82 protein-coding genes, 4 tRNA genes and 1 pseudogene are annotated in these 95,088 nt (G+C 42.1%); 66 read left to right on the top strand and 21 right to left on the bottom strand.

Annotation, left to right across the window (positions count from 1 at the left end):
• The 4 genes from RG963_RS01680 to RG963_RS01665 all read left to right on the top strand — a co-directional run.
• On the top strand, positions 1-205 hold a 205-nt coding region (locus RG963_RS01680), incomplete at its 5' end, for a hypothetical protein (protein ID WP_310574538.1).
• 5 nt (positions 206-210) lie between these two features.
• Positions 211-1,761 carry an HD domain-containing protein gene (locus tag RG963_RS01675; protein WP_310574537.1) on the top strand — a complete coding sequence of 517 codons (1,551 nt, stop codon included), beginning with the start codon at positions 211-213 and terminating at the stop codon, positions 1,759-1,761.
• Between the two features lie 406 nt (positions 1,762-2,167).
• Positions 2,168-2,740 carry a hypothetical protein gene (locus tag RG963_RS01670; RefSeq protein WP_310574536.1) on the top strand — a complete coding sequence of 191 codons (573 nt, stop codon included), beginning with the start codon at positions 2,168-2,170 and terminating at the stop codon, positions 2,738-2,740.
• 725 nt (positions 2,741-3,465) lie between these two features.
• On the top strand, positions 3,466-3,858 hold the full coding sequence (locus RG963_RS01665; RefSeq protein WP_310574535.1) for a VOC family protein: 393 nt from the start codon (positions 3,466-3,468) through the stop codon (positions 3,856-3,858).
• A 27-nt stretch (positions 3,859-3,885) separates the two neighbouring features.
• On the opposite strand, the gene RG963_RS01660 is transcribed toward RG963_RS01665, so the two are convergent.
• A complete protein-coding gene (locus RG963_RS01660) occupies positions 3,886-4,086 on the bottom strand; it encodes a hypothetical protein (protein WP_310574534.1) in 201 nt (66 codons plus the stop codon).
• A 486-nt stretch (positions 4,087-4,572) separates the two neighbouring features.
• On the opposite strand from RG963_RS01660, the gene RG963_RS01655 reads away from it, so the two are divergent.
• Together RG963_RS01655 and RG963_RS01650 are read left to right on the top strand one after the other, a co-directional pair.
• Entirely contained in the window at positions 4,573-4,908 is a 336-nt protein-coding gene (locus RG963_RS01655; RefSeq protein ID WP_310574533.1) for a hypothetical protein, read from the top strand.
• Positions 4,909-5,112: 204 nt separating this feature from the next.
• Positions 5,113-5,301: a hypothetical protein gene (locus RG963_RS01650; RefSeq protein ID WP_310574532.1), complete on the top strand. Its 189-nt coding sequence runs from the start codon at positions 5,113-5,115 to the stop codon at positions 5,299-5,301.
• A gap of 171 nt (positions 5,302-5,472) precedes the next feature.
• On the opposite strand, the pseudogene RG963_RS01645 reads toward RG963_RS01650, so the two are convergent.
• A pseudogene (locus RG963_RS01645) lies at positions 5,473-5,610 on the bottom strand (IS6 family transposase); the annotation flags it as partial.
• Between the two features lie 128 nt (positions 5,611-5,738).
• On the opposite strand from RG963_RS01645, the gene RG963_RS01640 reads away from it, so the two are divergent.
• On the top strand, positions 5,739-5,978 hold the full coding sequence (locus RG963_RS01640; RefSeq protein ID WP_310574531.1) for a DUF2683 family protein: 240 nt from the start codon (positions 5,739-5,741) through the stop codon (positions 5,976-5,978).
• A gap of 641 nt (positions 5,979-6,619) precedes the next feature.
• On the opposite strand, the gene RG963_RS01635 is transcribed toward RG963_RS01640, so the two are convergent.
• The 7 genes from RG963_RS01635 to RG963_RS01605 form a co-directional block, all read right to left on the bottom strand.
• Positions 6,620-6,691: transfer RNA gene (locus RG963_RS01635), tRNA-Arg, on the bottom strand.
• Positions 6,692-6,924: 233 nt separating this feature from the next.
• Entirely contained in the window at positions 6,925-7,467 is a 543-nt protein-coding gene (locus tag RG963_RS01630) for a nitroreductase family protein (protein WP_310574530.1), read from the bottom strand.
• 76 nt (positions 7,468-7,543) lie between these two features.
• Positions 7,544-8,551, bottom strand: a complete 1,008-nt coding sequence (gene ilvC, locus RG963_RS01625; protein ID WP_310574529.1) for a ketol-acid reductoisomerase — start codon at positions 8,549-8,551, stop codon at positions 7,544-7,546.
• Between the two features lie 273 nt (positions 8,552-8,824).
• Positions 8,825-9,310 carry an acetolactate synthase small subunit gene (gene ilvN / locus RG963_RS01620; protein ID WP_310574528.1) on the bottom strand — a complete coding sequence of 162 codons (486 nt, stop codon included), beginning with the start codon at positions 9,308-9,310 and terminating at the stop codon, positions 8,825-8,827.
• Positions 9,310-11,076 (bottom strand): acetolactate synthase large subunit, encoded by a 1,767-nt coding sequence (locus RG963_RS01615; protein ID WP_310574527.1) that lies wholly within the window; start codon positions 11,074-11,076, stop codon positions 9,310-9,312. Before RG963_RS01615 ends, ilvN begins: the two co-directional genes overlap by 1 nt.
• 298 nt (positions 11,077-11,374) lie before the next feature.
• Complete coding sequence (locus tag RG963_RS01610) at positions 11,375-12,847, bottom strand: (R)-citramalate synthase (protein WP_449566832.1); 1,473 nt, start codon at positions 12,845-12,847, stop codon at positions 11,375-11,377.
• A 421-nt stretch (positions 12,848-13,268) separates the two neighbouring features.
• The gene (locus RG963_RS01605; RefSeq protein ID WP_310574526.1) at positions 13,269-14,342 is read right to left on the bottom strand and encodes a M42 family metallopeptidase; all 1,074 of its coding nucleotides are present in this window, start codon (positions 14,340-14,342) and stop codon (positions 13,269-13,271) included.
• A 336-nt stretch (positions 14,343-14,678) separates the two neighbouring features.
• Between RG963_RS01605 and RG963_RS01600 the strand changes: the two genes are divergently transcribed.
• The 6 genes from RG963_RS01600 to RG963_RS01575 all read left to right on the top strand — a co-directional run bounded on the left by RG963_RS01600 (position 14,679) and on the right by RG963_RS01575 (position 20,123).
• Positions 14,679-15,032, top strand: coding sequence for a prefoldin subunit beta (locus RG963_RS01600; protein WP_310574525.1), 354 nt, complete (start codon positions 14,679-14,681; stop codon positions 15,030-15,032).
• Between the two features lie 138 nt (positions 15,033-15,170).
• Positions 15,171-16,178: a DHH family phosphoesterase gene (locus RG963_RS01595; protein WP_310574524.1), complete on the top strand. Its 1,008-nt coding sequence runs from the start codon at positions 15,171-15,173 to the stop codon at positions 16,176-16,178.
• Positions 16,179-16,513: 335 nt separating this feature from the next.
• Positions 16,514-17,818 (top strand): phenylacetate--CoA ligase family protein, encoded by a 1,305-nt coding sequence (locus tag RG963_RS01590; protein WP_310574523.1) that lies wholly within the window; start codon positions 16,514-16,516, stop codon positions 17,816-17,818.
• Between the two features lie 227 nt (positions 17,819-18,045).
• The gene (locus RG963_RS01585) at positions 18,046-18,495 is read left to right on the top strand and encodes an ACT domain-containing protein (RefSeq protein WP_310574522.1); all 450 of its coding nucleotides are present in this window, start codon (positions 18,046-18,048) and stop codon (positions 18,493-18,495) included.
• A 273-nt stretch (positions 18,496-18,768) separates the two neighbouring features.
• Positions 18,769-19,122, top strand: a complete 354-nt coding sequence (locus RG963_RS01580; protein ID WP_310574521.1) for a DUF2103 domain-containing protein — start codon at positions 18,769-18,771, stop codon at positions 19,120-19,122.
• A 23-nt stretch (positions 19,123-19,145) separates the two neighbouring features.
• The gene (locus tag RG963_RS01575; protein ID WP_310574520.1) at positions 19,146-20,123 is read left to right on the top strand and encodes a methanogenesis marker 12 protein; all 978 of its coding nucleotides are present in this window, start codon (positions 19,146-19,148) and stop codon (positions 20,121-20,123) included.
• Between the two features lie 36 nt (positions 20,124-20,159).
• Here the strand turns inward: RG963_RS01575 and RG963_RS01570 are convergent, their stop codons facing one another.
• Positions 20,160-20,744, bottom strand: coding sequence for a TIGR00288 family NYN domain-containing protein (locus tag RG963_RS01570; protein ID WP_310574539.1), 585 nt, complete (start codon positions 20,742-20,744; stop codon positions 20,160-20,162).
• Here RG963_RS01570 and RG963_RS01565 point away from each other — a divergent pair.
• Complete coding sequence (locus RG963_RS01565) at positions 20,713-20,934, top strand: hypothetical protein (RefSeq protein ID WP_310574519.1); 222 nt, start codon at positions 20,713-20,715, stop codon at positions 20,932-20,934. The genes RG963_RS01570 and RG963_RS01565 overlap by 32 nt on opposite strands.
• Positions 20,935-21,157: 223 nt before the next feature.
• Here RG963_RS01565 and RG963_RS01560 read toward each other — a convergent pair whose 3' ends face one another.
• Together RG963_RS01560 and RG963_RS01555 are read right to left on the bottom strand one after the other, a co-directional pair.
• Positions 21,158-21,580, bottom strand: a complete 423-nt coding sequence (locus tag RG963_RS01560; RefSeq protein ID WP_310574518.1) for a hypothetical protein — start codon at positions 21,578-21,580, stop codon at positions 21,158-21,160.
• A complete protein-coding gene (locus tag RG963_RS01555; RefSeq protein WP_310574517.1) occupies positions 21,574-22,197 on the bottom strand; it encodes a rhomboid family intramembrane serine protease in 624 nt (207 codons plus the stop codon). Before RG963_RS01555 ends, RG963_RS01560 begins: the two co-directional genes overlap by 7 nt.
• 1,906 nt (positions 22,198-24,103) lie before the next feature.
• Here RG963_RS01555 and cdhA point away from each other — a divergent pair.
• The 12 genes from cdhA (at position 24,104) to RG963_RS01495 (ending at position 39,140) form a co-directional block, all read left to right on the top strand.
• Positions 24,104-26,515: a CO dehydrogenase/acetyl-CoA synthase complex subunit alpha gene (gene cdhA / locus RG963_RS01550; protein WP_310574516.1), complete on the top strand. Its 2,412-nt coding sequence runs from the start codon at positions 24,104-24,106 to the stop codon at positions 26,513-26,515.
• A gap of 2 nt (positions 26,516-26,517) precedes the next feature.
• A complete protein-coding gene (cdhB, locus tag RG963_RS01545) occupies positions 26,518-27,030 on the top strand; it encodes a CO dehydrogenase/acetyl-CoA synthase complex subunit epsilon (RefSeq protein WP_310574515.1) in 513 nt (170 codons plus the stop codon).
• A 25-nt stretch (positions 27,031-27,055) separates the two neighbouring features.
• Positions 27,056-28,480: a CO dehydrogenase/CO-methylating acetyl-CoA synthase complex subunit beta gene (gene cdhC / locus RG963_RS01540; protein ID WP_310574514.1), complete on the top strand. Its 1,425-nt coding sequence runs from the start codon at positions 27,056-27,058 to the stop codon at positions 28,478-28,480.
• Between the two features lie 60 nt (positions 28,481-28,540).
• Complete coding sequence (locus RG963_RS01535; RefSeq protein WP_310574513.1) at positions 28,541-29,302, top strand: ATP-binding protein; 762 nt, start codon at positions 28,541-28,543, stop codon at positions 29,300-29,302.
• A 244-nt stretch (positions 29,303-29,546) separates the two neighbouring features.
• Complete coding sequence (cdhD, locus tag RG963_RS01530) at positions 29,547-30,872, top strand: CO dehydrogenase/acetyl-CoA synthase subunit delta (protein WP_310574512.1); 1,326 nt, start codon at positions 29,547-29,549, stop codon at positions 30,870-30,872.
• 3 nt (positions 30,873-30,875) lie between these two features.
• Entirely contained in the window at positions 30,876-32,285 is a 1,410-nt protein-coding gene (gene acsC / locus RG963_RS01525; protein ID WP_310574511.1) for an acetyl-CoA decarbonylase/synthase complex subunit gamma, read from the top strand.
• 516 nt (positions 32,286-32,801) lie between these two features.
• Positions 32,802-33,866, top strand: a complete 1,065-nt coding sequence (locus tag RG963_RS01520; protein ID WP_310574510.1) for a 60S ribosomal export protein NMD3 — start codon at positions 32,802-32,804, stop codon at positions 33,864-33,866.
• Positions 33,867-33,889: 23 nt separating this feature from the next.
• Positions 33,890-35,089: an ATP-grasp domain-containing protein gene (locus tag RG963_RS01515; protein ID WP_310574509.1), complete on the top strand. Its 1,200-nt coding sequence runs from the start codon at positions 33,890-33,892 to the stop codon at positions 35,087-35,089.
• Between the two features lie 111 nt (positions 35,090-35,200).
• Positions 35,201-35,698 carry a transcription factor gene (locus RG963_RS01510; protein WP_310574508.1) on the top strand — a complete coding sequence of 166 codons (498 nt, stop codon included), beginning with the start codon at positions 35,201-35,203 and terminating at the stop codon, positions 35,696-35,698.
• 11 nt (positions 35,699-35,709) lie between these two features.
• Entirely contained in the window at positions 35,710-36,222 is a 513-nt protein-coding gene (locus RG963_RS01505; protein ID WP_310574507.1) for an HD domain-containing protein, read from the top strand.
• 258 nt (positions 36,223-36,480) lie between these two features.
• Complete coding sequence (gene psmB, locus RG963_RS01500; protein ID WP_310574506.1) at positions 36,481-37,113, top strand: archaeal proteasome endopeptidase complex subunit beta; 633 nt, start codon at positions 36,481-36,483, stop codon at positions 37,111-37,113.
• A 113-nt stretch (positions 37,114-37,226) separates the two neighbouring features.
• Positions 37,227-39,140 (top strand): beta-CASP ribonuclease aCPSF1, encoded by a 1,914-nt coding sequence (locus RG963_RS01495; protein WP_310574505.1) that lies wholly within the window; start codon positions 37,227-37,229, stop codon positions 39,138-39,140.
• Positions 39,141-39,184: 44 nt separating this feature from the next.
• On the opposite strand, the gene RG963_RS01490 is transcribed toward RG963_RS01495, so the two are convergent.
• A complete protein-coding gene (locus RG963_RS01490; RefSeq protein WP_310574504.1) occupies positions 39,185-39,847 on the bottom strand; it encodes an HAD family hydrolase in 663 nt (220 codons plus the stop codon).
• 875 nt (positions 39,848-40,722) lie between these two features.
• Here RG963_RS01490 and ftsZ point away from each other — a divergent pair.
• From ftsZ to RG963_RS01475, 3 genes are all read left to right on the top strand, one after another.
• Positions 40,723-41,904 carry a cell division protein FtsZ gene (ftsZ, locus tag RG963_RS01485; RefSeq protein ID WP_310574503.1) on the top strand — a complete coding sequence of 394 codons (1,182 nt, stop codon included), beginning with the start codon at positions 40,723-40,725 and terminating at the stop codon, positions 41,902-41,904.
• A gap of 126 nt (positions 41,905-42,030) precedes the next feature.
• Positions 42,031-43,512 (top strand): dihydropteroate synthase-like protein, encoded by a 1,482-nt coding sequence (locus RG963_RS01480; protein WP_310574502.1) that lies wholly within the window; start codon positions 42,031-42,033, stop codon positions 43,510-43,512.
• Positions 43,513-43,548: 36 nt separating this feature from the next.
• Positions 43,549-44,007: a hypothetical protein gene (locus RG963_RS01475; RefSeq protein ID WP_310574501.1), complete on the top strand. Its 459-nt coding sequence runs from the start codon at positions 43,549-43,551 to the stop codon at positions 44,005-44,007.
• Between the two features lie 729 nt (positions 44,008-44,736).
• Here RG963_RS01475 and RG963_RS01470 read toward each other — a convergent pair.
• Entirely contained in the window at positions 44,737-46,770 is a 2,034-nt protein-coding gene (locus RG963_RS01470) for a sodium-translocating pyrophosphatase (protein ID WP_310574500.1), read from the bottom strand.
• A gap of 959 nt (positions 46,771-47,729) precedes the next feature.
• On the opposite strand from RG963_RS01470, the gene RG963_RS01465 reads away from it, so the two are divergent.
• The 16 genes from RG963_RS01465 (at position 47,730) to RG963_RS01390 (ending at position 66,687) form a co-directional block, all read left to right on the top strand.
• On the top strand, positions 47,730-50,171 hold the full coding sequence (locus tag RG963_RS01465) for a sodium-translocating pyrophosphatase (RefSeq protein ID WP_310574499.1): 2,442 nt from the start codon (positions 47,730-47,732) through the stop codon (positions 50,169-50,171).
• Positions 50,172-50,752: 581 nt separating this feature from the next.
• Positions 50,753-51,028 (top strand): hypothetical protein, encoded by a 276-nt coding sequence (locus RG963_RS01460; protein ID WP_310574498.1) that lies wholly within the window; start codon positions 50,753-50,755, stop codon positions 51,026-51,028.
• A 597-nt stretch (positions 51,029-51,625) separates the two neighbouring features.
• Entirely contained in the window at positions 51,626-51,892 is a 267-nt protein-coding gene (locus tag RG963_RS01455) for a hypothetical protein (RefSeq protein ID WP_310574497.1), read from the top strand.
• 522 nt (positions 51,893-52,414) lie between these two features.
• Positions 52,415-53,569 (top strand): MFS transporter, encoded by a 1,155-nt coding sequence (locus RG963_RS01450; RefSeq protein WP_310574496.1) that lies wholly within the window; start codon positions 52,415-52,417, stop codon positions 53,567-53,569.
• Positions 53,570-53,710: 141 nt separating this feature from the next.
• Positions 53,711-54,196: an RNA-binding protein gene (locus tag RG963_RS01445; RefSeq protein WP_310574495.1), complete on the top strand. Its 486-nt coding sequence runs from the start codon at positions 53,711-53,713 to the stop codon at positions 54,194-54,196.
• Positions 54,197-54,376: 180 nt separating this feature from the next.
• Positions 54,377-54,757 (top strand): cell division protein SepF, encoded by a 381-nt coding sequence (locus RG963_RS01440; protein ID WP_310574494.1) that lies wholly within the window; start codon positions 54,377-54,379, stop codon positions 54,755-54,757.
• Entirely contained in the window at positions 54,754-55,398 is a 645-nt protein-coding gene (locus tag RG963_RS01435) for a ZPR1 zinc finger domain-containing protein (protein ID WP_310574493.1), read from the top strand. The genes RG963_RS01440 and RG963_RS01435 overlap by 4 nt, the downstream gene beginning before the upstream one ends.
• A 391-nt stretch (positions 55,399-55,789) precedes the next feature.
• Positions 55,790-57,232, top strand: a complete 1,443-nt coding sequence (proS, locus tag RG963_RS01430; RefSeq protein ID WP_310574492.1) for a proline--tRNA ligase — start codon at positions 55,790-55,792, stop codon at positions 57,230-57,232.
• 436 nt (positions 57,233-57,668) lie between these two features.
• The gene (cobT, locus tag RG963_RS01425) at positions 57,669-58,718 is read left to right on the top strand and encodes a nicotinate mononucleotide-dependent phosphoribosyltransferase CobT (RefSeq protein ID WP_310574491.1); all 1,050 of its coding nucleotides are present in this window, start codon (positions 57,669-57,671) and stop codon (positions 58,716-58,718) included.
• Positions 58,719-60,849: 2,131 nt separating this feature from the next.
• A tRNA-Asn gene (locus RG963_RS01420) sits at positions 60,850-60,922 on the top strand.
• A 111-nt stretch (positions 60,923-61,033) separates the two neighbouring features.
• Positions 61,034-61,108, top strand: a tRNA-Ile gene (locus RG963_RS01415).
• Between the two features lie 75 nt (positions 61,109-61,183).
• Positions 61,184-61,256: transfer RNA gene (locus RG963_RS01410), tRNA-Asn, on the top strand.
• A gap of 1,397 nt (positions 61,257-62,653) precedes the next feature.
• Positions 62,654-63,577, top strand: coding sequence for a beta/alpha barrel domain-containing protein (locus RG963_RS01405; protein ID WP_310574490.1), 924 nt, complete (start codon positions 62,654-62,656; stop codon positions 63,575-63,577).
• A 75-nt stretch (positions 63,578-63,652) separates the two neighbouring features.
• A complete protein-coding gene (gene pyk, locus RG963_RS01400) occupies positions 63,653-65,086 on the top strand; it encodes a pyruvate kinase (protein WP_310574489.1) in 1,434 nt (477 codons plus the stop codon).
• A gap of 191 nt (positions 65,087-65,277) precedes the next feature.
• Positions 65,278-66,180, top strand: a complete 903-nt coding sequence (locus tag RG963_RS01395) for a hypothetical protein (RefSeq protein WP_310574488.1) — start codon at positions 65,278-65,280, stop codon at positions 66,178-66,180.
• Between the two features lie 141 nt (positions 66,181-66,321).
• Positions 66,322-66,687 carry a tetratricopeptide repeat protein gene (locus RG963_RS01390; protein WP_310574487.1) on the top strand — a complete coding sequence of 122 codons (366 nt, stop codon included), beginning with the start codon at positions 66,322-66,324 and terminating at the stop codon, positions 66,685-66,687.
• A gap of 258 nt (positions 66,688-66,945) precedes the next feature.
• Here the strand turns inward: RG963_RS01390 and RG963_RS01385 are convergent, their stop codons facing one another.
• Complete coding sequence (locus RG963_RS01385) at positions 66,946-68,136, bottom strand: geranylgeranyl reductase family protein (protein WP_310574486.1); 1,191 nt, start codon at positions 68,134-68,136, stop codon at positions 66,946-66,948.
• Between the two features lie 197 nt (positions 68,137-68,333).
• Between RG963_RS01385 and nifH the strand changes: the two genes are divergently transcribed.
• The 11 genes from nifH to RG963_RS01330 all read left to right on the top strand — a co-directional run bounded on the left by nifH (position 68,334) and on the right by RG963_RS01330 (position 80,534).
• Positions 68,334-69,155, top strand: coding sequence for a nitrogenase iron protein (gene nifH / locus RG963_RS01380; protein ID WP_310574485.1), 822 nt, complete (start codon positions 68,334-68,336; stop codon positions 69,153-69,155).
• Positions 69,156-69,178: 23 nt separating this feature from the next.
• Entirely contained in the window at positions 69,179-69,496 is a 318-nt protein-coding gene (locus RG963_RS01375; RefSeq protein ID WP_310574484.1) for a P-II family nitrogen regulator, read from the top strand.
• 26 nt (positions 69,497-69,522) lie between these two features.
• Positions 69,523-69,900: a P-II family nitrogen regulator gene (locus RG963_RS01370; RefSeq protein ID WP_310574483.1), complete on the top strand. Its 378-nt coding sequence runs from the start codon at positions 69,523-69,525 to the stop codon at positions 69,898-69,900.
• A complete protein-coding gene (nifD, locus tag RG963_RS01365; RefSeq protein WP_310574482.1) occupies positions 69,900-71,498 on the top strand; it encodes a nitrogenase molybdenum-iron protein alpha chain in 1,599 nt (532 codons plus the stop codon). The genes RG963_RS01370 and nifD overlap by 1 nt, the downstream gene beginning before the upstream one ends.
• Before the next feature lie 14 nt (positions 71,499-71,512).
• Positions 71,513-72,883 (top strand): nitrogenase molybdenum-iron protein subunit beta, encoded by a 1,371-nt coding sequence (gene nifK / locus RG963_RS01360; RefSeq protein WP_310574481.1) that lies wholly within the window; start codon positions 71,513-71,515, stop codon positions 72,881-72,883.
• 118 nt (positions 72,884-73,001) lie between these two features.
• Entirely contained in the window at positions 73,002-74,534 is a 1,533-nt protein-coding gene (nifE, locus tag RG963_RS01355; RefSeq protein WP_310574480.1) for a nitrogenase iron-molybdenum cofactor biosynthesis protein NifE, read from the top strand.
• 12 nt (positions 74,535-74,546) lie between these two features.
• Positions 74,547-75,977, top strand: a complete 1,431-nt coding sequence (locus RG963_RS01350; protein WP_310574479.1) for a nitrogenase component 1 — start codon at positions 74,547-74,549, stop codon at positions 75,975-75,977.
• A 275-nt stretch (positions 75,978-76,252) separates the two neighbouring features.
• Positions 76,253-76,918, top strand: a complete 666-nt coding sequence (modB, locus tag RG963_RS01345) for a molybdate ABC transporter permease subunit (protein ID WP_310574478.1) — start codon at positions 76,253-76,255, stop codon at positions 76,916-76,918.
• 28 nt (positions 76,919-76,946) lie between these two features.
• Positions 76,947-78,077, top strand: coding sequence for an ABC transporter ATP-binding protein (locus tag RG963_RS01340; protein WP_310574477.1), 1,131 nt, complete (start codon positions 76,947-76,949; stop codon positions 78,075-78,077).
• 553 nt (positions 78,078-78,630) lie between these two features.
• Positions 78,631-79,272: an HAD family hydrolase gene (locus RG963_RS01335; RefSeq protein ID WP_310574476.1), complete on the top strand. Its 642-nt coding sequence runs from the start codon at positions 78,631-78,633 to the stop codon at positions 79,270-79,272.
• A gap of 548 nt (positions 79,273-79,820) precedes the next feature.
• Positions 79,821-80,534, top strand: coding sequence for a putative immunity protein (locus RG963_RS01330; protein WP_310574475.1), 714 nt, complete (start codon positions 79,821-79,823; stop codon positions 80,532-80,534).
• 454 nt (positions 80,535-80,988) lie between these two features.
• Here the strand turns inward: RG963_RS01330 and RG963_RS01325 are convergent, their stop codons facing one another.
• On the bottom strand, positions 80,989-81,870 hold the full coding sequence (locus RG963_RS01325) for a class I SAM-dependent methyltransferase (protein ID WP_310574474.1): 882 nt from the start codon (positions 81,868-81,870) through the stop codon (positions 80,989-80,991).
• 304 nt (positions 81,871-82,174) lie between these two features.
• On the opposite strand from RG963_RS01325, the gene RG963_RS01320 reads away from it, so the two are divergent.
• The 3 genes from RG963_RS01320 (at position 82,175) to RG963_RS01310 (ending at position 85,243) form a co-directional block, all read left to right on the top strand.
• A complete protein-coding gene (locus tag RG963_RS01320) occupies positions 82,175-82,519 on the top strand; it encodes a P-II family nitrogen regulator (protein ID WP_310574473.1) in 345 nt (114 codons plus the stop codon).
• 10 nt (positions 82,520-82,529) lie between these two features.
• Positions 82,530-83,723 (top strand): ammonium transporter, encoded by a 1,194-nt coding sequence (locus RG963_RS01315; RefSeq protein WP_310574472.1) that lies wholly within the window; start codon positions 82,530-82,532, stop codon positions 83,721-83,723.
• A gap of 302 nt (positions 83,724-84,025) precedes the next feature.
• Positions 84,026-85,243 carry an ammonium transporter gene (locus RG963_RS01310; RefSeq protein ID WP_310574471.1) on the top strand — a complete coding sequence of 406 codons (1,218 nt, stop codon included), beginning with the start codon at positions 84,026-84,028 and terminating at the stop codon, positions 85,241-85,243.
• Positions 85,244-85,576: 333 nt separating this feature from the next.
• On the opposite strand, the gene RG963_RS01305 is transcribed toward RG963_RS01310, so the two are convergent.
• From RG963_RS01305 to RG963_RS01295, 3 genes are all read right to left on the bottom strand, one after another.
• A complete protein-coding gene (locus RG963_RS01305; RefSeq protein ID WP_310574470.1) occupies positions 85,577-86,512 on the bottom strand; it encodes a magnesium transporter CorA family protein in 936 nt (311 codons plus the stop codon).
• Between the two features lie 178 nt (positions 86,513-86,690).
• Complete coding sequence (locus tag RG963_RS01300; RefSeq protein ID WP_310574469.1) at positions 86,691-87,020, bottom strand: YnfA family protein; 330 nt, start codon at positions 87,018-87,020, stop codon at positions 86,691-86,693.
• On the bottom strand, positions 86,968-87,393 hold the full coding sequence (locus RG963_RS01295; protein WP_310574468.1) for a YnfA family protein: 426 nt from the start codon (positions 87,391-87,393) through the stop codon (positions 86,968-86,970). The genes RG963_RS01300 and RG963_RS01295 overlap by 53 nt, the downstream gene beginning before the upstream one ends.
• Positions 87,394-87,559: 166 nt before the next feature.
• Between RG963_RS01295 and RG963_RS01290 the strand changes: the two genes are divergently transcribed.
• Positions 87,560-87,709 carry a hypothetical protein gene (locus RG963_RS01290; RefSeq protein ID WP_310574467.1) on the top strand — a complete coding sequence of 50 codons (150 nt, stop codon included), beginning with the start codon at positions 87,560-87,562 and terminating at the stop codon, positions 87,707-87,709.
• 44 nt (positions 87,710-87,753) lie between these two features.
• On the opposite strand, the gene RG963_RS01285 is transcribed toward RG963_RS01290, so the two are convergent.
• Positions 87,754-87,912: a hypothetical protein gene (locus RG963_RS01285; protein ID WP_310574466.1), complete on the bottom strand. Its 159-nt coding sequence runs from the start codon at positions 87,910-87,912 to the stop codon at positions 87,754-87,756.
• Between the two features lie 1,448 nt (positions 87,913-89,360).
• Between RG963_RS01285 and RG963_RS01280 the strand changes: the two genes are divergently transcribed.
• Genes RG963_RS01280 through RG963_RS01255 form a run of 6 tightly spaced genes read left to right on the top strand, consistent with a single transcriptional unit; the run spans position 89,361 to position 94,413 of the window.
• Positions 89,361-91,262, top strand: coding sequence for an NADH-quinone oxidoreductase subunit 5 family protein (locus RG963_RS01280; protein ID WP_310574465.1), 1,902 nt, complete (start codon positions 89,361-89,363; stop codon positions 91,260-91,262).
• Positions 91,259-92,122: a respiratory chain complex I subunit 1 family protein gene (locus tag RG963_RS01275; protein ID WP_310574464.1), complete on the top strand. Its 864-nt coding sequence runs from the start codon at positions 91,259-91,261 to the stop codon at positions 92,120-92,122. The genes RG963_RS01280 and RG963_RS01275 overlap by 4 nt, the downstream gene beginning before the upstream one ends.
• A 12-nt stretch (positions 92,123-92,134) precedes the next feature.
• On the top strand, positions 92,135-92,605 hold the full coding sequence (locus tag RG963_RS01270) for an NADH-quinone oxidoreductase subunit B family protein (RefSeq protein ID WP_310574463.1): 471 nt from the start codon (positions 92,135-92,137) through the stop codon (positions 92,603-92,605).
• Positions 92,598-92,939, top strand: coding sequence for an NADH-quinone oxidoreductase subunit C (locus RG963_RS01265; protein ID WP_310574462.1), 342 nt, complete (start codon positions 92,598-92,600; stop codon positions 92,937-92,939). Before RG963_RS01270 ends, RG963_RS01265 begins: the two co-directional genes overlap by 8 nt.
• A gap of 21 nt (positions 92,940-92,960) precedes the next feature.
• Positions 92,961-94,037, top strand: a complete 1,077-nt coding sequence (locus RG963_RS01260; RefSeq protein ID WP_310574461.1) for a hydrogenase large subunit — start codon at positions 92,961-92,963, stop codon at positions 94,035-94,037.
• Positions 94,038-94,053: 16 nt separating this feature from the next.
• Entirely contained in the window at positions 94,054-94,413 is a 360-nt protein-coding gene (locus tag RG963_RS01255; RefSeq protein ID WP_310574460.1) for a 4Fe-4S dicluster domain-containing protein, read from the top strand.
• A 289-nt stretch (positions 94,414-94,702) separates the two neighbouring features.
• On the opposite strand, the gene RG963_RS01250 is transcribed toward RG963_RS01255, so the two are convergent.
• Positions 94,703-95,053, bottom strand: coding sequence for a carboxymuconolactone decarboxylase family protein (locus tag RG963_RS01250; RefSeq protein ID WP_310574459.1), 351 nt, complete (start codon positions 95,051-95,053; stop codon positions 94,703-94,705).
• Positions 95,054-95,088: the final 35 nt, after the last annotated feature.

Below are 95,088 nucleotides of genomic sequence, written 5' to 3'. Positions count from 1 at the left end.
AGAAAAACTTGGAGATTGCATAGATCATCCATTATACCTAGAAGTATTAGCGTCCCTCCATTATATCGACATGGCAAATTTCTATGGGAAAGGGAGCCCGACGGAATTAAAAAATAAATTATTGGATGTTAAGCCGAATTTAAAGTTTGAATCTCATATTGACGCTATAATTGAAAAGGCATATAAAGACTTAAGAAATTATTAATGAATATGCATTACCCTGATGAAATAGAGTTTAAAAAACATATTTTTGACGATGTTCACGGTTTTATAGGTATTACAGAATTAGAAAGTAAAGTTATTGCTTCTTCTTTTTTTCAAAGATTACGGAGAATAAAACAATTAAGTTTATTGGAATATGTTTTCCCCGGCGCGTCACATAATAGGTTCAGTCATTCATTGGGTGTAATGTATATTGCAGATAATATGGTAGTTCAGCTTCAAAAAGACGGTTATTTAAAAGAAAAACGTAAATTAATAAGGATGGCTGCTTTATTGCATGACATCGGCCATTATCCATTGTCACATTTGATCGAAAGTGTTGTAATTAAGGACTGTGAAAATAGAATACAAACAGACGATATTCAGGTAGAAGAGTACAGCAACGATCATCGTGTAGAACAAAACCGTATAAATAACAACAAATTGCTTCACGAAAACGAAGTTCATGAATTCAATTTTGCTTTACATGAACCCAGAAATAAATCAAAAGATTATGCTCATCATGAAAGGATAGCTGGAATTGTAATTCATAAAACCGATATATATGATATTTTGTTAGAAGATTCAACTTTTAGTAAAGAGGATATCAAAACAATATCTCAGATCATCGCAGGCACTTTTATTAACAATAACAAAGACCCAGTATCTTTAATAATTCATTCAGAACTCGATGCAGATCGATTTGATTATTTACTTCGGGATTCAAAGCAAACTGGAGTTACTTATGGCGTATTTGATATGGATCAAATAATAAGAAACTTAACGTATTTTGAAAAGGATGGAAAACTCGTTGTAAAAGATAAAGCTATAAAAGCTGTAGAACATTATTTAATGTGTAGGTATTTTTTTTATACTACAGTAATATATCATAAAGCCACGATTGGGTTCGAGTTAATGGCTAAGAAAGTTTACGAGGGCTTAATAGAAAGAAAAATGGTGAGATCTTATTTTGATTTAATAGATATCTTCAAAGATGGGAGTGATATAGATGAATACTTGGACTATGATGACTTATATTTTTTCAATACCCTCAAAAAAATTAATAAGACTAAAGTTTTAAATACAGTTGAAAACCCTAAAATCCCTGATGTTTTTTTATTAGAACTAATAGATAAAATAATAAGACGCGAACCGTTAAAAAAAGCAATTGAAGAGAGTGAATTAATAGAAAGAGATAAATTTTTAAATTCTTCATTTTTTCATCCGTCGTTTAGAAGAGCAATATTATCAAAAGGAATAGAAGACCATTGGTTTATAAAATCTACTATAAGTGAGTCACCTATAAAAATCAGTCCTTATGTAAATTTTGAAGCTTTAGAAAGAGACTCTAATAATTATATTATTCCTGATAATATTGACGAAACAATTAAAATTCTAAAAAACTATAATAAAAATGAAACTCCTTATACAGAATATTTAATAAAAGAAATGTCTTCAATTATAAGTGTCCTTGGCAAATACAAATTACAAATTAATCGTTTATATACAAAAAACGAAGATTATAAAAAAATAATAGAGGAAGAGAATTCTAAAAAATAATATGCTTTATTCGGTGAATTGTTTTTTATCAGTCCTGGCTCTGTAAAGTCTTCGTCGGCCAATACGATACAAATTATTTTATCGTCAGCTATTGCCTTTTAGAACAGAACACTATCTTTTAGCAGACGAAAACTTTACAGAACCCTCTTTTGTGGCAGTGTCGCAAATTTGCTGTAAGTTCAAAGTAAAGTTATTGTGTATTGTGGGGAAAATGGATCTTTTGATATGGAATTTTTGACTCAAAAACTTATTGATATTTGTTATATTACAGAAAATCGGCACACTGCCGCGTCAATATCTGTATAAAAAACGCTGAGATGCATGTACTTTATCCAGATCAACATCAATGTTTTTGCACTCGATTTAAAAACGAAAGATTTAACTATTGTGTCTTTATTTTTTATTGATGACTGTTGGTGATTTTTCAGAAGTTAATCTTGTTATTTCAATTATTGTTCTAGTTATTTCATTAATTGGTCTCTTTATTGCTTTAATTAATCGTGAGGAGAAAATTGATGAAGACACAAAGGAGCATATTAAACAAAAACTTCACAAATTATATTATCCTTTGAGAAGAATATTGAATCAATATGATGATATAAGTGAACAAAAGCTTCAAAATCAAACTTATTATTCCAATATTAGAAATGATATGCAAGAAATAATACAGTATTCATATTTATCATCTAATGCATTGGAAGAGCCACTGAATAGTTTTATATCTTTTTTTGATAAGAATGCTGCTCTTATGGTGAAGAACGCGCGAGAACAATTTGAAAAACAAAAAAAGAATGGCAGTGAAAAAATTGCGACGGAAATTGGGATGCGTATATATTTTGCGGATTACCTAAGTAAACAGAATCAAATACAAAGTCTTACAATCCCCCCAGCAGTTGAAGCCGAAAAGGCTGTACAGTTGTATCATGAAATATTGGAAATAATAGAACAGGATATCATGATACAAAGGGCACATATATAAAAAAATCGTTTAGTTTTATATTATATAACTTAGTATAATAAGTTGTAAATTTTTTAGAGGGATTAATATGCAATGTATATTTCTAGATCTTGTAAGGGAAAAGAAAATTAATGGTGACGTGTTAACCAATACAAAGGACTGTAAGGCAGGACTTACAGACTTAACGCTAGTGTCGCGTCAATACTCAAAGATTTAATGATTCTAAATAATTGCAATCGATTTTATACGACATTTTGCTGTTGACTCGACACTAGATTACAATCAGGTTGAGGATTTATGCGAGACGGATAGTTTTTTGAACTGTCCGAGATTTCAAGCTAGAGTAATGATTAATCAAGGTAATCTAACACCACTAACACAACCCCCCAATCAAATGATTTAATTTTGAAACTCAAATTGCCATGTATCTTTTCAGACATCGTAACTTTAGAAATAGATACAGAGTCAGATGAAAAACACGATTGTAAAATAGAATTCGAAAAATTCAAACCAAAAAGTTCGGACTTTTCTAAATATTGTAAAAACGAACTTTTTTTGGAATGCTCAAGGTTTCAAGCAATGGTAATGACTCATAAGAACTGATTCTATCCTAGTATTTTGCTCTTCTGTTGTAGCTTTTAATTTTGGGATCTCCGAGAACTTTCCCTTTTATAATTCTCTTTTATTTTTACCTGATAGATATCAATATGGAAAAAATCCTGTATATAAGCAAGGAGGAATAATCGATGTTTACACGTATTGACCATGTTGAGATTCTACCGAGTGATTTTGAAAGATCGATGGCGTTCTACCAGGATGTAATGGAGTTTCGTCTGGTATCGCGGACGCTGCTGCAGGCTAGACTGCTGAAAGAGATAGCCTACCTACAGTTGGGGGATACAGTCATTGAGTTACTGCATATGGAAAATCCCGCACCGATACCTGCCTCGGTGACCGTGGGCTACCGTGCAATTGCCCTGGAAGTCGAATCTATGGAAGCTGCGACCGCCTACTTGCGTACTCATGGTGTCTTCGTGACATGGGGGCCGTTAGATACGGGTCTATCTATCCGCGCCGAGATTACCGATCCTGATGGTCTGGTCATAGAATTGCGGGAATGGAAGCACAAACCCTGGTAAGCCTGAGACGTGAGCTGTGCAGGAGGCTTAAAACAAAATAGATTCCCGAGCTTCCAAGACAACAGCTGCAAAGATTATTGCTGCCTTTACTTTCCCGTATGGGCTCATCGGGATGCATAGAGACCTTCTGTGATGAAGATCCGCGTGGAGGTGTTCTCGCTTTTCTCTGGCCTGCTCTCTGACAGCTTCTGACCTGTTGCTCTTACAGTTTCGGACCTGTTTTTCCACACGAATTAACTGCATTCACAGAGGTAATAGTTTATCAGGCGGGATTTTTTGGCCCAACTCCCCGTGATTTCATTCACTCCTGTGTGCCAGAGACCCGATACCTGCTTGCCCTATTCGATTTATCATTTTTCCCTTCTGCCTTTCTCCTTTGCATATTATTGGAAAAGGTCTCCAATTCTTCAATTGCCTTCTTTAATACAGTATTTATGACTTAAATAAATAAAAGTTTCTAAACCTTCATTTTAGTAATTGGCTGTTTATAAATAATATTTTTCATATTAAGGGCCTTTAAAACATTTATTTCCTAAATTAAACCTTTTAAAACCGTCATTTTAATAAAAATATTTCTTTTATATATATTGATTTATAAGTATGTTTATATTTTAACTGGTTCATGTTAGGATTGTCAAACTGCGAATGGTCAGCGAGACAATTAAGAAAATAAAGTAAGGCTATCCGAACAGCAAATATCTTGGGGTAAGTAAAATGCTGAAAATGAAAAAAATACTCGGTATTTTGCTGGCATTCTGTTTTGTAATGTCAGTGACAGCTGCAGCAGTAAGTGCAGCTCCTTTCGATAGTAAGAATGTTTACAACAACCATAATGATGGTAACAAAAAATATGACAACCATGATGGTAACAAAAAGTATGACAACCATGATGGTAACAAAAAGTATGACAACCATTATGGTAAGAAAAAATACCAGATGAAAGGTCACTGGGGATATAAAAAGGTAAAGCACAACAAGGATAAACACCACAAATCTTTTTGGTATAGCAATGACAGATACTGGATCCCTGCCTATTGGTACTGGAAATAAAAACGTATAACCATAGCTGAAAGTTGAATATAACTAAAATAAATCCTAACTGGCTGATGTTTAAGTGTTTACATTAGCCAGTTGTGCTGTTTTCTTTTTTCAAGATTTGAGTATCAGAGAAGTAATTTTGAGCTTTGGGATAGGCTCGGAAATGAAGTGGGTACACTGAAGTTTAAAAGGGGACGGATATGTTTTATCTCAAGTGTGAATACGCTTTTAAATGTTCCGCATATCAAGACAATTCATATACGTGTACAAAAGCTTGTGACAAGCGCTACTGCGGGATCTATAGACAGCTTAGAAATGAGGCTTGTACTGTCAGTGACAGCTGCAGCATCAAGTGCAGCCCCTAATTATACTGATAAGACCAGTCATCTGCATTTGATTAAATAAATTAGGAGTATAAATATTATGGTTCCGTTGCAAAAAATCAGAGCATTTTACAAAAACAGTGAAAAACATCATAAATAGGATATTTATATGCCATAAACAGATCAATAATGATACAAAAAGCAATATTTATAGCCTAAAAACGCAGTAAAATTATTTTTGCAACGGAACCCTGTGATCAACTTGAATTACTCTTTCTATCATCATTTCCTTTAAATTTCGATAGATCAATGGGTATTTTAAGTACCATCTTATATTCAATAGGATAATTTCACCTACAAAGTGCTTCCATTTAAAGGAATTAGATAGCATATTACTATCTTTGGTTTTCTTTTTATTCTATTGTATCATTAGAAAGGATTTTTTGAAACGGAACCTCTAAAATTGCTTCATCATTATATATATATGAAATTATTCCATATATATATGAGGTATACATTATGGTTCAAGCAGTTATTCAAATTGATGAAAAAACAAATCGGGTTCTCAATATCATAAAAGCCAAATACGGCTTAAAAGACAAAAGTGCTGCTATCATGCATATGGCTGCTGAATATGAAAAAGAGCTCATGGAACCTGAGCTTAGGCCTGAATTTATTGAAAAAGCCCAGGAAATCATGAAACAGGAACCTATAGATGTCGGAACAATTGATAACTGGAAAAAAATGCTTAATTGTTGATCTGACATGTATCGGCTACAGGTAAAACCCGAAGTTCAAAAAATTGTTGAGAAGCTGGCAAAAGAGGATTAGAAGCAAATTGAAATTATATTTAGTAAGGTAAATGAGATTCTTCAGGACCCACATAGATATAAAAATTTGAGGTCTCCTCTCAATCACTGGAAAAGAGTTCATATTGACTCTCATTTTGTGTTGATTTTCTCTGTAGATGAAAAGGAAAAAATTGTTATTCTGGAATATTACGGCCATCATGATGAAGTCTATTAATGATGATCTTTCCAATTTGGATATTTTGACTTTCGTTCATCATACAACTAAGAAAAATAATAGTAACTATTCAGTGTATAGTTACTAATTTACTTATCTTTAGATAAAACGTTCCAACATCCAGGAGCTCAGAAATATCTGAAATGCATCAAAAGTTTATTATAAGTTTTCCACCACTATTTTCAAAAGTATAATTAAAACAAGGATAAAAAGAAAAGTCCACAAAAGCGGCAAAAGAATAATCCGCAACAAAAAGTACAGGATTATTGCTATAAAGAGTAGATGAACTAAAGATAGCCTTCTTCTCCCAGCACGCAGAAAGCGCCGATGTAATCCATGAACCATTATGTAAACCTTCGAAACGTTTTGAGTAACAGGTCTGCTGGGAATCGAACCCAAGTTCGGAGCTCCGGAGGCTCCAGTGATATCCTCTACACCACAGACCTTCATTGTGAAAAAGTCATTATCGGTAACTGGCAAATAAAGCTGTAATCAGTTAACTGGCTGGTAATAGTGCTAAATAGCTTATAAATTTAATCCTTAATAAAAATTATAAATATTTTTATAAAGAATGGATCAAAAATGAACCTTCGGGAAAACTAACCTGGAATTCCGAATTTTACATAATGAATTCCAGCCTTTTATAGTAAAGTATCTTTTATAGTAAAGTATAATACATTTATTCTTCCCATTTTTGGCCGTATTTTTCATCAAATACTATTTCAGAAAGAACCTTACGTGTTGAAGTTCTCTCCTTTGGAACCGGTTCTCCGATTGCGAGAGCGCACATTAACTCCAGATTTGAAGGACATTCCAGAATGGAATTAACCTTCTCTTTTTGATTCAGGATTTCTCCAAGCCAGACTCCGCCAAGGCCCAGTTCACAGCAGGTAAGGAGCATGTTCTGGATTGCAGCCCCTATTGCCTCGATATCTTTTGTCCTGTGGTAAGAAGTTTCATTGTCCAGAAAAGTGGCAATAAGCAGGGGAGCCGCTGCTACGATCCCGGAATAGTGAGTGCATTCCGAGAGTTTCTGGATGGTTTCCCTGTTTCGGATCACAATGAAGCGCCAGGGCTGGTTGTTCAACCCGGAAGGAGCCCAGTGTCCTGCGTTCAGGATTATGTTGATATCTTCCTTGCTGACAGGCTTGTCCGTAAACTCCCGGACACTCCTCCTGTTAAGGATTGTGTCAATGATTTTGGTTTCTCCTGTTACTGGCATTATTTTCCCTCCGGATTGAATTTTATATTTCTAGATTTATGAACTTTTTGTTCACAGGCTGTCAATCACAGCAAAATCAGTCGTCATCAATCTTTTTGTTGAGCCAGGGGATGTTTGCCCGGATTTCTTTTCCGACGATCTCAAGCGGGTGTTCTTTTTCCTGGCGTTCCATTGCTTTGAGCACAGGATGGTTGACCATGCCTTCGAGGACGAATTCCTTGGCAAATTCACCGTTCTGAATTCTTTCAAGAGCTTCATACATGGCTTCGCGGGATTCCTCATTAATGATCCTCGGGCCTACTGTCATACCGCCGTATTCTGCGGTATTGGAAACGGAGTGCCACATTCTCTCAAGCCCTCCTTCGTAGATAAGATCCACAATGAGCTTGACTTCGTGACAGGTTTCGAAATAGGCCATTTCGGGCTGGTACCCTGCTTCCACAAGCACTTCAAAAGCTGTCTTAATAAGGGCAGATATCCCTCCGCATAGGTCAACCTGTTCTCCGAAAAGGTCGGTTTCGGTTTCTTCACGAAAAGTCGTCTCGTAAACGCCTGCCCTGGTTGCGCCGATACCTTTGGCATAAGAAAGGGCAAGTTCTCTGGCGTTTCCGGTTGCGTCCTGGTAGACTGCAATCAGACCCGGCACTCCGATACCTTCAGTATAAGTTCTTCTTACGATATGTCCCGGGCCTTTGGGCGCGACCATGAAAACATCCACGTCTTTAGGGGGCACTATCTGGTTATAATGGATATTGAAGCCGTGAGCGAAAACCAGGGCATTCCCAGATTTCAGGTTGGGCTCGATTTCGGAGTAGTACGCCGAGGCCTGCTTTTCGTCCGGAAGCAGGATCATGATAATATCTGCAGCTTTTGCAGCTTCTGCTACAGTCAGGACTTTCAGGCCGTCACCTTCGGCTTTTGCCCAGCTGGAGCTTCCGTTCCTGAGTCCCACAACAACATTGAGTCCGGACTCATGGAGGTTACGGGCATGAGCGTGCCCCTGGCTTCCGTAGCCCATTATTGCGATGGTTTTGTCCTTAAGTGCATCAAAAGTAGTTTCATTATCATAAATTATCGTTGCCATACTTGAGTCTCCTGAGAAATGATTTAGCTTTTTTAAGCAAATTTCACTCTAATATTTTGATAAGTATTCTACTATGGAATACGTCCGCTTCGAGAATTAAGTTAATTTTCGAAAAGTTGCTTCTTTGAATAAGGGCAGCTTTTTGAGATATTAGGAGAAGCCTGGAAACCCATGCCTACTTTTAAGAAGGCTTTCTGAGTTTGAAAAGGCTTCCTGCTGCTCAATCTGTAAAAAATAATTAAGCAGCTACCTCTCTTTATCTGCCCTTAATATTTAAACCTTCTTTGGGCCGCGGACCAGGGCAATCTTGCCTGTTCGGACCATTTCCTTAATTCCAAACTGCCGGAGAAGTTTTTCGATTGCCTGAATCTTGCTTTCATCTCCGGTTACTTCAACAGTCATTGACTTGGGAGCCACGTCCACTATCCTTGCCCTGAAGATATTTGCAATCTGGATGATCTCGGCTCTATTATTCACATCAGCTGATACTTTAATAAGGGCAAGTTCCCTTTCTACGGCTTCGTCTCCCCCGATATCTAAGACCTTGATCACATCTATGAGCTTATTCAGCTGTTTTGTGACCTGTTCAAGCACATGATCATCCCCGTGAACCACGATAGTCATTCTGGAGATTTCAGGATCTTCCGTAACTCCCACAGCCAGACTGTCAATATTGTATCCGCGCCTTGAGAAGAGTGACGCCACCCTGAAGAGAACACCTGACTTATTTTCCACAAGGATTGCAAGCGTGTGTTTCATCAGTGTTCCTCCAGGTCGAGAACTCTATCAGTTGTTGCAGTGCGTAGATCAGGCATACCGTGGCGAGTATTTGCGTGTTCCTCCGGGCCAAGAATCTCATTAATTGCAGCTCCTGCCGGCACCATAGGGTAGACATTTGCCTCGCACTCAACAATCACTTCAACAACAGCGGGCCTGCCTGACTTGACTGCTTCTTCTATTGCAGGCCTGACTTCGGACGGCTTTTCCGCACGCAGCCCAAGAGCCCCATAGGCTTCGGCCAGCTTAACAAAGTCAACACTGCCTTTGATGAAGGTGTAGGAATACCGCCTGTTATAGAACAACTCCTGCCACTGCCTGACCATACCCAGATAACCGTTATTCAGGATCACGGAAACAACCGGGATATCGTTCTGAACCGCAGTTGCAAGCTCCTGAGAGTTCATCTGGAAAGAGCCGTCTCCTGCAATGTTGATAACCGTTTTATCCGGCCTTCCTACCTGTGCTCCTATGGCTGCAGGGAAACCGTAGCCCATTGTGCCGAGCCCGCCTGATGTAAGGAAAGTGCGGGGCTTTTTGTACTTGAAGAACTGAGCGGCCCACATCTGGTGCTGCCCGACTTCAGTAACAATAATTGCATCTTCGCAGGCTTCGGATATTTGCTCGATAACAAACTGAGGCATCACGCCATCTTGCGATTCCTGCCTGTAAGTCAGAGGATACTCCTTTTTCCACTTGTTTATTTTTTCAATCCATGCCCCGGAATTGCAGCGCTGAATATATTTATTTAGAGATTTCAGTACCTGTTTTGCATCTCCGACAATTGGAATGTGAACCTTTACGTTCTTGGAGATCTCGGCAGGGTCGACATCAATATGGATAACCCTGGCATTGGGAGCAAAGGATTCGAGCTTGCCGGTCACGCGGTCATCAAACCTTGCACCCACGGCAATAATAAGATCGGATTCCTGAACTGCATAGTTTGCATATTTGGTTCCATGCATTCCAAGCATTCCGACGTATAGAGGATGTTCTGTTGGGATTGAGCCTATCCCCATAAGGGTAGTCGTAACCGGAGCGTTGATTGTCTCGGCCAGTTCCACAAGTTCAGCGCTGGCATTAGAACTTATCACACCGCCGCCTGCGTAAATTATAGGCATTGAAGAATTTGCGATTTCTTCGGCAGCTCGTTTGATCTGCTGGCTATTGCCTTTGTAAGTTGGCTTATACCCTCTAAGTTCTACTTTGTCGGGATAATAAAAGTCAATTTCCTCGTTCTGTACGTCCTTTGGAAGGTCAATTAATACCGGGCCAGGCCTTCCGGTAGAAGCGATATGAAAGGCTTCTTTTACGATTCTCGGGAGTTCGTTTGTATCCTGTACGAGGTAATTGTGCTTGGTGATGGGCTGGGTAATTCCCGTAATATCTGCTTCCTGGAAAGCGTCATTACCGATGAGGAACCTCGGAACCTGGCCAGTTAAGGCTACGATTGGTACTGAGTCCATGTATGCAGTAGCAATGCCTGTTACCAGGTTAGTTGCTCCTGGACCTGAGGTGGAAACGCAGACCCCGGTCTTTCCAGTAGCACGGGCGTACCCGTCCGCAGCATGAGCTGCTGCCTGTTCGTGGCGTACAAGTATGTGGCGCAGATTTGAATCATATAGTTCGTTGTAGAAGGGAATGATCTGCCCTCCCGGATATCCGAAGATGGTGTCAACACCTTCTTCTTCCAGGCACTTTATCAGAGCCCTTGCGCCATTAACTTTTTCTGTTGACCCGGTTGTCATTATTTAACTCCTTCTTATCTCATGAAATGTTTATTTAACTGGGTACTCACCCGGAAAGATGAGTACGCCTCCAGTAAGGTGTGTTTATCAGAAATACTTTTTTGTCTCTCACACTCACAAGCTTTTGTTATGAATTTTGCAAATACATCATAATCAATCATGTTATATATGGATAAGGGTTTCTCTGGACTCAAGCAAGGCCAGAGGACCATTTTTTTCAAAAATTCCTACAGCAGGAAAAGAAGAAGGGACGGAATAGTCCCCCTGAGAAACTTTTGAAGCTCATACTCTATGAAACTCACTCGACCCGGATAAGACGGTTCATGCCGTTCATCACAGCTTCTACAGAGGCCATAATGATGTCCGTTCTGGCTCCGCTTGCGGTGATTACCTTTCCGTTCTTGGAAAGTTTTACCCTTACTTCCACAAGGGCATTGGTTCCGCCGGTGATTGAATCTACGTGATATTCTTCAAGGATGATATCTTCCGCACAGGAACTTACAGCTGTTCTGATGGCATTGATTACAGCATCTACAGGCCCGTTACCTATTCCGGCCTGTACGATCATCTTGTCTTTAACATTGAGCTTGATGGAAGCTGTTGGAGTCACCCGGTTTCCGGATACAATGGTGAACTCTTCTAATTTTACCAGAGGCTCTTTATATATATCAAGCACGGTTTCCGCTATAGTCTGCAGGTCAGCATCGGTTACGTGTTTTCCCTGGTCGCCCATCTGCTTAATCCTGTTGAAAATCTCTTCTGTCTGGGCGTCATCAGCCGCAAGCCCTACTTCCTTTAAGGCAAGGGTAATAGAACTCCTTCCTGCATGTTTTCCGAGTACGATCTGGCGCTGCCTTCCGATGTATTCGGGACTCATTGGCTCGTAGGTTGCCTTGTCGGCGAGAAGGCCATGGACGTGAATGCCTGCCTCATGGGTAAACGCATTTCCTCCCACCAGAGCCTTATTAGGAGATACGGGAACGCCTGTAAGACGGCTTACAAGCCTGGAAGTCCGGTAGATCATCTCGTGCTTGATGCCCGTATCATACTTGTAGATCCATTCAAGGCTCATGACCACTTCTTCCAGAGCCGCATTTCCGGCTCTTTCCCCTAACCCGTTTACAGTTACATGGGCCTGCTTTGCCCCTGCTGCAAGGGCAGCAACCGTGTTTGCAGTTGCGAGACCGAAGTCATTGTGGCAATGAATGCTGATAGGGGCTTTAAGAGAGGAAGACAGGTCCCGGAAAATCTCAGTAGTTCTTTCAGGCACCAGAAGACCTACGGTATCACAGAAGCATAGCCTGTCGGCTCCGGCATCTATCCCGTCCGAATACAGGGTTTTTAAGAATTCAAGGTCTGCTCGAGATGCATCTTCTCCACTCAGTTCCACAATCAGGCCGTGGTCCTTGGCATACTCTGTTACGTCGGCTGCAATCTGCCTTACTGCGTCCCTATCCTTTTTGATCTTCGTCCTGATATGAAGATCCGAAACAGGTGCTACAAGGTGGATAGAATCGACGTCGCATTCCAGAGCATGGTCAACATCCATCTTTACAATTCTGCAGTAACTGCAGATCTCGGCATCCAGCCCTGCGTTTGCGACAGCTTTTATAGACTCCCTTTCACCTTCGGAAGTGATCGCAGAACCGGCTTCAATTACCGAAACTCCCATCTCATCAAGGGCTCGGGAGATTAAGAGCTTTTTCTCCCTTGTTAGGGCTACGCCAGGTGTTTGTTCACCATCTCTTAAAGTAGTGTCCAGAAAACGGATATTTTCGAATAATACAATCCCTCAGTCTTTCTTTTATTAAGATAGATTATTTCTGTAGATAGGAAAAGTTAATAAATTTTATTTTATATTAATTGACCCTATTTTACAGCACCCTGTTTAATTATACATATTACATATATTTTTCTCAGAAGCCCGGCGTTCTCCGAAAAATCTTCGAATTTATTCAATGGACCTCTGAAAACTCTTATTCAATAGATAGACCATAGTATTTTTAGTTTACAGTTAACATATATGATTTTTAAAAAAAGGAAAAAATAATAAATTTCTGAGGCCATGAGACCCTGAAAAATTAAAAATGAGAAGAAAATAGAACTGCAGGAATTTTTCCCGCAGACCGGAAGGGGTAAAATGTGTTCTACCCTTATAGGGGATTGCCCATCCGGATTAATTTAAAAGGGCTTTAAAAATATCTGCCGACGTTTTCTATTGCTTTTACAATCAGAGAAATACATGCTTCAATATCTGCCATGTCCAGAACCTCAACCGGGGAATGGATGTAGCGGGTGGCTATGCTAACCGTACCTGTAGGAATACCTTCCTTTGTGAGATGAATTGAAGTGGCATCAGTGGTGCCCCCGGAACCAACGCCCAGCTGATACGGGATCTTATTTTCAACGGCAGTGTCCTTCAGCCACTTAAGAACCTGCGGATGGGCTATAAGGCCTCTTCCGGACGCATCAGCTACAGTAATTACAGGGCCTTTCCCTACTTCCAGAGAAGAATCGGTTTTGTTGATACCCGGATGATCCCCGGGAATAGTTGTGTCAAGAGCAAGAGCAAGATTTGGACAAATCCCAAAGGCACAGGTTCTTGCTCCCTTCAGTCCTACCTCTTCCTGGACAGTACCTACGGCATAGACGTTTGCTTCAATTTTATGTTTAGAAAGCCGTTTCATAACTTCTATAAGAATTACGAGGCCTGCACGGTCATCAAATGCCTTGGAAGTGACTTTTCCGTTTGCAAGGGACACAAACTCCCGATCAATTGAGGCTGTCGTACCGATCTCAATTCCGAGGTTCTCGGCATCCTCCCTGTCTTTTGCTCCGATATCGATAAACATATCTTCTATTTTCACAGGCTTTTTTCTGTCATCCTCTTTCATTACATGTGGAGGTTTGGACCCGATAACTCCGGGAATAAAGCCCTTCTTGCCGCGAACTACAACTCTCTGGTTAAGGAGGGTCTGGTCAAACCATCCCCCTATCCCAACAAACCGGAGAAAACCGTTATCATCAATATATCTGACCATGAGCCCGATTTCGTCCATGTGAGCAGCCAGCATTATAGAAGGACCTTCCCCTTTTTTGATAGCTATAAGGTTTCCCATGTTGTCTTTGCGGATAGTATCAACATAAGGTTCAATCTCCTTTTCAAGAAGTTCCCGGACATCGTCTTCAAAGCCTGAAATTCCGTGAGCATTTGTGAATTTTTCAAGAAGGGACTTTATTTCTTTAGGATTTCCGCCTTTTTCCATCTTTGAATATCTCCTGTATGTCAATTAATTTAGAGTTAAATTGAGTTAAATACAACTATTAGAATTGTCCATTTATGATTATATTTTGCTAACGATTTTTATGAGTATTCTTTACTAAATAATTTTTTAAAATTCTCTGGTTCATGATCAATTTAATTCACTTCTACTTCAAATGAATAATTATTATACTGTTAATTAATTAAGATTAACTTGTTGTTTAAGTTTTTGGCAGGGGCCCTCAGATCAATTTTAGATGGCGAAGAGGGGTTTTCGGAAGCTGTAAGGACAGAAACATTAAAATCACTTCAGGTTTATTGAGACTCAGGTGAAAATTACATGACTGCAGAATTACCTCCTCAAATCCAGAACCAGATAGCACAGCTTCAGCAGATACAGCAGCAGATACAGGCTATGACCATGCAAAAATCACAGATTGAAGCTATGCAAAAAGAGTCCAAAATGGCTCTTGACGAGTTAGAAAGACTTACTGATGATTCAGTAATCTATCGTAGTGTAGGTGAGCTGGTAATAAAAACGAGTAAAGTGGAGTCCATTTCGAAACTGAAAGACAGGGAAGAAACTCTCTCACTCAGGCTTCAGTCCATTTCCAGGCAGGAAGAAAGGCTCACATCTCGCTTTAAACAGCTTCAGGAGCAGATCCAGCAGGCTTTAGGTCCCAGGACACAATAATTTTATTTTTCATTTCCTATATGAAATAGAAAATAAAATAAAGCTTTGCTAGAAGTCACATTAGAAATCATGCAGAAATCCCGGAATTCTCGGATCCGGGGAAATCAATGTCTATAAAGACGATAGCCAGAGTGAACAATGCAAGTTGATGAAGCGGAGTTTTTCAACCGGCTCCTTGACTATCGGAACATTTTGTATTTGTGCCACCGAAATGCAGATCCGGATGCCGTTAGCAGTGCTTTTGCCCTTTCAGAAGCTTTTGGGGGCACCGTCGGACTCGTGGACGGTAGTAACCGCGTTGCGTCCGTCCTGATTGAGAGGCTCGGGATAGAAGTCGTGGATAAACCGGATCCTGCAAATTACGGTTTTGTCGTCGTAGTTGACACTTCGACAAAAGCGCAATTAAATAATATAGAGCTTACCAGTTATTGCGTGATCGATCACCATACGACTACTGCTCTAACAGAAAATGCTGAATTTTACCTGCACCGGAATACTACTTCTACTGTGGAAATAGTCTACGATATTTTAAAAGTGATGGGAGCACCGATTAACAGGAGGGTGGGGATCGGGATGCTCACCGGGATCGTGACAGATACCGGGCACTTCAAACACGCATCAGTGGATACATTCCGGACAGTGGCAAAAATTATAGCGGCCAGCGGAGTTGAATACGGGGAAGTTCTGGATCTCATGGCTGCTACCCCACAGGATATTTCCATGCGTATAGCTATCCTGAAAGCAGCAAGTCGCATTGAACTCGATAGAGTGCAGGATATGTTGATAACATCTTCTCATGTCAGTTCTTTCGGAGGATCTGCATCCTCCATGCTCATTAATATCGGGGCAGATATTGCTTTTGTCGGTACAGCCAAAGGTGAAAGCGTTAGAGTAAGTGCAAGGGCGAAACGTGACGCTGTAAGTGCCGGAGTTAACCTTGGCCAGTTGATGGAAGATATAAGTAACGAATACAATGGCACAGGCGGCGGACATTCTGGAGCTGCCGGAATCGATGTGATTGCCGACATGGAAGAAGTGTTGAATAAATGCAGGGAAAGGACAAAGAAGATTCTTGAAGCTTCCCTTGGAGCAAAGTCGAAAAACATTTCTTTTGAGGATGAAATCAAAGAAATTGAAGATGAGTGATTTTTCGAAAATAACGAAAAGTCTTAATAATTTCAAGCCCCAGTGTAGCTGACAAACTTTCGGAATTTGAGAAATAAATAATTTTACGGTTACGGTAAATTTACCTGGTTATTTTTAAAACAGAGCTTCTTAGACGTGGTTTGTCGGGGAACCAACTATATGTTTTGCAACAGGTTTTTGGGTTGACCTAAAAGATATTTTTAGCCTAACAATTATTATTTATATTAGAATCCAGCTTAATCTTCATACTATATATGCCGGAAGTCGACATCCGCCGAAAATACTGGGCATCTGAATGAAAGCCCACAATATAAGACATACCGAGTGTGAACGAAATGCCAGAATACTGGGATCCTGAAATAGAGACAATGCCTGTAGAGGATTTGAAAAAACTGCAGGAAGAAAAGTTGAAACAACTTGTACATTATGTGTATGAGAACTCCCCTTTCTATAGAAAAAGGTTTGACGAGCACGGTGTTAGGCCGGGAGACATCCGAACTCTCGAAGATATCACAAAGTTACCTTTTACAGTTAAGCAGGATCTCAGAGACACCTATCCCACAGGCATGTTTTGCGTCCCGAACTCAAAACTTGTCCGATTTCACGCCTCTTCGGGTACAACAGGCAAACCGACTGTCGTCGGATACACTCAAAAGGATATAGACGAGTGGGCTGAGTCCCTTGCAAGGGGATTTACTTCTGTCGGAGTGGGGAAAGATGACATCCTGCAGGTCAGTTACGGGTACGGGCTTTTCACAGGTGGGCTCGGCGCTCACTATGGAAGCGAAAAAATGGGTGCAACCGTACTCCCCACAAGCTCGGGAAATACCGAACGCCAGCTTGAACTGATGAAAGACCTTGGCACTACTGCCATAGCCTGCACGCCTTCTTACTTCCTTTATATGATCGAGACCGCAAGAAAAGAAGGTATCAGCATCAGGGACGAAACGAAATTAAAAAAGGGTTTTTTCGGGGCCGAACCCTGGTCTGAGGAACTCAAGACAAGAATAGAAGACGAATCAGGAATTAAAGCCTACGACATTTACGGGACTTCGGAAATGAGCGGCCCGCTGTTTACCGAATGCTCTGAGCAGTGTGGGATCCATATCTGGGCAGACAAATTCCTGGTGGAAATCCTGGACCCCGAAACAGGAGAGCCTGTTCCTGACGGAGAGAGTGGCGAACTCGTAATCACAACTCTTACTAAAGAAGCCCTACCGCTTATTCGTTACAGGGTTAGGGACCTTACAAGAAAGCTTTCGGAACCCTGCAGGTGCGGGAGAACCCACCCCAGGATTACACGCATCAGCGGGCGTTCGGATGACATGATTATCGTGCGCGGTATAAATGTATTCCCTGGACAGATCGAATCGGTCCTTATGAAAATCCCTGAAGTCGGGAACCATTTCATGATTATTGTAGACAGGATTGGGCCTCTTGACTCCATCAAAGTCCAGATAGAGATGCATGAGTCTGCTTTCAGCGACAAAATGTCAGATATGATGGCGCTTAAAAAGAAAATTTCAGGCGCTCTGAAAAGCGTACTGAGCCTTGCAGTCGAAGTGGAGCTGGTGGAACACGGCTCCCTACCCCGTTCAGAAGGAAAATCAAAGAAAGTCATCGATAATCGGAAGATTTGAAGACCCTGATAATAGAAATACCAAAACCTGCAGAATGCTATTGTCCTGTAGGTTTTCTTTTTTTGGCTCTGATCTCTTTTAAATTTTTCTTAGAACCGGATCTCGATATAATGGTAAGCTTATACCTGTAAGCTTAAAATATACATAGAAACTTATTATATTCTGAGTAAAAAGATTAAAAAAGGAAAATAAAAGAAAATAGGAAAAAGAACAAGAGATGTAAGGATATGGGTTCTGGAATTGAAGATAAAATAATAAAGCAGATTTCCCTTTTTGCGGAAAATAAGCCTGGCAGACTTGCAAACGTTGCAAATAAACTAAAAAGTGCTGGCATAAACATAAGGGCATTTACCATTGCCGAATCAGGAGACTTCGGGATAATCCGCATGGTTGTGGATAAGTCCGACTATGCTCACAGCGTACTCCATGATGCAGGGTTTACTGTTTCCGAAACCAGCGTTTTGGGAATTGAAATGGAGGATGTCCCTGGTAGCATGTCCCGTATTGCGGAAGTGTTTGAAAAAGCTAAGATCAACCTTGATTATGCATATGCTTTTGTCACCAGAGACCAGAAAGCCCTTTTAATAGTCAGGGTTAACGAAATTGAAAAAGCAGTGAAAACGCTTGAAGAGGATAATATCAAGCTCATCGGCATGAAAGAGCTTGAAAAGATCTGATTTTAATGGAAAACCGGGTTTTCCGAAAAGAAGGCAATATTGCACGAAAAACAAGAAAATGGTCCAGAATTCGGCACATATATGTGTTTTCGGTATTCTGGAACGGCTTTTTTACAGCTTCTGGTCTTAGGGCAAAATTCCATAAGAGATCTTATAGAGGGGAAGACTTCCCGGAGATTCTAACAGGATGAATAGATAAACATAACAAATATAAAAAGGAATAAATAAAAGAAAGGAAAAGTTGCCAGAAGAATAGTTACCGGTTTGACTAAAATGGCGGAAAATAAAAGTAACTTAGAGGAAAAAGCACAAAGCTCCCCAAAAAATAAGCTTGGTGGAGTCCATACGACAGTTATCGGGGGAAGGGCTGGAAAAAAGCTAGTAAAACTGATAAGCCAGCATCCTGAGGTAAAAAAGGTAATACCCTCCGTGATTTCTGTAAAAGGCATTGCAGGAGGAAGTCTGACCGGAAAGGTGCTACGTGCGGATGCGAGAGGAAACTTGAGGCTATTACTCTCTGAAGGAAGGAGTTTCCAGGAAGTCAGACTGGTGACGACAGTTGGGACCGCTGAAGAGGGAGACAGAATTATGAACGAGCTGAATGAGATATTAAGAACTGCCCTCTGAGGCGTTAAAGGAGAGACAATTAATTGACATTTATAGGGATTGACCATGGAACAACTGCAATGCGTTTTGCTCTGATGAAAGAGGACAGTGTCCTTACCTTTGAGCTTGGAAGGGCTGAAGCAGCTGCCATGTCAGAAAAAGAGATCCTGGCATCTATTGAAGAGAAATTCGGGGTCCGGCGTGAAACAATTGATCTGGTTGCGCTGACATACTCAATGGGGGATGGCTTCTCTACAATAAAAGATATAAGGAACCTGGAAGGAAGGGGGCTCAAAAGCATTGAAGGAGCTGGAAAAAAGACAGGCGGAGGCACAAGAGTTTTCGACGCTATCCGATACTCTGGGATTCCTGCGATAGTAATCCCGGGCCTTCATATGGAAAGCAAAGTGGATTCCAGAATGAAGGTGTTCTCCCACCTTACAAGCCCGGAAAAGCTGGGAATTGCTTACCACATCCTGTGCCTTGGCTATAAGGATTTCGTGGTTTCCGATATAAGTTCAAATACTGTTACCCTTGCTGTTGCTGACGGAAAGGTAATTGGTGCAATCGATGCTTGCATATTTGCCCCGGGCGTTCACCATGGCCCTCTTGACCTGCAAGCTATCAGAGATGTGGACAATGGACACCTGACAGCAAACCAGGCTTTTATAGAGGCAGGGGCTCTGAAAATGACCCTATATAAAGATAGGGAAGAATTACTCAGTGCAGCCAGAAAAGGAGAAAAGCCGGCTCTACTTGCTCTGGATACTATCGCCCTGTTTGCAGCTATGGAAATAGCTTCAATGCAGCTCCTTCTCAAAGATTATGGGATAACCGGAGAGATATTTCTCGCGGGCTCGGTGGGCGAAGTAGAATATGTGCAGAAAAAAATCCATGCACATGTGGGGCAGGAATGCCTGTGTCTCGGGAAGTGGCATGCTGCAATAGGCTGTGCCGAGATAGCACGGGACATTTTTGCAGGAGAAAAAGAGATCTTGGGCGTAGATGTTGATTATCCTTAAAAAAGTGGGAAAGGAATATCATAAAAGGGCAGTAAATCAGGTTTTTTCAATGGATTCTTCACACATGCTGTCCTGATATTCCGATACATCAATTTTTCTTTCACCGGTTCCTGCTCCGTCGGGCTCATCGTAACTGCTCATCCGGTCCTTTTTCAGAAGAATAACATAGTCTGCGGAATTCTTGAGTGCTGTGGAGAAACCAGGCTCAACTCCGAAGATAATAGTCTCTTTGCCATGTTCATTTGCTTTGTTCAGAAGCGGCTTGAAGTCCGCATCCCTGGTCACGATTGCAAGGGTGTCAATGTTAGGGTTATATACCAGCTCCATACCCTCTACCGCTAGGCGCACATCAACATCGCTTGAACAGATTATGGGCTCAAGCCCATGATTTTCGATGGCTTCCACTAGCTTATCAGAAGCGTACTGGTTGAGAAAAACGCGCCCGATCTTGATATTTCCGTAGTCCTTCAAGACATCCCTTATCTCCTCCAGATTTACATCAAATTCTTTTCGGAGGATGTTCGGACCATCCACTAGAAGCCCTATTTTCCTCCTGCCAACTTCTTTTTTCGAGCGGAGGTATTTGGAGATGGAGTCAATTCCGCTTTTTACAGGTTTCATCATCAATGTCCTCTGTGATCTTGCAGTTCACGGAGCCTGCACTCTTATATATTTTCATGCGCCGCATGACCATGCAGCATTCTTCAGGAGGGAAGGGACTTTCCAGCAGCCCTCCAATCTACCGATGCAGAGTCTATGCTTCAGCTGTCAGTCGGCAGCATTTTCAAAGTTTGCAGTTTCAGATTACTGAGATTTAAGTCCTGATACCGCAATTTAAGTAACAATCCGATGATATCTAATATCTGCTTTTCTGTAGTAAAAGATTTGCATATTCAGGCAATTACAGTTTGCAACTTTCTCCTTATGTAAAAGGCTGGCCTGAAAAACCGGAGATTCTTTATGCGAAGAGAACGAAAAAATATCCGGTAGGATAAAAATCCCAATATATAAAACATAATATATGATTTATACAATTATAATTTATCGGAAAAGGGCCCTTTTTTCACTTCCCGGACAACATATGAAGATTCCTCGAGTTCAAAGATATTTTCCGTCTTCCGTCCTTTTTTGCGCCTAATATATTGGATTTCTCCGAGATTTTGCAGGAAAGATTCATAGATTCCCATAAATTGTTCAAATTCAAAGTCATTAAGCTCTATTAGTCCTTCCCTGCCCGCATGCCAGTCGTAGACCTGAATAAGAATAATTTTCCTTACCCTTTTCAGGTTCTCGTTTTCAGGCAATTTTTCAAAGTAGAGTGTCTTTTTCAACCCCGGAAACCATGCTGCAAATAATTTCCTGAAATTTAAGACCTGAATAGGGATTCTCTCTCCGGGCTCGGGTCTTGGATAATAATAGGTATTTTGTAGAAGGTTCTCCCCTTCCAGATTTACCACCTGCCGATGTACCTGGATTTGATATTTTTCTCCTGGAGATTCTTTATGCGAAGACCCATATAGAGTCCGACAAAGAGCCCGCTAAGGTGGGCTGTATGGGCTATCATGTCCGACGAATTAACCATAAGAAAATCAAAGAGAGCAAAAAGCACGAGAGCATGTTTTAGCCTCATTGGAATAAAGTATACATAAACGCGGAGATCCGGCTCAAGCATTGTAAGGGCTGCAAAGACCCCGTAGATCGCTCCGCTTGCGCCAATCATCGGGCCAGGTGAGATATCGAAAATCGGCCGGCTTAAAAAAGTATATCCTATTGCTGATAGAATTCCGGCGGTGAAAAAAATTGCCAGAAGCTGTTTGTTCCCGGCCCTACTCTCAAGTGCAGTCCCGAAGAAGTACAGGACGACCATATTGAAGAAAAGATGCCATAAACCGGTGTGCAGAAAGATGTATGTGATAAGCGTCCATGGCCTTGTAAAAAGGGAATGAGGATCAAACTGAAAAATGTTTATATAGATAGACCCTATGCCGGGAACTGTTTCCATAAAAAGTGAAAGTGTGCAGAGGATAATGATCACTATCGACGGGCTTGTGAAAATAGAACCTTTATCTGCCACCTGTTCCGCCCCCAAAGATATAAGATGAGTTAAGGTCAAACATGTTTCCAATTACTCTCCAGTTCAATTAGGATAAAACTACCTGAATATTGAGGCAATTAGAACACACCTGCAAACCAGATTAAAGTGATGTTAACACATAGCAATATCAATGGTTTGGCCTTCAGCGTATATGTACCCAATAAGTCGTTATTTATAATGTTCGAGTACAAAAGTTGCACATAACAAAATACATTGTACACATTTGAATCCTTTTAACCTGCGTATAACTGTATTTGAGGTTAAAATAACTGACTGAACACTTGAAATATATATGAATTGCAGTTAGTGAAGTAAAGTTGCTAATTATAAGCACTGAGACTGATATAACGTCGGGATAGACCTGAATTCTCCTGCAATTGGTCTTTACCAGTTCGTTCCGGAACAGGGAATATTATCCAGAAAAATGAGCTTTTCCCGAATATAAGTTAATATACAACTGTTAAAAAGGTTAACCGATCATAAAGTCAAATTGAATATCTTGTGGACTTATCCTAAAACTCATTTTTATCTTACCATTAACAGATTTAAGGGTCATTTTCTCTAATCAGAAACTTGATTGATTATTCAAAACGTAAGATTGAAGAAATTAATATTAAATTTTGGGATAGACTCATGATATAAGCCACTGTTTCAAAGATCAGTAAATAAATTTCCAGATACTCTGGTTTAGAATTTACCTTAATTACATATATTCTGTTTCCAGAAGTCTCTCTTTGAATAAATCAATTTTTGTTCATTCCGGATTAAGAGCCTATCCGAAAAGTGTTGTTACCTACTGTAACTTTTACAATTGACAATATGTACAACCGGAAAGGATGCCGATATTATAGGCCTATCGTAACTTTTCAACATGCGTTAATGACTTTTCGGATAGGCTCTAAGTCTTATCCGTGATATTGATCAAAAACGACTCTTGATGAGAATACTATTAATATGTTCAAGAGAAAATTCAATGCTTTTTCAATTTAAATGGGCATTATAAAAATTGAAAAATATAATAACTAATATTCAAATGAAGAAATAACTGTTTGATATTTCTTAAAAAAAATACGAAAACGGTTTACAGCGTTTACTATGTAAACTTACCCGAATATATTAAAGATATAAATAATTTGTGATTTATTTATTAGAAAAGAAAATATAAAAGATAAAGAATAGATTTGTAAATAATATATTCACTGAAATAGAAGTTTTGTGGAAGGATCCGTACATCAGTCAGTAACAAATATTTACAGAATTTTTTGCTTTGAAAATGAAAAAAACGTATAATTAATAACAATTAATATTACTTGGAAAGAAAGTACTGGTACTGTAAAATATTACACTCAAAAAACAGCATCTTGAGACACTAATCTGTTCTTTGCACAATGAATTCCAAAAAATTGTTGAAGTAGGCCGATTTCAAATATTCCCATTTTACCCCTCTCGAAATAGCGTGTTACAAATTAGAAAATGTTATATAGATTTGGTACATTTAGACATTTAATTAGTGTTCATTATCCATCGGTAGCGACCTCTGCTCAAGATTAAGGTCTCAATCGTTGGTAAAAACGGTTTTTTTGAGAAATAGGGCGTAAAAAAGGATATAGAAGAGAAAATAAGGCCCTAAAAACGACTTTTGCAGGGAGATAGCCCCTATAAAAACGGTTCTATTTGAAAAAATATTGGTATGACGTTTAGCATGGCGTTTAGTATTTGAAAAAATAGATTATAAACGTTTTACCAAAAAGTCTTAAACGGTTGTAACTTTACAGCAGACGGCAAAATATATAATGTATAATCATGAAGAATATGCCATACATTATAAAAATCACAATCGTCTTGACGAAGTTAACTTTAAACAAATTTAGGAGGAAAAGCTCAAATGAGCAAACTAACTACCGGGAGTTTTTCTATAGAAGATCTGGAGTCTGTCCAGATCACTATTAATAATATTGTAGGGGCAGCAAAGGAGGCTGCTAAAGAAGTAAAAGAAGAACTTGGCCCGATGGGTCCGACCCCCTTCCCCTCAATCGCTACATTAAGGGACTGGAGTTTTACACTGTTCGATCGTTACGAGCCTGTTTACACCCCCATGTGTGACCAGTGCTGCTACTGTACTTTCGGACCGTGTAACCTGGAAGGAAACAAGAGAGGTGCCTGCGGTATTGACATGAAAGGTCAGGCTGCAAGAGAGTTCTTCCTGCGCTGCATCACGGGCTGTGCGTGTCACAGTGCCCACGGCCGCCACCTGCTCAATCACATTATCGACCTCTTCGGGGAAGATATGCCGATTAACATGGGTGCTTCAAATGTCATTGCCCCTAACATTCAGCTTGTCACAGGCCTGCAGCCAAAGACCCTCGGCGACCTCAAACCCGTAATGGAATATGTGGAAGAAGAGCTCGGCCAGCTGCTTGCAACCATACACGCAGGACAGGAAGGAGCGGCAATTGACTACGATAATAAGTCAATGATGGCAGGGTATCTTGACCATGTCGGCATGGAAGTTTCCGATATCGCCCAGGTTACTGCACTTGGCTTCCCGAAATCCGACCCAGAAGCTCCACTTGTTGAAACCGGTATGGGAACGATTGATACCACAAAGCCAGTTATCATTGCAATCGGGCACAACGTTGCCGGTGTCACCTACATCATGGACTATATGGAAGACCATGATCTGACTGACAAGATGGAAATCGGAGGTCTCTGCTGTACCGCATTCGATATGACAAGGTACAAGAGAGAAGACAGGAAAGCCCCCTATGCAAAGATTGTCGGTACCATATCAAAGGAACTGAAGATCGTACGCTCTGGAATTCCTGATGTAATCGTTCTTGACGAACAGTGTGTAAGGGCTGACCTTGTCCAGGAAGGACAGAAACTTAAGATCCCGGTCATCGCATCCAATGAAAAAATCATGTATGGTCTGCCTGACAGGACCAATGATGATGTTGATGCAATCATTGAGGACCTCAAAACCGGAAAGATTCCGGGTTGTGTAATGCTGGACTACGAAAAGCTCGGAGAGCTCGTACCCAGACTTGCCATGGAAATGGCTCCACTCCGTGAAGGAATCTCAGCCATCCCCACCGATGAGGAAATGATAGCTCTCGTCTCCAAGTGTGTGGAATGTGGAGAATGTGAACTGGCATGCCCAGAAGAACTGGAAATCCCGGCAGCAATTGCAGTGGCTAAAGGAGGAGACTACTCTGCTCTGGAAGAACTGCATGACCTTTGTATAGGCTGTCGCAGGTGTGAACAGGTCTGCAACAAAGAGATACCTATCCTGAACCTCATTGAGAAGGCTGCCCAGAAGGTCATTGCAGAAGAGAAGGGCCTTGTAAGAGCAGGAAGAGGTCAGGTAAGCGATGCCGAGATAAGGGCAGAAGGTCTGAACCTGGTTATGGGTACCACCCCGGGTGTTATCGCAATTATCGGATGTGCCAACTATCCTGCAGGCTCCAAGGATGTTTACAACATCGCAGAGGAATTCCTTAACAGGAACTACATCATTGCAGTGTCCGGATGTTCTGCAATGGACATCGGTATGTATAAAGACGCTGACGGCAAGACTCTCTATGAGAGGTACCCTGGCAGATTCGAGAGAGGTAACATCCTTAACACCGGATCATGCGTCTCAAACGCCCACATTTCGGGTACATGCCATAAGGTCGCTGGAATCTTTGCAGGCAGAAACCTTTCAGGTAACCTTGCCGAGATTGCAGACTACACACTCAACCGTATCGGCGCAGTAGGCCTTGCATGGGGCGCATACTCACAGAAGGCAGCTGCTATAGGTACCGGATGTAACATGTATGGTATCCCGGCAGTGCTCGGCCCCCAAAGTGGTAAGTACAGGAGAGCCCTGATCGCAAAGACCTACGATGAGAGCAAATGGAAACTTTACGACAGCAGAAACGGTTCCGAAATGGCAATCCCGCCATCTCCAGAATTCCTCATTACCACTGCAGAAACCTGGCAGGAAGCCTGTGTAATGATGGCAAAGAACTGTATCCGCGTGTCCGACAACAGCATGGGCAGATCCATTAAGTTGACCCACTGGTTGGAACTCAGTGAAAAGTACCTTGGCGTCCTACCCGACGACTGGTGGAAGTTTGTCAGGAATGAAGCTGATCTCCCACTCGCCAAGCGTGAAATGCTCCTGAAGATGCTTGAAGCTGAGCATGGTTGGGAAATTGACTGGAAGAAGAAGAAGATCATTTCCGGCCCGAAGATTAAGTTCGACGTGTCTGCACAGCCGACTAATCTCAAGAGACTTTGCAAGGAGGCCTGAAGATGGTTGACACTACCAAGAATACAAAGTTGTTTACCACCTACGGTGTAAAGACCTCAAGAGCTATCACCACGGAAGTTGCTGCCAAGCTTATTTCAAAGGCAAAGAGACCTCTTTTAGTGGTAGGAACCGGAGTCCTCAACCCCGAGGTTCTGGACCGCGCAGTGAAGATTGCAAAGGCAAAAAACATCCCGATAGCAGCAACAGGTAGCTCAATGCCTGGTTTTGTGGGTAAGGATGCTAATGCCAAGTACATCAACCTGCATCAACTTGGCTTTTACCTGACAGACCCTAACTGGCCAGGACTTGATGGCAACGGGAACTATGACACAATCATTCTCCTGGGCCACATCAAGTATTATATCAACCAGGTACTGTCTGCAACTAAGAACTTCAGTGACATAAAATCAATCTCAATAGACAAAAATTACATCCAGAACGCAACAATGTCTTTCGGAAACCTTAGCAGGGAAGATCACATTGCTGCACTGGACGAAATAATTGACCTTTTATAAATTTGACTTAGGAGGCGAAAACACAATGGCAGAATTCCCATTCGAGATTTCCCCAATGTTTGAAGGAGAAAGAGTAAGAAAGGAAGGAATGTTCGTAGAACTCGGTGGCCCGAAATCCCTCGGTCTCGAGCTCGTCAGAGCAGCAGATATGGATGCAATTGAAGATGACAAGGTTACAATTGTCGGTCCCGACCTCAAAGATATGGAAGAGGGCAAGACCTATCCATGGGCAATGATCTTCAATATCGGCGGAGAACTCGTAGAGGCTGACCTCGAGTCTGTAGTCGAAAGGCGTGTCCACGACTTCATCAACTACTGCCAGGGCATTATGCACCTGAACCAGAGGTATGATGTCTGGATGAGAGTTTCTAAGGACACCGCTGCAAAGATGGACTCCTTCGAGCCCTTCGGAAAAGCCGTCATGATGCTCTTCAAGACAGAACTTCCCTTTATCGAGAAGATGCAGGTGACTTTCTACACCGACAAGGCTGAAGTTGAGAAACAACTCGAGACTGCAAAGGAAATTTTCAAGGCAAGAGACGCCAGGACAAAAGACCTCCGCGATGAGGATGTTGATGTCTTCTACGGATGTACTCTCTGCCAGTCCTTTGCTCCGACCAATGTTTGTGTAGTTTCCCCTGACAGAGTTTCCCTTTGTGGCGCAATCAACTGGTTCGATGGCCGCGCAGCCGCAAAAGTAGACCCAGAAGGCCCGCAGTTCGCAATTGAAAAAGGTGATCTTCTCGATGCCAGTACCGGTGAATACTCCGGTGTCAACGATATTGCCGTGAAGCTTTCAAGTGGCGAATTTAACAAAATAAAACTCCACTCCTTCTTCGACTCCCCACACACATCCTGTGGCTGCTTTGAAGTAGTCGGGTTTTACATCCCTGAAGTTGACGGTATCGGCTGGGTTAACAGAGAATACCAGGGAATGGCCCCGAACGGCATTGGTTTCTCCACTATGGCCGGTCAGACAGGCGGTGGAAAGCAGATCGTAGGTTTCCTCGGTATCGGTGTCGCCTACTTCTATTCCCCTAAGTTTATCCAGGCTGATGGCGGCTGGAACAGAGTTGTCTGGCTTCCCTCTATGCTCAAGGAAAAGATTGCAGAGACCATTCCTGCAGACCTCATAGACAAGATCGCAACCGAGAATGATGCTACAGACATCCAATCTCTGAAAGCCTTCCTCCAGGACAAGAACCACCCGATTGTTGCCAGCTGGGCAGCTGCGGAAGAAGAAGAGGAAGAAGAGGAAGAGGAAGAGGAAGAGGAAGAGGCAGTAGCTGCCGCTGCAGCTCCAATGATGATGCCTGCAGCCGGCTTCCAGATGCCTGCAATGGCTTCAATGCCAATGATGTCTGCTGGTAAAGCTGGTGGAATAAAAATCACCTTCAAGAAGGCAAAGATATCCATTGAGAGAATGGTCATCAGCGAGAAGAAAGAATAAAATTAATTAAGTGACGACAGGTAATCGCTTAAGACGAAAAACAATCCAATGGGGTATTCTGTGACAAAGGTAATTGCAATAACGGGAAAAGGTGGAACTGGCAAAACAGCGGTAGCGGCTCTTCTGATCCGCTCCCTTTCCAAAAAAGGTAAATTTTTACTGGCAGTTGATGCAGATGCAGACACTAACCTACCTGAGACCCTTGGCTGTGAGAACGTAAAAACAATCGGGGATGCAAAGGAGTTTTTACAGGCTGAGATCACCAAACCCAGGCCTGATAATCCCGATATGAATAAAGAGTCGGTACTCAAAAGCAAGGTTTATGAGATCATTGAAGAAATGCCGGGTTACGATCTCCTGGTCATGGGCCGACCCGAAGGTTCAGGCTGTTACTGTTATGTAAACAACCTCCTCCGGGGTATAATGGATAAACTGATCGTGAATTACGATGTAGTTATCATTGATGCAGAGGCCGGGCTTGAGCATTTCAGCCGGAAAATTATCCGGGACATAGATGACCTTATTGTCGTAACAGACGCCTCTCGAAGGGGATTTAGGACGGCTGAAAGAATTCATGAACTTGTGGATGAACTGGGCTCAAATGTTGGTAGAATTCACGTTATTGCAAACAAGGTTACAGATGCTAACCGCGAAAAGCTTGTCAAACTGGCCGAGGATCTGAAACTGAACATGATAGGTATGATCCCGCTAGACCCAAAAATCGAGGAAATGGATATAAAAGGCATACCTCTCTTTGAAATCCAGGATGACTCGGTTGCTGCAGTAGAAATCGAAAATATTATACAAAAACTGGGATTCTAATCCCGGTTTTTTTTGAAACTGTAATATTGCAGAAAACCGTGCCGGAAAAGAGAAAAGGACCCCGTTGCCCATTTTCAGGGTTTGAAACGACATTCAAAATAATGCGAAGTAACGGAGCAGGGTTTACTTCTGCTCCAATCGTTCTTTCCATATAAAGGAAGAAGCTGGAAGTAAAATTTGCATTATATCTTTATTTATGCAGTCACTCATCAAAACGGAAAACTTACGAAAAGGTGAGGTTTACATGGCAAAGAAAGTTAAGTTATCAGAAATGACAGACATGTTTAAGGGCATGGACGTATTGTCCCTTGAAGGTGTAACTATAGAAGGGGATATTGAGATTGATCTCAGTGGACTCGGAGGTGGCTTTGACCCGATGCTTGCTGCTATCCTCGGACAGGAGAGTGCAGTACTTGCACAGCACTTCGGAAGACTTGCTGGCATGTTTGGCTACCCTGTAGGCATGGGTGCCCCAGCAGCTAGTGCTCCTGCAGCTTCTGCAATTTCCCCTGCTCTTGCAGCCCCGAAACTTAAAGATCTCATTCCTGCCAAGTTCGATGTTGCAAACATCGCAGAATGGACTACTCAGATCCAGGAAGTCCCAATAGGCAATACCTCTGCAGACGGTGGAACCCGTGGCAAGCAGGTCATGCTTGGTGGCGAAAAAGCCCTTCCATTCTACTTTGACGCTCCGATGCCACACAGGAATCAGGTCACTATTGATGTATTCGACATGCGTATCGGGCTTGCAAAATCTGTCAAAGAGAACTACGATGAAGTCATGGACAGCCCTGGCGAATGGGCAAAGAAGAACGTTGACAAGTTCAACGCTGACATGATTACCATTCACCTGATTTCAACCGACCCGCTTGTCAAGGACACATCGGCCAAGGACGCAGCCAAGACCGTAGAAGAAGTTCTGCAGGCTGTAGACGTGCCAATCGCAATAGGCGGTTCCGGTAACCCACAGAAAGACCCCGAAGTTCTTGCAAAAGCAGCAGAAGTTTCGGAAGGCGAGCGCTGCCTCCTGGCATCTGCCAGCCTGAACCTGGATTACTCCAAGATTGCAGAAGCCGCATTAAAATACGACCACGACGTGCTTTCCTGGACCCAGCTGGACATGAATGCCCAGAAGGAACTTAACAGGAAACTCATGAAGCAGTGCAATGTACCCAGAGATAGAATCATCATGGACCCAACCACTGCCGCCCTCGGGTATGGTCTCGACTACGCTTACACCAACATGGAGCGTATCCGCCTTGCAGCCCTTATGGGTGATGAAGAACTGACCTTCCCGATGTCCTCAGGTACCACCAATGCATGGGGTGCCCGTGAATCCTGGATGGTTAGCTCCCCATTGGGACAGGACTCTGACTGGGGTCCGAGAGAATACAGAGGACCTATCTGGGAAATCGTCACAGGTCTGTCTCTTGCCATTGCAGGAAACGATCTCTTCATGATGATGCACCCGACCTCGGTAGCTGTTCTGAAACATATAACCCAGTCCCTCTTTGGTTTAGTTGAGGCAGAACCTGTTGACATTGCCAACTGGATCGGAAAGGAGGTGTAAAACATGAAAATAAACAGCCCATTAGAAGCCTACAAGTACCTGCCCCAAACCAACTGTGGGGAATGTGGTGAACCTACATGTATGGCATTTGCTTCCAAGCTAATCGACAGGTCTGGAAAGACTGAAAATTGTCCCCCGCTGGTCAAGGAGAAGAAGTACGCAAAGAAGCTTGCAGAACTTGATAGGCTCCTTGCCCCTGAGATCCGTCAGGTTACCATAGGAGTAGGAGAAAGGGCAGCAAACATCGGTGGAGACGATGTCCTGTACCGCCACAAGCTCACCTTCTTCAATAAGACAAAGATGTTCTTCGATGTTTCAGACAGCATGGAAGAAGCTGCTCTTATTGAGAGGGTCAAGAAGATCGCTGACTTCAAAAAGTTCTATGTGGGACGAAACCTGCTCATCGACGGTGTGGCAATCAGGGCCGCTTCCAACGACCCGGCAAAGTTCGCTGCTGCAGTCAAAAAGGTAGCCGAAGTAGGTTTGCCTATGATCTTCTGTTCCTTCAATCCTGCAGTCCTTAAAGCAGGACTTGAAGTAGCTAAGGATAAGAACCCGCTTCTCTACGCTGCAAACAAGGACAACTGGAAAGAAGTAGGAGAACTTGCCCTTGAGTATAAGGTGCCTGTTGTAGTTTCAGCCTTCAACGACCTCGATGCTCTCAAAACCCTTGCAAAGACTTTCGCAGAAGCAGGCATCAAGGACATTGTGCTTGACCCTGGAACCTACCCAACCGGAAAAGGCCTGAAGGACACCTTCACCAACTTCCTGAAAATCAGGAGAGCAGGCATTATGGGCGACACCGAGATTGCATACCCGATCATGGCTCTCCCGCTCACAGCCTGGATGGCAGGAATTGCAGACCCTGTCAGTGCCTCCTACTGGGAAACCGTTATGGCCTCAGTCTTCACTATCAGATACGGCGACATCATGATCCTCCACAGCATGGAACCATATGCCGTCCTGCCTGAAGTGCACTTGGCAGAGACCATCTACACCGACCCGAGGACTCCTGTCTCCGTGGATGGAGGTATGTACAAGGTTGGAGCCCCGGACAAAGACTCTCCGGTATTCTTCACCACCAACTTCGCCCTTACCTACTACACGGTAGAAAGCGATATCTCAGCAAATGGCATCGTATGCTGGCTGCTTGCAGTTGACACCGATGGTATTGGTGTGGAAGCTGCTGCTGCCGGTGGTCAGCTGAATTCTGCCAAGGTAAAGGACGCCTTTGAAAAGGCTGGTTTCGACCTCAAGACGGACACAAACCACAATACCCTTATCATTCCAGGTCTCTCAGCCCGTCTGCAGGGTGACCTCGAAGATACACTTGGTGCAAAAGTCATGGTAGGACCAATGGACTCCGGCCGTATCCCAGGCTGGATCGAGAAGAATTGGCCACCCAAAAAATAAGTCCAAATGTGAATTAAAACCTGAAATATCCGTGTCTTTCTGACACGGAACTTTTTTCTTTTTTAAATTATGATTCCAGTCTCTTTTTCTTAAATAATTGAGAACTTTTCTGAAAAATAAGACATTTCAAGAAGCCTGTTTTCTCACATTTTGGCATAAATATCTGAATTAAACATTTTGAAGTTTTATGCTACCGGTCTCTCAGTTTAACTGAATTCGGGTGAGGCGCAATTAAGGCGGGAAATATTTATATAAGGCAAATACTCATTTAACAGACGCCTAAACTATATATTTTTAAAAATCCATTTGTAATTGGCATATATCTTTTTGTTGATTTTACATTCAGAAAATCAGGGGAGCTTGGATACTCATAGATAAAAGTAGTAAATCAAGCTATTTTTAAATAGCATGAGCGTACTTAACAGGTGAACTGCTCAAGTTTATACTGCAGGAGTTTTACTTCTTGATAATTTTAAAAATTCACTACTCCAAGAAGACTATCAGTAAGGATTACAGATGAATTCTATCACATGTCCAAGATGCGGCAGAGAATGCGATAAACTCTTAGACTCCGTTTGCAGGGACTGCTTTTTTGAAACCTTCAAACTCATCGAACTGCCCCTTGTCCTCCATGTAAGAATATGTTCAAATTGCGGAGCACACTTTCATAGAAGCCGGTGGGAAGATGTTGGTAGTGTCGAAGATGTGATGCTAAAAGCCGTAGAAAATGTCCTCTTCATCCACAGTGAAGCCGGGGACGTGGAGGTCTATCTCGAGCCCAGGGAGATTACTCCCTACATATATATGGTGAGAGCAGAGGTCGATGCAGTGGTCAGAGAAGAAACTGTCCATGCAGAAGCTGAGACCGAAGTAAGGATTCAGCGGACAGCCTGCGATATGTGCAGCAGGGAGTCAGGGGGGTATTTTGAAGCTATTATCCAGATAAGGGCAGCAGGCAGGTTCCCTACTGAAGAGGAGAAAAGGCGCTGCTCTACCATTGCCAGGGAAGCCATGGAGAGCATGAGGAAAAAAGGAGACCGCCTCGCATTTATAAGCGATGCCCAGGAACAGAAGGAAGGAATCGACCTTTACATGGGTTCCATGAACGCCAGCAGGCAGGTCTGCAGGTTAATCACCTCCGAACTGGGGGGCAGCTTTTCCGAATCTCCTACCCTTGTAGGGATGAAAGACGGAAAAAATCTGTACAGGATTACTTTTGCCATACGCCTTCCAGAGTTCAGGCCGGGAGATGTGATAAGATTTAGAGAAAAGGTTATTCAGATCAAGAGTTCAGGAAAAAAAGTCAATGGGATTTCTCTTGAGGATGGCTCCAGATTCATCTCAACTCCTGAGGAATTGAAAGGTGCAGAGAAAGTGGCCAATATAGGGGATGCTGTTCTGACAGTGCTGGTTTCAATAGAGGAAAACGCAATCCTGGTACTCGACCCTGAAACCTATGAAACCGTTGCCATAAAAAAACCGATGTCATTTAATGCTGAAGCAGGAAGCGAAATCCCTGTCCTGAAAACCCCTTATGGAATCTTTGCTCTGTCACATTTCGAAATTCCGCGGGCAAAGTGATGATAACTCCATAAAGAGGAAATATGCAGAATATCCTTGTAATCGGGTTTAATACAAGAAACATTGCCTGCTCCGCAAGCAGAGCTGGCTATACGGTCTGCTCTATAGACGCTTTCCGTGATCTTGACCTGCAGAAATGCTCATACTCATCGGCTCTTCTAGAGTACAGGACTGTAAAGGAACTGCATCAGCTCGATGTTTCCCGGATAAAAGCTCAAATGAATGCATTCGGGATAGAGTTTGATGCCCTTGTTCCCGGCTCAGGGTTGGAAATGCTTGATCACAAGAGTTTTTCCTGTCCTGTGCTTGCCAGCAGTCCGGACGCCATGCAGAAGGCTTCAAACAAGCTGTACCTTTCAAAAAGGCTTGAAGCCCTTGGAATTCCTCACCCACGCTGTTATTCTCCAGAAGAATTAGATGCAATCGAATATCCGGTTATGGTTAAGCCAGCCTCAGGAGGAGGGGGAATTTTCAACCGGGTGGCAAGGAGCAGAAAGGAGCTTTTAACTATCCTCGATGAGCTATCCAGGCTGGATCCGGAATTTACGGAAGAAACAATCGTCGTACAGGACTTTCTGGAAGGAACACCTTCAAGCGTCTCTCTGCTTTCTACAAAGAATGAAGCTCTTCCGGTTGCTGTGAATGAACAGTTGATAGGAATACCCTGGCTTTCGCGGCTGCCCTTTGCCTATTGCGGAAATGTAACTCCTTTCAGGACCGAGCAGGCAGAGCAAATGGAAGCTTTTGCTGAAGAGCTGGTGCTCGAATTCAAGCTCATAGGCTCAAATGGAGTGGATTTCCTGGTTTCGGAAAAAGGGCCTGTAGTACTTGAGATAAATCCCAGGTTCCAGGGAAGCCTTGATACTGTAGAGAAGGCGATGAGCATTAACCTTTTTGAGGCCCATGCTGACTGCTTTAGAGGAAAACTTCCGGAAAAACCTGACGCGAAGTGTTTTGCTGCAAGGGGAGTAATGTACTCGGATAGAGAGCTATTTATAGACAGAAAGCTCATGGACTTCATTCTCAGGGAAAAGGGCGCTGACATTCCTTTCCAGGGAACTGTTGCAGAACCTGATGGGCCTCTTACTTCCCTGTTCGCATGTACCTCTACCAGAGAAGAGGCAGTCCTTTCGCTTGAAAGAGGGGCAAATAGGATAAAGGCTTTTATTGAAAATAGAGCGAAGAAACCAAGGGAATGCCTGAGCTCTGTTGAAAAAGTATAAAATTCAGGTTGCTGAAAAGATAATTTTTCCAGTTATAGAAAGCTTCCGGAAAACGGAATATAAACTTAATACTGATATGTGCAATTCATATAGGGATTTGAGGTGAACACGTTGGTCGATTTAAATGACAAGGTAATTAGAGGATATCTCATGAGCCTTGTAGGGGAAGACGGGCTCAAAATGATAGAAGAAATGCCCGAAGGCGAGGTTACTGATGAGGAAGTTGCAGCAAAGAGCGGGGTTCTACTGAACACTGTAAGAAGAAATCTCTTCATACTTTATGAAAATAAATTTGCAGTCTGCCGCAGAGAGAGAGATTCAAACAGTGGATGGTTGACATATCTCTGGCATCTTAACTTTTCAGACATAGAGCACCAGCTTATGAGGGAAAAGAAGAGACTGATCAGAAACCTCAGGACCCGCCTCGAGTTTGAAGAAAATAACGTTTTCTACGTATGCCCGCAGGGCTGTGTTCGCCTCCTATTTAACGAAGCAACAGAGACCGAGTTTCTCTGCCCCATGTGCGGAGAAGACCTGGTCTACTATGACAATTCTCGCTTTGTGGAAGTTCTGAAAAAACGCGTGGATGCTCTGAATTCATCAATATAATGGGACATGCCTTGACCACTCGAGCCGAAGCAATAAAGCTGCTTGAAGAAACAGAATGCGCTCCTAATGTGATTGAGCACTGTAAAGAAGTTGCCTCTCTCGCAGTTGAGATTGCAAATAAAGCAAAGGCAGCAGGACATAACGTAAATCCGGAACTGGTCGAAGTCGGAGCTCTTCTACATGATTTTGGGAGATGTCGAACTCATGAAATCACTCATGCGGTAGAAGGGTACAGGCTAGCTAAAGCCAGAGGAATAGAGCCAGAGATTTCCGAAATAATAAAAAGACATATAGGTGCAGGAGTCTCAAAAGAAGAAGCCAGAAAGTTAGGGCTTCCTGAAGACGATTATTTCCCACGGAGCCTTGAGGAAAAAATAGTTGCTCATGCAGATAACCTTGTCAAAGGAACGAACAGAATCACAATAGATGAGAGAACTGCAATCATGCGTAAGAAAGAAGTATCAGAAAAGGTAATTCAGAGAGTAAATAAACTCGCTGAAGAAGTCGAAGGGCTTTTCTGTTAAATTCCGGGTTTCTCGGGGTATCAGAAAATCTGGATATCCTGTAAAGGAAAAAGAAAAGGTTATTTTACCAAATCCTCCTTTAAATTTAAATGCAGATGCATTTAGGAAAAAATAAAGGGGGAAAACTTATATATATCGATATTAATAATGAGATAATGGATTGCTAAATCCTGCGATTTAAGTTAAAAATACTTACCTCACTAAAACATTTTTTTTTAGCGACATTTCTCATTTTTAACTTATTATGAGGGTATGTTTATGGATAATGACAAATATCTAAAGGGCACAACTACCGTAGGAGTAGTTTGTACCGATGGTATCGTGCTCGCAAGCGAACAGAGAGCCACAATGGGGAATTTCATCGCAAGTAAAACTGCAAAGAAGGTTTACCAGATCGATGACCTTGTAGGAATGACCACTGCCGGTTCGGTGGGGGATGCCCAGCAACTTGTGCGGCTCGTAAATGTAGAATCGCAGCTTTACAAGATGCGCAGGAAAGAATCCATGACAATCAAAGGAATTGCAACTTTAATGTCAAATTTCTTAAATGCCAACCGCTACTATCCTATGATGGTCCAGCTCCTTATAGGAGGAGTTGACAAACACGGGCCTGCTATTTACTCACTGGACGCTCTCGGAGGAAGCATTGAAGAGACAAGGATTTCAGCTACAGGTTCCGGGTCTCCCATGGCTTATGGGGTGCTTGAAGACCAGTATAAGGAAAACATGACTGTAAAGGAAGGCCTTGACCTTACTATCCGGGCGATCCACAATGCAACTAAAAGGGATTCAGCATCAGGAGAACATATCGATGTAGTGGTAATTACTAAGGAGGCATTCACAAGGCTGGACCCGGAAGAAATAAAATCCAGAAGGGCTTTATTAAACTAAGTAATTTAAATTGTTGGTTTTTTAATTTAACGTTAAACTAACATCTTTTTCAACTTATTATTTTTTTAATATCCACATACTTTTTCATTTTTTGACAAACAGGAAGATTCTTAATGCCTATTGAAGACGTGCTATTAGACCTCAAACATAAAATTGAGAAAAATCTACCCGACGGAGTTACAATTACTGACGTCGAATTTGAGGGGCCTCAACTTGTACTATACACTGAAGAACCCCGCAAATTCGCAGATGATGGGAATATAATTCGCACCCTGGCAAAAGAACTCAGGACGCGGATCGCCATGCGCCCGGATCCGAGAGTGCTTGCAACTCCTGAAGACTCTATTTCTATAATCGAAGAAGTTGTTCCAAAAGAATCCGTAATCTCAAGCTACTATTTTGACCCAGATTCCGGAGAAGTAATTATTGAAGCTGAAAAGCCGGGCCTTGTGATAGGAAAGCACGGAGCGACTCTCCGAGAGATTACAAAGCAAATCGGCTGGATTCCGAAAGTTGTTCGGACTCCTCCTATCAAATCCCGCACCGTAAAAAATATCAGGGAATTTATGAGGAACAATCTCAAGGAAAGAAAAGAAATCCTGAAATCCGTGGGGAGGAAAATTCACAAAGAGTGTACTTCAAAAGACCAGTGGGTAAGGGTTACATCGCTTGGGGGATGCAAAGAAGTCGGAAGGAGCTGTTTCCTGCTCTCGACTCCCGAGTCCAGAATCCTGATTGATTGCGGAGTCAACGTTGGCTCAGACGAGAACATGACTCCTTATCTGTATGTTCCTGAAGTTTTTCCTTTAAACCAGATTGATGCCGTGATAGTTACTCATGCCCATCTGGACCATCAGGGGCTTGTTCCCCTGCTTTTCAAATATGGATATGAAGGACCCGTATACTGCACGCCTCCCACAAGGGACCTGATGGTGCTACTCCAGCTCGACTATATCGATGTGGCAGCAAAAGAAGGGAAGAAGATCCCCTACGAGGCGGGAATGATATCGAAGACCCTTAAACACACGATTCCTCTGGACTATGAGGAAGTCACGGATATTGCCCCTGACATCAAATTAACCTTCCACAACGCGGGCCATATTCTGGGTTCGGCAATTTCCCACTTCCACATCGGAGACGGGCTTCATAATGTGGTCTTTACGGGAGACCACAAGTATGAGAAAACCAGGCTTTTTGATCCTGCGGTAAATAAATTCCCAAGGGTTGAAACCGTAATCAGCGAAGCCACTTATGGAAATTCCAATGCATTCCAGCCTGCACTTAAGGATGCTGAAAGGCACCTGCAGATGGTAATTAAGAACACCCTGGAGCGCGGAGGAATTGCTCTTGTACCGACGTTTGCTGTTGGTAGAAGCCAGGAAGTTATGATAGTGCTTGAGGAATCCATAAGAAAAGGTTTGATTCCTGAAGTCCCTGTCTACCTGGACGGAATGATCTGGGAAGCTACAGCAATCCATGCGACACACCCCGAATACCTGAACAATGACCTGAGGAAGTTAATCTTCCAGAAAGGCCAGAATCCCTTCCTATCCGAATTCTTCAAACCCGTTGATTCCCACGAGATGCGCCAGAAAATAATTCAGAACCCTCAACCCTGTGTGATTCTTTCGACCTCAGGTATGATGAACGGAGGACCGGTTATGGATTACTTCAAGGCCTTTGCCGGAGAAGCACGCAATACCCTTGTTTTCGTAGGGTACCAGGCCGATGGGACTGTAGGGCGCAGAATTCAGAAAGGATGGAAGGAAATCCCTATGACAGGAAAGAACGGGAACACTGAGATGCTGAAAATGAATATGGAAGTTCAGGTAGTAGACGGTTTCTCAGGCCATTCAGACAGGAGGCAGCTTATGGACTATATCAAGAGAATGCAGCCCCGTCCGGAAAGAGTGTTCACGGAACATGGAGATGAGAAAGCCTGTATCGACCTGGCAAGTTCGATTTATAAAAAACTGAAGATTGAGACCCGCGCTCTCACAAACCTGGAAACCATAAGGTTACTGTGACCCTCAGGGGCCACAAATTTCATTTTAGAAGAAAAATAAACTTTTCATATCCTGAACCTGAGGGCAGGCTCAAGACTTAGAAGATGTTCCATTAGTTTTTTGTGATCGCCTACCACAAGATCTGCCCTGTCAAGCTGCCAAGGTTCCACATACGTGGGGACCCCTATGCAGTAAATTTCGGCTTTTTTTGCAGCTTCTACGCCCAGAATGGCGTTTTCAATGATAACACATTCTTCCCGCCGGACCTTTAGAAGTTTAACGGCTTTCAAAAAGGGGTCAGGATGAGGTTTTGAGTTCGTAATATCGTCTCCTGTGACCACAGTGTCGAATATTCCGGGAAAAAGCCGGTCCACGATACCGTAAACAATAGAACGGTCCGAACCCGATACTACTGAAAGGAGGAAACGTGTTTTAAGCACTTCAAGGCACTCCTTCATTCCATCGAAAGCCTTTAGCTCAAAAATTCTTTTGAACTCCTGCCTGTAGATTGAGGTGATAGTTTCAAAGTCATATGCGTCTGGCTCTCTTCTGGCTTTTCGGATGAGCAGAGGAAGGCCGGTCCTGGGATTTGAACCTTCGATTGCATAAATGTCCCTGTCCTGGATTTCCATACCCATATCAAGAAAAGCTTTTTTCCAGGCTGCTGCATGGAAGGGCATAGAGTCCACAAGAACGCCATCCATATCGAAAATTAATGCTTTTAACACGATTATGACTCCAAGATTAATAACTGAATAATTTTGAATAAAAGTTGCTAAAATGAGGTAAAAGCGGGTTTAAAGCCTTAAAGCTTTCCCGAAAAGTCCTGAACAGAATTATGGTTTTAACATATTTATTCGTAAAAAATGCACAGATCTCCAATTCCGAAAACTGAAAGAATTAATTTCAGAATCTCTTACCAAATAAAACCGAAGAGATAACAGAGAAACTATTGTCTGCGAATTGGAAATATGTAAACTTTATATCAAATAATATAACTACTCAAAAAGTTAAGCAAGAGCCTTGAAATTCTTGAATAATACCGAAACAGTTTTTAAGGGAGAATTCTACTTAAAAGTAAGAATATAAACAGTCCAATTAAATTGTAAGAATTCCTATCTGAAAGTATTAACAAAAATAGATTAAGGAATAACGTTGTTAACACTTGAAGTCGAACATGGCATCAAAAGAATAGAGAAAATGAGATCAAAAAATTGTCCTGACTTACATAATCAGAAGAATTTTACTGAGAAAAATAAAATACTTAATAAAGTAGTACGTCATAATATATAAATATTTTGAAAGCCCATCACTCTTCATCTTTGAGAATTAAGTAATAAATGAAGTAAAAGAGTTCATATATGAGATTTATGGGTGACGTATTTAAACTTAATATACAACGTAAGAATGTTGCTTAAATATGTCCGAAATATTTAAGTTCAGAAGGGTGTCAACTTATTAAAGATAACGGATAAAAAATCTTTATCATGTTGAAGGTTATCTCATAAATCCACTCAAAAATATTGACAGACAGGTGACCCCCGATGTTAAGGGTGGGGAATCAAACATAATTATTAGACACAAATCCAGTCGAGGGGATGAATTGCAATCAATAGTACAGGAAGCAATGAAATTCAGCGAAAAAGAGAAGGAATATCGGAAGAATTCCTCTTCTGAAGAAGATTTTGAAGAATTCGGGCAGCCAAGAATTATGATTGTAGGATGCGGGGGTGCAGGAAATAATACTGTAAACCGGCTCTATAATATAGGAATCGAAGGTGCGGAAACAGTTTGTATCAATACCGATAAGCAGCACCTTGACAATGTGAGGGCTGACAAGAAGATCCTCGTGGGGAAAACTCTCACGCGAGGACTGGGAGCAGGCGGTTATCCCGAAACGGGAAAGAAAGCTGCGGAACTTGCAAGGGGCACCCTTGAAGAAGTTTTAAAAGATGTTGACCTGGTTTTTATTACTGCAGGCCTCGGCGGAGGTACCGGGACGGGCGTTGCCCCTGTAGTTGCCGAAGTGGCAAAGGAACAGGGAGCGATTGTTGTAGGAATGGTCTCCAGCCCCTTCAGGGTCGAAAGGGCCCGCATCTTCAAAGCCGAAGAAGGACTTGAAGAACTGCGCCGGGCAGCCGATACAGTAATTGTCCTGGACAATAACAGGCTGCTTAACTACGTGCCAAACCTCCCTATTGACCAGGCCTTTTCCGTAATGGATCAGCTGATTGCTGAAACCGTAAAAGGAATTACAGAGACAATTACAGTGCCTTCTCTGATAAATCTTGACTATGCCGACATCAGAACCATTATGAGCTGTGGCGGAGTTGCAGTCATGCTCGTAGGCGAGTCAAAAAGCCAGGACAAGAGCACTGAAGTAGTGCGGACTGCCCTTAACCATCCCTTGCTTGATGTTGATTACAAGGGTGCAACCGGAAGCCTTGTCCATGTAACCGGCGGACCTGACCTGAGCCTGAAGGAAGCCGAAGAAATCGCCTCCATGCTCACCTACGAACTTTCCTCAAATGCAAATGTCATCTGGGGCGCAAGGATCAGGGAAGATTATGAAGGCAAGGTCAGGGTAATGGCAATCATGACAGGTGTGCAGTCTGCCCAGATCCTGGGCCCTCAGGCAGGATCTGGAATCCTGGAGTCCAGAATCGAAGCTGACCCCCTCCAGGAAAGAAGGTTCGGAAAAATGACACCTACAGGTCGATTAAGAGATACGTCAGGGCCTCTTAGAAAGAAGCATGAAGAGTCAATTATTGACTTTATAAATTAAATCAGGCTTCGACAAAAGCCCGGACACTCAAAGTTGAAAAGTTCGGGCTTTTTATCACCTGGCAATTTTTTAACCGGCTTGTTTCAAACAGATACTCTTTTTTATTAGCGCTTCTATCTAAAAAACATGAAAATTTTGATTGCAACAGGGCGGCTTGCAGAAAATACCGTTAGGAAAGCAGTTGGTGAAAAAGCCGACGTCCTCGTAGCAGATATTGACATTGCCGCCTTTATCACCCCTAAAAAGCTTATCAAAATATTTCAAGAAGCAGGTTTTTTGAAAGATTACGATCTTATTCTTCTTCCAGGGCTTGTAACAGGAGATTTTTCAAAAGCTTCTGAAGAACTTAGGTGTAAAATCCGGCTTGGACCAAAGCACGCCTATGACCTTGGTTTTGTACTCCCGTTTGCTGAAAAAATAGATTTTTCCGAAAAAGTTCCGGCCTGTGAACTACTCGCTGATGTTCGAAAAGAGCTGGCTTTTGAACTTATAAGGAAAACCGAAGAGGAAGCCTCCTCACTCCTTACAATCAGCAGCGTGAAAATCGGAGGACAGGCTCGCATGAAGGTAATGGGAGAGATAGTAGGGGCCATGGAAATGGATGCCCGGACGCTTCAAGTAAGAATCGAAGCTTTTATCGCCCGTGGAGCAGATATTATCGACCTGGGAGCTACCCTAAATACCCGGCCAGGGCAGGTTCGAAGAGCTGTATCTCTTGCAAAAGCCATTACAGAAGCCCCTATCAGCATAGATACCCTTGATCCTGAACTGATAAATGAAGGAGTAGAAGCAGGAGTAGACATTGTCCTGAGTCTGAACAATACGAATATTGAGACTGCAGGCCCGATTGTTGCCAGAGCAGGGATTACGGCCGTTGTAATACCGGATGAGGGAAAAAGCCTGGAAAGCCTTCTCAGAAATATCGAAGCTGCCAATAGGCTTGGAATTGAGAAAATTATAGCCGACCCTGTTCTTGATCCTGTAGGACACAATATAACCGAATCCATTGTACGCTATCACGAATTTCATAAGATGTACCCTGAGATTCCGGTATTTTTCGGAGCTGGAAATGTTACGGAACTTATGGATGTGGATACAATAGGTGTAAATGCCACACTCTGCGGAATAGGAGCAGAAGCTGGAGCAAGCATCCTTTTTACCCCCGAGTTCAGTGACAAGGCACATGGTTCCATCCGGGAACTGAAAAGGGCTTCCGAGATGATGCAGCTTTCCCGCATAAGAGAAAGCTCTCCAAAAGACCTTGGGCTGGACCTACTTTGCATTAAGGAAAAACGCAGGCGGCCTGATTCCCCTCTTCCGCAGAATGCAATTCAAGCCAGATCCTCGAAGAATTGGCGTGTAGACCCTGCAGGTCCAATCTGCATCAGGATAGTACCGGACAGCATAAGCGGAAATGGCGGATCGATCGTAGCCGAACACGAAAAAGTTTCAGTCGTGGGAAAAAATGCCAGGGAAGTTATGGACACATTACTTGAACTGAAAATAGTCTCCCGCCTGGATCATGCCGCATACCTGGGAAGGGAACTGGAAAAAGCCGAACTTGCCTTGCACTTTAACAGAAGTTATGCCCAGGACGATGTGTTCTGAGCACAAGAAACGCAAACAAAATAGAGAAGTGAAAAAATGAGACTCGAAAATGAAGATAAGCAGGCAATTTTTGAGATAGTGGCAGCCCGCTATTTCACAACACAGAGCTGGAAATGGGTAAACCTTAGGAAGGATATTAACAGAATCCAAAAAGCTTACGATGAGCTGAGTGAGCAGTATGCATCCTATTCCTATGTGAGCAGAGATTGGTATGTGGAAAATATGGGATCCAAAAACATTCACATGTGCAATACCTGGGATGAACTTAAAAATCTGGTTGCATTCCTGAATACCCATGGAAGTGTCTTTAATTTCCTTGTAAACACAGGAAACAGAAAATCATTCTGTATTGTAAGCGACTCAAAAGATTTGAGCGAAGTTCAGGCAAATGCGATCAAAGAAGTTCAGAAACTCGGGTATAATACGTTTGTTTTCCTGGCCACAGTTCCGGACGAAATCGAGTTCCAGTTATTGCAGGTAAGAGGAGTTAACTGACCTCTCCCGAACTTTTTCAGCTTTATACTATCTTTCTCCTGCTTTGACCGGGAAAGCACAGAAAATATAGTTAACTACCTAATTCCTTCACCAATCTCAAACTAAAAGGTGAACCTCCCGAATTGAGCCACCTGAGTTCCACTTCAGGAATACGCGATCCGGCAGAGTTGCGGCTCTGCAGTGCGCTGTCCTTCCCGAGTTGCGCTTCGGGATCACAGGAAATCGGAGATTTTCTGAGAGTTGCGATGTAATCGCAACAGCACGGAGTCCTTCACGCTGCGCTCGAGAGGATTAATATTTACGAAAACGAGTACGGCTTTTCTGTGCTTTTAGCGTCTTCCAGGTAATAGAATCTTGAATAAATCAATGTAGATATTTACGTCCGAAGCTATGGATTTTTGCCGATTTAATTATCCCATTTTTCCTGTTTTTACCCATGAGTCGGATTCGAGCACCTGGATTTAAACCGTTAAAAAGCGAAAAGTTTTTAATATACGATTTTCAAATAGGAAAGCGTATTCCTTTTAGATATCAGGTAATTTAAATACCCATAGCACGCAAACAACTATAATAAAAAATTTATTGCATCGATGAACATGAGGTTTACTTTAAGGACTGCAGTGCTACCGCAGAAATCAAACAATTATGAGAGAAAAAATTAAGAACTCGAGCACTACTCTGAAAGGTTTCTACCGTGAAAAAAATAAGAAAAGTAGGAAAAGATGGATATCAGACCATAAACAAAGGTGCAAACACGACCGCTACAATGCTCATTAGCTTAATGAGAATGTTAATTGCCGGCCCTGCTGTATCCTTGAAAGGATCCCCCACAGTATCGCCTGTGACACCTGCCCTATGAGCATCTGAACCCTTTCCACCGAAATTTCCGGTTTCGATAAATTTTTTCGCATTGTCCCACGAGCCGCCTGCGTTAGACATTGTAATTGCAAGCATGAAACCTGATACTACCGAACCTGCAAGAAGCCCTCCAAGTGCGCCGGGACCGAGTACGAGTCCGACTATAAGAGGTGAAATAATTGCAAGCACACCGGGTGCGATCATCTCTTTCAGAGCGGAGTGCGTTGAGATTGCAATACATTTGTCGTAATCAGGATCGGCTTTGCCCTCCATTAAACCTGCGATCTCTTTAAACTGTCTCCTCACCTCAACTACGACTTCACCTGCTGCAGTTCCGACAGCCAGAATTGTCATTGACGAAAAAAGGAAAGGAAGCATTGCACCTATGGTAAGCCCAATAAACACGTTTGGGTTCATAATATCAATAACAGTGAGATTTACTGCAATACCATATGAAGAAAAGAGAGCAAGTGCAGTTAGAGCTGCGGAGCCGATTGCAAAACCTTTGCCCATAGCTGCAGTCGTGTTTCCTACCGCGTCGAGCGTATCGGTTATCTGGCGAACTTCTTCCTTCTGGTGGGACATCTCTGCAATACCTCCTGCATTGTCAGCTACAGGACCGTATGCATCGACCGACAGTGAGATCCCAAGCGTTGCAAGCATTCCCACGGCTGCAATAGCTATACCGTAGAGGCCTGAAAGCTGGTACGAAATATAGATCGTAGCACTGATGATAATAACAGGCCAGAGAGTTGATTCCATTCCTTTTGCAAAACCCGTGATAATATTCGTGGCTGAACCGGTTACACAGGAATCTGCAACCATACGGGTCGGCTTTCTATCATATGATGTGTAGTATTCTGTGATCTGTCCGATAAGGAAACCGGAGATAAGCCCTGCAACAGTTGCAAAGAAGACCTTCAATCCGTACGCTCCGAGAAGCTGAGATGTAACGAAGTATGAGGCAATGACGGTAAGAACGATTGCGGCAATCAACCCCAAATTAAATGCCATATGGATTGCGGAAGACTCTGTCTTGTTTGTACGGACAAAAAACGTACCGACAACGGATGCAAGAATTCCAACAGCCGAGATTAGTAGTGGAACCATAATAACGTTCAGAACTGAAACACCGGGGAACGTTGTTGCTGATGTCGATGCTGCAAGAAGCATTGTTGCAACGATCGAACCGACATATGATTCGTAGAGATCGGCCCCCATGCCTGCAATATCTCCGACGTTGTCTCCGACATTATCGGCAATTACAGCAGGATTTCTCGGGTCGTCTTCCGGGATTCCGACTTCAACCTTGCCCACAAGGTCAGCACCGACATCAGCAGCTTTGGTAAATATTCCGCCACCGACGCGGGCAAAGAGAGCAATAGACGAAGCGCCAAGTGAAAAGCCTGCAACGATATTCACAACTGTAATTAAATCAAGGTTTGTAAAAGTATTTGCAATAATTATAAACGAAGCAGATAACCCAAGCAGGCCGAGACCTACAACGCTCATCCCCGTAACGGTGCCCGATGCAAATGAAACTCTAAAAGCAGGACCAATGCCTCTTGTGGCAGCATTTGTGGTCCTACCGTTCGCAGTGGTAGCTGTAAGCATACCTGCATACCCGGCTGCTGCGGATAGCACTGCACCAAAAACAAAACATATTGCGGTTATAGATCCATTTGGAAGAATTAATACAATTAGAACTGCAAATAAAACGACGAAAACAGCGATTGCGCGGTATTGCCTGTTAAGGTAAACCATGGCCCCGTGGTGGATTAACGCAGTAATTTTTTTAACGGCATCATTTCCTTCGCCTTCTTTTTGGACATTTTTATAGGACATACCTGCAAAAATCAGACCAATAAAGGCACATATTGGTGCAAGGTAGATTAAGACATTCATAAATATAACCATCCTCTGGAAGAAAATATGAAAAACATTTGGGTGCTCAATACTCCGAAGTACTTCTTGTGATAATAATCGAATGAGCTTTTATATAACTATCATTCGATTGCTAGTTGGAAATTTACATTAACTGCACGTTCAGCTGGTGATGATACATAATTTTTCAATATCAGCATACACATAGTTAAAATTATGTTATATAAATCTACTTGACAAATAGTTATCCATTAATTACATAAAATACTTTTATTCATCCTTTTTTTGCCCTGGTGTGCTCTTTAAACAATTTTAATTATGAATTGAGAGAAAAAAGCCCTGTTTTTAGCGATCGGGTAGTGGAATACCGTAACTTTTTACCTCATCAATTGAACACACAGAGGCCTGAAAATTATAATAATTGATTTTTCAGTCATTAATTTATTGGTTTCTTTAATAGTTGATAGAAACTGATCTGAGAAAAGCAAAACAACATCTACAAAAATGTAGATTTTTCGGATTTAATCTCAAGCAAGTCCTGTTTTGTATCAGTTCTTCATTTTATACTGCAGGTATTATACTGAATATGTGTTGGCCTGTAAACCTCTACTTTGTTTATGATGTGCAGATGGGAAAACAGCTAATATTATTAGAAAGAAAGGGATTACCAGAAGATTTGGCTGAAAATGGTAAAAAATTTATAGAACTTACGCACTTGAGGGAAAAAAACAAGTACATAGACGGAATGACTAGTACCTTGTTTCGTACATTTCATGTTTCATGCTATTGATTTCTCAATTCAACTGCATAAGTCATATTTTAAACAAAAATCACTATTTACGTTCGACGAAAGTGAATTTTTAATAATTTGTAATAATACTTTAGAATAAAATTAAAGTTATTATTTCATAAATAAGAAGGATGAAACGATATCGATGTCAATTGTCTTTAAAAATATTATGAGAGAAGTGATCGGTTAAATGGAGATTATAATCAAAAAGAGGGTGGTCAAGGCGATACACGAAGGCCTGCTTAGCCTGACCATGCTGTCGCTAACACCGGCAATAGCAGCTGCCAGTGAGGCAAATCTTAAGATTCCGAATTTGAGTCAGGGGCAAAATAATTTATTGCTCTACGGCATCGTGGTCTGTATATTAGGTATGCTATTCGGCTTTTACCAGTTCATGCAGGTAAAAAAAATCAGGGCCCATCAGTCTATGCTGGATGTGGCCGACATAATTTACGAGACCTGCAAAATATATCTTATCCAACAGGGTAAATTACTGTGCATACTATTTGCTTTTATCGGCATCTGCATAGCCTTTTACTTTGGTTTTCTGCAGAAAACACCTCTTAGCGGAGTACTGCTTATCCTTGCCTGGACTGTAATAGGAATACTGGGTTCCTACAGTGTCGCTTGGTACGGCATTCGTATGAATACTCTGGCTAACAGCAGAGCCGCATTCGCTTCCCTGGAAACAAAACCCTTGAAACTATTAAACATTGCTCTCGATGCAGGAATGAGTATAGGAGTGCTTCTGGTATGCGTTGAGCTGATAATGATGTTAATCATATTGCTGTTTGTTCCCAGAGAGTTGGCCGGGTCAAGTTTTATAGGTTTTGCAGTTGGAGAATCCCTGGGAGCCAGTGCCTTACGTATTGCCGGCGGGATATTTACCAAGATCGCCGATATCGGTTCCGACCTGATGAAAATAGCCTTTGGAATAAAAGAAGACGACCCGCGTAATCCCGGTGTTATTGCCGACTGCACTGGAGATAACGCAGGTGACAGCGTTGGACCAACCGCAGACGGATTCGAAACCTATGGCGTAACCGGCGTGGCCCTTGTATCTTTCATTGTTCTGGCCGTGCAGCCTGCCCTGACAGGAATCCTGCTTACCTGGATCTTTGTCATGCGTGTACTTATGATAATTACCTCAGTAAGTTCTTTCTACATCAACAGAGCCTTAAGCCAGGCAAGATTCGGCAGCAAAAAAGATTTCGATTTTGAACAGCCCCTGACCAGTCTGGTATGGATTACCTCCATCCTTTCCATCGTGGTAACCTTTGCTGTAAGCTATTATCTATTAGGTCCTGGCTCCGGAGTGCCTGTCCAATTGCAGAAGCTCTGGCTTGTACTGTCAGTAATAATAAGCTGTGGTACTCTGGGAGCGGCTTTAATTCCCGAATTTACCAAAATATTTACCAGCCCTAACTCAAGACACGTAGCCGAAGTTGTCAAAGCTTCCCGCGAAGGCGGCCCGTCTCTGAACATTCTATCCGGACTGGTTGCAGGCAATTTCAGCGCATTCTGGATCGGCATGTTATTCCTCGCACTGATGTTTATTGCCTATTATGCCAGCGGATATGGTTTGAGCGAGATAATGATCTACCCCTCTATATTTGCATTCGGCCTGGTGGCATTCGGAATGCTTGGCATGGGCCCGGTTACCATAGCCGTTGACAGCTATGGACCGGTAACAGATAATGCCCAGTCTATTTATGAGCTGTCACTTATAGAAGCCATTCCCAACGTAGAGAAACAGATTCAAAAAGAATTTGGCTTTAAACCGGATTTTGATAAAGCTAAACACTATCTGGAAGCCAATGATGGAGCAGGAAATACCTTTAAAGCCACAGCCAAACCGGTCTTAATAGGTACAGCGGTGGTTGGCGCCACAACAATGATCTTCTCGCTGATTCTAGTTATTAAGAACGTTCTTGGGGTACAACCGGAACAAATCCTGACCCTGCTTAATCCCTATACTATCTTCGGACTATTAGCCGGAGGTTCTGTAATCTACTGGTTTACCGGGGCATCAACCCAGGCAGTAACTACCGGAGCCTACCGTACGGTTGAATACATCAAGAAGCACATCCAGCTGGATGAAAATGCCAGCCAGAAGGCATCCATAGAACAGTCAAAAGAAGTGGTAAAGATATGTACCCAGTATGCACAACAGGGCATGTTCAACATATTTGTCGCCATATTTTCCTTTACCCTGGCATTTTCCTTCCTCTCCGCGCCCGTAAACGGGAACGAACCGGTGGCGTTTTTTGTATCTTATCTGATCTCCATCGCTGTATTCGGATTGTTCCAGGCTGTCTTCATGGCCAATGCCGGCGGATGCTGGGATAATGCCAAAAAAGTCGTAGAAGTAGACCTGCAGGAAAAAGGCACACCTTTACATGAAGCAACAATAGTGGGCGATACAGTAGGCGATCCTTTTAAAGATACCTCATCAGTGGCCTTGAATCCGATCATCAAGTTTACCACCCTGTTTGGTTTATTAGCCATGGAAATCGCGATCTCCGAGTCGTTCAGAAACGTGGCTCCCTATGTAGGTGGCATATTCTTTGTGATTGCGTTATTCTTTGTGTGGCGTTCATTCTACGGAATGAGAATCCCAGTAAAAGAGTAATGAAAAAATCAGCTGCTGGTTAACAAAAATATGACATCAAAGTTGCGCTGGTGCACCCCGCTGTAAGCAACGGGATATCTCCGCGCCACCGCTCTAGTTGTAATGAAATTATCAAAAATCGAGTATTTTCATTTGCTTATCTCGACTATGTCACATTACAAGGTAAAGCGCCATCATAAAATTTCATATGCCAAATATAGTGGCCGTAGTGAAATAGATAACAGCGATTGGAGTAACTGTCTAATCTGACAAAGTCAAGATATATTTCTTTTTCTTCCTAATTTCCCTTATTTTCAAATTCGTATAAGGTGAATAAGTTTTACTTAAAATCTGTATTTATGTGCAACTGGTCCTTCCATAGCCAAGGAAATACCTATTTTTATCCCGAGCGATAGCCCTGGCCTTTTAAATTCGCTTCTAGCTATATGTGTGTGGTTAGGTATATGGAGATATACTCGAGATAGACGTGCAAAAATAGCTATCCAAATTTCCGTCCAGATTACTACAAAGATCACAACTGTAAAACATTATAAATATACACAACAATGCTTAAACATGGAATTCAAATTCGACTTCAAAAAATGGTTCAAATTGACTGTATTGATAACATTCACGCTAATACAATGTTAATAGCAATAATAATGCCACTTGTATCAGCGGAATTCAGCTTCGATGACTGGACACATATAGCACCTTATATATTAATACCAGCAGGGATAAGCCTATTCGCACACCAATACATAAAAATGAATTTTGAGCAGATATTAAAATTTCTGATAATGATTGTGATTTTTGTAATCGTGACCTTAGTTGCATTTTGGGTATATATAGCGCAAACAGGCTTTGCCAACACTTAAACCTAATTTTCAGTATTTAGTTTTGTTGTTTTCTAGCTAAGCCCAAAACACAAAAATTGGATATTTAAATTTTCAGATTCCTGCTGACAAATTGAGTTTCTGATTATGAAAAATGATTCTGAAACTCTTATTGATGTGAAAATAAATGAAGGCAAAAGAACATATAAAGATAAAAGATATAAAATTAAAAAGTAAAATAGAACATGAATATGCCCAAAAACGTAAGTAAAGAGTAGAAGATTGTGAGCGGGTTGGGGAGTGGGGGGTCATATGGGGAGTGGGGGGTATGGTATGTGAAAAAAGTTTCCCGCTCACATCTTACAATCATCCTTATTCAAACTAATTATATAAATAGCTATGCATTCTATCCGATTTAGTATAATAAAAATGTTATATTACAATAGCAGCCAGATCTGATTTTACAAATGAATAGGTTATAATGTGTATTTTATAATATATAATTTATGCAAATATATGATCCAATTTCACTCCAATTTTACTAATACAGATTTTATGATATATATTTTATAACACATAATTTATACAACTATGGAATAGATCAAAATCCTGCAAATTGCTAAAAAAGCTTGTAAGGATTTGCCCTCGGCATTTCAAGCCCTGGGAAGCGAATTCCAGGAAACTGCTGTAATAAGAAACTATATACTTAATTACGGGTTTTTCAGTGCTATGAACCCTGACAGGCTTTTAATTTACGGAGCAGCTTTTACAATTATGGGGCTCTCTAATGCTGTTATCCCTATCCTTCTGGAGCTTGCGGACCTGAACCCCAGCTCCTTAGGAGGGCTTGCTTCAAGCCTGCTCTTTTCCGCCTACTTCCTCGGAGGGAGCCCTTTCTTGCGATAAAATACCTATTGGGATTCTCAAGCCTTGGTGGAGGATCCTGAATTGCAACCCTGGGCTTTGCCCTGGCTGTTACCAGAATGAATGCGGATAGGGACCTTTTAATGGGGCTTTTTAAAACAACTATCTATTCAGGGCTTTCTCTTGCTCCTTCTTTTTACAAGCTTTATGAATTTCGAAAAATTATTTATCGCAAACAGCTGTGTCCTGGCAGGAGCCCTTATATTAAAAGAGTGAAAAAAACAGCCTCTAGATAAGCTTTTATTCAGGTTTTAAATCAAGAATTTCCCCGCACTGAATAGCGTAAGATATTTATCTCACGGAATTTTTGATATTCGGGAATAATATTCAGAAACCAGGGAAATTAGCATCGAGTACATAAATTATAGTTTCGGGCTAATATTTACACTAATTCACTCAAGAATTTTACCTGGAAAACGCTGAAAACACTGAAAAACTGTAATCTTGTGAAGGAAATTAGATAGTTAACTATAGTATAAGGCTAAACATAAAAAAGAAAAGCCCATGAACTTCAAAAAACTCACACTCTATTCTTCAGTTTTTGCTATTCAGGGACTCTCCAATGCAGTGATTCCCGTTCTTCCAGAACTTGCAGGAGGAGGCAGCGGAGATTCTACTGTCTCAAACCTCCTCTTTTCCGGGTATTTTATGGGAGCCTTTCTCTCTCTTGTGCCCCTTGGAATCCTGGCAGACAGGATCGGGAACCTGAAGGTTATAGTATTTGGAGTGCTGCTGACTGCCTTTTCGGGCGTTCTTATTTTTTCTTCTGACAGCCTGTGGATTCTTGGAATTTCCAGGTTCTTAGAAGGTGTAGGCTGCGGGGCTTTTTTTCCTGCAGCTTTCTCCATGCTTGCAGGATGGAAAGACAGCCAGCGCAGCCTGGGGGAATTTAACTTCCTGTTAAATGCCGGGCTGGCAGCAGGTGTTTTCTTCTCTGGAGTACTTGCCGTACAGGGCATTAAAACCGCAATAGGCATCTTCACCCTTCTGGCAGGCCTTTCATGTATATTTCTTCTATCGGGAACAAAAGAATTGCTTTCTTCGGACAGAAAAAAGGAAAGATTTGTTCTGTCAAATAGTGAAAATTCTGTAAAAAATGAGCCGGATACCTCTTTGCTTTCCGAACTCAAAAGTCACCTGAAAAGCGCCAGGAAAATCATTTTTAAAAGTAATTTCGGGAAGATATGGGGAATTTCGGTTATTCTCTATGGGTCCACAGGCCTGTTAACTGCAAACTATCCAGACTACAGCGCAGGCTTTCTGACAAAGCCTGAACTTGGGCTGGCAATCTCAGCTTCTTATCTGGCCGCAATGCTGAGTTCCCTGACAGCAGGCAGGGCAGACATCAATTCAGAAAATATAGTAAAAGCAGGAGTAATCCTTGCAGCAGCAGGCATCTTTCTCTCCGTAAAGATTCCCATACTTGCTTTCATCCTTATCGGAGCAGGAGGAGGGGCCGCGGTCGTAGGGCTGATTACGGCCGTTTCCAGAATCAGCTCCAGCGGTTTTGCAATGGGGCTTTTTAATACAGGAATTTATGCTGGTCTCGGGCTGGGCCCGGTTTTTGGAAGTTTTTTTCTCAAACCCTTCGGTTATGAGTCCGTATTTTTCGGAAGTGCGCTGGTGCTTCTTGCAATATTCTTTGTAAAGCTTGAGTAAAAAGAACTTGAGTAAAAATGCAGCAGAAAATATAGCAGAAAAATTCTGTTTCAGGAACCCCAAAAGTCCCACATAAACTTTAAAAGGCACAAAAACCCTATGCTATAAATAAACATAACATTTTTGAAATATGGTGATTAATTGAAAATAAAGTCAAGAGTTCAGCTGAGGAAAAATGCCAAGAACAAGATGTTGAAAGACATTATATCCACCTTCGGCGAGGAGATGGCAGAGCTGGAAAACAAAACCCTGGAAAAAATTACCCTGGAAGAATATTCCCTTATCCTTGTAGATGGCAAACCTCTGCTTTTTGAAGTAGAAGGGCATCTATTTCCTACAGTCCGTGGAGCTCTTGAGATGGGACTTCAGAAGCGCGTTGTAGCTGTCGATAAAGGAGCTATCCGTTTTGTTTCAAACGGGGCGGATATAATGGCTCCAGGGGTCGTGGAGGCTGACTCTGAAATAAAAGCAGGAGACCTTGTAATCATCGTGGAAGAGACCCATCGAAAACCTCTCGCAATCGGAAAGGCACTTATGGAAGGTCCACAGATGGTCGAAGCCAATTCAGGTAAAGCTATAAAGTCAATAACCTATGTAGGAGACAAACTCTGGAATATGGAACTCTAAAAGTTCTCCCTAAAAACAGGACATATTTTTATTAAACGAAACCTGTGGGCAGGGATCGAGAATTTCCTGAAACAGAAAGAAAAAATCCGGATCAGCTTTATAATAACAAAATTAATTAATATAGATTTCAATATAGGACAGTACTATTCAAATTTAAAAAAATACGAAAGGTGCGTATAAATGGCAAAATTCATAGACAAACTCCTTGGCAGTAATGTAAAAAGTTCAACCAGTCCCGATGATTACACTGAAATTGATCTCAGCAAATATGAGGAGGTTCTCGAGGACGAGCCTGCAGAAACGTATGTAAAGATCGCAGAAGTCTCAAATATCAACCAGGTATCCCAACTCAAACAGGAGATTTACAACGGAAATATCCTGATGATAGACATTTCAAACATCAGAGGCGATGATCTGCTGAGGGACAGGGTTTTAAAAGAGCTGAAAGATGTTATTATTGATGTCCACGGGGATATCGCGGGTGTCAAAGGAAATACTGTAATTGTAACTCCTACAGGCATAAAAATAGACAGATCAAAAATAATTGGTGGAAAATATTGAATCAGAGTTTTTTTAAGCAGGAAAGTTTTGAGACAAGAATTTCCTGTCCGTTATGTCACAATGAATTGATAATGAACTGGCAGAGAGATAATATCCCCTATTTTGGGGAGATTATGTACATTAGTGCAAACTGTCAATGCAGTTTCCGTTTTGCAGATACTATGATCCTCTCCAGCAAGGAGCCCGTACGCTATGAGATGTCAGTTGAAACCCTGGAAGACCTGAACGCAAGGGTCATCCGTTCAACCTCAGGAACAATCCGCATCCCGGAAATGGGGATCATTGTCGAGCCTGGCACGGTTTCGGAATCATACATAACGAATATCGAAGGTGTACTGCAGCGAGTTCAAAGTGTTCTTGTGACAGCAAGTAAGTGGGTACAGGAAGACGAAGAGAAATTCTCCCGCAGCCAGGAACTCCTGTGTATGCTCGAAAAAGTTATAGAAGGCAAGGGAAAAATTACAGTCATTATCGAAGACCCCCTGGGAAACAGTGCGATCATTTCAAAAAAAGCCACTTCCACCAGGCTCTCTAAAGAAGAGGCTGAAGAACTGAATACCGGCATGATAGTTTTCGATGTTGACAAAGCAGAACTTGCACACGATATTTCAGACAATGTTCAGCCCCTCGAAGGAGATTAATTATTTTTTCCGATTTTTCAACAGCCTGACAAAATTCCAGGGGCATAGTTCCCATATAGTTATTAACTGTTATTCCAATAAAGGCGAGCATATTGCGGGCTATGCAGTCAGTTTCCTGTCCAGACAATGTATCTCAAAATATGGCAGCCTGGAAGGTCTTTGTGTAGAATTTCTGGAGAAAAAACAGGAATGTAGAATGTTGTACCTGTCTGAGAGTAGGCCTTTAAATTAGCCTAAAGAACTGTGTGTTTCATCAGAGAGATTATGATTGGCACTGAAGACGTGATGCTGGAATTCGCGCGTGCCTCTCAAAATTTGATCAATTTAAGAATTTATTTAATCGACTTAAGAATTTAAGATTTATTTCAGATTGCGATAATACGGTGAAGGTATGGCAGAAAGCGAAAAAGAAGCAGCACTCCCTCCAAAAGAGGAATTCAGCGAATGGTATAACGATCTCCTGTGGATGGCTGAAATAATGGATGTACGCTATCCTGTAAAAGGGCTCTATGTCTGGTATCCCTTCGGCTTTGCAATCCGGAGAAATACCTATAATATCATAAGGGAAATTCTTGACAACAGCGGACACCAGGAAGCTCTCTTCCCTCTGCTTATCCCCGAAAATGAGTTCATGAAAGAAGCCGAGCATATCAAAGGTTTTGAAAACGAAGTGTACTGGGTAACCCATGGAGGAAAAGACCCTCTGGATATTCCTCTGGCTCTTCGCCCGACAAGTGAGACTGCCATTTATCCTATGTACAAAATGTGGGTCAGATCCCATGCTGATTTTCCTATTAAAATCTATCAGATCGTTAATACTTTCCGCTATGAAACAAAACATACTCGTCCTCTTATAAGGCTCAGAGAAATTACTTCCTTCAAAGAAGCCCATACAGTCCATGCCACCTGGAAAGATGCAGAAGCTCAGGTTAAGGAAGCTGTCAGGCTCTATACCGAAATATACCGCAGACTTGGAGTTCCGGTACTCTGCTCAAGGAGACCTGACTGGGATAAATTCCCGGGCGCAGATTACACCGATGCCTTGGATGCTGTTATGCCTGACGGAAAGACCCTTCAGATAGGTACTGTCCATCACCTTGGCGACAATTTTGCAAAAACCTTTGATATTAAGTACGAAGCCCCCGACGGAGAGCAGCGATACGCCCACCAGACCTGTTACGGGATTTCGGAGAGATCTATTGCAGCTACGATTTCCATCCACGGAGACGACAAAGGACTGGTTTTGCCTCCGGAGATCGCGCCTGTGCAGGTAGTCATTATTCCTATCATCTTTAAGAAAGGAGCAGAAGAAGTGCTCGCAGCCTGCACGGATGTCCGGGAACGCCTGAAGAAAGCCGGCATGAGAGTCGAAATCGATGCAAGTGACCTCCGCCCCGGAGCAAAGTACTACAAATGGGAAATGAAAGGAGTGCCCCTTAGGCTTGAAATCGGGCCCAGAGACCTGGGAAATAACGTTGCTGTGGCTGTCAGAAGAGATACAGGGGAAAAAGAAAGTATTCCACTCCCTACGGTTGAGGCAGGAGTAAGCTCAAGATTCGAAGCGATCCATGAAAACCTTTACCAAAAAGCGAAAACAGAACTGGAAAACCACATATTTGACTGTACCGAACTTGATGAAGTAAAAGAAAAAATCCAGAAAGGCGTTGCAACAATTCCCTGGTGTGGCAAGAAAGAATGCGGGCTTATCATGGAAGACCGGATAGGTGCAGGAATCCTCGGAATTCCCCTGGAGCAGAAAAAGGACAGGAACGAAAAATGCCCTGTCTGCCAGGGAGAAACCGAAACCCGTGTGTATGTTGCAAGAACATATTAAGATTATATAACCACAGAATATCGAAATTGAGAACATCCACAGAAAAATCTCAATTTCATGTTTTTCTCTTTTTGTTATTATTTTAAGCAGATTATATTATAATCTGATAGAACCTGAAAACAAAATTATCAGAGATTAAATTATATCTGAGAATCTACTCAACTGATCTTTATTAGAAACTCTGTTAAGATAGAGTACCTGAGTCCGAAACGATAGATAAATAAAGTAAAGTTAATTTGAGTAATGTCAAATTATATTTGTTTGTGGATAAATATTAAATAGTAAGTTGAAGAATTCTCATTGGATTTCGGGAAGAATTGCATTCATTTATTTCAGCCTTGATAATTATAAGAAATCCGACGGTCGTGTAGAGTCCAATCCTGAGACAAATAAGCCCCGGATTAACTTACATTTTATTCCATGAAGGAGATATGATATGGCCTGGATCGAACCGGAAGTAACCAGAAAACCCAGAAAACCGATGTTTTTATGCGTGCTTTCCAATACTAAGACCGCGCATATCCCGAAGCTCTCAGCCGCAGGAAAAACGGCTGAACTTACGGATTATACACCTGCAGGAGATGCGGAACTTATGGAAACAGGAGATATTATCAGCGTACCAGTTCTCCCAATGACCCCTCCTTATGATACTCCTACTCCTGCAATTATGACCCGTTCGGCACTGAAACTTACGGATGTCCCCTACCATTTCATTAATTCAGGCCTCATCATAACTCCAGAGGTTCCCTGTATTGACCTGAAAGCAAAACCTGGAGAAGATATAAGAGAACAGATAGCAGTCGGGGATGTACAGGGAATCTACGAGCGGGCAAAGTTCCTGGCCAAAAGGCTCAGAAACCAGGTAGACCATGTAGTTATCGGGGAAAGCATTCCAGGCGGCACAACAACTGCAATGGGGGTTTTAATGGCGCTTGGATATAACGGAAACGTTAGCAGCAGTGCAGATGAAAATCCCCTTGAACTGAAGAAACAGGTTGTAGAAGAAGGTATGAGGGCATCAGGCCTTACCTTTGGCTGCCTGAAAGACGATCCCATGAAAGCTATTGCCTGCATGGGAGACCCGATGATGCCTGCTGTCGTAGGCCTTGCTGCAGGCTTTCAGGGCACGGAAATCAGTGTTGTCCTTGCCGGAGGGACTCAGATGGCAGCAGTTTATGCCCTGATCAAACACCTGGGTTTCAATACAGAGAAAATATCAATCGCTACTACCCGGTATGTTGTAGAAGATAAATCCGCAAACTTTGCCGAACTTACCAGAACTCTGGGTGTATCTGTGGTCTACGTTGCAGACCCGGGATTTGGAAAATCCGCTCTTAAAGGACTTCAAAGGTACGAAACAGGTACAATCAAGGAAGGTGCAGGTGCAGGTGGTGCCATGTATCTTGCAGGCCTTTATGGGATCACCCAGGACGATTTCAGAACCGAAGTAGAAGAAGTCTGCAAATTGCTCAAAGCAGGGCATTGAAAAACTGCTTTCTGACTGCTTTTTGCGGAAAATTAATATTTATTTAATAAAATAAGGTTGTTTTTATTTTTCTTTTTTTTAAAGAATGATTTTATCTTAATGAGTTAATCCCAAAACTTGAAATTCCGTATCTAAGTCTTGCATTCGGAATAATCAATCAAGGTTTAAGACCCTTAAAATAATTTTTGAAACTCTTATAAATTAAGGATAAAAATTTGTTTTGGGATGAACTCATTAAAATAGCATTTTTTTTCCTTTTTTCAAGTAATTTTTGATTCAATCAAAAAATCCCTGAATAAATATATGGGATTTTCAATCTCCGGGAAAAATCTGTTGTAAATCTTCTGAAAACAAACAGGATAAAAACATCGTAAGCAAAACAGTAAGATAACAAAAAATTAAAAAGAGAAATCCAGAGCCATTGAGGCTCCTTAAAAATTAATTTTTTCAAAAATTTTCAGCCCTAAACTCCTTTTTTCCAGCTCAGCCCCTGTTACAGCGATTCGGGTGTCTTCATTAGATTTAAAGGCGAAGATACCCCGTTGGCAGATATTGGTTTCTGGACATGGAGCACGTTAACTTCCCCTGATAAATATGCTTCCGAACTCACACATCCGCAGTTCCGACAGTAGTAAAAGATATTAGAGCCTAAAACCTGGCGTTTCAACTTTGTTTCACATGCACTGCAAAACATAGAAACACTTGCACTCCCCATGCAGATTCCTCATTCGTAAATCATGATTGAATCGAGCCTGGCAGTACCCACTCTTGTCCAGTACTTGCAAATGTTGCAGTACTGGGTCTCACCATCTGAGCTCACTTTCAGTTTAGCATGACATTTTGGACATATTTCTAGCCGTTTCGTAAATAAACCCCCTTAAATTTCCATTTTAAAGCTGCAAGACTTAAGCGGCCAAAAGCCTAGACCTACGAGATTTCCTGACAGCACACAAAGGACCTGAAAGGAAAATCTGTCAGTACAGATAAAGCGACTGACCCTAACCCTTGAAGTTAACAATTTAAATTCCGTTTTCGACCTTTATATTAAATAGGCTGAATTCCCCCGGACAGGATATCAGATAAATGTATCAGATACATGCGTTTTAAGCTAAACTGAATATATGCTGCTTAAAATTGAACCTGTCCGACCTCGCTGCAGAATCTACAACAAGCTAATCAAAGATATTATTTCTGAAAGGATATAAGTTTTGGCTCAAAAACAATTATTTATATATTTGATCAGGAGGTAAAAGGATTCCTCTAGCTGAAATGATATAAGAGAGCAGAACAAATGGAGAACGGCGTCGTGTGTTAGACAGACATCACACCAAAGATATTAGTTAAATGGATGTCACATTAATGGATTATTCATGCGTCTTCGGTTAAGTGAGGAATCATGACAAATTGGATTTATTCCCAGAACATGTGTCCAAAATTTAGATAGACTTTGAACTGGAACAGGGTATCGATTTTAGGTAAAGAGGCTAAAATTTGAGGCCAATTTATGACAGAAAATCGATAGCCTTCAGGCAAGAAAATTCCTTAACCGATGACCAATGATGGATTATTAGATTAATGGGTATTATTGGGTCATGTCCATTAGAAATCAATTAAATCCAGCAAAACAAGCACTTGTGTGTTGTTTGTCTAGACTTGAAAACCACCCTGATGTTTGCGGCCTTCAATAACTGACCCCCACGACTTATATTGATATTGAGCTCATCCCAAAACTAGAAATCCCGTCTCTTAATCTCGCATTATGAATAATCAATCAAGATTTCTGATCATGAAAATTATTTCTGAAAACTCTTATTGATGTGGAAATAAAACTAGTTTTGGGATGAGCTCATTAAGTAAAAGCATTATTTAAATAGGAAATCCAAAAGGAACTAAATAAAGATACTTATTGAACGAGCGCAAATGAGTGGAAAGGATAAAAATGAACGAGCTGGAAGAAATAGACGTTCATTAAGCTGTATTATTCTTTACACAAACAACCGCATTAGAAGGTTTTCAGTAAATATTTAGATAGTTCTTTGTGAAAACAGTTCCAAGCGAAATATATAAATAACATCATCGCTTTAAGAATGTTCGCGACAGGGTGGGCAAAAAGGCACATCCGATAACATAAGCCGCTTTAACTCAGTTGGTAGAGTGTCTGGCTGTTAACCAGAATGTCGTAGGTTCGAGCCCTGCAAGCGGCGTAAAATTTTTGAATTTTTTATAATTATCTTTCCATGAGAGAGATAACATATGCAAAAACTTTATTATTAGTTCCATCCTAATAACTACTAATAGTACTATAGAAGCAAAAAGGGCCTGTAGCTCAGTCAGGTTAGAGCGCTCGGCTCATAACCGAGCGGTCACCGGTTCAAATCCGGTCAGGCCCATAAACTTTAGATCCAATAATCTCCTGCATACATGAAGGGATTTGAGAGTAAAAAAAATAGCTTTCCTATCAGAAAGCCGCTTTAACTCAGTTGGTAGAGTGTCTGGCTGTTAACCAGAATGTCGTAGGTTCGAGCCCTGCAAGCGGCGTAAAATTCTTACTTATTTTTATTTACTCGTTCACTGGTTATTTTATTCAATTCGTTGAGTATTAGGTAGTGTTATGAGTTTGATCAAATATGATAACACGGACATATTAACCTGGTTGGCCAGATTTGAGGGTCATCATTTGCATATGGTTTTTCGGTAACTGATCTACAAGACCGAGTATGAAATCTTTAGAATTTTAGATTAATTATTTAACTTGCCGATTGATTAGATTTTAAGTTCTCGTAACATGCATAGCCTCTAATTGAATAAATTTTTTGGCTCTTCGTTTTTTGTATGTATATACTCATAAAAACCAACACGACTCGGAATTAAGAAGAATCTTATCCATAGAGAATGACGGAGAGCCGATTTTTTGGTCATAGAGAGCCAGAAGTCTCAATGTATTTTTACAAATTTGATTTCTGAGTAAACCTTTAATACTAAACGCAAAAAGTATAAAGTTATACTCATACAGGTTTGATTTTCAGAATTATTTGAGTTATTACTCTGCAATTTGAGATAAAAATTCCAAATTCTAAAAATTCCAAATTCTAAAGCAGGATGAGTATAAAACGAAGGATTAATAAATTTAAGAAAGATTCATAAATCATTAGCTTTTCGTCATTTCAAGTGGATAGCTAATAGTCACTTTATAAATATGAGTGTAACAGTACATAATATTTTAAAATATTTATTGTAAGAATATTCTATATCGACATTTATCTTTTTGGTATGATCACTTAACGAGAAATTACTTAAAATCCACACAAAGTGATGAACCCAAAGAATAAGATTCAAAAAAATATTAATTAAGTTTGAGAATTGTCATCCAAGAAGTAGAGGTTGACACATGATGTCAATTAACAAAAAAAATGTCATCGTACCTTTAGAGAGCATGAAAGCAATAAGTGAAACAGCACTAAAAAAGACATGGAGGTTGTGATAAATTGCAAGAAGGTGACGAGGCGAACCGAGATGCCTCTGCTTTTTGCCAGAAATCAGGGCAGAACATATAAACGATAGTTTTTATAGAAAAAGAGAGTCTGAAAATAATTCTGATCCAGAACATTTTTTCAGGATTGCAACATAGGTTGGAATCACGCGATATCACATGGACAATAAAGACGTGCATTATCTCATGGAAGTAAACTCCGAGATTAATCTTGTAGATACTTTCGAGGCTGATCCCTTTAGTACCCGTAATGGAAGGTACTAAAAGGGCAACAATATATACAAATAGACAAAAAAATTGGCTGTTTATGTGGAAAATCGAAGACCTAACCCTTATCGAATTAGCTCTTCAGAGATCGCTTTTGAGATCAGGCACCAGCCTCATCGCGCAAGTTTAAAAACGGTCTCAGATATTTATTATATTCAAAAAATTGAGGTTTATACACATGTTTTCAATTAATAAAGAGGACGTAATCGTACCTCTAGATGTCCCGAAAGCAATGCGTGAAACGTACGTGAATAATTATATGGAAATTACCAGGGGAACCGGCAGGCTCATGCTCTTTGCAGGCGACCAGAAGGTAGAACATTTAAACGATGATTTTTATGGAGAAGGAGTGCCTGAAGATGATGCTGATCCCGAACATCTTTTCAGGATAGCATCTCAGGCAAAAATTGGGGTTTTTGCAACCCAGCTTGGGCTTATGGCCCGCTACGGCATGGATTACAGAGACGTGCCCTATCTTGTAAAGGTAAACTCCAAAACCAATATTGTTGAGACAGCTCAGGCTGATCCCTTCAGTAACCTCTGGTATGACGTTGAGCAGGTAGTTGAGTTTAAGGAAAACAGCGGGCTTAATATTCTTGGCGTAGGATATACAATCTATCTCGGTAGCGAGTTCGAAGCAGAGATGCTTGTGCAGGCTGCTCAAATAATTTACGACGCCCACCAGCATGGTATGATGTCCGTGCTCTGGATCTACCCGCGCGGAACTGCGGTAAAAGACGAAAAGGACCCGCACCTTATTGCAGGAGCGACAGGAGTAGGAGCCTGCCTGGGAACTGACTTTGTAAAAGTCAATTACCCGAAAAAGGAAGGGGCAAAATCTGCTGAGATATTCAAGGAAGCCGTCAAAGCAGCCGGGCGCTCAAAAGTCGTTTGTGCAGGTGGCACCAGTGACGAAGCCGATGCCTTCCTGAAAAAGCTCTATGACCAGATTCATATCTCTGGAGCACAGGGGAATGCAACCGGAAGAAATATCCACCAAAGGCCTCTCGAAGAGGCTGTCCGCATGTGCAATGCTGTCTATGCAATAACTATTGAAGACGCAAGCGTCGAAGAAGCCATTAAAATAAACAAGAGTAAATAAAAAAATTGCCGAAGGCCTGATATCAGTTATGAAGGCGGCATTGATCAGAGATTGAACAGTAGAGGCCGTGTAAATATGCAAATCCCGGACCATAAGACAAAGATCGTCTGTACCATAGGCCCTTCATCTTCTTCCGAAGAAGTGATCAGGAAACTTATGCTCACTGGCATGAATGTGGCAAGGATCAACTTTTCCCACGGGGACTTCGAAAGCCATAGCGAAGTGATCCGGAGAGTCCGTAAAGTTGCAGAAGAGCTTGACAGAACGATTGCAATTCTTGCCGACTTGCCAGGCCCGAAAATCCGCATAGGCAAACTGGAAAAAGAACCGCTTATGCTTCAGAAAGGAAACTTTGTGACCCTTACGGTTGATGAGTCTCCGGGAAGTGCAGAACGCATTCCTGTAAGTTATAAGCAGCTTCCGGAGAGTGTAGCTCCTGGAAGCCTTATCTACTTAAGCGACGGCTATATCCAGCTGCGCTGCCTGGAAATATTGGGAAAAGACGTGCTTTGCGAGGTTCTTATTGGAGGACAGCTTTACTCTCACAAAGGGCTGAATCTTCCGGGAGCAAAGATTTTTCTTGATCCTGTAACAGAAAAGGACTTAAAAATCCTTGAATTTGCCCTGAATGAAGAAATTGACACTTTCAGTATTTCTTTTGTAGAAAATGCCGAAAACATCCGTAAGGTCCGGAACTTTGCTGCATCAATAGGAAAGTCCGTATATATTGTTGCTAAGATCGAGCGCAGGCAGGCTGTAGAAAACATTAAGGAAATTCTTGAAGAAACCGACGCCCTTATGGTTGCCAGAGGAGACCTGGGAGTCGAAATTCCTATCGAGGAAGTTCCCTCAGTCCAGAAAGAACTTATCCAGAGTGCAAAACTTCTTGGGATTCCGGTAATTACAGCCACTCAAATGCTGGCTTCAATGACTGACAACATAAGACCTACCCGTGCAGAGGCGACAGATGTTGCCAATGCGATCCTTGATGGGACGGATGCGGTTATGCTTTCGGAAGAAACGGCGGTCGGGAATTATCCTGTGGAAGCCGTTGAGATGATGGCAAAAATTGCAAAAACCACCGAAAACTGGCGTTCCCGGACAAAATGGGGACTTGATACAATGATCAAGGGTATCACGGCAAGGGAAATGTCAGTGGACGAGGTAATAACCCTCCAGGTGCATGAAGCCCTGCAGAAATTACCGGTTGCAGCTATACTAACCCCCACAAGAAGCGGGGCAACCTCTCGGAGAATTTCACGCTTCAAGCCCGAACCCTGGATCCTTGCTTTCAGCCGCGTCCCAAGAACCTGCAGCTTTCTTTCTCTATCCTATGGTGTTTATCCTGTCATTGTGAAAGAAACAATTGAAAGCTGGGAAAAAGAAACTACGGAAAAAGCTAAAGAAATGGGATTTGTAAAAAGCGGAGATATCGTAGTTTTTACTCAGGGCCCTGCTTCAGGAAAACCCGGAGGTACGAACATGCTCAAAATCCTCACCCTTGACTAAACTTCCTCATCATTGACTAAATTTACAGGCTATCGGAATTATTCAACACCAGAGATTCCAATTTAAACTTCGTCTCTGGTCTGAGATTCACGTTTTAAGAGAAACGTATTAGAAAACTTTTTCATGCCAACATATTTAGGTATCAAAAGTATGTTCTAAAAAAATCCACATTATGTTATGAGGTTTCATTGATGAAACGAAAGGATCCAGCAACAAAAAACCAGAAATATCTGGCTATTTTTTTGGCCGCGACAATGCTTCTTTCAGTCGGTATGATATTTTTTTCGAACGGCTCAGAAAATAAAAATGATAGTGTTTCCACTGCAGAAGCTGAGAATAATAGTTCCACAATTTCCTTTTCCCAAATTCAGGGAAAACAGATACACCATGAATTTAATTCCATTGCTGACGGACTGAATATGTCTCCTGAAGGGGTAATAAGTGCGACGTATGTGAACTTGAATAAAGCAACAGGAACACCAATGGAACAGGCCGTTGGAAATGTAAAAATGATGGAGTCCCTGTATGGTGCAGATGTTACGAAACGCTACGGTGCAATTTACGCCGACGGAAACGGGTTCGAACTCCACCATATTCCGGAACAGAAGACTCTTGTTCCCTGGGGTGCAGTCCCGTACCATGGATACTACCTTCTTGCAAGAACAAATAATACCCAGGATATATGGAATGTAGTCGGAAGCCCTGTAATCCTCGGTTCCCGCCAGACAATTGAGAAAACGATCGATGTGCTGGAGGGAAATGCAACTGCAACCACCGAATACAATAACTTGCTGAGCCATGTGGATCCTGAGGATGTAATCTTCCAGCAAGTAGCAACAAAAACTAATGCTACGGATATCCCAGCCGAACAGTTTTATAGGGATTTCAAAAAGCTGGACAATGGCAGTTACACAGATACGTCCATTTTCCTTAATGTGGAACCCGAAGTGGCCCGGAACATTACAGCCCTCCAGGCAAATTCGAGCGAACGCGGAGTGACCTATAACGTAACTACAACAGGAAACATTACTAAAATGGTAATAACCTCCAACTTTGCAAGCTTACTTAATGAAACACAGTTGCTTTCACTGTAAGCAGGCAAATTTTTTCATTTTTTTAATATTCTTACATTTTTAATTTTACACCATATCTTCTGAGTTTTATTTTCGTTTTCCATTGGTTAGAAGGATAATTATCTATTTCTACAGACCCCACATTATATTCAATGGGAAGTGATGCCATTGGGATTTCTGGATAATTTGTTCAAAAAGAAAATCGAAGGTAAAACCGCAGAGGAATGGTATGGGCTTGCAGTCAGCGAAACCGATCCCGAAACGAAAATAGAGTATTTTGATAAGGTGCTGAAACTGAAACCTGATTTTGCAGGAGTCTGGAACCTCAGGGGGCTTGAATACATTCTCCTCAACCGGTATGAAGAAGCTATTGCCTCCTTTGATAAAGCCCTTGAGATCCGGCCTGCTTACCTGGAAGCAAGGTACAATAAAGAAGACGCTGAAACCGAATTGAGAAAGATAAAGGTATCCGAAGGAGAAGCTGGAGAGGAGACAGAAGAAACCTATATGGAAGAGAAAGAAGCATAAAGTGGAACCCGAATTCGGGATTTTTTTATTTTGTTCCTTGCCTTTTAATCCTCGGTTTTTTATTTTCCCCTTTCCCGTTATTAAAAAAAAGTAGGTTTATTCAATTCTCCCATACCGATTATTTCTGTTCCTGTCTTCCATACAGATCGTTTCTGTTCCTGTTTTTCATACAGATCGTTTCTATTCCTGTTTTCCATACAGATCATTTCTGTTCCTGTTTTATACAGATTGTTTATTTCTCCGATTCTTCCATATTTATTATTTCTTTCCCCTGTTCAGGGCCTGGAGCCCGAATTTTACAGAACCAGGAAGTTTTCCACATTGCATGACCTTCATCTGCTCAGGAGAAATAAGTTTGAAAGCTGCATTCATGAGAGTGTCGGACTTCATGATCCCGTCCATAAGCTGCCTTGCCTGCACTGACGTTTCAAGTGCCGGCCCGAACTGAGCTCGCCAGCGAGGGTCGTATTCTTCAAGCTTGCATTTCCCGGCTGCAAATTCGGCTGCAGTTTCTCCTGCCACTTTTCCGGCAATCATTGCAGGAGGGATTCCACCTCCGTTTGTCGCAATAATCTGACCTGCCGCGTCCCCTACAATCAGCGAGTCTTCGGTTGCAGTTCTCTCCGGCGCGCCGTTCACAGGGATAATGCCTGCAATAACGTTCATGATTATGCCGTTTTTCAGTTTGGGTCCGGCAAGAGGATGATCCCGCATAAAACGATGCAGGTACTCTTTTGCAGAAACCCCTTTTTCAGCCATGCCACTTCTGATTCCAATCCCGACATTTGCCCGATTCTCGCCTTCGGGAAAAATCCATGCGTAGCCGCCAGGCACAAAATCCTTTCCGAAATACATCTCCAGAGCAAAAGGATCAATATCCACATTTCTGACCTGGTATTCGATAGCAACAGAAGTCTCCCTTGATTCAGGCTTAAGGTTGAGACCTTTTGATTTTGCGACAAGGGAATTTGGGCCGTCAGATCCGATAATGGCCTTTGCTTTAATTTTGTGTTTCCCGAAGATTCCTGAGGTTTCAACGGTTGTGCCCTCCAATTTCGTCACGCGGGTTTTGATCATGAGTTCAGCCCCTGCTTTTGCAGCCTGCTCGGCAAGGAACTGGTCATACCTGCGCCTGTCAAGGACTGTACCCCTGACAGCGAACTCTTTTACACTGCAGTTTGGAGGGACTATGCGCTGAGTTTTGATATTCTGCAGCACGCAGAAATCAGGATAGTTTTTCAGCGTATCCGGCAGTCTGGCATCAGGGAGAAGAGCCCGGACTTCCGAAGCATGGGGAAGAAAACCGGCACACTGAATCGGGCTTCCGATTTCTTTTTTTTTATCAAGCAGAAGGACCGAGGCGCCGCTCTTTGCAGCATATAGGGCGGATGTAGAACCTGCAGGACCTGCGCCCACAACTATTACATCATACGAGGCTTCAGGGATCATGGAAAGGTTTTCCTGTTATTCATTTTAGCCTTTGCAATTTACCTGGAATTGCTTATTAATCCTTTCCCAAAGTTAGGAAAATGAACATAATTCGAGAAAATATATATTAAACCTATAGAAAGTTATAAATAGTATTGTATGGTACAACGGTTACCGGCTTCCTGCCGATGAAAGAAAATGATGGAGGAAGGAAAAATATGAGACAGATAGCAATCTATGGAAAGGGCGGGATTGGAAAATCCACTACCACGCAAAATTTGACTGCTGCCCTTTCGACTATGGGGAACAAAATTCTTCTTGTAGGGTGCGACCCTAAAGCAGACTCTACCAGGATGTTGCTTGGAGGCCTGAACCAGAAGACTGTGCTTGATACTCTGAGAAGTGAAGGAGACGAAGGAGTCCATCTTGAGACTGTTGTACAGCCAGGCTTCGGGGGCATCAAATGTGTGGAGTCCGGAGGACCCGAACCCGGTGTAGGATGTGCAGGTAGAGGAATTATTACTGCCATCGGGCTGCTCGAAAACCTGGGTGCATACACCGAGGATCTTGATTATGTATTCTACGACGTGCTTGGTGACGTCGTATGCGGAGGTTTTGCCATGCCTATCCGTGAAGGAAAAGCCAAGGAAATCTACATCGTGGCCAGTGGAGAACTGATGGCCATCTATGCAGCAAACAACATCTGCAAAGGAATTGCCAAATTTGCCAAAGGTGGAGCCCGTCTGGGAGGCATCATCTGCAACAGCAGAAATGTAGATGGAGAGCGCGAACTCCTTGATGCTTTCGCAAAGAAACTGGGAAGCCATCTAATTCACTTCGTGCCCAGGGATAACATTGTCCAGAGGGCAGAAATCAACAGAAAAACCGTAATTCACTTCGACCCTGAATGTAACCAGGCAAAGGAGTACCTTGCCCTTGCCAACAACGTCCAGAACAACACGAAATTCGTTGTTCCGACCCCTATTCCCATGGAAGAGCTGGAATCCATGATGGTGGAATTCGGAATTGTTGAGCTTTAATCTAATGTACGGAGATGAAAACAATGCAAATGATACGTGCAATCATCAGGCCAGGTATGGAATCTAAAGTTGTCGAGAGCCTGGAAAAAGAGGGCTGTATTTCCCTTACAAAAATGGAAGTCTTCGGAAGGGGGAAGCAAAAAGGAATCCATATTGCAGACATCCACTACGACGAACTTCAGAAGACCATGCTCCTGATGGTAGTTGAAGACGAACACAAGGACAAAGTCATACAAACTATAATGGAATCTGCCAGAACCGGAAAGTATGGGGACGGAAGAATCTTCGTAAACCCCGTGGAAGAGGCTTACACCATAAGAACGGGAAAAGCCGGACTTTAAACTTGGTTTTTCGGAGGAAAATCCCCATGAAAGAGATTACGGCAATAATAAGGATGAACAAAGTCCAGAAAACCAAGGAAGCCTTGTTGGAATGCGGCTTTCCCTCATTTACCGTAAGAAGGGTAATGGGCCGTGGAAAGCAAAAAGGGCTCTGCTTTGAATTTGACCCCCCCCTTCCTGACCCGGCAAAGGAAACTGAAACCTGCATTCATTTCATTCCAAAAAGGATGTTCACAGTTGTGGTGGATGATAACAGTGTGGACGAAGTTGTCAGGAAAATCATCGAGGTAAACCAGACAGGACATCTTGGGGACGGAAAAATTTTCGTGTCAAACATTAGTGAAGCACTCCGCATCCGGACTGGAGAAAGCGGAGATGCAACCGTTAACAAGGAGTTGGTGTAATGGGAGCGGAAATTGGTTCGGAAATTGAAGATAGACAAAAGCTTGTCGATGAAATACTGAAGGTGCTCCCGGAAAAAGCTGCAAGGAACAGGAGAAAACACATTGTCGTCAGGGATTGTTCCACCGAACAGCACATCGACGCCGATGATAAAGTAATCCCGGGCATTATCACAAACCGCGGATGTGCCTTCGCGGGTTCGAAAGGTGTGGTCATGGGGCCGATCAAAGACATGGTTCACCTTGTCCACGGTCCGATTGGCTGTGCATACTTCACCTGGGGAACCAGGCGAAACTTTGCAAAGGCAGAGGAAGGCGAAGATAACTTTAGCAATTATTGCGTGTGCACTGACATGAAGGAGACTGACATCGTCTTTGGTGGAGAAAAAAAGCTCAAGAAAGCCATTGACGAGGTTATGAAGATCTTCAAACCGAAAGCAATCAGCATCTCTGCCACCTGTCCTGTAGGACTTATCGGAGATGACATCGAGGCCGTTGCCAGGGAAGCCGAAAAAGAATATGGAATTAAGGTTATCCCTTCCAGATGTGAAGGGTACAGAGGAGTCAGCCAGTCAGCAGGCCACCACATTGCAAGCAATGTCCTGATGGAACACCTGATCGGAACTGAGGAACTTAAAAATCCAACGCCCTTTGACATCAATATCTTCGGGGAATATAACATAGGAGGAGATCTCTGGGAAATTAAGCCAATCCTTGAAAAAATAGGGTACAGGATTGTCTCGACCTTCACCGGAGACGGTTCATTCCATAAACTAGCACAGGCGCACAAAGCAAAGCTCAGCATCCTGCTCTGCCACCGTTCCATCAACTACACGAACCGTATGATGGAAGAAAAATACGGGGTTCCCTGGCTGAAAGTCAACTACGTGGGCACGAAAACTACTGCAAAATCTCTCCGGAAAATGGCAGAGTTCTTTGACGATCCGGAAATTACCAGGAAAACCGAAGAAATCATCGCCGAAGAAAAAGTGAAGTATGAGGCTGAAGTCGAAAGGTACAGAAAGAAACTCAAGGGAAAAACGGCCTTCATCTATTCAGGGGGTTCCAGAAGTCACCACTACACTAACCTCTTTGAAGAACTCGGCATGAAAGTAATTGTTGCAGGTTACCAGTTTGCCCACAGAGACGACTATGAGGGCAGACAGATTATCCCTCAGATAAAGGGAGGGGCTTTAGGTTCCATGCTTGAGGATGTACACTACGAACGAGATGAAAATATCGAGCCTGCTGTCAGCCCGGAAAGGATTGAAGAGCTTAAAAAGAAAATCGGACTCATGGACTATGAAGGGCTTTTCCCCGAGATGAAGGACGGAACCATTGTCATTGACGACCTCAACCACCATGAAACCGAAGCCCTTGTAAAAGCCCTCAAACCCGATATCTTCTGTTCGGGGATCAAGGACAAATATTGGGCACAGAAGATGGGAATCCCCTCAAGGCAGATTCACTCATATGACTACAGCGGACGCTACACCGGCTTTTCCGGGGTCTTGAATTTCGCACGGGACATGGACATGGCCCTGCACAGCCCCACCTGGAAATTCATACGCCCACCGTGGAAAGCTGAAGGAGCAGAGTAAGGAGGGACAAAAAAATGTTAGACTACACTCCATGTGAAGAAGTAACCAGAGAAGCAGTAACCATCAATCCTGCAAAAATCTGCCAGCCAATCGGCGCAGTCTATGCAGCGCTTGGTGTACACAACTGCATGCCGCACAGCCACGGTTCACAGGGCTGTCTCTCATACCTGCGTATGTGCCTGAGCAGGCACTACCGCGAAAACTCCGTTGCAACGACCAGCAGTTTCTCTGAAGGGACAGCCGTCTTCGGAGGCGCAGCAAACCTCAAGGAAGCCCTGGGAAACCTGACCGCTATCTACAGGCCCGATGTAGTTGCTATTCATACCACCTGCGTGGCAGAAACTATAGGTGACGACGTGGGGTCCATTGTAGAAGATATCAGAGCCGAAGAACTCATAGACCCTTCGATCAAGATCTGTGCAGCTTCCACCCCAAGTTACGTGGGCACCCACATCACTGGCTATGACAATATGGTAAAGTCCTTTGTGACCACCTTTGCCAGCAAAAGCAAGCCAAACGGAAAACTCAATCTCATCCCTGGTTTCGTGGAGCCTGCCGATATCCGGGAAATGAAACGTATACTCTCAGTTATGGGGATCTCAAGCATTGTCTTCCCGGATACGACTGACGTCTTTGATGCTCCCCTCACTGGAGAAAATACCATGTACCCTAAAGGCGGCACTCCGATAGGGGATATAGAAGACTCTGCAAACTCTCTTGGGACAATTGCTCTCTGTAGAATGGCAGGAGGTTCAGCAGCAAAAATCCTGGAAAGCCGCTACAAAGTCCCGGCAAAAATAGGGCCCACCCCCATAGGAATCAGAAACACTGACCGTTTCATCATGAACGCGGCAAAACTTGCCAGCGTGGCAATTCCCCCGGAGCTTGAAGACGAGAGGGGAAGACTTGTGGACATGATGACTGACGCTCACCCGCATTACCATGGAAAGAAAGTAGCAATTTATGGGGACCCGGATATTATTGAAGGCCTCACCAGCCTGGTGCTGGAAATGGGCATGGAACCAAGTATAGTGCTCACCGGTACTCAGAACTCGGAGTTTGAAAAAGGAGTGGAAGAACTCATAGGCCTGGAATATCCAGAAGCCGATGTAATTTCCGGAGGGGACCTCTTCATGCTTCACCAGATCATTAAGCGAAAGCCCGTAGACCTCCTGATAGGTAACACCTACGGGAAATTCATTTCAAGAGCAGAGGACGTACCCCTTATCAGGGTAGGTTTCCCGATCACGGACAGGGCAAACCTCCACTACTTCCCGATCATGGGATACGCAGGTGCTGCAAGGTTGGTGGAGCGCATAGGAAACACCCTGCTTGAGAGAAAAGACAGGGACGCACCTGACTGGTTGCTCGAAACCGTTCAGTAAATAACCTGGTTTCAAGATAATTGGTTCCGGAAGAGAACATAGAAACTAGAAGTTAAAAACGGGAACTGTAGAAACGCCGCTGCAAATCTGAAAACCGAAGCAGAGGGGAGTGAAAGAGATGAAAGAGAAAACCGGGATAGTAGATACTCTTGAAGAAAGGCAACCATATATCACCAGAAAGCAAGAAAAAGGGCAGGCAATTCCCCTTGCCTGCGATAACAATTCCCTGGCAGGAGCCATCAGCCAGCGGGCCTGTGTTTATTCGGGAGCGAGGGTCGTTTTAAACCCTGTAACCGATGCCATCCACCTGGTCCACGGCCCGATAGGCTGTGCAGGCTATACCTGGGATATCAGGGGGGCAAAGTCCAGCGGAATCGAAACGAACCGCAGCAGTTTTAGCACGGACATGAAAGAGCTCGATATCGTGTTCGGGGGGGAGAAAAAACTCTCAAACGCAATCGACGAGCTGATGGGGCTCTACTGCCCCCCGGTTATTTTCGTATATTCCACATGTATAGTGGGAATTATCGGAGATGACCTGGAAGCCATATGTAAAAACGCAAGCAAGAAGCACAATATTCCGGTAATCCCTATAAAGTCCGAAGGCTTCAAAGGCAACAAGTCTGACGGATACAAGGCTGCATGCGACGCTTTAAAACAGCTAATCAAAAGACCTCAAGAAACTGCAGAAAAGAAACCCGAAGTAAACCCTGAGGTTAGAAAACCAAAGATCAATATCCTGGGGGATTTCAATGTAGCCGGGGACGTCTGGCTCGTAAAACCTCTCTTTGAGCAAATGGGAATTGAGGTCATAGTCTCCCTGACAGGAGATTCAACTACCAGATCCATATCAGGAGCAGCGGAGGCTGACCTTAACCTCGTTCAGTGCAGCGGGTCCATGAACTATCTCGCAAAATGGATGCAAAGAGAATATGGAATTCCGTATTTATCTGCGAGTTTCTTCGGAATCGAAGATATCTCCATAGCCCTGAGGAAAACTGCTGAATACTTTGACTCGGAAGAGATGAAAAAGAAGGCAGAAGAAATCCTGGAGACCGAAACGAACCGCATAATGCCTGAAATTTCCAGAGTTAGAGAGAGAGTCAAAGGGAAAAAGGCTGCTATCTACATGGGAGGCCCTGCAAAAGCTCTCACGCTTATTAAAGGCTTTGCGGAACTTGGCATGGAAGTAGTTATAATCGGAACCCAGACCGGGAAAAAGGAAGACTACGAGCAGATCAGTTATTCGGTCAGGGACGGAACTGTCATTGTAGACGATGCAAACCCTCTGGAACTTGCCGAATTGCTTGTGAAACAGAAAGCCGACCTGATGGTTGCAGGCGTAAAGGAGAGATTTATCGCATACAAGCTGGGTGTTGCTTTTTGCGACTTCAACCACGATAGGGTGGTGGAGTTCGAAGGCTTTGACGGCTTTGTAAATTTTGCAAGGGAAGTTGACGCTTCTATTAACAGCCCTGTCTGGAAAGCTGTCAGGCAGCGGACCTTGAAGCCCGAAGCAGTGGAATCAGAGAGAGAAGCAGTAAAAGGAGTGAATTCAGGAAAACCATGTGTAAAACAATATAAAGACATAAGCATGGGACCTGACTTCTTGAACACAAAACCGGATGCTGCAGTTAAAAGCCAGGCATGAGGAGGCATTGAGATGACGAAAAGAAACTATGTAACTGTAAATCCCTGTGTTATGTGCCAGCCCATGGGAAGTGCCCTTGCTTTCAAGGGAATCGAAAACACCATGGTTCTCTACCACGGTTCCCAGGGATGCAGCACCTACATGCGCCTGCACCTTGCCCATCATTTCAGGGAGCCTGTTGATATTGCATCAAGCTCCCTCAGTGAAAAGGGAGCTGTCTACGGGGGCAGGGAAAATCTGAAAAAGGGACTGAAAAACGTCATCAACAGGTACAACCCGAAAGTGATCGGCGTTGCCACTACCTGTCTTGCCGAAACAATAGGGGACGATGTCGCTGCGATCATCAGTGAGTTCAAAGAAGAGGAAGGGATCGGAGACGACCTAGAGAAAGATATTATAATCGTCCCGGTTTCAACTCCCAGCTACGGGGAAAGCCACGTAAGTGGGTATATAAAGGCCCTGGATGCAGTTGTCAGAAAATTTGCGGGAAATCAAGGAGAAAAGAAGCCTCTAAAAAATCCCAATGGAAAACTCAACCTCATCCCTGTTGAAAACCTCTCCCCTGCGGATGTGAGGGAACTAAAAGAAATCCTGGCGGCTACTGCCGGAGATTACATTTTTCTGCCTGATATTTCCGAAACCTTTGACGCACCTCTGAGAGACTATCTTCCGAAAATTGCCCCCGGAGGCACCCCGCTTTTCGAAATTCGGGATATGCCAAACAGTCGGGCAAGCCTGGGCCTTGGAATAGTCAGCAAGAACCTGGCACTGGATTATCTGGAAAAATCCCACAGCGTACCCGGACACAGCGTTCCAATTCCGATAGGGCTTTCAAACACGGACAGTTTCTTTACAGAACTGGTCAACATCCTCGGCTGCCCGATTCCCGAGAAATACCAGAAAGAAAGGGGCAGGCTCCTCGATGCCATGGTGGATGTTCACAAATACCTCTACGGGGTAAAAGCAGCGGTTTACGGGGACCCTGATATGGTACTTAGCCTCACAACCTTTATGCTGGAACTCGGGATGAACCCCGTGCTGATAGCTACAGGAAGCAAAAGCCGGGACTTTGGAGCGAAGATCAGGCAAATAATAGAAGAGATAAGGCCTGAACTGAAACCTGTGATTCTGGACGGGATTGACTTTGACAGCCTGAATGATGCAGTAAATGAATGCAGCCCGGAAATCCTGATAGGAAACTCAAATGGAAAATACATTTCCAAAGCCCTGGACATTCCTCTTGTAAGGGTTGGCCTGCCAATCCATGACAGAGTGGGCGCACAGCGTATCCTTACCGTAGGATACAGGGGAACCCTGGAACTGCTGGACAGGATCACAAATACCATCCTTGAAGCTACTGATACCTTCACCGCACCGGTAGAGGCTGAAACTACAGTATGTGCCAAGGGAACTGAAGAAGAATGTATGGAAAGAGGCGCATGAATGAAAATACGGCAAAAAATTGATACTCCTGACCCTTGCAGTAGTTCTCTGCCTTAGAATAGTCGCCTTCCTATCGGCATTCCTATCGGCAGCCCCGGAACAGTTCAAGAAAAGACTTTGCAGCAAACACCCTCTTAATAGGGGTGCCTGAAAAGAACGGATCTGAAACGCCGAAGACATTAGAAGACCTGACTTCAGGCAGCGTAGAAACCCCTGAAAGGATAAAAATTCAGGACTTAAACCGGAACAGAACCTGAAATTTGGGAAGGGATTTGATGGAAACACTTCAACTGGCCATGAGCCCGCTCCTGCTTACAATAAAGATTGCCGCTATTTCAACCTTCTTTGTGGCAATTCTTGGAATTCTTATCGCTTACTTGCTGGCAAAGAGAGAGTTTACGGGAAGATGGCTGGCTGACGTGCTCGTGACTTTGCCCCTTGTTCTACCCCCGACCGTAACCGGGTATATCCTGGTGATCCTGCTCGGGAAAAACGGGGTTATTGGAAGCGTTTTCACCAAAATTACAGGGAACGGGATACTCTTTACCTGGCAAGCAGCAGCCATTGCAGCTTTTGTTGTCTCTTTGCCCCTGATGGTAAAGACAGCAACCTCAGCCATCGGGGCTGTGGACCGAAGCGTTGAGGAAGCTGCCTGTATTCTCGGGAGAAGCGAATTTGAAACTGCGCTCTTTATAACCCTGCCTCTTGCAAAAAAGGGCATCATTGCAGGCTGCGTCCTGAGTTTTGCAAGGGCTGTCGGAGAGTTTGGAGCAACCCTGATGGTCGCAGGAAATATCCAGGGAAAAACCAGTACCATGCCTCTTTCCATTTACGGGGCATACCAGGTAGGAAACAATGAACTTGCTAACCTGCTTGTGATAATTCTGATCGCTATATCTCTCGTAACTATTGCAGCTACCAGCAAACTGGGAGAACGATGAAAAAATAGGTATAGGGTGGGAGTAGGAAATGACTGTTGAAGTTGACATTGAAAAGGAATTCTACGGAAGGAAACACAAGAAAAAGAAGGGAGTAAAACCCAGCTTTTCAATGCACTGTAGCTTTGATGCCGATTCCGATTTCGTGGTCCTGTTCGGCTGTTCCGGTTCAGGAAAAACCACGGCTCTCCGCTGCATTGCAGGGCTTGAGAACCCGGATGCAGGTACTATAAAAATAAACGATACAGTATACTTTGACAGCAAGAAGAAGGTAAACCTGCCACCCCAGAAACGGAAAATAGGGTATATGTTTCAGGAAAATGCCCTTTTTCCTCACATGAACGTGAGACAGAACATCGAATTCGGGCTCAAAGGCCTGAGTTCGATGGAAAAAACTAATCGGATGAATGAAATGCTGGGCCTTGTGGGAATCGAAGAACTTGAGTTTGCATACCCTTATGAGCTCTCAGGGGGCCAGAAGCAAAAAGTTGCGCTTGCCCGGGCTCTTGCTCCCAACCCGGAAGTGCTGCTCCTGGACGAGCCCTTTTCATCCCTGGATACCGTAATTCGCCTGAAACTTAGAAAAGAACTGCGGACGATCGGGAAAAAGCTTGGGATCCCTGTAATATTCATAACCCATGACCCTGTCGAAGCCTTTACCATGGCAGACAGGATGGTTGTCTTTGATAACGGCAGGGTGCAGCAGTTTGGCTCTCCTGAAGACGTATTTTATCATCCGAAAACCCGGTATGTGGCAGAACTGGTAGGCTTCTCCAACCTCTTTGACGATGCCGTTGTAGAAGGGCACGGGCAGAGAGACGAGTGTACTTTCCTCTGGTCCCTCGGTACGGAGATCACTGCTCCCTATATCAGGCGGACGGCAGGAGATAGAGTTAGCTGGGGAATAAGACCTGAGAATATAGAACTTATGGACAACGAAACTGTCCATGCAATTCGGAAGGAAGAAAGGAAAAACCTTCTCGGCGGTGTAGTCAGGAACGTGGTGAATAAAGGTACCAGCCGGATCATGTCCCTGAAATTGAAAGACAGCGGAGACGTCCTGAATATTGAGGTTACGAACCATATCTTTGACTCGTTAAAAATCGGTTTAGGAGACGAATGTATGGTAAGGATAAGAACTTCCGATATGATTGTCTTTTGACCACCAAAGTTGCGCCATCCGAGTTGCGCCATCCGAATTGCGCCTCGGGAGTACGCGGTCCTTCTCGCTACGCTCGAGAAGACTAATTTTATAGTTTAGAGCAATGAGCTTCTCCCAATAGTTGTGCTTCGGGGGCACAGGAAATAAAAGATGTTCTCGGAGTATTATGGTGTGTGAGAAGACTTCCACTAGCTGCTTTTATGATTTAGTTGATGCAGAGGTTTTGTCATAAAACCTATGTATATGGCCAATATTCCCAATAATTTACCTTGGAATTGACACAGAATGAGCTAAAATACATCGGTTTTATGAAAGTCACCGTATCAAGTCGTTGCAGGCCTATACAGCTAAAATACAGTTTTTTTTATGAATAAAATAATGCATTTTAGGCTTGATAATATCGGTTTTGTAGAAATCTTCTGAAATAGAAGGACTCCATTACCATGATTAAACTCTTATTTTTGGACGAAAAGATATTATGTCAGTACAGCAGGACTCTATGCTAAATATAGTAGGATTCTACGTTAGTACGGCAGGACTCAAGGCGGGATAGATGAAATATAGTACTATCATTTTTGATTTTGACTACACATTGGCCGATGCAACGAATGGTATTGTATCAAGTTTCAACTACGCTTTCAGCAAGCTGGATATTCAAGAGTGTGACCGTGAAAGTATAAAAAAGACCGTCGGATTACCACTCGATAAAGCATTTATCCAACTGACAAAGAATAAAAACGAAGTTTTGATAAATCGTTTTCTAAGTTTGTTCAGGGAAAAGGCCAACGAAGTAATGTCTAAAGATACTGTGCTGTATGCCGACACATTAAACACATTACAGCGATTAAAACAAAGTGGGCTCAATACAGGCATTGTAACCACAAAATATCATTTTAGAATAGTCGAGACCTTAAACATGCATAGGGTCATGGACTTAATAGATATTATTGTTGGGGGTGAGGATGTTAAAGTCCCAAAACCGTCTCCAGAAGGATTATTACTTGCAATTGACAGCCTTAACGAACAACTGAATAATGTGCTGTATATTGGAGATAGTCTGATAGATGCTAAAACGGCCTTAGCAGCAAATGTTGATTTTGCGGCAGTGACCACAGGAACAACAAAAGAAATCGAGTTTTTACAATATCCTTATGTAAAGATAGCAAAGAATTTATCAGAACTTTTTAACGAGTAAGAGCCTATCCGAAAAGTGGTTACCTACTGTAACTTTTGCATTAGTTGATATGCAAAACCGGAACGGATGCCCGGATATTTAGACTTATTGTAACTTTTCAGCATGCATTAATGACTTTTCGGATAGGCACTAAAGAGAAAACCATTTTCATTCCAAGGGATATGATAATTGTGGCCTAACAAAGCCAAGCTTTATAGTAAGTCGCAGGATCTTCATTGAAAGCTACTGCATTTTTGAGGGGGTTCATGGGTTACTTTCTCATTGCGTTACAGTGACCTTGAAATGCTGAATACACAGAGAACACTATTTTGACAGAGGCTAAATCAGAATTTATACGTTTAACCCTTCTTCTTTGGCAATGTCACCAATCATCTCTAAAAGTAAAACCTATGGCACTGTTTTCCTTCCTTCGGCTCGCAATGACAAAACGGAAAAAATGGTTTTAACTCAGCTTCCAGAGCAATATTTAGCATAGCTGTTTTGATTTCGAATTTTACAAACGATGATATAAATACATTAAAATGTGACATAGCCAAGATAATACAGATATGTCAGAGATTGCGTCACATTCCCACGAAACAGGACAACAAGTTCCGCATTTAGAATTTGAGAGTTCTCAAAATGCTGAATGGCATTTGAAAAATAAAATACCTAAAAATCCGACCTTGGATCAGAGAGTCAAATGGCACATTGAACACGCCAGGAATTGCTCCTGTCCTCCTTTGGATGGGGAGATCTCGGAAGAGCTCAAAAAGAGATATATGAATACACATCAGGAATTTTGGATTTTCTTTAATAGAAACGATCATAAAGCCCTGGCTCTTTGGGCGGCAGATTGTGCTGAACATGTATTGCCTTTCTTCGAAGAAAAATACCCGGAAGACCCGCGTCCCCGGGAAGCTATCCTGACACTCCGGGAATGGATAAATACAGGAAAGTTCAGCATGCCTGTCATACGAGGAACTTCACTTGCAGCTCATGCAGCTGCTCGTGAAGTGAAAGAAGAGGATAATGCTGCTCGCTTTGCGGCACGTGCCGCTGGTCAAGCGGTGGCGACTGCGCATGTTCCCACTCATGCTCTTGGTCCTGCTCTTTACGCTTTTAAAGCTGTTGCTGCCACCAATCCCACAGATGTCAAAGGTGCCATAGCTAAAGAACGAGATTGGCAATTTCAACGCCTTCCTGAAAACCTTCGGGAATGGGTAGATTTTTGGGTGAAGCAGAAGCAGCTGAAGTTTCTTCCAAAAAACTTGTATAATTAGACTGAAAAAGCAGAATATTTCTGTAATTTTGGTATCTCTTCCTACCTCGATCTCAATTCTCCGATATAGCTTAACTTCTGAAATGCCTGAATAATAGGGTATGTTTTTCTTCAGGTTTTTTGCATTTGATCGCTATGTAATCGAAAGAAACCCGTCTATTCCTGTAGTTTCTAGAACAAATGAGTAAAAAATAAACTTTTTAAAAAATTGGGTTTTATCCGATTATTTTTATTCACAATTGATTTTTAAAGTCAAAGCCGAGAACAGAACAGGAAATGTCAGCATTTAATCTTGGATACCTGTAGAGCTGGTATATCGAGCAGGGCAGAGACGTGACGGGAAATCAGGAAGTGTTAAAGTGGATTGAAAGATAACAAGAGCCAGATTCATGTGCTGGACAGTTTTCCGATCCATTTTTAAAAGAATTTGTCCTGATTTCTCCTTTTACAGGATTTTATTCTCTTTTTACAGCTTTCAGGATAACTGCTCCTTCCAGATTTTCCGTTTCCACATTAAAACCCACATCCTCGAAAAGCTCTCCCCACCCGGTTTCCGAGAGTTGAGGTCCGTGGTGGTGCTGATGTGCAAGCGGTTCAACTGCTATCAACAGGCCGCCGTTTTTAAGAACTTTCTTAATCTCGAACAGGGCAAATTTAATGTCTTCCAGGTGGTGAAGCATGAAAAAGCAGGTAGCTACATCTGCAGAATCGGCTTCAAAAGGCAGGGCATAGGCACTTCCGGTCCTGAACTCCACATTAGACACCCCAAGAACTTCTGCATTCATCTGCGCCTGGCCTATAAGAGAATCATGAAGGTCAATCCCGTAAACCTTCGAGTCCGGGTTGTTCTTTGCAATCTCCATAGTAAGGCTTCCAAAACCACTGCCAATATCGAGGATCGTTTCTCCTTTTATGATAGGAAGCACGGCAGGAAGCACTTTTGCCCTCACATGAGCCATGCGGTCTTCAGGAAACATTGCTTTCTTCGCTTTTTCCGCATCCATTGTTGTAAAAGGAAGAATAGCATAGACTTTTGATCCGTTAATCGCGATCAGGCCTTTTACGTAAACCCTGCCTGTTTCGGCTATAACCAGTTCTACAATAGAAACTCCTACATCCCTGCAAAAGCGCAGGTTCCATTCTTCTCTATTTTCAGGGAACCGAATATCCAGGGGAGAATGTACTACAATATAATGAGAATACTCAGGTTTGAAATAGTCTGATACGGATTCAGGCTCATTCAGGCGAATCTCACTTATACTGTCCCTGAAAAGAGCAAGGATTTGAAGAGAAGTCTCATCTGCCTCGTTTCTTATACTTCCGATTTCTTCGAACATACTTCTGAATTTGAATTCAGAGAATAAAAGCTCTCTTATCAGGAATTGGAAGAAGAAAATACAGAATAAAACAAGATAGACACAATTTCTTTTCATCAGATTCATTTTCATTATAAATGGAAAAACGGCAAAGCTGCATCAACCTGCTCATATTTAGCTAAAACAATCGAGAATTTTCACTTATTGAGAGAAATTTTTGCGTTGAGCAGGATAAATATTTAAAGAATAAGTAAGTATATTTAAAGAGTTTTTAGATATGTTTAAATAGTATTAAGGCGGATACAGGGTACCTGTTGGTGGTACGATGAAATACATAATTGCAATGATAAGGCCGGAAAGGCTTGATGCGGTCAAACGAGAGCTTCAGAAAATTGAAGTAAATAGATTAACAGTATCATCTGTTGCCGGTTATGGTGCTCAAAAAGGACATCTGGAAATATATAAAGCGATGGAACATGAAGCAAACCTGCTTGAGAAAATCAAGATTGAAATCGCAGTTGAAGATGTTTTCCTGCAACCAATTATTGAAGCGATAAAGACCGGAGCAAAAGGCAATGACGGTTACATCGGAAGCGGCAAGATATTTGTACTGCCACTTGAGGACGCAATAAGGATCCGTACGAACGAAACCGGATCTGATGCTATCTGAGGGGATAAATATGGCTATTAACGCAGCAGACACAGTATGGGTATTGATTTCATCCGCACTTGTATTATTGATGCTCCCAGGGCTTGCACTGTTCTACGGAGGGCTGGTCCAACGTAAAAACGTCCTGAGCAGTATGATGCATTCATATGTTGCAATGGGCGTCATGGCTATTGAATGGGTGGTTATAGGTTACTCACTTGCTTTTGGAGAAGGCAACTGGTTTGTGGGTGGCCTTGGAAATGCATTCCTTAGAGGCATTGATCCAAATTCGGTAACAGGTACAATCCCCACTTATGCATTTATCGCATTTCAGGGAATGTTTGCAATAATTACGCCTGCTCTGATCTCAGGGGCTATAGTAGGACGTATTAAGTTTAAGTCTTACATTGCATTCATCGCACTCTGGGGACTTATCGTCTACGCTCCGGTATGTCACTGGGTCTGGGGCGGAGGATTTCTTACAGGAGAAGCTCTTGACTTTGCAGGCGGCACGGTAGTTCATATAACAGCAGGTATGTCCTCGCTTGCAATTTTGGCTTTCCTTGGAAAGAGAAGGGGATATGGAGTCGACTCTCTAAAGCCGCATAACGTTACTCTCACCCTTGTTGGTGCAGGGCTCCTCTGGTTTGGATGGTTCGGGTTCAATGCTGGCTCTGCTCTTGCTGCAAATGAGATCGCAGCAGTTGCATTTATCACAACGCTCATAGCACCCGCAGCCGCAGGGCTTGCCTGGATGGCACTGGAATGGCATCGTTTAGGACACCCGACTGCTCTGGGATTTTCAACCGGAGTTCTGGCAGGACTGGTTGCAATCACACCGGCTGCCGGTTTTGTCACACCTCTGCCAGCAATTCTGATAGGTGTAATCGCTAGCTTCATATGTTACGAAGCTGTGGAAATCAAAGCAAAGCTTGGATATGATGATTCACTGGACGCATTTGGAGTCCACGGAGTAGGCGGAATAACAGGTGCGCTTTTAACAGGCGTATTTGCAAGCGTGGGAGCTACGGGCCTCCTCCTTGGAAACTCCGGCCAGTTGATGACTCAATTTGAAGGCGTGATCCTAACGATTATATATTCAATCGCCGGTACTCTGCTTATCGGATTTGTGCTCCAGAAGACGATAGGACTCAAAGTTAGTGAAAGTGACGAAAACATCGGGCTTGACAAGACACAGCACGGTGAAGCAGCATATAACCTTTAAGTACAGGTAAACCCACCTGTACCTTTCTAATTTTTATTTCAGTTTCATGGATAGAAAAAAATCAACTCCCTGAAACTAATGCATTTTTTATTGTTAATCGTCCCAGGGATTTTTCCTTATTTTTTACATTTCTGTTTTTTTGTATCGATTGATCCCGATTTCGGAATCATTCCTACCTGAAAAACTATTTTGAGATTAGATTTGCAGGGGAATTTTGGAAATGGTTAAGTAGGATAAAATAGGAAAAAGGTAGGAGATTTGAGATTTCCGAGTTATCATATAAAAATAGATGGGATGAAAAGATGTTAAATACTGGTTCAACAGGCTTTATGCTGCTTGCGACAAGTCTTGTGATGCTTATGACCCCTGGTCTGGCGTTCTTTTACGGAGGACTTTCCTGCAGGCGAAACATTTTAGGAATTATGATGCAGAGTTTCGTTTCTATGGGGTTGACAACTGTTTTATGGTTTTTTATTGGTTATTCTCTTTGTTTCAGTGGAGGGGAAGGCGCAATCATAGGAAACCTGGACAAGATGTTTTTGCATGGAATTACCCCAACTGTCATGTTCAAAAATTCGGGGTTCCCGGAACTTGTATTCGTGGCTTACCAGATGATGTTTGCAATCATCACTCCAGCCCTGATTACAGGAGCATTTGCAAACCGGATTACTTTTAAGGCTTACATCATTTTCCTGGTAGTATGGCAGCTTTTTGTTTACTATCCTTTTGTCCATATGGTGTGGGGAGGAGGGCTGCTTGCAGAAATGGGAATTATTGACTTTGCAGGCGGGATCGTGGTTCATGCGACAGCCGGATTTGCAGCCCTTGCTTCGGTCTTTTTTGTAGGTTCAAGAAAGTATAACAAAAGCTCAAAACCAAACAGTATCCCCTTAATGGCCATCGGCACTGCTCTTCTCTGGTTTGGATGGTACGGCTTTAACGCCGGAAGCGAACTCAATGTAGATGGGATTACAGCACTTGCATTCCTAAACAGCGACGTTGCAGCTTCTTTTGCAGCAATCACCTGGATGATAATAGAATGGTCCAGGGAACGAAAGCCAAAATTTGTTGGACTTATGACAGGAGCAGTTGCAGGCCTTGCGACTATCACCCCTGCAGCAGGCCTTGTTTCTGTGCCTGTGGCTGCATTAATGGGCATCCTCGGATCCGTTGTCTGCTATTTAGCGGTACATATTAAAAACAGGATGGAATGGGATGATGCCCTTGATGTATGGGGTGTACATGGAATCGGAGGCGTTACCGGGACAATTCTTCTCGGAGTCTTTGCTTCAACTGCCATAAATCCGGCAGGAGTTGACGGTTTGATTTACGGCGGCACTGCGTTCTTTATAAAAGAAGTTGCGGTTGTTGCGAGTACTTCAATCTATGCATTTGTATTTACCTACATTATGCTGATGTTAATAAATGTAATAACCCCGGTCAAAGTTTCAGATGAAGAACAGCTTGTAGGTCTGGATATTTCTATGCACGGAGAATGTGCCTACGACACAATTCATTGATAGAGCCTCGGAACCGATATAAATCCGAATATTTCAGTCCACAGCAAACTGTATACCTGCGATATGGGATTTTCTGAAAAAAAGCTCCCTATCAACAGGTATACTTGACTAAATCAAATAGAGTAATCCTGGCCCTTTATTTTTTCCACCCCAGCCCTCTATCATCTTCTTTCCGCAAAGATCGGCACAGGAATTGGCCTGGAAGAATCGGGCTTTATCTTAATGAACGAGTTCTAATGCCGCTACAGACAAAGAAGACGCAAAAAAGGCACAGAAATAGCAAGAAATACAAAAAGAAACGGGTTTGAGTGCAGAACATTTCTTAGAACGGATTCAAAACAGTTGTTTTTTCACCATTGTGAAAGCTAAAATCACTGAGAAAAACATAGTCATTACGAAAATAATTACGAATGCATGGGGATTATTCTGGAAAGGAACGTCGACATTCATCCCGAAAAAGCTTGCAACCATTGTTGGGAGAGACATGATGATTGTGACTGAGGTCAGAAACTTCATGACAATATTTAAGTTGTTAGAGATAACCGATGCGTATGCATCCATAGTCCCGGTAAGGATGTTACTATAGATATTTGCCATTTCAATTGCCTGCTTGTTTTCTATAATAACATCTTCAAGAAGCTCTGTGTCTTCAGGATACATCTTAACAGGAGTAGACCTTTGAATTTTCTCAAGGACCATTTCATTGCTTTTTAATGATGTGGAAAAGTATACAAGGCTTTTTTCCAGTTCAAGGAGCTGAATTAATTCTTTATTTTTCAGTGACTTATGTAATCTGCATTCAATTTTATCACTTGTCCTATCAATATTCCTGAGATACTGAAGGTATAGCTTTGAGTTTTTATAGAGAATCTGTAAAAGGAAACGTGTTTTTTTAAATGTATAAAAAGATTTATTTTTTCGTTCAATAAAGCTTTTTATAACGTAATTTTCCTTAAGGGAAACAGTAACAATATTAGTCTTATTAATTATAATTCCAAGAGGAACTGTATAATAAGTTCCCCCTTCCGGTAGATTCGTGTTTGGTACGGGAATGTCTATAATTATAACAGTACAACCTTCATCTACTTCAATTCTGGAACGTTCCTCTTCATCAAGTGCATCTTTAATAAGACCAACTGGGATATTTAGGTTGTTTGAAATATACAGGATTTCCTGCTCTTTCGGATTTACAAGATTAATCCATGCTCCATCTTCAACCTGATCTAAAGTTATCAGTCCCGAATCCGTTGATTTGAATATCTGAAGCATGGCGCTGTTCCTCCGTGTTGACAATGTATGAGTCACATTAACTCAAAGTGAGAATAGAATATACAGGTTTTTAAGCAGAAGACCTATCGATACTATCTATAAATAGATTTTCATAATAAAATATTCCTATCAGGCAGTATCATTAGTACACGAGATTTTCGTTTCTACATACTACATTTTAACGGGGTATATAGAACATTATCAGGACACCTGCAAGTGCAATCAATGCCCCTATTATTTCATATTTATCGGGATTTTTCTTATCGATAAAGGCTCCCCAGATAAGGGACGACACAATAAAGATTCCTCCGTATGCAGCATAGACCCTACCGAAATGCGCAGGCTGGAAGGTTGGAATGATTCCGTAGACGGCTAATGTCAATCCTCCGAGCAGCCCGAATACTGCCCCTTTATTTTCCCTTAACCACAACCAGATCAGATAGCCTCCTCCAATTTCAAAAAAGGCAGCCAGAAAAAACAAAGCAAGAGAAATTCCCGGGGTAATCATATATTATCATCCTTTCTGGCCAGTAGTAAATGATTGATACTCCGATAAGAATGATCAGAGCGCCTATGAGATCATAAGTATCAGGGGGGATTTTATCGAATATCCAGCCCCATAAAAGAGACATAACTACAAAAATGCCACCATAGGTTGCATATATCCTGTGGAAGTAAGACGGCTGGAAAGTGGGTACGATTCCATATAAAAACAAAATAATTGCTCCTAAAAATGCAAAAATCAATTCCCTGCCTTCACGCATCCACAGCCACAAAAGGTACCCTCCTCCGATTTCAAAAACACCGGCAAGGATAAACAGGAGAATAGTATACAAAAAGCACTTTTTCCTGGAGATGCATCTGGATTTGATTTTAACCATATCACCCAAATATTGCTAAAAATATATATAGATACATCTATAGTAGACTCACTCCTGATTGAATAGAAGCCTCGATCCTTCTCAAGCAATATATTCGGAATTGTAATTGAATAGAAAAACTCAGACTGAATCAAACAATTAACCGAAATTATATGAAGAAATCGAAGTGCATGAATCAAATAAAAATGATTTAAAAAATAGGTTCATAAGCAAAAAAATCAGGAAGATATTAAAAACTCTTGAAGCTCGAATTTTTTATCTTGCTCCCAAAAACCCTGTACCCGAGTCAGCAGGGCATTTAAGAGGAGGAAAATGAGCGGAAGGGAAGAAAAGTGAGTTACAGAACATCTGAGAATAGACTCATTTGCAGCAGTCGCATCCACCACATGAAGGAAGAAGATTTTTATTGCCACTTTCCACTTCCCAGCATTCAAAGCAGAGCTTTATTATGCCAAGTCTCCTGTGCTTTACTCTAAGCAGCGAATTTTCATCTTTCCCACAAATAGAACATTTAACCATATTTGCACCCTCAGTCAACGTTTTCATACCGGCGTTTTTATGAAAATCTCTTAAAACCATTCTCAGCAGACTTCCATTTAGTGTTGAGTCAGAAGCAGGTTTTGAGACTTTGCTGTAACCAGATGCTAACTTTAACTCAAGTATTCTTATAAAAAGATTTACTTAAAGAGACAGACCCACATTATCAAATGAGTATGTAAACACACATTAATATAACCGGATGAAATGGAACTACAAAAGTATCACTAATATAGAGAAGAAGGAACTCAAAATGGTTGATACCTTCTATTCAAATGGATTGCAGATCTTGCTCGACTGCATAGGGGAATTTGAAACCGCCGGATTGAAGAGAATTATAGTTTTATTCTGCTGTATGTGGTAGAACATCCTTAAAGATCAGGCTTGCTCCAATATTTCAACGGTATGCAAAAGAAGAAAATCAAGAAATATGCGAGCTTTGTTAGAAGAAAAATAAAGATAAGTTTAGGTTTTAAAAATAGAAATAAGTTGGATGTCAAAGCAAAATATTTAGAGAAGATAAGGTGAATAGGCTAAAAGGAGTGTCATTGTAAATCCAGCTTATTCTTCTTTTTCGATATCTTGGCCTGGAAATTGGATTTTATAGAAATTATTCTGGCAAATTCCTTTATTCACCCTTTTAAACTAGCCGACCCAATATGTCAAGATTGTTCTCTAAATTTTATAATATACTTGTTATTCTTCACCGACAACTAGATAAAGATAAAAACTACTATAATAATATAAAAATAGAGTCAAAATCACGTTCTTTAAATATATCTTTGTTATATTAATTATTGTAGTATTTCGATATTATTGTTTTTGTTTTATTTTGATTTTTAATCTAAGAACGTCATACACATCTGCAGGACGTTACGAGGTATAAATCTTAAGGGCCATATAAAAATAAATTGAAACCATCATGTTTAAATAAGCCTTTGTTTATGCTAATTTATACTACTTTGATAGTAACAGAATTATTTAGTGGTATTTATTAGCATCCAGTGCTATTCATTACTTTAATATAAATTAAATAAATTAAAAATTTAATGAGATCTTGGGGGCAGTTTGGATATTATTCATGGGGGTAATATAAAAGTAAAAAGAAAATCACTATCTTTAAATATGCCTTTGCTATATTAAGATTTGGTAACATGTCGAGTTTATGTCGACGTTATGCGCATATTATTATTTCTTGTGATTTTTATATAAGAATATTATAATATTAGTGGGCTATCAGTCCATATTCTTATATATTCGGGAATTACGCAGTTGAATGGGAAATCAACATCATAAAGCGTTGGACTGTTAAAAAAAGAGATGTGGAAACGTTCAATGTGTGTGATTTTATTTTTCAAGTGCGTAAATTCTCATACTAGAGGTCAGAGGATAAACAGATCGGAGGATTAATAGATCGGAGGATATATTGTATGTTGGAAACAACCGTTATGCTACTAATCATAGCACCTATAATTTTTTCGCTTTTATTCGTAGCTATTCCTAAATCTTTATACAAAGTCCTTGCTTGGGCTTTTTTCTTAGTTGGAGTAGCTACTTCAGTTATGTTAGTATTAGATGGTACTGGAAAAGTTGAGGTTGCTGGATCAAATTTTGCAACATTTGAATCTATTGTCCTTATACTCGAAGTACTAATAATACTATACATTTTCTATGTGTCGGCAAAACATAAAAACTGGCCTACACTTGCACTAATAGCAATTTCAACAGTTTTAACAGCTTACTCTTTTATGAATATTGAAAAAGTTGAAAGTGCTTCTTTTAACATTGACCAGTTATCTCAGATCATGATATTAATAGTAAATATAATCGGTACCGCGATTATACTATTCGCAACCGGATATATGGACCAGTATGAGGAACACAGGCATTTAAACAGGCAAAAAACATTTTACTTTACCATGAGTTTCTTCTTAGCAGCCATGAATGGTCTGGTCATGGTTGATACACTAGGATGGCTGTTCCTTTTCTGGGAAATAACAACTCTGTGTTCATTCGTGTTGATCTCATACAACCAGGATGAAGAAGGAATTAATAATGGTTTCAGAGCCCTGGCTTTAAACCTGGTTGGTGGAATTACTTTTTCGATAGCCATAATTCTGCTCAGTACCAAATTCGAGATATCTACCCTTTCTGGAATTGGAACTACTACAGAAGCGGCTGCCCTAGCTCTTCCTGTTGCCTTACTCTGTATTGCAGGCTTTGCAAAATCTGCCCAGATGCCTTTCCAGAGCTGGCTTTTAGGTGCGATGGTAGCTCCCACGCCTGTTTCTGCTTTACTGCACTCGAGCACGATGGTAAACGCAGGTGTTTACATAATTGTCAAACTTGTACCAGCTTTTGCAAACACATCCCTTGGAACAGCCATTGCTATTTACGGAGGCTTTACTTTCGTTATGTGTTCGGCTTTAGCTTTATCTCAAAGAAATGCTAAAAGAGTACTTGCCTATTCTACCATTGCAAACTTAGGATTAATCATTGGAAGTGCTGGAATAGGTTCGCCTCTGGCTGTATCTGCTGCGATTATGCTTATTTTATTCCACGCTATATCAAAAGCCCTGCTATTCCTCTGTACAGGCGAAATTGAGCACACAATAGGAAGCAGAGACATAGAAGATATGTCCGGACTAATCAAAAAGGCTCCACTTCTTACTATGCTTGCATCTCTGGGAATGATATCCATGCTATTACCTCCTTTTGGGGTATTACTCACAAAATGGGTATCAATGGAAGCTGCTTCAAGCAATCCTATTGTAACGATATTCCTTGTACTTGGAAGTGCACTTACTACAGTTTATTACGTTAAATGGCTTGGAACAATATTATCTTCCACTATGGATAAAAATATTACTCACCATTTGAAACCGGAAACATACTTCCCACTATCCCTCCTTGGATTATGCATTGTAGTTACAAGTATTTTTGTATTTACAATATACAATTACTTCATTCAGCCTCAGGTTGAGACTTTGCTTAATATTGCTCCTGCGGTTTCAGGACAAGCTGGACAATTTACATCTGAAATTGGAGCATTTGCTTATGCGGCAATATTCGTAGTGCTTGCTCTGGCCATTCTGATATACTTCGCTACCAAAAATATGTTCACTCCTCGTCCAGCTGGCTATTATATGTGTGGGGAAAACAACCTTGAAAAGGACAAATTGATGTTCAGAAATGGACTTTGCAGTTACGACAAGAGCAGTGTCTCTAACATTTACCTTCAAGATACTTTTGGAGAAAATAAACTCACAACACTCGGATACGCAATTTCCATATTACTTATAATAGCTGCATTAGCAGGAGGGGTAATATGAACGCTGTTTTAACAATCATTCTTGTTTTAATTGGTGCTCCTATCCTTGGCTGCTTACTTGCAGGTATTGATAGGAAACTTACATCAAGACTGCAAGGTAGAGTTGGTCCTCCTCTTTTACAACCCTACTATGATGTCAGGAAACTTCTCGAAAAAGACAACATGGTTGTAAATCGATCTCAAAACTTCTACGTAGTCATTTACGTAGTCTTTGTAATTTTGAGCCTCATAATGTTAGCCCTTAAAGCAGATATATTGATGATAGTATTTGTATACACGATATCATCTGTAGCTCTCATAGTAGGAGGAATGAGCACTGGTTCTCCATACGCAAGGATAGGAAGCTCAAGAGAAATTATGGCTATACTGTCTTATGAACCAATTTTAATTTTATATGCTCTTTCAATATACCTGCTTACAGGTTCCTTTAATCTATCTGCGCTGGATAAAGCATCGACCCCTCTCTTGATGTATACACCACTTATATTCATATCAATGTTGTTTGTTATGAATATAAAATTCAAAAAATCACCCTTTGATTATTCGACCTCTCACCATGCTCATCAAGAACTGGTTAAAGGTATGTTTACCGAATATTCAGGACCTGGAATGGCAGGAATTGAGATTGGGCATTTCTTTGAATATGTGTTTCTGTTAGGACTTATGTTCGTATTCTGGAATATAAACATAGTAATTGGTTTGCTTATAGCATTAATTGCTTTCTTGTTTGTAATTATAATGGACAATATTACTGCAAGAGTATACTGGCAATGGATGCTAAAAGTAAGTTGGACAGTATTACTAATTATTTCAGTCGTAAACATAGTATTTCTGTATGTTACTCAAATTAAAATGGTGTAAAGAGGGATGTTTATGGCAATGGCAAAATCCCCATGGATTATACATGTGAATTGCAACAGTTGCAATGGCTGTGATATTGAAGTATTAGCTTGTCTTACTCCTTTATATGATGCTGAAAGATTCGGTGTTTTAAACATCGGTACTCCCAAGCAAGCTGATATAATGGTAGTCACAGGCTCGATAAATTACAAAAATGTTAATGTGCTGAAGAACATTTATAACCAGATCCCGGATCCCAAAGTTGTTTTAGCAGTAGGCGCCTGTGCGTCCACAGGTGGGATTTTCCACGGCTGCTATAATGTAATAGGTGGAGTGGACCAGGTCATACCCGTAGATGCATATGTCCCTGGATGTTGCCCAAGGCCTGAAGCCATACTTGATGGAGTAGTAGCAGCACTTTCAATACTTGAAAGTAAGAGCCAAGGTAAAATCAAAGGAAAAGAAGTAAAATTGAAAGGAAACGAGGTGCCATCGAATGCTTGAGAATGAGGTCGAAATAAAAAGCAGTGCAGAGCTGCTAAAAACTGTTGAGGGTTTAAAAAATGATGGCTATCGATACGCTACTATGATATGTCTGAAAGCTAACGATGGTCACGATTTGATATATATCTTTGACAAAGATTACAAACTAAAAAATCTAAGGTACTTTGTGAAACCAGGTGAGAAACCAAAGAGTGTGTCAGGCATTTATCTATGTGCACTGTTGATCGAGAATGAGTATCAGGATCTTTTCGGATTGACTTTCGAGGGTTTAGCAATAGACTACAAAGGCCACCTTTATTTAACGCCAAACAGTCCAAAAGCTCCCTTGGCTTAAAGCAATTAAAAAGGAGGATACATGACAACTATAATACCTTTTGGCCCCCAACATCCTGTTTTACCCGAACCTGTACAGTTAAAACTTGAAATAGATAACGATGTTGTTGTCGGAGCACTTCCCTCACTGGGCTACGTGCACAGAGGGCTTGAGAAATTTATAAACACAAAGGACTATAATCAAACAACTTATATTTGTGAAAGAATATGTGGAATATGCAGTGCCCTTCATGGTATAACTTATACGCGGGCAGTCGAAAAACTATTCAATGTCGAAGTCCCTGAAAGAGGGCAGTATTTAAGAGTTATAACTGGCGAACTCAACAGAATTCATAGTCACCTACTCTGGCTTGGCCTGTTTGCAGATGGTTTTGGATTTGAAAGTCTCTTTTATGAATGCTGGAAGTACAGAGAGGCAGTATTGGATGTATTGGAGAGAACCACTGGAAACAGAGTTATACATTCAATGTCCAAAGTCGGAGGAGCTAGCAAAGATTTCACTGACGAACATATTAATCTTCTTCTGAAAACTCTCGATACATTGGAACCTCAGGTCAAAGATCTTGAAAGAGTTTTCGTAAATAATTATACCGTAAAGAAAAGACTTGTGGGACTAGCTACAATGTCAAAACAACTCGCATATGAGGCTGGAACTGCGGGTCCTACACTTAGAGGAAGTGGGAACAGCATTGACCTGAGAGATTCATCAGACTGGGATATATATAAGGATCTCGGTTTTAAGCCAGCCGTCGAAAAAGATGGAGATTGTTACGCCAGAACTAAAGTAAGAATCACTGAATTATACGATTCTATTAAATTGATAAGAAATGCGATTTCCAAGATGCCTAAGGGTGAGATTGCAACACCCATAAAGGGTTTCCCTACCGGTGAAGCGATTATGAGAACAGAGCAGCCCAGAGGTGAAGTTGTATATTATGTGAAAGGTAATGGTACTAAAAATCTGGAAAGACTTAAAATAAGGACCCCTACCTTTGCAAACATACCTTCGCTGTTACTGACACTCCCGGGCATCAAACTCGCTGATGTCCCTCTAGTTGTACTTACCATTGACCCCTGCATTAGCTGTACTGAAAGATAAAAAGAAGGGTGATATAATGGGTATGTTAAACCTTGTTCTAGCAAATGTTTCTCGTAAACCTGCTACCAGACTTTACCCCTTTGAGATAAGGGCACCTTTTAAAGAGTTTAAAGGAAGAATTGTTTTCAATCCTGAAAACTGTATTCTCTGTGGGATATGTCAAAAGAAATGTCCCCCTGATGCAATAACAGTTACTAAAGCCGACAAAATTTGGGAACTGAATGTATTCAGGTGTATAATGTGCACTGAATGCGCTAGCGGTTGCCCAAAAGATTGTATAACAATATCCAATGAAAGGGTAAAAACTGGTGCTAAAGAATATATTAAAATATTGGTTCCAAAAGTAGACTCTCCAAAAGCAGCGCCTTCAAAATGAGAATTTTAACTTAAATTTATTCTTTTTTTGTCGCTGCTTATTATTTTTTTGAGTATTAGAGCCTGAAAAACAATATTGACTGTTCTCCGGTCTAAAAAAGTATGGCATAAGGGAGTCCCTCCAGGATTTCCTCAAATGCCATCGGGCAGAAAAAGCACTTCTGTTTACCGATTCCTGAATTTTCTACCGATTTCTGTATATTTTACTGATCCCGGTATTTTATACTGATTCCTGTATATTCTACTGATTCCGGTACTTCTTCAGATTACGAGATTTTTCAGTTTCGAGGTCATTCCCCGCAGCAGCACCCTTTAGTTTCTCCCGGCTTCTCAGGCTCTTTTTCTTCAAAGATAGAATCGTAAACGTTTTTACCGTAAATATTTGTCCAGCCAATTTGAGAACCGGCTGCTATGAACATAGCAACGGCAACAGCTTCAGCAATTTCCTTTTTACTGGCTCCATAAGCAATGGCTCTCTGCGAATGCACATCAACGCAGAACTGGCAGCGCATAAGGACTGAAGACGCTACTGCAATCAATTCTTTGCTCTTGCGGTCAAGTGTGCCACCTTCAAAAATGGAATCTCTCATTTTTCCGAATGCTTCAGCAGTGTCAGGCAATATATCATTCAGGAATGACATTTTATCCTCCAGTTTATTCAAGGACTTTAATTAAT

Source organism: Methanosarcina baikalica, from assembly GCF_031461075.1.
Lineage (GTDB): Archaea > Halobacteriota > Methanosarcinia > Methanosarcinales > Methanosarcinaceae > Methanosarcina > Methanosarcina baikalica.
The sequence above is the reverse complement of the archived record's forward strand: the minus strand, read 5'-3'. Positions and strand labels throughout refer to the sequence as shown.

Bases quoted from the DNA above. Each gene is read 5' to 3' on its own strand.
- acsC (WP_310574511.1), top strand. From the start codon at position 30,876: ATGAAAATAAACAGCCCATTAGAAGCCTACAAGTACCTGCCCCAAACC.
- cobT (WP_310574491.1), top strand. From the start codon at position 57,669: ATGGCCTGGATCGAACCGGAAGTAACCAGAAAACCCAGAAAACCGATG.
- RG963_RS01460 (WP_310574498.1), top strand. From the start codon at position 50,753: ATGGTTCAAATTGACTGTATTGATAACATTCACGCTAATACAATGTTA.
- nifD (WP_310574482.1), top strand. From the start codon at position 69,900: ATGGGAGCGGAAATTGGTTCGGAAATTGAAGATAGACAAAAGCTTGTC.
- RG963_RS01470 (WP_310574500.1), bottom strand. From the start codon at position 46,770: ATGAATGTCTTAATCTACCTTGCACCAATATGTGCCTTTATTGGTCTG.
- RG963_RS01385 (WP_310574486.1), bottom strand. From the start codon at position 68,136: ATGATCCCTGAAGCCTCGTATGATGTAATAGTTGTGGGCGCAGGTCCT.
- RG963_RS01515 (WP_310574509.1), top strand. From the start codon at position 33,890: ATGCAGAATATCCTTGTAATCGGGTTTAATACAAGAAACATTGCCTGC.
- modB (WP_310574478.1), top strand. From the start codon at position 76,253: ATGGAAACACTTCAACTGGCCATGAGCCCGCTCCTGCTTACAATAAAG.
- RG963_RS01280 (WP_310574465.1), top strand. From the start codon at position 89,361: ATGTTGGAAACAACCGTTATGCTACTAATCATAGCACCTATAATTTTT.
- RG963_RS01590 (WP_310574523.1), top strand. From the start codon at position 16,514: ATGCCAGAATACTGGGATCCTGAAATAGAGACAATGCCTGTAGAGGAT.
- RG963_RS01305 (WP_310574470.1), bottom strand. From the start codon at position 86,512: ATGCTTCAGATATTCAAATCAACGGATTCGGGACTGATAACTTTAGAT.
- cdhB (WP_310574515.1), top strand. From the start codon at position 26,518: ATGGTTGACACTACCAAGAATACAAAGTTGTTTACCACCTACGGTGTA.
- pyk (WP_310574489.1), top strand. From the start codon at position 63,653: ATGCAAATCCCGGACCATAAGACAAAGATCGTCTGTACCATAGGCCCT.
- RG963_RS01300 (WP_310574469.1), bottom strand. From the start codon at position 87,020: ATGATTACCCCGGGAATTTCTCTTGCTTTGTTTTTTCTGGCTGCCTTT.
- ilvC (WP_310574529.1), bottom strand. From the start codon at position 8,551: ATGGCAACGATAATTTATGATAATGAAACTACTTTTGATGCACTTAAG.
- RG963_RS01370 (WP_310574483.1), top strand. From the start codon at position 69,523: ATGAAAGAGATTACGGCAATAATAAGGATGAACAAAGTCCAGAAAACC.
- RG963_RS01595 (WP_310574524.1), top strand. From the start codon at position 15,171: ATGCAAGTTGATGAAGCGGAGTTTTTCAACCGGCTCCTTGACTATCGG.
- psmB (WP_310574506.1), top strand. From the start codon at position 36,481: ATGGATAATGACAAATATCTAAAGGGCACAACTACCGTAGGAGTAGTT.
- RG963_RS01375 (WP_310574484.1), top strand. From the start codon at position 69,179: ATGCAAATGATACGTGCAATCATCAGGCCAGGTATGGAATCTAAAGTT.
- RG963_RS01340 (WP_310574477.1), top strand. From the start codon at position 76,947: ATGACTGTTGAAGTTGACATTGAAAAGGAATTCTACGGAAGGAAACAC.
- RG963_RS01330 (WP_310574475.1), top strand. From the start codon at position 79,821: ATGTCAGAGATTGCGTCACATTCCCACGAAACAGGACAACAAGTTCCG.
- RG963_RS01655 (WP_310574533.1), top strand. From the start codon at position 4,573: ATGCTGAAAATGAAAAAAATACTCGGTATTTTGCTGGCATTCTGTTTT.
- nifK (WP_310574481.1), top strand. From the start codon at position 71,513: ATGTTAGACTACACTCCATGTGAAGAAGTAACCAGAGAAGCAGTAACC.
- RG963_RS01580 (WP_310574521.1), top strand. From the start codon at position 18,769: ATGGCGGAAAATAAAAGTAACTTAGAGGAAAAAGCACAAAGCTCCCCA.
- RG963_RS01465 (WP_310574499.1), top strand. From the start codon at position 47,730: ATGGAGATTATAATCAAAAAGAGGGTGGTCAAGGCGATACACGAAGGC.
- RG963_RS01325 (WP_310574474.1), bottom strand. From the start codon at position 81,870: ATGTTCGAAGAAATCGGAAGTATAAGAAACGAGGCAGATGAGACTTCT.
- nifE (WP_310574480.1), top strand. From the start codon at position 73,002: ATGAAAGAGAAAACCGGGATAGTAGATACTCTTGAAGAAAGGCAACCA.
- RG963_RS01255 (WP_310574460.1), top strand. From the start codon at position 94,054: ATGGGTATGTTAAACCTTGTTCTAGCAAATGTTTCTCGTAAACCTGCT.
- RG963_RS01285 (WP_310574466.1), bottom strand. From the start codon at position 87,912: ATGGTTAAATGTTCTATTTGTGGGAAAGATGAAAATTCGCTGCTTAGA.
- RG963_RS01450 (WP_310574496.1), top strand. From the start codon at position 52,415: ATGAACTTCAAAAAACTCACACTCTATTCTTCAGTTTTTGCTATTCAG.
- RG963_RS01565 (WP_310574519.1), top strand. From the start codon at position 20,713: ATGGAGTCAATTCCGCTTTTTACAGGTTTCATCATCAATGTCCTCTGT.
- RG963_RS01405 (WP_310574490.1), top strand. From the start codon at position 62,654: ATGTTTTCAATTAATAAAGAGGACGTAATCGTACCTCTAGATGTCCCG.
- RG963_RS01315 (WP_310574472.1), top strand. From the start codon at position 82,530: ATGGCTATTAACGCAGCAGACACAGTATGGGTATTGATTTCATCCGCA.
- RG963_RS01250 (WP_310574459.1), bottom strand. From the start codon at position 95,053: ATGTCATTCCTGAATGATATATTGCCTGACACTGCTGAAGCATTCGGA.
- ilvN (WP_310574528.1), bottom strand. From the start codon at position 9,310: ATGAAACACACGCTTGCAATCCTTGTGGAAAATAAGTCAGGTGTTCTC.
- RG963_RS01670 (WP_310574536.1), top strand. From the start codon at position 2,168: ATGACTGTTGGTGATTTTTCAGAAGTTAATCTTGTTATTTCAATTATT.
- RG963_RS01630 (WP_310574530.1), bottom strand. From the start codon at position 7,467: ATGCCAGTAACAGGAGAAACCAAAATCATTGACACAATCCTTAACAGG.
- RG963_RS01265 (WP_310574462.1), top strand. From the start codon at position 92,598: ATGCTTGAGAATGAGGTCGAAATAAAAAGCAGTGCAGAGCTGCTAAAA.
- RG963_RS01310 (WP_310574471.1), top strand. From the start codon at position 84,026: ATGTTAAATACTGGTTCAACAGGCTTTATGCTGCTTGCGACAAGTCTT.
- RG963_RS01520 (WP_310574510.1), top strand. From the start codon at position 32,802: ATGAATTCTATCACATGTCCAAGATGCGGCAGAGAATGCGATAAACTC.
- cdhA (WP_310574516.1), top strand. From the start codon at position 24,104: ATGAGCAAACTAACTACCGGGAGTTTTTCTATAGAAGATCTGGAGTCT.
- proS (WP_310574492.1), top strand. From the start codon at position 55,790: ATGGCAGAAAGCGAAAAAGAAGCAGCACTCCCTCCAAAAGAGGAATTC.
- RG963_RS01260 (WP_310574461.1), top strand. From the start codon at position 92,961: ATGACAACTATAATACCTTTTGGCCCCCAACATCCTGTTTTACCCGAA.
- RG963_RS01440 (WP_310574494.1), top strand. From the start codon at position 54,377: ATGGCAAAATTCATAGACAAACTCCTTGGCAGTAATGTAAAAAGTTCA.
- cdhD (WP_310574512.1), top strand. From the start codon at position 29,547: ATGGCAAAGAAAGTTAAGTTATCAGAAATGACAGACATGTTTAAGGGC.
- RG963_RS01270 (WP_310574463.1), top strand. From the start codon at position 92,135: ATGGCAATGGCAAAATCCCCATGGATTATACATGTGAATTGCAACAGT.
- RG963_RS01605 (WP_310574526.1), bottom strand. From the start codon at position 14,342: ATGGAAAAAGGCGGAAATCCTAAAGAAATAAAGTCCCTTCTTGAAAAA.
- nifH (WP_310574485.1), top strand. From the start codon at position 68,334: ATGAGACAGATAGCAATCTATGGAAAGGGCGGGATTGGAAAATCCACT.
- RG963_RS01475 (WP_310574501.1), top strand. From the start codon at position 43,549: ATGAGACTCGAAAATGAAGATAAGCAGGCAATTTTTGAGATAGTGGCA.
- RG963_RS01570 (WP_310574539.1), bottom strand. From the start codon at position 20,744: ATGAAACCTGTAAAAAGCGGAATTGACTCCATCTCCAAATACCTCCGC.
- RG963_RS01640 (WP_310574531.1), top strand. From the start codon at position 5,739: ATGGTTCAAGCAGTTATTCAAATTGATGAAAAAACAAATCGGGTTCTC.
- RG963_RS01480 (WP_310574502.1), top strand. From the start codon at position 42,031: ATGAAAATTTTGATTGCAACAGGGCGGCTTGCAGAAAATACCGTTAGG.
- RG963_RS01395 (WP_310574488.1), top strand. From the start codon at position 65,278: ATGAAACGAAAGGATCCAGCAACAAAAAACCAGAAATATCTGGCTATT.
- RG963_RS01615 (WP_310574527.1), bottom strand. From the start codon at position 11,076: ATGACAACCGGGTCAACAGAAAAAGTTAATGGCGCAAGGGCTCTGATA.
- RG963_RS01295 (WP_310574468.1), bottom strand. From the start codon at position 87,393: ATGGTTAAAATCAAATCCAGATGCATCTCCAGGAAAAAGTGCTTTTTG.
- RG963_RS01350 (WP_310574479.1), top strand. From the start codon at position 74,547: ATGACGAAAAGAAACTATGTAACTGTAAATCCCTGTGTTATGTGCCAG.
- RG963_RS01275 (WP_310574464.1), top strand. From the start codon at position 91,259: ATGAACGCTGTTTTAACAATCATTCTTGTTTTAATTGGTGCTCCTATC.
- RG963_RS01320 (WP_310574473.1), top strand. From the start codon at position 82,175: ATGAAATACATAATTGCAATGATAAGGCCGGAAAGGCTTGATGCGGTC.
- RG963_RS01600 (WP_310574525.1), top strand. From the start codon at position 14,679: ATGACTGCAGAATTACCTCCTCAAATCCAGAACCAGATAGCACAGCTT.
- RG963_RS01665 (WP_310574535.1), top strand. From the start codon at position 3,466: ATGTTTACACGTATTGACCATGTTGAGATTCTACCGAGTGATTTTGAA.
- RG963_RS01675 (WP_310574537.1), top strand. From the start codon at position 211: ATGCATTACCCTGATGAAATAGAGTTTAAAAAACATATTTTTGACGAT.
- cdhC (WP_310574514.1), top strand. From the start codon at position 27,056: ATGGCAGAATTCCCATTCGAGATTTCCCCAATGTTTGAAGGAGAAAGA.
- RG963_RS01585 (WP_310574522.1), top strand. From the start codon at position 18,046: ATGGGTTCTGGAATTGAAGATAAAATAATAAAGCAGATTTCCCTTTTT.
- RG963_RS01495 (WP_310574505.1), top strand. From the start codon at position 37,227: ATGCCTATTGAAGACGTGCTATTAGACCTCAAACATAAAATTGAGAAA.
- RG963_RS01390 (WP_310574487.1), top strand. From the start codon at position 66,322: ATGCCATTGGGATTTCTGGATAATTTGTTCAAAAAGAAAATCGAAGGT.
- RG963_RS01335 (WP_310574476.1), top strand. From the start codon at position 78,631: ATGAAATATAGTACTATCATTTTTGATTTTGACTACACATTGGCCGAT.